The organism is Exiguobacterium acetylicum DSM 20416, from assembly GCF_000702605.1.
Taxonomy (GTDB): domain Bacteria; phylum Bacillota; class Bacilli; order Exiguobacteriales; family Exiguobacteriaceae; genus Exiguobacterium_A; species Exiguobacterium_A acetylicum.
Genome location: NZ_JNIR01000001.1, coordinates 2,651,351 through 2,755,000, shown reverse-complemented (window position 1 = coordinate 2,755,000; position 103,650 = coordinate 2,651,351). Strand labels below are relative to the sequence as shown.

Sequence of the window (103,650 nt, the reverse complement as noted above, 5' to 3'; positions counted from 1 at the left end):
AGCTACTTCCCGAAAAGTGCACCCTGAGAGATTCGAACTCCCGACCCCTTGATTCGTAGTCAAGTACTCTATCCAGCTGAGCTAAGGGTGCATCATATGGTGCGGTCGAGAGGACTTGAACCTCCACGATGTTGCCACCACTAGGCCCTCAACCTAGCGCGTCTACCGATTCCGCCACGACCGCATAATGCTATTCAAATATAAATGGAGCGGAAGACGGGATTCGAACCCGCGACCCCGACCTTGGCAAGGTCGTATTCTACCACTGAACTACTTCCGCATATAAATGGTACGGGTGAAGGGACTTGAACCCCCACGTCAAAGACACTAGATCCTAAATCTAGCGCGTCTACCAATTCCGCCACACCCGCATAAAAATGGTGTGTCATGCAGGATTCGAACCTGCGACCCTCTGATTAAAAGTCAGATGCTCTACCAACTGAGCTAATGACACATAAATGATATGAAGTTAAAAAATGGGGCGACTGATGGGAATTGAACCCACGAATGCCGGAATCACAATCCGGTGCGTTAACCACTTCGCCACAATCGCCAAAATAAAAATGGTGCCGGCAACAGGAGTCGAACCCGCGACCTACTGATTACAAGTCAGTTGCTCTACCAGCTGAGCTACACCGGCAAAAGAAATGGTGGCTTTGGACGGAATCGAACCGCCGACACAAGGATTTTCAGTCCTTTGCTCTACCAACTGAGCTACAAAGCCGATATTAAAATGGCGGTCCTGACGGGATTCGAACCCGCGATCTCCTGCGTGACAGGCAGGCATGTTAACCGCTACACCACAGGACCGTTTTAAGTATAAGGTGACGACTTCTATAATGATAAAACATCTATGTAAGTCTGTCAATTGTTTTATTAAAAAAACAAAAGCCTGGCAACGTCCTATCCTCACAAGGGGAAGCCCCCAACTACTTTCGGCGTTCAAGTGCTTAACTTCCGTGTTCGGCATGGGAACGGGTGTGACCACTTGGCTATCGTCACCAGACGACGGGCTCGCGCCCTCAAAACTGAAGTCATCAACAAGCATCTGCTAGAACAAGGCCTCGACCGATTAGTATCACTCAGCTCCACATGTCGCCATGCTTCCACCCGTGACCTATCTACCTCATCGTCTCTGAGGGGTCTTTCTTGATTACTCAAAGGGAAATCTCATCTTGGAGGGGGCTTCATGCTTAGATGCTTTCAGCATTTATCCCGTCCGCACGTAGCTACCCAGCGATGCTCCTGGCGGAACAACTGGTACACCAGCGGTGCGTCCATCCCGGTCCTCTCGTACTAAGGACAGCTCTCCTCAAATTTCCTGCGCCCACGACGGATAGGGACCGAACTGTCTCACGACGTTCTGAACCCAGCTCGCGTACCGCTTTAATGGGCGAACAGCCCAACCCTTGGGACCTACTCCAGCCCCAGGATGCGATGAGCCGACATCGAGGTGCCAAACCTCCCCGTCGATGTGGACTCTTGGGGGAGATCAGCCTGTTATCCCCAGGGTAGCTTTTATCCGTTGAGCGATGGCCCTTCCATGCGGAACCACCGGATCACTAAGCCCGACTTTCGTCCCTGCTCGACTTGTAGGTCTCGCAGTCAAGCTCCCTTCTGCCTTTGCGCTCTACGAATGATTTCCAACCATTCTGAGGGAACCTTTGGGCGCCTCCGTTACTGTTTAGGAGGCGACCGCCCCAGTCAAACTACCCGCCTGACACGGTCCTCCAGCCGGATGACGGCTGCGAGTTAGAGACTCTATGCATGAAGGGCGGTATCCCAAGGGTGACTCCTCCGAAGCTGGCGCTCCGGGCTCGACGTCTCCCGCCTATCCTGTACATCATGCACAAAGCCTCAATATCAGGCTGTAGTAAAGCTCCATGGGGTCTTTCCGTCCTGTCGCGGGTAACCTGCATCTTCACAGGTACTATGATTTCACCGGGTCTCTCGTTGAGACAGTGCCCAAATCGTTACGCCTTTCGTGCGGGTCGGAACTTACCCGACAAGGAATTTCGCTACCTTAGGACCGTTATAGTTACGGCCGCCGTTTACTGGGGCTTCGGTTCAAAGCTTCGCTTGCGCTAACCCATCCCCTTAACCTTCCAGCACCGGGCAGGCGTCAGCCCCTATACGTCATCTTGCGATTTAGCAGAGACCTGTGTTTTTGCTAAACAGTCGTTTGGGCCTATTCACTGCGGCTCTACTCATGTAGAGCGTCCCTTCTCCCGAAGTTACGGGACCATTTTGCCGAGTTCCTTAACGAGAGTTATCCCGCGCGTCTTAGAATTCTCATCTCGCCTACCTGTGTCGGTTTACGGTACTGGCGCCTTCCCCCTCACTAGAGGCTTTTCTTGGCAGTGTGAAATCGTGACCTACGTCCCTACGGGACTCCGCATCGTTCCTTGACTTTGGTGCCTGACGGATTTGCCAATCAGACGGTCTTGAAACTTGCACATGCACTTCCATCCGCATGCGTCACTATCCTCCTGCGTCCCCCCATTGTTCAAACGGTGGATCGGCGGTACAGGAATATCAACCTGTTATCCATCGCCTACGCCTTTCGGCCTCGGCTTAGGTCCAGACTAACCCTGAGCGGACGAGCCTTCCTCAGGAAACCTTGGGCTTTCGACGGAGGGGATTCTCACCCCTCTTTTCGCTACTCACACCGGCATTCTCACTTCCAAACGCTCCACTGCTCCTTCCGGTACAGCTTCACAGCGGTTTGGAACGCTCCCCTACCATTCCTTACGGAATCCGCAGCTTCGGTGGTATGTTTAGCCCCGTTACATTTTCGGCGCGGCGCCACTCGACTAGTGAGCTATTACGCACTCTTTGAATGGTGGCTGCTTCTAAGCCAACATCCTAGCTGTCTAGGCAGCGCCACATCCTTTTCCACTTAACATACACTTTGGGACCTTAGCTGGCGGTCTGGGCTGTTTCCCTCTTGACTACGGATCTTATCACTCGCAGTCTGACTCCCGAGTATAAGTTGCTGGCATTCGGAGTTTAACTGAATTCGGTAACCCTGTGGGGGCCCCTAGTCCAATCAGTGCTCTACCTCCAGAACTCTCAACCTCGAGGCTAGCCCTAAAGCTATTTCGGGGAGAACCAGCTATCTCCAGGTTCGATTGGCATTTCACCGCTACCCACACCTCATCCCCGCACTTTTCAACGTGCGTGGGTTCGGACCTCCAGTCAGTGTTACCTGACCTTCATCCTGGACATGGGTAGATCACCTGGTTTCGGGTCTACGACAACGCACTGAACGCCCTGTTCAGACTCGCTTTCGCTACGGCTCCGCCTCATCGGCTTAACCTCGCGCGTTATCGTAACTCGCCGGTTCATTCTACAAAAGGCACGCCATCACCCGTTAACGGGCTCTGACTACTTGTAGGCATACGGTTTCAGGATCTATTTCACTCCCCTTCCGGGGTGCTTTTCACCTTTCCCTCACGGTACTGGTTCACTATCGGTCACTAGGGAGTATTTAGCCTTGGGAGATGGTCCTCCCGGATTCCGACGGGGTTTCACGTGTCCCGCCGTACTCAGGATCCACTCTGGAGGGAAAACAGTTTCAGCTACAGGGCTGTCACCTTCTTCGGCCGACCTTTCCAGGTCCTTCACCTACTGTCTTCCTTTTTGACTCCGTATAGAGTGTCCTACAACCCCGAAGAGCATGCTCTTCGGTTTGGGCTGTTCCCGTTTCGCTCGCCGCTACTCAGGGAATCGCATTTGCTTTCTCTTCCTCCGGGTACTTAGATGTTTCAGTTCCCCGGGTCTGCCTCACGCTACACTATGTATTCATGTAACATGTCCCATCCCATTACAGATGGTGGGTTCCCCCATTCGGAAATCTTCGGATCAAAGCATACTTACTGCTCCCCGAAGCATATCGCTGTTCGTCGCGTCCTTCATCGGCTCCTAGTGCCAAGGCATCCACCGTACGCCCTTCATACCTTGATCTAGCGTTGGTATTCTAAGAACACACGTCTAATGACATGGTTAATTAAAAGTTTGATGTCTTGTTGATGTCTTCAGTTTTCAAGGTGCGAGTGTCTCTATCGAGACTGAGAGACGAGCTCTCAAAACTGAACGATGGGCATGTCCCGTAAGGGACGTTTTCCTTAGAAAGGAGGTGATCCAGCCGCACCTTCCGATACGGCTACCTTGTTACGACTTCACCCCAATCATCTACCCCACCTTCGACGGCTGGCTCCTTACGGTTACCTCACCGGCTTCGGGTGTTGCAAACTCTCGTGGTGTGACGGGCGGTGTGTACAAGACCCGGGAACGTATTCACCGCAGTATGCTGACCTGCGATTACTAGCGATTCCGACTTCATGCAGGCGAGTTGCAGCCTGCAATCCGAACTGGGAACGGCTTTATGGGATTGGCTCCACCTCGCGGTCTCGCTGCCCTTTGTACCGTCCATTGTAGCACGTGTGTAGCCCAACTCATAAGGGGCATGATGATTTGACGTCATCCCCACCTTCCTCCGGTTTGTCACCGGCAGTCTCCCTAGAGTGCCCAACTCAATGCTGGCAACTAAGGATAGGGGTTGCGCTCGTTGCGGGACTTAACCCAACATCTCACGACACGAGCTGACGACAACCATGCACCACCTGTCACCATTGTCCCCGAAGGGAAAACTTGATCTCTCAAGCGGTCAATGGGATGTCAAGAGTTGGTAAGGTTCTTCGCGTTGCTTCGAATTAAACCACATGCTCCACCGCTTGTGCGGGTCCCCGTCAATTCCTTTGAGTTTCAGCCTTGCGGCCGTACTCCCCAGGCGGAGTGCTTAATGCGTTAGCTTCAGCACTGAGGGGCGGAAACCCCCCAACACCTAGCACTCATCGTTTACGGCGTGGACTACCAGGGTATCTAATCCTGTTTGCTCCCCACGCTTTCGCGCCTCAGCGTCAGTTACAGACCAAAGAGTCGCCTTCGCCACTGGTGTTCCTCCACATCTCTACGCATTTCACCGCTACACGTGGAATTCCACTCTTCTCTTCTGTACTCAAGCCTTCCAGTTTCCAATGACCCTCCCCGGTTGAGCCGGGGGCTTTCACATCAGACTTAAAAGGCCGCCTGCGCGCGCTTTACGCCCAATAATTCCGGACAACGCTTGCCACCTACGTATTACCGCGGCTGCTGGCACGTAGTTAGCCGTGGCTTTCTCGTAAGGTACCGTCAAGGTACGAGCATTACCTCTCGTACGTGTTCTTCCCTTACAACAGAGTTTTACGATCCGAAAACCTTCATCACTCACGCGGCGTTGCTCCATCAGACTTTCGTCCATTGTGGAAGATTCCCTACTGCTGCCTCCCGTAGGAGTCTGGGCCGTGTCTCAGTCCCAGTGTGGCCGATCACCCTCTCAGGTCGGCTATGCATCGTCGCCTTGGTGGGCCGTTACCCCACCAACTAGCTAATGCACCGCAAGGCCATCTCAAGGTGACGCCGAAGCGCCTTTCATCAGCGGACCATGCGGTCCGTTGAACTATCCGGTATTAGCTCCGATTTCTCGGAGTTATCCCAATCCTTGAGGCAGGTTCCTTACGTGTTACTCACCCGTCCGCCGCTCATTCCACTGCCTTCCCTCCGAAGAGTTCCGTCAGTTTCCTGCGCTCGACTTGCATGTATTAGGCACGCCGCCAGCGTTCGTCCTGAGCCAGGATCAAACTCTCCATAAAGTGTTTGACTTGCTCGTTTTTGTGACCGAAGTCACGATTGACGAAGCTTGCGCTTCATTCATGTTTGTATTCCATAGAATACGTTTTTTGCCTCATCGTTCAGTTTTCAAAGTTCGTCCGCGCCTGTTTTGGCGACTCAATTAGAATACCAAGTCTGAAACAAGAAGTCAACAACTTTTTTGAAATTGTTTTTTACTTGTTTGCCGTAAGCGCTCGTCCTCTTAAGGACATAAATTAATATATCACGATAATTAGACATGTGCAACTACTTTATTAAAATAACTTATAGTTTTTTTAGAGCATGTAAAAACCGCAGACAAGAATGGCTGCGGTTTACTTCATCATCAATGAGACGCGTCTTCTTTTTGCTTCGCTTATATAGAAGAAATACAGTGATTCCGCTAACTTCATTTGTGCTTCTAAATCACCATAGTCATCATAGCTGATTTCTAAGAGATGACGCTTCATCAAATAATCTTCTTTTGCTTTTGCTAATTCTTCTAACAAACGCTGGTCGTACTCACTGCGAATCTTCTTTCGAAACCAACTCATAGTTCGCGACGTCCCTCCATTGCACGAGATAACGTCACTTCATCTGCGTATTCAAGATCTCCACCAACCGGAAGACCATGGGCAATCCGAGTGATCCGAATACCCGTTGGTTTTAACAGACGCGATAGATACATCGCTGTCGCTTCTCCTTCGATGTTCGGATTGGTCGCTAAGATGACTTCCGTAATCGCTTCGTCCGCTTGAAGACGTGTTAGTAGGCTAGATACATTGATATCCTCCGGACCGATTCCTTCCATTGGACTGATCGCTCCATGCAAGACATGATACAACCCTTGGTAATCTCGCATTTTTTCCATTGCAATGACATCCCTTGAATCTTGGACGACACAGACAATCGTACGGTTTCGGTGTTTATCTGTACATACATAACAAGGATCTTGATCCGTGATATTCCCGCAGACACTACAGTAGGCAATGTCGCGCTTCGCACTGACCAATGCCTTTCCGAACATTAAGACATCGTCCTCTTCCATATCAAGGACATGAAACGCTAGACGAACTGCTGTCTTCGGACCAATCCCCGGCAGTTTCGTAAAACTTTCGATCAAACGACTAATCGCTTCAGGATATTGCAAGTGGTTTCCTCCTACGAATTAAAACATTCCCGGCAGATTCATACCTTGTGTGAATTTCCCCATTTTACTTGAGACGAGTTCATCGACCTTCTTCAAAGCATCGTTTGTTGCAGCTAAGACGAGATCTTGAATCATTTCAACATCATCTGGATCGACGACTTCTTCTTTAATGATGACATCTACAATATTTTTATGACCATCTGCAACGACTGAGACCATCTCTCCGCCTGCTGTACCTGTCACTGTTAAGTCTTTTAGCTCTTCTTGTGCTTTCGCCATATCCTTTTGCATCTTTTGCATCTGTTTCATCATATTGTTCATGTTTCCCATTCCGCGCATCTGTATTCCTCCTCGAATTTAATCTTCGAACTCTACGATATCACCAAAACGACCAAGCGTCTCGGACAATAACTGATCGCTCTTCGATTCTTGTTTTGTTTCCTTCTCTTCTATACTACTACTATTTCGCTTAGCAACAAACTCTGCTTTCAGTTCATGCCAATCCTTTGAAAGAATCGCTAAAATTTCGCGTTTGACGCCACATACTTCATACAATGCTTCTTCAATCACAAAACGTGTTCGTTCATTCGTCATGACCTGTTCAAAGTGCCATCCTTTACCGTCATCGAATTCAATCAGCAACGTATCCGCCGAACAAAGAACCGGTTTACTTTCATGAAGTAACGAGTAAATTGGTCCATCTTCTTTTAATATCCATTTTAAGATGTGATCCCATCTCTCTTGAATCTCACGTAGCTGAGCTTTTTCTGCTCGCCCTAACATTTGACGAATGCGCTCTTTCGCGATCCGAACGGTCGGTCGTCCTTGTTTTCGTTTCGGTTGTGCTTGTGGTGCAGCCGTTTCTTGAGCCGGAACACCATTTGACTTCCACTGATGCATCTGTTCTTTCATCTCGCGGACTTCCTGTTGCAACGATTGGACGATCTGTCCCGTCGTTCTCCCTTGTTCCGCAATCTGAATGAAGGCAATCTCAACGAGGACCCGCGGATGATTCGTCAATCGCATCTGTTGTTGGCAGTCATGTAACTGATCAATGATCGTAAAGCACGTCTCCGCTTCAATCGATTCAACGAATTGTTTGAACTCATCCGTTGGGCGAGCACGCTCTAGCAAGTCGACAGCTGTAGGAGAGGCTTTCAACAACAAAGTGTCCCGGTAAAAGAAGACGAGATCCTCAACGAAACGTTTTAGATCTTTTCCCGCTCGTTGCATCGTTTCAAGCGTCTGCAATAACTGATCGACTTGATGTTCATGTAAGGCACGAGCAATATTCAATAACGCTTCATCTTCTACTGCCCCTGTTACTTCAAGAACAGCCGCATCGTTTAGATCACCATTCGAAAATGCAACCGCTTGGTCGAGCAGACTCAGCGCATCACGCATACCACCATCCGCCGCTCGGGCAATCAATCGTAATGCCGTATCCGAATACTCGATCGATTGGTCTTTTAAGATATATTGCATCCGCTCTACGAGTTGATCAACTTCATGCCGCTTCACATCGAAACGTTGACAACGTGAGATGATCGTCGCCGGGATTTTATGTGGTTCTGTCGTTGCTAGGATGAAGATGGCGTGTGCCGGCGGTTCTTCTAGTGTTTTGAGCAAGGCATTAAAGGCACCTGTCGACAACATGTGCACTTCATCAATGATGTAGACTTTATAAGCTGCTTCTGAAGGGGGATATTTGACTTTATCCCGAATTTCCCGAATCTCATCTACGCCGTTATTGGAAGCCGCATCGATTTCGAAGACGTCCGGACTTGATCCTTCTGTAATCGCAAGACACGTTGGGCACGTATTACACGGTTCTTTGACCGGAGCATGCTCACAGTTGATTGCTTTGGCGATGATTTTGGCAAGACTCGTCTTTCCCGTTCCCCGAGGACCCGAAAATAGATAGGCGTGGGACATCCGTCCCTCCATCAATGCATTTTGGATTGTGCGGGTGATATGCGCTTGTCCAACGACTTCGTCGAATCGTTGTGGACGGTACACGCGGTATAGTGCTTGATAGGCCAAGTTTGCGCCTCCTCTTTTTAAGTTCCTCATTCTATTTTACCTAAAAAAGTCTACAACCGAAACCGGCTGTAGACTTGTCTTTAAAAATTAAACTGCCGCGCACCATATTCTGAAATATGTTCAACATGCGTTACTCACGCAGCCTGCTCAGTCCAAGCACCCCTACAACACACAGAGAGCACCACTTAAGGCTGCTTCCTTCCGGACCTGACCTGGTTCATGGGTATCTGTTGCGTAGGACTCAAACGTCAACGCTACTTACGTGAGGCAGACCACACCAATCATATCCCTCGACATGGAATTCAGTCTCGCTATAGCGGATTGCGAGTGACAGGGAACCGCTACATCCCCACCTAGCACGGCAAATGGTTTATCGATTTTTAGTGGCACCTTGTTTCAGTGCTTTTTCATTATACTGTTTCATCTGGTGTGATGCAACCCATTGCCCGCTTTCGCGCTTTCTTTTTCGCGCGCAGTTCCCGAAAGAACGTCGTTAGCATCTCACCACACTCTTTTTCTAATATACCGCTCGTCAGCTCTGAGACATGATTGAACCGATCGTCTTGCACTAGGTTCATCAGTGTTCCACAGCATCCACCCTTTGGATCAACGGCCCCAAAGATGACATGTTCGATCCGTGACAGCATGATGGCCCCAGCACACATTGGACAAGGTTCAAGCGTCACGTAGAGCTCACACCCTTCAAGTCGCCAGTTCCCGAGCTTTTGGCAAGCTTCCTCAATCGCGATCAACTCGGCATGTGCCGTCGCCTGCTGATCCGTTTCCCGGTGATTGTAACCCGTCGCGATGACTTCATCATCTTTGACGATGACACATCCAATCGGAACTTCACCGATCGCTTCTGCCTTTTTTGCCTCTTCGATTGCAAGACGCATATAGTGTTCCTGTCGTTCCATCGATGATACTCCTCACTCTAAAAAAATTCTCCTTTTGAAACTTCAGCAAGTCGTACTTCTTTGTGCTAAAATATAAATTGCACTTTGCTGAACGGAGGGTCATTGTATATGTTCATAACGGTTGAAGGACCGATTGGTGTAGGCAAAACATCACTTGCGAACGCCATCAGTCACCATTTCTCTTTTTCTATGTTACGCGAAATCGTCGAAGAAAATCCCTTTCTTGGAAAGTTCTATGAAGATATCGAAGAATGGAGCTTCCAGACGGAAATGTTCTTCTTGTGCAATCGCTTCAAACAACTCGATGATATCGAACGTCATTACCTCAGTAAACAACGCTCTGTCGTTGCTGATTACCATATCTTTAAGAACTTGATTTTTGCACACCGCTCTCTAAAGGTAGAGCATCTTGAGAAGTACGAACAAATCTATTCGATCCTGACGACAGACATGCCGAAACCGGATGCTGTCATCTATTTGAACGCAAGCATCGACACCTTGATGAAACGTGTGGCATTGCGCGGACGAGAAATCGAAGAAAATATGTCACGTGCTTATCTCGAACAATTGGCCGAGGATTACGAGACATTCGTCACGGAATACCAAGCCAAACATCCGGAAGTCAAAATCATCCGTTTCGACGGGGATGAACTCGACTTCGTCAAGCGACCGGAAGATCTCGAGTACGTCTTGACGACGATCCGGAACGAATTATATGAAGGAGCGAACCACGCATGAACTTGAAGCTACGCGAACAATACAACATCCCGGCAGATGCCGTCATTACGATCGGCGGTATGGTCGGGATCGGTAAATCAACGATCACAAACGGATTAGCAGATGCCCTTGGTTTCCGGACGTCACTCGAAAAAGTCGATACAAACCCTTACTTGGATAAATTCTATCATGATTTCGAGCGTTGGAGCTTCCACCTCCAAATCTATTTCCTCGCTGAACGCTTCAAGGAGCAAAAGCGGATTTTCCAATACGGTGGTGGTTTCATCCAAGATCGTTCGATCTATGAAGATACAGGGATCTTTGCTAAGATGCATTTTGAAAAAGGAACGATGTCTCCAACGGATTACGAGACATACTCAAGTTTGTTTGACGCAATGGTCATGACACCATTCTTCCCACATCCGGATCTTTTGATCTATCTTGAAGGCTCATTCGAACAAGTACTAGAACGAATTCGTCTTCGCGGACGTGAGATGGAGCAACAGACACCAATCGAATATTGGGAAGAGATGTACGAACGATATACGAACTGGATCAATAACTTCACAATCTGCCCGGTACTCCGCTTGTCGATCGACGAATACGATTTACTGAACGAGCCAGAATCCATCGACCGGATTCTCGCGAAGATTGAAAAGCAGCTTGAAGTTGCTCGTATTGCCAATACACGCTAACTGATTAGATCTGCCTCTTAGGCGGATCTTTTTTTGCGCAAAAAAGGAGACGCGTTTCGCATCTCCCTCGCATTAACCAATCACTTGATTGATTTGTTCCATATGGTGTAAATCATGTTGAGCCATCGCTCCAAGGAATTGACCAATCGTCAATTCTTTGTCTTTAATGACGACCTTGTCCTGCAGGCGTTCTTCCGGAATCAATTCGACCGCACGACTCAACAAGTCACGACTGACTAAAAACTCATCAATCGTCAAGATCCGTTGCTGCTCACGGCTCATCTTCGCCGCTTCCTCATTGACCGCTTGGCTATCCGGTGCGACTCGGAATGGTTCACCCGCGAGCAAGTACGGAATACGCTCTGCGACCATGAAGCGATCCCATGGTGATAAGTGACCGATGATCTCAGCAACTGTCCACTTACCTTCTGCATACGACGTCCGCCACGTCTCTTCTGAAATCTGTTCTAAGTCTTTTACATATGTCATCGTCATCGCATAATGCGAAAGCAACGATTCTTTTGTTTGTTCGTTCATTTCGTCCACCTCTTCTTCGTTTTTCACGTAGGCAACCATAGCACGCACGAAGAAATCGATGCAACAAAAAAGCACCTCAGAATTGAGATGCTTCATAAAAAGCGGAGTCGGTGGGATTCGAACCCACGCGAGCCTTGCGACCCCTAACGGATTTCGAGTCCGTCCCCTTCAGCCGGACTTGGGTACGACTCCATGATTATATTTATTTTTGGGTAAAAAAAAGAAGTGGAGGAGGCGGTGGGATTCGAACCCACGCACGGCTTTCGCCGCCTGACGGTTTTCAAGACCGTTCTCTTAAACCACTTGAGTACGCCTCCAAGCTATAAAACGTGCATGTTGTTGTCAAAAAAATAAAAATGGAGGAGGCGGTGGGATTCGAACCCACGCACGGCTTTCGCCGCCTGACGGTTTTCAAGACCGTTCTCTTAAACCACTTGAGTACGCCTCCGTACTTCTTACCAGATCAATGATGACCTGTCTGTTTTCCTGACATTAATTACGATAGCATCTGCCTTTTAACGTGTAAAGACCTTTTCTAAAAAAACTTTTTAAAATACAGAAAGGGGGATTACTCCCCCTTCTGACTTAAGCTTGAATCACTTCAAGACCACCCATGTATGGACGAAGCACTTCTGGAATAACAACTGATCCATCCGCTTGCTGGTAGTTCTCTAAGATCGCAGCAACTGTCCGACCGACTGCAAGGGCAGAACCGTTTAACGTATGAACGAATTCTGGTTTTGCGTTCGCTTCGCGGCGGAAACGGATTTGTGCCCGGCGTGCTTGGAAATCTTCAAAGTTTGAACAAGAAGAGATTTCACGATAAACGCCTTGGCTTGGCATCCAGACTTCGATGTCGTATTTCTTCGCAGCCGTGAATCCGAGATCAGCTGTACACATGCTCAACACTTGATACGGAAGCTTTAGCTTTTTCAAGACCGTTTCCGCTTGTCCTGTTAACAATTCAAGTTGCTCGTAAGATTCTTCTGGTTTGACGAAACGAACGAGTTCAACTTTATTGAATTGGTGCTGACGGATCAAACCGCGCGTATCGCGTCCGGCAGAACCTGCTTCTGAACGGAAACATTGGCTGTACGCCGCATAACCGATCGGTAACTGATCTGCAGTTAGGATTTCTTCACGGTGCATGTTCGTCACCGGAACTTCTGCTGTCGGTACGAGGAAGTAGTTCGTCTCTTCGACTTTAAACGCATCCTCTTCGAACTTCGGCAGTTGCCCTGTTCCTGTCATAGAGTCACGGTTGACCATGAGTGGTGGCAAGATTTCTGTGTAGCCGTGCTGATCTTGATGGAGGTCCATCATGAAGTTGATCAATGCCCGCTCAAGACGTGCACCGGCTCCGCGGTAAAAAACGAAACGGCTACCTGTGACTTTTCCGGCACGCTCGACGTCGACGATTTTTAATTGCTCCATCAAATCCCAGTGTGGAACTGCTTCAAAGTCAAACGCTGGTTTGTCACCAACTTCACGCACGACGACGTTATCGTCTTCAGAAGAACCGACTGGTACGCTGTCATGTGGAATGTTCGGGATACCGAGGAGAAGCTGGTTCAATGTCGCTTCGACTTCACGTAACTCGTCGTCAAGTGTCTTGATCTCGTCTCCGACACTACGCATCGCAGCGATTGCTTCATCCGCGTTTTCCTTATTGCGCTTGAGTTCAGCAATTTTTTTCGTCGCTTCATTTCGTTCTGCTTTCAACACTTCTGTCCGCGCAATCAGTTCTCGACGCTTCTCATCAAGTGAGAGGAAACGGTTCATGTCCGTTAAGTCCTCTCCTCGGTGCGCTAACTTTTCTTGAATGGCGTCAAAATCTTGGCGTAATCGTTTAATATCAATCATCTGTAATTCCTCCTTTATGTCATAAAAAAAGGCGACTCGTCTCTTTCCGGTATTCCTACCGAAAAGGGACGAATCACCTGGATCCGCGTTGCCACCCTCATTGCTAGACATATCTAGCCAACTTAAGACGCGATAACGGGCGTACCCGCACCTTGTTCGCAAGGTGTGCGATCCGGCTCGATTCAATCCATCGATCTGACTAGTTCACACCACCCACTAGCTCTCTTAACAGTATCGATACATCTACTTGGTCCGTTCATAGCATCTTTATGAGATTAGTCTTACTTTACACCATCGCCTTGGAAGTTGACAAGAGTCGATTGTTGAATCGCTTGTTCAATTTGCTTCGACCAAGCCGTCCAAGCGCGGACGAGCCGTGTCGGAACACTCGCAAGTGGAACGGCAGTTGCGCTATATAAATTCACACGGGGTGTCTCAAATCCTGGTAGATAGATCCCATCATCCGCGACCTGCACCGTACCGACGACTTCTTGTTTTGTCACGGGAGCCGTTGTTTTTGAGAAGTCGAACCGTGGTTCCCGCGTCTTCGCTTGTTTTAAGACCGTGACGTATAACGAACCGTCCGTGACGACGTCTAGCTTTCGAACGGTTGCTCCTTTAATTGGAAGAACATCTTTGATCCGTTCTCCTTTTCCGTAATACGTCAACGGCTCAAACGTCGCAAATCCATAATCGAGTAGTTTTTTCGTTTCCTTGAAACGGGCTTGATCGGAATCCGTCCGCATGACGACCGTAACAAGTGTCATATTATCCCGCGTTGTCACACTGGCAAAGCAGTAGCCCGCTAAATCGGTCGTTCCGGTCTTCATCCCCCGCATGCCGGTATATGCGAATTTTTCCTTCGCGAGCATCTTATTCGAGTTATTCAAAACCTCTCCATCAAGCTTCATCTGTGTTTTGTTCGTCACATCCAGTACATCCGGGTAATCCTTGATATAGCGAATGACGAGTAAGGCGATATCGGTCGCTGTCATCAAATTCGTTCCTGGAAGGGTTGCATCGACAGCATCCAGACCAGATGCATTCGCATACTCCGTGTCATTCATCCCGAACTGCTTTGCTGTCTCATTCATCTTTTCAACGAACGTCGCTTCTGAACCAGCGACAGTTTCGGCTAGCATGACCGCTGCATCATTGGCCGATTTGATGAATGCCGCATTATACATCTCGCGAACCGTGTATGTTTTGGCTTTAACTGGAACACGCGCGATTCCGGACGTCTTCGCAAGCTTTAAGGCTTTTTCACTCGGCGTGATTTTTTGATCCCATGTCAGTTTTTTCAATTCGATTTGTCGTCTGACGAGGTAGAGCGTCATCAGCTTCGTCATCGAAGCAGGAGGCAACGAAACATCCGCTTCCGATTGAAGAAGGATTTTCCCTGTGACCGCATCGGCCATTATGTAAGACTCTGCTTGAATCGAAGGTGCTGCTTGTCCCGCTGTAGGAAATCCTACGACTAGCAACACACTTAAACAGAGTAGTAAGATTCGTTTCATCGTGTCTCTCCTTCACTCAATCATTCGTTTTACGAATAGTGTAGCACAAAAGAAGCACCTGACAGTAGAACCTGTCAGATGCTTCCACGCTTTATGAACGAACCGATTGCCGCTGTTTAATCTTTTGTAAAAAATACCGATGCAAGCGATCGTCCTCTGTCAATTCAGGATGAAACGAACATGCAAGATGTAGCGATGTCTCAACAGCGACAATCTGCTCTCCGACTTTCGCGATCACTCGTGTTCCCTCCCCGACAGACAGAATCAATGGCGCCCGAATGAACACTGCCTCGATCGGCTCTTCGATTCCCTCAACCGGTAACAGTCCTTCAAACGAATCGATTTGTCGACCGAAGGCATTCCGGCGGACCGTCATCGAAATCGCGTTGAGATGACTTTGTCCTGCTTCAACAGCAGTTGCGAGCAGAATCATTCCGGCACATGTCCCGAACATCGGTAACGTCGTCGCTTTTTCCCGAAGCGGTTCCAGCAAGGCATAACGTTCGATCAATCGACGCATCGCGGTCGATTCGCCTCCTGGTAAGACGAGTCCATCGAGTCCGTCGAGATCGCTCGCTTGTTTGACGAGAACGACATCGACACCGAGACCTTCAAGCTGCTGTTGATGCTCACGGACAGCGCCTTGAACATCCAGAATACCGATTACCATCCGCGTGTCGCCATCCGTTCTTCAAACGGCATCGATGTGACATCGATCCCTTTCATCGCTGTTCCGAGTCCTTTGGATAAAGACGCAATCCGCTCAAAATCATCTTTATACGTAACGGCTTCGACAATCGCCCGAGCGACACGTTCTGGGTGTTCTGATTTAAAGATTCCTGATCCAACGAAGACACCATCTGACCCAAGATGCATCATGAGTGCGGCATCAGCTGGTGTCGCGACTCCCCCGGCTGCAAAGTTGACGACCGGTAGACGTCCCTGCGTCCGAATATCACGTAATACTTCGTACGGAGCACCCCATTCTTTCGCAAATGTCATCAATTCATCTGGACTGACATGTAAAATCTGATTCAATTGTGCTTGAATTTGTCGCATATGGCGAACAGCTTCGACGACGTTCCCAGTCCCTGGCTCGCCTTTCGTCCGAATCATCGCGGCTCCTTCTGCGATGCGACGAGCGGCTTCCCCAATATCACGTGCCCCACAGACGAACGGCACGGTGAACTCTGACTTCAGTAAATGGTATTGCTCATCTGCTGGAGTCAGGACTTCACTCTCATCGATGAAATCGACCCCCATTGATTCAAGTACTCGTGCCTCAACGATATGACCAATCCGGCATTTTGCCATGACGGGAATTGAGACCGCTCCGAGTACCTCTTCCGTAATCAACGGGTCTGCCATTCGTGCGACACCTCCGTCACGACGAATATCAGACGGGACACGCTCGAGTGCCATGACTGCAACAGCTCCTGCTGCTTCCGCAATCTTCGCTTGTTCCGCATTGACGACATCCATGATGACGCCACCCTTTTGCATTTCAGCCATTCCACGTTTGACACGATCCGTTCCTTGTTGACGTTCCATATCCATTCCTCCTTGGTTGACTTTCACCCCTTTAGTATACGAAACGTTGACACTTTTAAAAGTATCAGTTTATGATGATTTCAACAGGTCAGTTTATTAAGAAGGAGTTAGACGAGATGGACATGCTATCATTTCAACTCACACGTAATCAGGAAAAACCACTTTATGAACAACTTTATCAACAGATTCGAAACGAAATCATTGCCGGTCGTTTAGCGTACGGCACGAAATTACCATCTAAACGAAAACTCGGTCAATTTTTGAACTTAAGTCAAACGACGATTGAGCTTGCCTATCAACAACTCGTCGCAGAAGGATATGTCGAATCCATCTCACGTAAAGGCTATTTTGTTCTTGCCTATGAGGAACTTGCTTACGTCAAAACCTCACCCGTCATTGAACCGCGTGCGACCAAAGAAAAACCAATTATTACGTATGATTTTCATCCAAGTAAGATTGAAGGGGTCTCTTTCCCGTTCGCCCGTTGGCGAAAGTATGCCAAAGACATCATCGATACCGATCACCATCCACTTGTCTCACTCGGTCATCCACAAGGCGATCTAGCATTACGCGAAGAGATTGCAACCTATCTCTATCATTCCCGTGGTGTCGTCTGTTCCCCAGAACAGATTGTTGTTGGTTCTGGTGTCGAGCAACTGTTGCCTATCGTTCTTTTCTTATTAGGACGAAACGTCACATACGGCATCGAAGATCCCGGTTATCATACGACCCGCCTCTTACTAGAGAATCATGAACGAATGATCGAACCGATTCGTGTCGATGCGAATGGATTACGGATCGATCAACTGCAGGAATCAAGCGTCGATGTCATGTATGTCACACCGGCACATCAGTTTCCGTCCGGTAGCATCCTGTCCGTCAATCGAAGACATCAATTGTTGAACTGGGCAGCGATGGATCCGACCCGTTTTGTCATCGAAGACGACTACGATAGCGAATTCCGCTACAGCGGTAAATCGATTCCGTCTTTGCACAACATGGACAGCAATCGTGTGATTTACATGAGTACTTTCTCAAAATCACTCATGCCTTCACTACGGATTGGTTATATGGTCTTACCCGAAGTCTTACGCGCACGGTATCAAACAGAACTATCACACTATACCTGTAGTGTCTCGCGCTTTGATCAAACGATTTTGACACGTTTCATGAAAGAGGGTGACTTTGAACGACATCTCAACCGGATGCGTAAAGTCTATCGTCGCAAACTCGATGTCTTAATCCAATCGCTTCGCCGAATTCCCGCCTTACGATTGACCGGTGAAAGTGCCGGACTCCATGTCGTCGTGTCCGTAGCGAACGGAATGACGGAGCAGGAGCTCGTAAAGCGGGCACAACAACAAGGCATCCAAGTATACGGTCTTTCTCAATACGCCCAGTTACCCCTCCTCTCCGATACACCTCAAATCGTCCTTGGATTTGCGAGTCTCTCTGAGCAAGAGTTGATGGAAGGATTACGCTTATTGATGGACGCGTGGGATTTGCATAAATCATCATGAACAAAAGCCTCGCCTTTCTACTAGAGAAAGACGAGGCTTTTGTTTACTGACGTGTATAGTTCGATGCTTCTTTTGTAATTTGAATATCGTGCGGGTGGCTCTCTTGTAAGCCAGCGCCCGTCATACGGATGAACTGTGTCTCTTCACGCAACTCTTCTAACGTGGCAGCACCACAGTATCCCATACCTGAACGAATACCACCAACGAGTTGGTAAACCGAATCGCCGAGTTTACCACGGTAAGCGACACGTCCTTCGATTCCTTCTGGAACGAACTTCTTGTCTGCTTCTTGGAAGTAACGATCTTGGCTACCGCGTTTCATCGATGCTTCAGAACCCATACCACGGTATGTCTTGAATTGACGTCCTTGGTAGATTTCCATCTCACCTGGGCTCTCTTCTACTCCTGCAAGTAAGCTTCCGAGCATGACAGCGTGACCACCAGCAGCAAGTGCTTTTACGATATCGCCAGAATACTTGATGCCACCATCAGCGATGATCGAGACACCATGTTTCCGTGCTTCTGTCGCACAATCGAAGACAGCTGTGATTTGTGGTACACCGACGCCTGCGACAACACGTGTCGTACAGATCGAACCAGGTCCGATACCAACTTTGATGACAGATGCACCCGCTTCAATCAAATCGCGTGTTGCTTCAGCAGTCGCAACGTTACCCGCAATGATTGGTAAGTTTGGATATTCTTCACGAAGTTCACGTACTTTGAGAAGAACACCTTCTGAATGACCGTGTGCCGTATCGACGACGAGTGCATCAACACCTGCATCAACAAGGAACTTCGCACGTGTCGAAGCATCTTTTGTGACGCCGACAGCTGCTGCGACGAGTAAGCGTCCGAATTGATCTTTCGCAGCATGTGGATACTGTTCGACTTTTTCGATATCTTTTGTCGTGATCAATCCTTTTAATACACCGTTCTCATCAACGAGTGGTAACTTTTCAATGCGATGTTTGTGGAGAATCTGTTCTGCTTCAGCGAGGGACGTACCAACCTTTGCTGTCACGAGTTCTTCAGTCGTCATCACCGTTTCAATGACAGTTGAGTAATCCTTGACGAAACGAAGATCACGGTTTGTCAAAATCCCTACTAATTTGCGCTCTGTTTCATTGTTCACGATCGGAACACCTGAGATGCGATATTTACTCATCAAATACTCGGCATCGTAGACTTGACGCTCTGGCGTCAAATAGAACGGATTCGTGATGACACCATTTTCAGAACGTTTGACGCGATCGACATGTTCTGCTTGTTCTTCCATTGACATGTTCTTATGAATGACACCAAGACCACCTTGACGTGCCATTGCGATTGCCATCGGTGCTTCTGTGACGGTATCCATCCCAGCACTGATCAACGGAATATTAAGTGTGATCCCTTCACATAGCGTGACAGATAAATCAACGTCGCGCGGTAAGACACTCGAACGACGGGGTACGAGTAAGACGTCATCAAACGTCAAACCCTCTTTAGCAAATTTGTTCTCCCACATGTTATCCACTCGCTTTCTCTTTTATAAAAGAATATTGATGTTATGGTAACAAGCAGAGTGTGTCATGTCAATGACTCGACCAATAATCAGAACAGTCTGAAGTTTCACATAACACAAAAAGACCGACCTGCAATCTGCAGATCGGTCAAGTGCCTGGCAACGTCCTATCCTCACAGGGGGAAGCCCCCAACTACTTTCGGCGTTCAAGTGCTTAACTTCCGTGTTCGGCATGGGAACGGGTGTGACCACTTGGCTATCGCCACCAGACATTTATTATCTTAACATTATGTTCACATAACGTCAAGACTTTTTTTCGTTTTTTTGAAAGGCTCGTGCCCTCAAAACTGAAGTCATCAACAATGCATCTGCTAGAACAAGGCCTCGACCGATTAGTATCACTCAGCTCCACATGTCGCCATGCTTCCACCCGTGACCTATCTACCTCATCGTCTCTGAGGGGTCTTTCTTGATTACTCAAAGGGAAATCTCATCTTGGAGGGGGCTTCATGCTTAGATGCTTTCAGCATTTATCCCGTCCGCACGTAGCTACCCAGCGATGCTCCTGGCGGAACAACTGGTACACCAGCGGTGCGTCCATCCCGGTCCTCTCGTACTAAGGACAGCTCTCCTCAAATTTCCTGCGCCCACGACGGATAGGGACCGAACTGTCTCACGACGTTCTGAACCCAGCTCGCGTACCGCTTTAATGGGCGAACAGCCCAACCCTTGGGACCTACTCCAGCCCCAGGATGCGATGAGCCGACATCGAGGTGCCAAACCTCCCCGTCGATGTGGACTCTTGGGGGAGATCAGCCTGTTATCCCCAGGGTAGCTTTTATCCGTTGAGCGATGGCCCTTCCATGCGGAACCACCGGATCACTAAGCCCGACTTTCGTCCCTGCTCGACTTGTAGGTCTCGCAGTCAAGCTCCCTTCTGCCTTTGCGCTCTACGAATGATTTCCAACCATTCTGAGGGAACCTTTGGGCGCCTCCGTTACTGTTTAGGAGGCGACCGCCCCAGTCAAACTACCCGCCTGACACGGTCCTCCAGCCGGATTACGGCTGCGAGTTAGAGACTCTATGCATGAAGGGCGGTATCCCAAGGGTGACTCCTCCGAAGCTGGCGCTCCGGGCTCGACGTCTCCCGCCTATCCTGTACATCATGCACAAAGCCTCAATATCAGGCTGTAGTAAAGCTCCATGGGGTCTTTCCGTCCTGTCGCGGGTAACCTGCATCTTCACAGGTACTATGATTTCACCGGGTCTCTCGTTGAGACAGTGCCCAAATCGTTACGCCTTTCGTGCGGGTCGGAACTTACCCGACAAGGAATTTCGCTACCTTAGGACCGTTATAGTTACGGCCGCCGTTTACTGGGGCTTCGGTTCAAAGCTTCGCTTGCGCTAACCCATCCCCTTAACCTTCCAGCACCGGGCAGGCGTCAGCCCCTATACGTCATCTTGCGATTTAGCAGAGACCTGTGTTTTTGCTAAACAGTCGTTTGGGCCTATTCACTGCGGCTCTACTCATGTAGAGCGTCCCTTCTCCCGAAGTTACGGGACCATTTTGCCGAGTTCCTTAACGAGAGTTATCCCGCGCGTCTTAGAATTCTCATCTCGCCTACCTGTGTCGGTTTACGGTACTGGCGCCTTCCCCCTCACTAGAGGCTTTTCTTGGCAGTGTGAAATCGTGACCTACGTCCCTACGGGACTCCGCATCGTTCCTTGACTTTGATGCCTGACGGATTTGCCAATCAGACGGTCTTGAAACTTGCACATGCACTTCCATCCGCATGCGTCACTATCCTCCTGCGTCCCCCCATTGTTCAAACGGTGGATCGGCGGTACAGGAATATCAACCTGTTATCCATCGCCTACGCCTTTCGGCCTCGGCTTAGGTCCAGACTAACCCTGAGCGGACGAGCCTTCCTCAGGAAACCTTGGGCTTTCGACGGAGGGGATTCTCACCCCTCTTTTCGCTACTCACACCGGCATTCTCACTTCCAAACGCTCCACTGCTCCTTCCGGTACAGCTTCACAGCGGTTTGGAACGCTCCCCTACCATTCCTTACGGAATCCGCAGCTTCGGTGGTATGTTTAGCCCCGTTACATTTTCGGCGCGGCGCCACTCGACTAGTGAGCTATTACGCACTCTTTGAATGGTGGCTGCTTCTAAGCCAACATCCTAGCTGTCTAGGCAGCGCCACATCCTTTTCCACTTAACATACACTTTGGGACCTTAGCTGGCGGTCTGGGCTGTTTCCCTCTTGACTACGGATCTTATCACTCGCAGTCTGACTCCCGAGTATAAGTTGCTGGCATTCGGAGTTTAACTGAATTCGGTAACCCTGTGGGGGCCCCTAGTCCAATCAGTGCTCTACCTCCAGAACTCTCAACCTCGAGGCTAGCCCTAAAGCTATTTCGGGGAGAACCAGCTATCTCCAGGTTCGATTGGCATTTCACCGCTACCCACACCTCATCCCCGCACTTTTCAACGTGCGTGGGTTCGGACCTCCAGTCAGTGTTACCTGACCTTCATCCTGGACATGGGTAGATCACCTGGTTTCGGGTCTACGACAACGCACTGAACGCCCTGTTCAGACTCGCTTTCGCTACGGCTCCGCCTCATCGGCTTAACCTCGCGCGTTATCGTAACTCGCCGGTTCATTCTACAAAAGGCACGCCATCACCCGTTAACGGGCTCTGACTACTTGTAGGCATACGGTTTCAGGATCTATTTCACTCCCCTTCCGGGGTGCTTTTCACCTTTCCCTCACGGTACTGGTTCACTATCGGTCACTAGGGAGTATTTAGCCTTGGGAGATGGTCCTCCCGGATTCCGACGGGGTTTCACGTGTCCCGCCGTACTCAGGATCCACTCTGGAGGGAAAACAGTTTCAGCTACAGGGCTGTCACCTTCTTCGGCCGACCTTTCCAGGTCCTTCACCTACTGTCTTCCTTTTTGACTCCGCATAGAGTGTCCTACAACCCCGAAGAGCATGCTCTTCGGTTTGGGCTGTTCCCGTTTCGCTCGCCGCTACTCAGGGAATCGCATTTGCTTTCTCTTCCTCCGGGTACTTAGATGTTTCAGTTCCCCGGGTCTGCCTCACGCTACGCTATGTATTCACGTAACATGTCCCATCCCATTACAGATGGTGGGTTCCCCCATTCGGAAATCTTCGGATCAAAGCATACTTACTGCTCCCCGAAGCATATCGCTGTTCGTCGCGTCCTTCATCGGCTCCTAGTGCCAAGGCATCCACCGTACGCCCTTCATACCTTGATCTAGCGTTGGTATTCTAAGAACACACGTCTTAAATGACATGGTTAATTAAAAGTTTGATGTCTTGTTGATGTCTTCAGTTTTCAAGGTGCGAGTGTCTCTATCGAGACTGAGAGACGAGCTCTCAAAACTGAACGATGGGCATGTCCCGTAAGGGACGTTTTCCTTAGAAAGGAGGTGATCCAGCCGCACCTTCCGATACGGCTACCTTGTTACGACTTCACCCCAATCATCTACCCCACCTTCGACGGCTGGCTCCTTGCGGTTACCTCACCGGCTTCGGGTGTTGCAAACTCTCGTGGTGTGACGGGCGGTGTGTACAAGACCCGGGAACGTATTCACCGCAGTATGCTGACCTGCGATTACTAGCGATTCCGACTTCATGCAGGCGAGTTGCAGCCTGCAATCCGAACTGGGAACGGCTTTATGGGATTGGCTCCACCTCGCGGTCTCGCTGCCCTTTGTACCGTCCATTGTAGCACGTGTGTAGCCCAACTCATAAGGGGCATGATGATTTGACGTCATCCCCACCTTCCTCCGGTTTGTCACCGGCAGTCTCCCTAGAGTGCCCAACTAAATGCTGGCAACTAAGGATAGGGGTTGCGCTCGTTGCGGGACTTAACCCAACATCTCACGACACGAGCTGACGACAACCATGCACCACCTGTCACCATTGTCCCCGAAGGGAAAACTTGATCTCTCAAGCGGTCAATGGGATGTCAAGAGTTGGTAAGGCTCTTCGCGTTGCTTCGAATTAAACCACATGCTCCACCGCTTGTGCGGGTCCCCGTCAATTCCTTTGAGTTTCAGCCTTGCGGCCGTACTCCCCAGGCGGAGTGCTTAATGCGTTAGCTTCAGCACTGAGGGGCGGAAACCCCCCAACACCTAGCACTCATCGTTTACGGCGTGGACTACCAGGGTATCTAATCCTGTTTGCTCCCCACGCTTTCGCGCCTCAGCGTCAGTTACAGACCAAAGAGTCGCCTTCGCCACTGGTGTTCCTCCACATCTCTACGCATTTCACCGCTACACGTGGAATTCCACTCTTCTCTTCTGTACTCAAGCCTTCCAGTTTCCAATGGCCCTCCCCGGTTGAGCCGGGGGCTTTCACATCAGACTTAAAAGGCCGCCTGCGCGCGCTTTACGCCCAATAATTCCGGACAACGCTTGCCACCTACGTATTACCGCGGCTGCTGGCACGTAGTTAGCCGTGGCTTTCTCGTAAGGTACCGTCAAGGTACGAGCATTACCTCTCGTACGTGTTCTTCCCTTACAACAGAGTTTTACGATCCGAAAACCTTCATCACTCACGCGGCGTTGCTCCATCAGACTTTCGTCCATTGTGGAAGATTCCCTACTGCTGCCTCCCGTAGGAGTCTGGGCCGTGTCTCAGTCCCAGTGTGGCCGATCACCCTCTCAGGTCGGCTATGCATCGTCGCCTTGGTGAGCCGTTACCCCACCAACTAGCTAATGCACCGCAAGGCCATCTCAAGGTGACGCCGAAGCGCCTTTCATCAGCGGACCATGCGGTCCGTTGAACTATCCGGTATTAGCTCCGATTTCTCGGAGTTATCCCAATCCTTGAGGCAGGTTCCTTACGTGTTACTCACCCGTCCGCCGCTCATTCCGCTGCCTTCCCTCCGAAGAGTTCCGTCAGTTTCCTGCGCTCGACTTGCATGTATTAGGCACGCCGCCAGCGTTCGTCCTGAGCCAGGATCAAACTCTCCATAAAGTGTTTGACTTGCTCGTTTTTGTGACCGAAGTCACGATTGACGAAGCTTGCGCTTCATTCATGTTTGTATTCCGTAGAATACGATTTTTGCCTCATCGTTCAGTTTTCAAAGTTCGTCCGCGCCTGTTTTGGCGACTCAATTAGAATACCAAGTCTGAAACAAGAAGTCAACAACTTTTTTGAAATTGTTTTTCTCGTTTGTTTCAAGCGCTTGTCGTTGTTAAGGACATGTAATAATATATCATGCGTTTTATTATTGTGCAACACTTATTTTAAAATTGTTTTTAAAATCATGAACAAGCCTCTTGAACCTTATGATTTCGGCTCAAGAGGCTGTATTTTCCCTATTAATCCATCAACTGAATAATACTATGTTGTCGTTCTTCCATTAAATCAATAATCGTCATCCGTCCCTGTTCTTCGTAAGAAATGACAGGTCGATCAAAGACTGGATTCTTTCGCGTGATGGTTGCAATCTTTCCGTTACTCATCAGCACGCGATCACCGACTTCTATTGGTAGAAGTAATTGTCCGAGCAATAGTACATACTTTGAACAATATTGCATCGGTCTTGCTTTTAAATGACGATAGGCATCAAACGGCGTATAAGCTTCCCGGTACGGACGCCAACTCGTCATTGCAGCAAAGACGTCTGCGACGATGAATAATCGTGCATGATCTGCAATCTTATCTCCTTTTACCTTTAAAGGGTAACCCGTTCCATCTAAACGTTCATGATGTTGAACAATTAAACGATTCACAGTATCCGAGATAATCGTCTCCTTTTGCAATGCTTGATATGCCATTGCCGGGTGACGTTGAAAAATTTCTTGTTGCATCGCTTCATATCGTTTCGTGTGACGCCATTCCATGATCCGCGCTAATCCGTAATCTGCAAAATAGGATGCCGTCCACAGCTCATGAATCATTTTTCTTTCTTTCCCGACTGCTTCCGCCAGCATTTGGGCGACTGCCCCTCGATAGATGGCATGTCGAACGGTATAAGCTTCCGTTCCCCGCTCTAGGAAGAATGGTAAGACATCTTGTCTCGTAATCCGTTCTGGAACGGACTGTTTGACCCAGCTCAATGCTTCGTATACATTCGGCTTCATTCCTTGTTCCCATGACATGAAGACTTTATTGTAAAAGCGAATGAATTCTTCAAAGGGATGTTCCACATGGGCTTCAACCGTTTCAATCTGTACTTCTTCATCTGCACCGAAATCAGGTCGATTCTCAATGACGACTTCCTTGATTAAGAATCGTTGGATTCGTCGTAACTCATCGGTTCCTATTTTTTCCCTGCTTCTACGATCGGATGATCCGTATGTAAGTAGATGGATTCAGTCAAACGATCCCCGATGCGTAATTGGTCACTTGCCACTCGCATATCGCTTCGTTCCTTTCTCTTCTTTCTATATATGTAGATAAAAGCAGCAGAGTAGTATCACTCTGCTGCTTCCTTGCTGACGTCTTGCTTACTCTTCCGCTTCTTCTGAAGCATCCGATTCGACTACATTCTCTTCTACTACAAGATCCGTGTCTTCTTCCGTTTCATCAGTCTCTTCGCGTTTCAGTTTCGCAACCGTTGCAACACGGTCACCTTCTTCAATTCGAATGACCTTCACCCCTTGGGTATTGCGACCGACACGTGAAATGTATTGCGAGTCTGTCCGAATGACGATACCACTCTCTGTCATTATCATGATGTCATCATCGACATCAACGATTCGCATGGCAACGATTTGACCGACGCGATCCGTCACCTTACTTGCGATCAATCCTTTACCACCACGAGACTGACTACGGAACTCGGTCATCGGTGTTCGTTTACCGAATCCTTTTTCCGTAATGACAAGAACATCTTGTGCATCACGTGCAAGTTCCATCCCGACGACAAAATCGTCTGGGCGTAATGTCATCGCTTTAACCCCACGAGCGCCACGTCCCATCGAGCGGACATTCGTGATTGGGAAACGAATCGCTTTCCCGCTTGTCGAAACAGCAAAGACTTCATCGTCCGTCGATGCGAGACGAACCGATGTCAACTCATCGTCTTCAAACAATCGAATCGCGATCAAACCGTTTTTGTTGATTCGCGCATATGCAGACAACGGTGAACGTTTGACGCGTCCTTTACGTGTCATGAAGATTAGTGATTTTTGCTCATCTTGAACGACTTCTTCTGTTTCGAGCGTTTCTTCCGTCTCTTCAATCTCTCCCTCAATCACCTCGACAGGTGCTTCAGTTGCTTGTTGCTCCTCGAGATAACGTTTGAAGTTGACTGGAATCATCGTCTCGACCTTTTCGTCGCGTTCGATTTGGATGAGGTTGATGATCGGTACACCTTTGGATGTCCGACTCATCTCCGGTACTTCATATCCACGAATCCGGTAGACTTTTCCGCGGTTCGTAAAGAATAGGATCGTATCGTGCGTCGAACAAGACAAGAGACGCGTGACGTAATCCTCGTCGTTCGTTCCGATTCCCTGAACCCCACGTCCGCCGCGGCGTTGTGTCCGGTACGAATCCGTCGTCATCCGTTTGATGTAGCCACTGCTTGTCAACGTGATGATGATATCCTGTTCCGGAATCAAATCTTCGTCTTCGAATTCGATGTGGTCCATGCGGATTTCCGTCCGACGTTCGTCGTTGAAACGTTCTTTCAACTCCTCGAGTTCTGTCCGGATCAAATCAAGCAAGACTTCTTCACTCGCAAGGATGCGGTTCAATTCCGCGATCAATTGCATGATTTCGTCATATTCTGCTTCGATTTTCTCCCGTTCAAGACCTGTCAGGCGTTGCAGACGCATATCGAGAATCGCTTGTGATTGTTTCTCAGATAATGCAAAACGCTCCATCAATTGTTCACGTGCTGCGTCTGCTGTCCGGTTCCCGCGAATGATTTGAATGACTTCATCCAAATGATCGAGTGCAATCCGTAAACCAGCGAGCAAATGTTCACGTGCTTCTGCTTTTTCGAGATCAAACTGTGTGCGACGACGCACGATTTCTTTTTGATGCTCGAGGTAATGATAAAGCATTTCCTTGAGCGTCAATGTTTTCGGACGTCCGCCGACGATCGCAAGCATGTTGACACCGAACGTCGTTTGCATCGACGTCTGTTTATACAAGTTATTTAAGATGACGCTCGCATTGGCGTCACGACGGACTTCCATGACGATGCGCATACCGCGACGATCTGACTCATCCCGTAAATCGGTGATGCCTTCGATCTTTTTCTCGCGGACGAGATCGGCAATCTTTTCAACGAGGCGGGCTTTGTTGACCTGATAAGGCAACTCCGTCACGATGATCCGTTCCCGGTCTTTTTTCGTCTGTTCGATTTCAGCTTTCGCACGGACGATGATCGAGCCACGTCCTGTTTCATAAGCACGACGAATCCCACTCCGTCCGAGAATTTCACCAGCTGTCGGGAAATCAGGTCCCGGAATGTGCTGCATCAGTTCTTGGATCGTGATTTCGGGATCGTGAGACAGTGCCAAGACACCATCGATGACCTCACCTAACTGATGCGGTGGAATGTTTGTTGCCATCCCGACCGCAATCCCGCTCGAGCCGTTGACGAGCAAGTTCGGGAAGCGTGACGGTAAAACTTCCGGTTCGCGTTCCGAACCATCGTAGTTATCTTTGAAATCAACTGTGTTTTTGTTGATATCGCGAACGATCTCCATCGCGATTTTTGACATACGGGCTTCCGTATATCGCATCGCTGCCGCCGAGTCACCATCGACAGAACCGAAGTTTCCGTGTCCATCGACGAGTTCGTAACGGTAGCTGAAGTCTTGCGCCATGCGGACCATCGTGTCATAGACAGCAGAATCCCCGTGCGGGTGATACTTACCGATGACTTCCCCGACGATACGGGCAGACTTTTTATGTGGTTTATCGGCACGAATACCGAGGTCGTTCATCGCATAGAGAATCCGGCGGTGTCCGGGTTTTAAGCCGTCCCGTACGTCCGGAAGAGCACGTGCGACGATGACGCTCATCGCGTAGTCCATGAAGGACGTACGCATCTCTTGACTGATATTAATATCCTTGATGATTCCGTGATTTTGTTCGGACATGCTTCTGGCCACCCTCTCTGTTCAGCGTTAAATATCCAGGTTCTTGACGTAATGCGCGTGTGATTGAATGAAGTCGCGTCGTGGTTCGACTTGATCTCCCATCAAGATATCGAAGACTTCATCCGCTTCGATCGCATCTTGAAGCTCGACACGTAACATTTGACGACCACTTGGATCCATCGTTGTTTCCCAAAGCTGCTCTGGATCCATCTCCCCAAGACCTTTGTAACGCTGAATGTCGTACCGTGCGTTTTCAGGAAGCGCTGCGAGCGCCTCTGTCAATTCACGTTCGTTATGCACGTACGTGATGTTCTTCCCTTGCTTAATACCGTATAGCGGTGGCTGAGCGATATAGACATACCCATGCTCGACAAGCGGACGCATGTAACGGTAGAAGAACGTCAACAAGAGTGTCCGGATGTGGGCACCATCGACATCGGCATCGGTCATGATGATGACTTTGTGATAGCGTGCTTTTTCGATATCGAACTCAGAACCGATACTTGTTCCGAGTGCCGTGATGATCGTTCGGATCTCGTTGCTTCCGAGAATCTTATCGAGACGTGCTTTCTCAACGTTCAAGATTTTACCGCGAATCGGTAAGATCGCTTGGAAATGACGATCGCGTCCGGATTTCGCAGAACCACCCGCTGAGTCACCCTCAACGATGTACAATTCAGAAATCGACGCATCGCGTGATGAACAGTCAGCCAGTTTACCTGGAAGCGAGCTGACTTCGAGAACACCTTTACGGCGTGTCAGTTCACGTGCTCGTTTCGCTGCCATACGGGCGCGCGACGCCATCATCCCTTTTTCGACGATTGCGCGTGCGTTCGTCGGGTTTTCAAGCATGAACTGCTCAAACGCACCAGAGAAGAGTGAATCCGTGACCGTACGTGCGTCGGAGTTCCCGAGTTTCGTCTTCGTCTGTCCTTCGAACTGCGGGTTCGGGTGTTTGACAGAAACGATCGCTGTCATTCCCTCACGCACGTCCTCACCGGATAACGTACCGTCTGCATCCTTCATCAAACCGAACTTCTTCGCGTAGTCATTGATGACCCGTGTCAAAGCCGTCTTGAAGCCGGTCTCGTGCGTACCACCTTCATGTGTCGGGATGTTGTTCGTGAACGAGTAGATGTTTGAAGCAAATCCATCGTTGTACTGAAGCGCGACTTCAACTTCAATGCCGTCTTTTGTTCCGTGTACATAGACCGGTTCTGCGTGAACGACCTCTTTTGAACGGTTCAAGTGCTCGACGTAGGATTTGATCCCACCTTCGTAGTGGAAGCTACGCGTCATCGACTCATCCGCACGATCGTCCGTGATGATGATCTTCAAGCCTTTGTTCAAGAAAGCGAGTTCCCGCAAGCGTGTTGCTAGCAAATCATAGTCATACTCGAGCGTTTCTTGGAAAATCTCACCGTCTGGGAAGAAACGAATTGTCGTTCCTGTCTCTTCCGACGTTCCGATGACTTCAAGATCTTGCGCTGGTACACCGCGATGGTACGCTTGGTAATACAACTTTTCATTCCGTTTGACGAATACTTCAAGTTTCGTCGACAGGGCGTTAACGACAGAAGCCCCAACACCGTGTAGTCCACCTGATACTTTATATCCGCCGCCGCCGAACTTACCACCAGCGTGGAGGACCGTCAGGATGACCTCAACGGCAGGACGACCCATCTTCTCTTGAATGTCGACTGGAATACCACGTCCGTTATCCTCGACTAAGATCGAGTTCCCTGGTTCGATCGTGACCTTGATCGTGTCACAGTACCCTGCGAGCGCCTCATCGATCGAGTTATCGACGATCTCCCATACGAGGTGATGGAGACCCTTTGATGCCGTCGAGCCGATATACATCCCTGGACGTTTACGTACTGCTTCTAATCCTTCAAGTACTTGAATCTGATCGGCACCGTACCCTTGTTCCAATTCCATATCTTCATGATTACTCATCGGTTTTCTCACCTACTGTTTCTTTATATGATGTCTCTTCCAAATCGACCGTCCCTTGTTTCACGTGGAACAACTTCGCTTGGTTGATCGTTTCATGCGCAATCCCATCGACGCTTGTCGTCGTCAGGATCGTCTGGACCTTTTGTTGCATCGTATCGAGCAAATGTGTTTGACGATGATCATCAAGCTCGGATAAGACATCGTCGAGTAGAAGAAGCGGATATTCCCCTACTTCCTCGTGAATCAATTCGATCTCCGCAAGTTTTAACGAGAGAGCTGCAGTTCGTTGTTGTCCTTGTGAACCATACGTTTGAACGTTTCGTCCATTGACTTCCATCTCGAAGTCATCCCGATGTGGTCCAAACAACGTAACTCCTCTTCGGATTTCATTTTCTTTTATTTTACCAAACTTCCGCGTGTAGGACGCAGTCATTCCTTCGACATCGAGTAATTCGTCGCCGAATGTGTCCGAACGATAGATGAGCGCGAGTTCTTCCTGTCCACGACTGATTCCATCATGAATCGGTCGTGCCCACTTTTCGAGCTGGGCCATGAAATGATGGCGGCGCTGAACGATTTTAACGGCTAGCGTAATCATCTGCTCCGTCAAGATATCAAGGAAGGTCTCGTCTCCTCCCTTCATGGACAGTTGTTTCAGCAGTGCATTCCGTTGCTTCAACACTTTCAGATACTGACTCAATTCATGCAGATAGACCGGGCTGACTTGACCGATCTCCATATCGAGAAATCGTCGGCGGACTTGTGGACTGCCTTTGACGATATGCAAATCTTCCGGGGCGAATAAAACAATGTTCAGTGCCCCGACGTAATCACTTAAGCGTCGTTGCTCTAGATGATTCAGTTTTGCTTTTTTCCCGCGACCCGAGATGACGATCTCTTGGACATGAGAACCTGTTCGTTTGACGACACGTCCTTCGACACGCGCCGTCTCTTGGTCCCAACCGATCAGTTCCTTGTCATGCGTCGTCCGGTGCGACTTCGCAAGAGCAAGAACATAGATCGCTTCCAATAAGTTCGTCTTCCCTTGTGCATTTTCACCAATCAGGACATTCGTTTTTTCGGAGAATGACAGTTCGAGTGCGTCATAGTTGCGATAATGACTGAGTCGGACTGAATCCAGCCGCACGTTAGTTGCCCTCGTTCTTGATGATGAACTGACCGTAGTCTTCTACATCAATGATGTCTCCATCCCGTAATTTACGACCACGTCGCTGATCGACTTCGCCGTTGACTAGAATCGGTACCTCTGCTAAAAACGGTTTGGCTTGTCCTCCGCTTGAGATGATATCCGATAGCTTTAAGAACTGCCCTAACGTGACATATTCCGTTGTAATTCTGATTTCTTGCATGGATTGACTCCTCCTACCTACATATTATAAATGACGTACTCTTTATTGTACTAAACATTGGGCGATTTAGCAAAATTCCCGAACGTATATACGGTATACGAAAAAGACGGGTCCGATGTCGAAACAATCGAACCCGTCTTGTCGCGTGTTTTATATGGATGCTTACGCTGTCCGGACTGGAAGAATCAGTTGCAGAACGTTATCTTGATCGACTGGGTGCAAGATGAATGGACGAATCGAACCCGTGAACTGGATTTCGATATCTGTTGCGTCAAGCGCCTTCAAGGCATCCATCATGTACTTCGAGTTGAACGAGATTTTCAGCTCTTCTCCTTCAAGCGAAAGGATGCTGACTTGCTCCGAGACTTTTCCGACTTCTGGCGAATGTGAAGAGATCTCAACCGCCGTCGTGCCTTCAGCTGCGAACTTGATGACGTTGTTACGGTCCTCACGTGCGAGCAGTGACGCGCGATCGATCGCTTGAAGCAATTCTTTCGCATTCATGCGGACGGCTGTCCGGTATTCTTCTGGAATCAAACGTGATGTATCCGGATAGTTTCCGTCGAGTAGACGCGAGAAGAAGAGGACGTGCTTCATCTTGAATAAGATTTGTTGGTTCGTGATCGTGATATCCACATGACCATCCCCAAGCAACTTCGATAATTCATTTAAGCTCTTCCCTGGAACGATGACGTTCTGGAACGAGATGTCCGTATCTGTCTCGAACTGTGCACGACGAAGGGCTAAACGGTGACTATCCGTTGAGACACACGTCAAGATGCCTTTATCAGCTGAGAAGTTCACACCTGTCAGAACAGGACGTGTTTCTTGAACAGCGACAGCAAAGCTTGTTTGGCGAATCATCGAACGTAAGAGATCAGCCGGTAAACGGAAACGTTGTCCGCCATCGACTTGTGGAAGGCGTGGGAATTCATCTGGATCAAGACCGTTCAAATGGAATTCCGCTGTTCCTGACTGAATCCGTGTCATGAAGTTCGGTGAGACTTCGAGTGTGACTTCGTCTTTTGGCATCTTTTTGACGATATCGCCGAAGAAGCGGGCATTCAAGACGACACTACCAGCACGGTGAACCGTGACATAAGATGTTCCATTCTCCTCTGCATAGATCGTCCGTTCAATCGAGATTTCTGTATCGCTTCCTGTCAGCGTCATGCCATCTCCATGAGCTTCGAGTTTGATCCCTGTCAGAATCGGAATCGTCGTGCGGGATGAGACCGCTTTGGCTACATCTTGTACTGCTTGGATTAAAGCTTCGCGTTGAATGGTGATATGCATATCGTCGTTAGACTCCTCTCGAAAATAATGGGCATGCGCCCATCATAACATAATAATATATTTTTTTAATAATAGTCTTAGGGGCTGTGGATAGTGTGGATAAGTCGGTGGATAACTTGATATAAAGCCAAAAACGGTGTGGATAAGTTGTGGATAACTACCCTACTTTATCCACATGTTTATCCACAGTTTTATGAATGCTTCAACTCATGCTTGATTTGTTCAATGACTTTTCCGGTTTCCCCGTCCGATTTGATCAACATACTGATCTTTTCATGGGCATGGATGACGGTCGTATGGTCACGTCCCCCGAATTCCTCCCCAATCTTCGGTAATGAGCTCTCTGTCATCTCACGCGAAAGATACATCGCGATCTGACGTGGGAAGGCAATCGATTTCGTCCGTTTCTTCGCCTTAAGATCATCAAACGGTAAATTGAAGTGCTTACTAACCGACTCCTGGATGTCACGAATCGTAACTTTACGCGGTTCAGCGACCGGCATGATGTTATGCAAGGCTTCCGCAGCGACATTTGGATCGATTGGTCGTCCGACGAGATTCGCATAAGCGATAACGCGGGTTAACGCTCCTTCGAGCTCCCGAATATTCGTATCAATTTGACTTGCGATGTAGAGCATGACTTCGTTTGAGACGTCAAGTTGCTCCGCATTCGCCTTTTTCCGTAAGATCGCAATCCGTGTTTCGAGATCCGGCGGCGTGATATCGGTGATCAGTCCCCATTCGAAACGTGAACGAAGCCGATCTTCAAGCGTTGGAATCTCTTTTGGTGGTCGATCACTTGAGATGATGATTTGTTTTTGGTCGTTATGCAGGGCATTGAATGTGTGGAAAAACTCTTCTTGTGTCTGTTCTTTGCCCGCAAGGAACTGGATGTCATCAATTAAGAGGACATCGATATTACGGTATTTATTTCGAAACTCAACCGTCTTATTATCGCGGATGGAGTTAATGAAGTCATTCGTAAAGCGTTCAGAAGAGACATAGGCAATCCGTGTCCCGAGATTTTGATCTTGAACGTACTGTCCGATGGCATGCATCAGATGGGTTTTGCCAAGACCAACGCCACCATAGATAAAAAGCGGATTGTATGCTTTAGCAGGCGCTTCCGCAACAGCAAGTGAAGCGGCATGCGCAAAACGGTTCCCCGATCCGATGACGAATGTATCGAACGTATACTTCTCATTTAATTGTCCGAGTTCACTCATCGTCAATTCCTCTGTTGGTCTCCGCATGTTCGATGGACGCGATTTCGGAGTCGGTGTTGCCTCAACACGTTCCTCTTCTTGTCGATCGAGCATTTTCTTCGCTTGTCCCTCTTCAATGAACTGAATATCGAGTCGGCTTCCTGTTACTTCCTCAACTGTGTCTTCGAGTAAAGATAAGTACTGGCGCTCGAGCCATGTCACCGTAAATGCAGCTGGTGCTGAAACGAGTAGTGTCGTTCCATTTAGCGTGACGCCTTCTGTGGATTTCAACCACATATCATAACTAGCTTTCGGTGTTCGTTCCTCTTCCTCGATCACAGATAAGACATTATGCCAAAGTTCGGCAGCGTTTTTCATAAATACCCCCCTTTTTTTATCAAGATAGAAAATTTTTGTACACAGGCTTATACACAGACAAAGTTAATGAAGAAACTCGACTTATCCCCATAACGTAAAAACTGTGGATAAAGTTATCCACAGGCGGTTGAATCTGTGTATAAAGTTATCCACAGGGTGTGTATAACTTGTTTTGTCCTGAACGATCAGGATCATGTTATGCACAATTAGTGTATCAAAAGAAATGAGCTCTGGCAATGGTTGGAATGATTTATCCACAAGTAAATTAAACCGTCCACAGGTAGTTACCCACAAGCTGTGGATAGTGTGGATAAATTGTGGATAAGAGGTGGATAACTTTTCGAAAGAGGAAGCGTTGAAAAAGAGTTATTCACAAAATACAAAAGAGGACGAAAAAAGGAATCGAAAATCGAGGATTGACGTCGATTTTAAAAAATACTATTGTAGACAAAGTGAAGAGTTATCCACGGAAAGTGTGGATAATGTGGATAAGTCTGTGGATAGGTGGATAAGTCTACAAACATCCCCTCCATGATCCATATGCATTCTATCGCGTAATAGAGTTTGCGCAGTCGAATCCTATTGCCTGTTTTCAAACCAAAAATCCCTTAAGCAGGACAAGAAATCTTCTGAACTTTCATTGACAATGCCACAATCAGTTTATATAATGTACAAGACTGCCTTAAAGTAGAAAATAACAATTGGTTATAAAGATCTTTTAAAGGAGGTGCAGACGAATGAAACCAACTTTCAACCCAAACAACCGTAAGCGTAAAAAAGTTCACGGATTCCGTGCGCGTATGGCTACGAAGAGTGGCCGCCGTATCTTGGCTGCTCGCCGTCTTAAGGGCCGCAAAGCCTTGACTGTCTAATGCATTGATGCATCCATCACTTCGGGCATGATCCGAGGTGATTTTTTTTATGTTTTTTCGTGTGTTCGTGCTTTTGTCACATGCGCCCTATCGCGTCGCATGTTTATTCTATGATATGATGAGAGACGACGAATTTTCGTAGTGTCAGGATGGAGTGTGAATAAGGTGAAGAAGGAATACCGCGTCAAGAAAGACAAGGAGTTCCAAGCGGTGTTTACTAAAGGAGCCTCTGTCGCAAATCGGCAATTTGTCGTGTATGCCTTGAAAAAGGAGCAACAGACTCACTTTCGGGTTGGTTTATCCGTCAGTAAAAAAATCGGGAATGCCGTCGTCCGGAATCAGGTGAAACGGTATCTTCGGGAAGCATGCCAGCAACATGAAGCCTCGATTGCCCCGAATTATGATTTGGTGATCATCGCGCGCAATCCGGCCGCGAAGATGACCGCGCAAGAAGTGGCTGACAGTCTCCGTCACGTGCTCAAACGTTCCGGTGTCTGGATGCGATCAAAAAAATGAATCGTAGCAATGCATCCTGTTGATTTGTACGGCGCTCCCTTTCCTTGCCTTACTATAGAAGAAGATGGCGTTCGACAAAGCGTAAACAATTTCTAGGAGGAATTATGAACAAGAGAACTAAGATTTGGTTAACTCTCGGACTCATGTCCGTGCTCGCGATCGTATTATCCGGTTGTACACCTAGCTCATATGGTACAGGTGAACCGATCACAGCAGACACAGAAGGTTTTTGGAAACATTACTTCGTTTGGCCGATGGCGTGGTTGATTCGTGAGATTTCACAGTTCTTTAGCGGTGATTACGGTATCGGAATCATCATTACGACACTTCTCGTTCGTCTTGTCATCCTTCCATTGATGATCAAACAAACGAAGAGTATGGGTGGAATGCAAGTCATTCAACCGGAAATGATGAAGCTTCGTGAGAAATACAGCTCAAAAGACCAAGAGACACAACAGAAGTTGCAACAGGAAATGATGAAGCTCTACCAAGAGCATAACGTCAACCCGCTTGCAGGCTGTTTACCGATCTTGATCCAAATGCCGATCTTGATTGCGTTCTACAACGCGATCATCTACACACCGGCTATTTTCCAACACACATTCCTCTGGTTCGACCTTGGGAAACCAGATCCATTCTTCATCTTGCCGATCATGTCTGCGGTACTGACGTATCTGCAACAAAAGATCTCGATGGCAGGTCAAGAAGACAATCCACAAATGAAAATCATGCTCTATGTCTTCCCGATCATGATCTTCATCATGGGTGTTACACTCCCATCTGCCCTTTCGCTTTACTGGGTTGTCGGTTACATCTTCTCGATCATCGTCACGATCGTCATCATGAAGCCAATGCGTGAAAAGATTAAGTTGCAGACGGAAGCGACAATGGCTGCTAAACGTGAAAAAGAAGCAGCACAAGCAGCTCCGGCTCCTAAAAAATCGAAAAAGAAACGCTAATACGTGAAGAGCGACGCTTTGTTTTGACAGAGTGTCGCTCTTTTTCTTTTGCGTCATTTCGTGTATAGTTGTTTCGTTATACCCATTGCAACGATTAAGGATTAAATACTCATAAAAAGACAGAAGAAAAACGAGGTGGAAGAACGGATGATGGAATTTGATACGATTGCCGCGATTTCGACGCCGATGGGAGAAGGGGCGATTGCGATCGTGCGCTTATCAGGTCCTGATGCAGTCGCTGTAGCCGACCGTGTTTATAAAGGGAGCAACCGCTTGACGGAAGTACCAACCCATACGATTCATTACGGGAAATTGGTCGACCATGAGGCGGACCGTGTCGTCGATGAAGTAATGGTGAGTGTCATGCGCGCGCCAAAGACGTTTACACGTGAAGATGTCATCGAATTGAATTGTCATGGAGGAGTCGTCGCGGTCAATCGTGTCCTCGAACTCATCCTCGCACAACCGGAAGTCCGGTTGGCGGAACCTGGTGAATTTACGAAACGGGCGTTCTTGAACGGACGAATCGATTTGTCACAGGCGGAAGCCGTCATGGATCTGATCCGGGCGAAGACGGACCGAGCGATGCATGTCGCCGTCAGTCAGATTGAAGGGCGTCTCTCAAAACTCGTCCAGGACTTACGTCAACAATTGTTACAAACGATTGCTGCGATTGAAGTCAACATCGATTACCCGGAATACGATGCAGAAGAGATGACGCAACAGATCGTCGAACGTGATGCTGGTGCTGTCCGCGCGATTTTGGCAGAGTTATTAACAACGGCACGCCAAGGGAAAATCCTTCGTGAAGGGTTATCCACAGCGATCATCGGTCGCCCGAATGTCGGAAAGTCGTCTTTGCTCAACACATTGGTGCAAGAAGCAAAGGCCATCGTCACGGATATCGCGGGAACGACGCGCGATACGATCGAGGAGTACGTCAATGTTCGTGGTGTACCGCTAAAGTTGATTGATACGGCAGGGATTCGCGAGACGGAAGATATCGTCGAACGAATGGGTGTCGAAAAGTCACGTCAGGCTTTAAAGACGGCCGATTTAATCTTACTCGTCCTAAACGGGAACGATGTTCTGACGGATGAGGATGTCTTGCTGTTTGAGGCGATTAAAGGGATGAACGCGATCATCATCGTCAACAAGAGTGACTTGGCGCAACAGATTGACTTAGCACGTGTCACGGAACTTGCCGATGGTCGACCGATCGTCACGACGTCCTTGCTCGAAGAAGCAGGCGTCAACGACCTTGAAGCAGCGATTGCGAGTCTGTTCTTTGAACAGGGTGTCGAGAGCCAGGATATGACATACGTCTCGAATGCACGACACATCCAACTGATCAAACGCGCGAGTCAGATGATCGAAGATGCTCTCGGTGCAGCAGAAGCGGCGATGCCGATCGACATGGTACAGATCGATTTACGACGGGCGTGGGATACGCTCGGCGAAATCAATGGTGATACAGCACAGGATAGTTTATTGGATCAGTTGTTTTCGCAGTTCTGTCTCGGGAAATAATTCGAGACGACTGCGTGTGGAATAAGAAGGAGGAACCAGTACTATGGCTTATCAAGCAGGTGAATTCGACGTTATTGTCGTCGGAGCCGGACATGCCGGCATCGAAGCCTCTCTTGCTGCGGCACGAATGGGCTCGAAAACGGTCATGTTGACAATGAATCCCGATATGGTCGGATTCATGTATTGCAACCCGTCAATCGGTGGTCCAGCAAAAGGGATCGTCGTCCGGGAAATCGATGCGCTCGGTGGTGAAATGGCACGTGCGATCGATGCAACGTATATTCAAATGAAAATGTTAAACACGTCAAAAGGTCCTGCCGTGCGTGCATTACGGGCACAGGCGGATAAATTCGAATACCAAAACCGGATGAAAAAAGCGCTCGAGGATGAGCCGAATTTGCTTTTACGTCAAGCGCTCGTCGAACGGTTGTTAATTGACGACGAAGGACGCTGTGTCGGTGTCGTCACGAATACAGGGGCAGAGTATCGGGCAAAAGCAGTCATCATCACGACCGGAACGTTCATGCGCGGAAAAATCATCATCGGTGAATTGTCTTACGAGAGTGGTCCGAACAATCAGATGCCGTCGATCAATCTATCGAAACATCTTGAAGAACTCGGATTCGAGCTCGCACGCTTCAAAACAGGGACACCACCACGAATCGACGGGAAAACGATCGATTATTCGAAGACCGAGATTCAACCAGGTGACGAAGTGGCACTTCCATTTAGTCATGAAACGACTCAGATGATCACGGAACAAATTCCGTGCTGGTTGACGTATACGACGGAGTATACGCATCAGTTGATTGATGCGAACTTACACCGCTCCCCGATGTTCTCTGGGATGATCAAAGGAACAGGTCCACGTTATTGCCCATCGATCGAAGATAAGGTCGTCCGGTTCAACGATAAACCGCGTCACCAAATCTTCCTTGAGCCAGAAGGTCGCGATACGGAAGAAGTCTACGTCCAAGGGTTATCAACAAGCTTGCCGGAAGACGTCCAACACGATATTCTCCGCTCGATTCCAGGGCTTGAGAATTCTGAAATGATGCGTCCTGGTTATGCGATTGAGTACGATGCCGTTGTTCCGACACAACTCTGGCCAACGCTCGAGACAAAACGGGTTCCTGGTTTATTCACAGCGGGTCAAATCAACGGAACAAGTGGGTATGAGGAAGCAGCGGGGCAAGGAATCATGGCAGGGATCAATGCCGGACTACAAGTCCAAGGCAAAGAACCACTTATCTTGTCACGTTCACAAGGCTATATCGGTGTCATGATCGATGATCTCGTCACGAAAGGTACGAACGAACCATACCGTCTCTTGACGTCACGTGCCGAGTACCGGTTGTTGCTCCGTCATGATAATGCGGACCTTCGCCTATCGGAAATCGGACATGAACTCGGATTGATCTCGGAAGAACGCCAAGCGAAGTTGCTCGATAAACAAGAACAAATCCGTCTTGAGATGAAACGTCTTGAGAAGGTCGTCATCAAAGCGACAGCGGACGTGAATGCACAGCTAGAAGCAATTGGTGCATCACCACTTAAGGAAGCGCTGCATGCGATCACGTTGCTGAAACGCCCGGAAATTACGTATGCGATGATCGCGCAGATGACACCACCGGAAACACCACTGTCTGCAGAAGCAGCAGAACAAGTCGAAATCCAAGTCAAATATGCCGGCTACATCGATAAACAACTCGATCAAGTCGAAAAAATGATGCGGATGGAGCAAAAACGGATTCCGGATCGTCTCGATTACGATGCGATCAGTGGATTAGCGATTGAAGCGAAACAAAAACTAAACCAAGTGCGTCCGCTCTCGATCGGACAAGCATCCCGGATCTCAGGGGTTAACCCGTCTGATATCTCGATCCTGCTTGTCTATATCGAACAAGGCCAATACGCATTGACTGCGGAGTGAACGAGATGAACCAACAGCAATTCGTAACAGCATTGGCAGCACAGGGACTTGAAGTCTCAGAACATCAGTTGCATCAATTCAAACGGTATTATGAACTGCTCGTCGAGTGGAATGAAAAGATGAACCTGACAGCGATCACGGACGAAGAAGATGTCTATCTCAAGCACTTCTACGATTCGATCACAGCAGCGTTCTATTTCGATTTCACGACGGTCACGACGGTTTGTGATGTCGGAGCGGGCGCTGGTTTCCCAAGTCTGCCGATCAAGATCATGTTCCCACATCTCCAAGTGACGATCGTCGATTCACTCAACAAACGAATCGGCTTCCTCAATCATTTGGCGACGGAACTCGGACTCGAAGGTGTCGCGTTCCATCATGGACGCGCCGAAGAGTTCGGTAAAAATAAACAATTCCGTGAACGGTTCGACGTCGTGACAGCACGTGCGGTCGCTCGGATGTCCGTTCTCGCGGAATATTGCCTACCACTTGCGAAAGTCGGGGGACAATTCGTTGCCTTGAAGGCAGCGAAAGTCAGTGAAGAGCTCGAGGATGGTGCGATTGCCTTAAAAGTACTCGGTGGGAATTTACGGGAAAGTTTCCAGTTCCAATTGCCAGGCGAGGAAAGTGAGCGTAATATCGTTATTGTAGATAAAAAACGAACAACACCCGGGAAATATCCGCGTAAAGCGGGTACGCCTGCGAAAGATCCATTAAGCTAAACACCGTTTCACGTGAAACGATGACTGATAAAGGTGAGGTGCGCCAACGTGAGAAATGCAATTGCCAAGCTGCTCGGTAAGGGAGGGCAACCTGCTACGATCGAGCTTGACCCACAAGAGACGGTTCAGGAATTACCATTGACAGAACTTGTCGCAAACCAGTTCCAACCACGGACAGTGTTTGATGGGGACCGAATTGAAGAGCTAGCCGTTACGATCGAAGAGCATGGATTACTCCAGCCGATCGTCGTTCGAAAACAAGGAACAGGATACGAAATCATTGCGGGAGAACGACGATACCGGGCAGTGCGCTCGCTTGGCTGGGAAACGATTCCTGCCATCGTCAAAGAGATGACGGACGAGACGACTGCTTCACTGGCATTGATTGAAAATCTGCAACGCGAAGATTTGACACCAATCGAAGAAGCAGAAGCCTATGAGCGCTTGCTTGCGTTACAAGACATCACGCAAGAAGTGTTAGCTCGTAAGCTCGGACGTAGTCAATCGACGATTGCCAACAAATTGCGTTTGCTTCGATTGCCAACGGATGTCCGGGAAGCGTTGAAGCAACGGACGATCACGGAGCGTCATGCCCGTGCGTTATTACCGCTCAAGGATGAAGCGCTACAAGTAACGGTACCTGCTGAAATTCTGGAACGGGAATGGAACGTCAAGGAGACGGAGCGCCGGGTGGAACGATTGATGACACCACAGCCACCGAAGAAAAAACGTCATAAGAGCTTTGCTCGGGATACACGGATTGCGTTGAATACACTTCGTGATTCCGTCGATATGATCGAGCAGACTGGATTGACGATCGAAAAAGAAGAAGTCGATTGTGAAGAATATGTAGAGGTGCGGATTCGCATCGTGAAGGCACGTCCGGAATAAACGGTCGTGCCTTCCGCTACGTTTAGGAGAGAAGGCAAGTGAACGAATTACCTGTTCGGGCGATTCGCCCGAATCCGACTCAACCTCGGAAACGATTCAATGAAAAAGCACTAGAAGAGTTAGCCCAATCGCTCGTTCGTCACGGTATGATCCAACCGATCGTCGTTCGACCACGAGATGGCTATTATGAGATCATCGCCGGTGAACGACGGTATCAAGCAGCGAGTCGCGCGGGATTTGAACGTGTGCCGGTCCTCGTGATCGAAGCAGACGAGACACGCGTGATGGAACTCGCACTGATTGAAAACATCCAGCGAGCGGATTTATCGGCGATTGAAGAAGCGATGGCGTATGCGGAGATGATCGAGGAATTCGGCATCACGCAAGCAGAGCTTGCGCAACGTGTCGGCAAAAGTCGTTCGCATATCACGAACAGCCTTCGATTATTGCAGTTACCGCTGCTCGTCCAACAGGCCGTCATGGATGAGCGGTTATCGATGGGGCACGCCCGCGCCCTCCTGTCGCTGAAACATCCAAAGAAGATTGAACAGATGGCAGAACGTGTCATGGCTGAGAACTGGAATGTTCGTCGGTTAGAACAGGCACTTCGGGAACGGAAGGAATCCGTCCGTCCGCAACAAGCGACCGCTGTGCAATTCGTCGAAGAATCACTTCGCGAAAAGTACGGTGCGATGGTTCGGATTAAACAGGGCAAACAAGCAGGAAAACTCGAAATCGATTTTACAGATGAAGACGACCTTAACCGGTTGCTCGACTTGTTATTACCTGAATCAGATCAATAAAAAGAAGCGTTCCGGTGACGGTTCGCTTCTTTTTGATTACATCGAACGTGGGGTGAAGGAAATCGTCGTCCGCGTCGATTCAGCGGACAGTTTCGCATCGAGCATGTGGAAGCTATTCGCGACGAGTTCGGCTAACTCATAAACCAGATGTAAGCGTGTATTTTGGAGAATCATCATCTCCATGAACCCACTGACGTTGACGACAGCTTTGATGTTGAAGTCACCGACTGCAGGTAATTCTTTTTGGACTCCAGCTCCTGGCGCAAGTGGACCTTCTGAGAAGAAGACATGTCCAACACTTGAAAGTCGACCGAGACACGCATCGATTGCGATGACAAGTGGACGGTAATGGGTTGTTTGGATCGAGTGAATCGTTTCAGCGAGATTCAGTGCATGGACGGGTTTCGCGAGTGTACCGTAGACGTGGAGATGAGCAGGTGCTTGCTTTTCAAGGAATGTTCCGACAAGTGGACCGAGTGAGTCGCCCGTCGAACGATCAGAACCGATGCAGACGAGTACGATAGGACGTTTTTCTTGGACAGCGGAGATTTGTTCGAATAGTTGTTCGGCTAAGCGTTCTTTCGCGAACGGTTCCGTATATTCTAAAAAGAAAGAATAGGGCTTGGGCTCGTGCGAATGAAAGCGGAAGTTCATCGAAATCATCCTTTCTTCTCTTGGTGTCGGTGTCGTGGTGGGTTGGCAAGAGTGAAGGGTTCTTAGATGATTTTCCTTTCCCGGTTTTTCCGAAAATCTAACGTCAAAATCGGCTCTTTAGTTGAAACTCAACTAAAATCACGTATACTGTCGTAATAGAGAGAACAAGAAAGGATGGAGAGAATGGCTACCAATCAAGATGTACAAGAATCCGTCGCCCAAGTCGATAAACTCATCAATCAAGTAATGGATGCGGATATGTGGATTCGTTTTGGAATGAAACTGCTGATTGCGCTCATCATTATCGCGGCGTTCTATGTGTTAACGCGCGTTTTGACTGGGGCAGTCTCACGTCTCTTTACGATCAGGAAAATCAATGAACAGGATTACTTGGCACAACGTCAGAATGAGACGCTGCTGAAGTTGCTACAAAATGCAATCCGCTACGTACTTGGAATCGTCATGTTGTTGACGGTACTCAGTCAGTTCGGAATCAACATCACTGGTCTTGTTGCCAGTGCCGGGATTGCTGGTCTTGCGATTTCATTTGGTGCGAAGAACTTGGTGCAAGATATCATTACCGGAGCGTTCATCATCTTCGAACGCCAGTTTAAAGTCGGAGATTATGTACGCGTCGGTGTGATCGAAGGTGTCGTAACGGAACTCGGTATCCGAACAACGAAACTCAAAGGGCTCAACGGGGAGATTCACATCATCCCGAACGGTCAGATTTTGCAAGTGACGAACTATTCGGTCGACAACAGCTTTGCGCTCGTCGATGTGCAAGTCTCCTATGACGAAGATCTCGAACGCGTCGAACAAGTCTTACATGAGATCGCGGACCGGACGACGAAGAAGTATGTCGATATGTTCGTCGAACCGATTCAAATGCTCGGCGTCCAGACGCTTGGTCCTTCTGAAGTCGTCTATCGTTTGATGGCAGAAGTACCACCGATGCAACATTTCCAAGCTGGTCGTCTGATCCGTAAGGAATTGAAGCAAGGACTAGAAGAAGAGAACATCAAGATCCCGTATCCACGGATGGTCATGATGAATCCAGAACAAAAGAATGGTGGACAGACGGATGATTCCAAAAACGTATCAACTCCATGATTATGTTGAGATGAAGAAGCAGCATCCATGTGGAACGAACCGATGGCAGATCATTCGGGTCGGCATGGATATCCGAATCAAATGTCAAGGTTGCGGGGCAAGCATCTTGATGCCACGTCGTGATTTTGATAAACGATTGAAAAAAGTCTTACCAGAGTGATGAAAAGCGGATCTGATCCTCGTGATCGGAACCGCTTTTTGATTGTCTTTTGTAAACAGGGCAGTTGCTTTCGTTTAAGGCGGGATTAAAAAAGACGGTCGAGCTCCTTGCTTAAAAAAATTGAACTATCTATAATTGTGAAAGATGTGCTGACGTGGTGTAATCATTCTACCCACTGCGGCCGCTAGCACGGATTTCCTAGGAAATACCGAAAAGGAGGAATTCCAAGTGGGATTAACAGCAGGAATCGTTGGCTTACCAAACGTAGGAAAATCAACACTTTTTAACGCCATCACACAAGCAGGTGTCGAGGCAGCGAACTACCCGTTCGCAACGATCGACCCGAACGTCGGTGTCGTTGAAGTACCAGATGCACGTCTTCGAAAATTGACGGAACTCGTCAACCCGAAAAAGACGATCCCGACAGCATTTGAATTCACGGATATCGCAGGTATCGTGAAAGGGGCATCTAAAGGGGAAGGGCTCGGAAATAAATTCCTCGCAAACATTCGTGAAGTGGATGCGATCTGTCAGGTCGTTCGTTGTTTCATTGATGAAAACATCACACACGTTTCAGGAAAAGTATCACCAATTGATGACATCGAGACGATCAACCTCGAATTGATCCTCGCTGACCTCGAGCAGGTCGAAAAGCGGATCCAGCGTGTCCAAAAACAAGTCAAGTCACGCGATAAAAACGCAGCGGCTGAACTTGAAGCACTTGAAATCGTGTTGGCATTACTCGAAGACGAGAAACCGGCACGTCTCGCTGAATTGAACGAAGATCAAGCAGCAATCGTTAAGCACTTCCAATTGTTGACGATGAAACCGATGCTTTACGTCGCGAACGTCGGCGAAGATGAAGTTGCAGATGCAGACAGCAATGAGAACGTGCGTCTTGTTCGTGAGTTCGCAGCTAAAGAGGGTGCAGAAGTCATCGTTATCTGTGCCCGGATCGAAGAAGAGATTGCGGAGCTTGAGCCGGAAGAACGTCAAGAGTTCCTCGTTGATCTCGGAATCGAAGAGTCAGGTCTGGATCAATTGATCCATGCGGCGTACAGCACGCTTGGTCTTGCGACATACTTCACAGCAGGTGAAAAAGAAGTACGCGCTTGGACGTTCAAAAAAGGGATGAAAGCTCCACAATGTGCGGGTGTCATCCACTCGGACTTCGAACGCGGATTCATCCGTGCAGAAGTCGTCGCATATGAAGATTTAGCAGCTGCAGGCAACATGACGACCGTTAAGGAACAAGGACGTTACCGTTCAGAAGGTAAGGAATATGTCTTCCAAGACGGCGATGTCGTCACATTCCGCTTCAACGTCTAATCGAAAACGAATCGTTATTGCATAAAGCAAAATACTTTGGTAGTATTAACGAATGTGAGTAATGAATTATTGCTCCTTGCTCGAACATTCGAGCCGCCAGTCCAAGAGGAGGTGACAGATATGCGTAAATACGAAGTACTTTACATCATCCGTCCGGAACTTGATGAGGAAGCACGCAAAGCAACAGTGGAGCGTTTCAACAAAGTCCTCACTGATAACGGTGGTACAGTTGATAAAACAACTGAAATGGGTAAACGTCGTTTCGCTTACGAAATCAATGATATGCGTGAAGGGTTCTACGTTCTTCTTAACGTTTCTGCTGAACCAGCAGCTACAAAAGAACTTGACCGTCTCATGAAGATCAGTGACGATATCGTTCGCTTAATGATCACAAAAGACGAGAAATAAGCTGAAACAGGAGAGTGATTCTGATGATTAACCGCGTCGTTTTAGTCGGTCGGTTAACTCGTGACCCGGAAATGCGTTATACGCAGAGCGGGATTGCGGTAACGCGATTCACACTCGCATGTGACCGTCCTTTCACAGGGCAAGATGGGAAGCGAGAAGCTGATTTCATCGATTGCGTCGTTTGGCGCAAGCAAGCAGAGAACGTTGCTCAGTATTTGAAGAAAGGTAGTCTTGCTGGTGTAGAGGGTCGCCTCCAGATTAGCAGCTACGACGATAAAGAAGGGCAACGCCGTTATCGTGCGGAAGTCGTCGCTGATAGCGTCCGCTTCCTTGAGTCACGTAACGCGAGCCGTTCTTCGGATGGTAGCGAAGGCTACGCTTCATCTACTGGTGGAAACGGGAATGCTGCAGGATGGGGTTCACAGCAACAGCAGAACAACTCTTCCTCGCCAGCACCCGCTTCATCGAATTCGGGCTTCGGCGCTGATCCGTTCAGCGGTGGTAGTTCGATCGACCTTTCAGATGACGATCTTCCGTTCTAAGGAAATCGTCCTGAAAAATTTAACTTAAAAGGAGGTTAATCACATGGCACGTCGTCCAGGTGGAAAACGTCGTCGTAAAGTATGTTACTTCACGTCGAACCACATCACTCATATCGATTATAAAGACGTAGAACTTCTCAAACGTTTCATTTCGGAACGCGGTAAGATTCTTCCACGTCGTGTGACTGGTACTTCAGCGAAATACCAACGTCCACTTACAATCGCAATCAAACGCGCACGTCAAATGGCTTTAATCCCATACGTGGCTGACTGATTTCGTAGCACCATCCTCATGCGTGAGGATGGTGCTTTTTTTCGCTTCCCTTTCATCCCCTCCTGCTTTTCGGTTATAATAAACAAGTTACTAAAAATTTAAATGAACCCAACAGAGCATATAAGGAGGACACGATGGAGTCAGGTCAACAAGTATCACCGGAACGAGAACGACGCATCGTTCGCTTCATTCCGTATCTATTAATCGTCGGTCTGCTTCTCGTCGTCGCTGTACGTGAACCGATCATCTCCGCTATCGGAGCCGTCGTGACTGCCCTCCTCTTCGGATTGCATCTATACGAAGAACGTCGTGCACGCAGGGCGTGGGAGACGTATGTCGCCGGGATTTCGATGCAAGTCGAAGAAACGGGGCAAGACGCGTTGACGAACATGCCAATCGGGATCTTACTATACGATGAGGAAACCCTCGTCACCTGGTTCAATGATCCGATGCGGGACATCTTTGATGATGTAGCGATGGGACAGACGCTCAATGAGCTCGATCCTTTATTCATCGAGATGGTCGCGACGAACGAGGACCAAGCGACGCTTGAAATCGGTGATGCCGTGTATCGCGTCTTTTCAAATCATGAGAACCGGACGTTTTATCTGTTCGATATGACGGAAGAAGCGCAAGTTGAACAGCAACTCGTCGACAATCAGACGGTCATCGGTGTCATTTATCTCGATAACTACGATGAGATGACACAAGGTATCGAAGATCAGTTACGTAGTGAGCTGAACAGTCGGGTTACTCAACTATTGAATCACTGGGCAGCTGAACACGGAACGTATATCAAACGGACGGCGTCCGATCGGTACTTCATCGTCACGACAGAAGAGAATCTACGGATTCTTGAACGATCGAAGTTCACGATTCTTGATATCGTGCGCGAAGAGACGAGTCAACGAGGCGTCCAGTTGACGTTATCAATCGGAATTGGTTGCGGCAGTGATCCGATTCCTTCGCTTGGTCAGATGGCTCAGTCGAGTCTCGATCTCGCACTAGGACGGGGAGGCGACCAAGTCGTCATCAAACGCGACGGAAAAGTCCGCTTTTATGGCGGAAAGACGAATCCGACGGAAAAACGGACGCGCGTCCGGGCACGGGTCATTGCCAACTCGCTTCGTGACTTGATGCAGGAATCAAGTCGTGTCCTAATCATGGGTCATAAGAACCCGGATATGGATGCACTCGGATCAGCAATCGGCATTTTGAAGCTTGCGGAAATGAACGATAAGGAAGCGCATATCGTCTTACCACCAGAAGAAATCGGTCGTGGGATTCGCCGGATGATGGACGAAATCGCTGAAGTACCACAACTCGAGACCCGGTTCGTCAATGCGTTTCAAGCGGATCAATTAATTGACGATCAGACGTTACTCGTCGTCGTCGATACACATAAGCCGTCACTTGTCGTCGTACCGACGTTACTCGATCGATTCGAGCATATGGTCGTCATCGATCATCACCGGCGCGGTGAGGATTTCATCGAAGATGCGGTTCTCGTTTATCTCGAGCCGTATGCTTCTTCGACATCAGAACTCGTGACTGAGCTGATCGAGTACCAGCCGACGAATCAGAAGCTATCGATGCTTGAAGCGACGGCGTTACTCGCCGGAATCATTGTCGATACGAAAGGATTTGCCCTTCGGACCGGCTCGCGGACGTTCGATGCTGCATCTTACTTACGTTCACAAGGAGCTGACACGGTGCTCGTGCAAGAGTTCCTCAGTCAGGATCTTGAAACGTACGTTGAGCAGTCACATATCCTCGAGCGGTCCGAGGTCTATACGAAAGGGATGGCGATTGCGACAGCGGAACCTGGTGTCATTCACGATCAAGTCTTGATTGCACAAGCGGCCGATCAATTGTTGTCGCTTCAAGGCATCCGTGCCGCCTTCGTCATCGCGGAACTGCAAGATGGACGGACGGCGATCAGCGCCCGTTCGCTCGGAGAGGTCAACGTCCAGTTGATCATGGAGACGCTCGGTGGCGGTGGTCACTTGACGAATGCGGCGACGCAGATGTCAGAATCGGTCATCACGGTTGCCGATGCATTGCGCAAAGCGATCGATCGATATCTAGAAGATGAGACAAAAGGAGAGGAATCAGAATGAAGGTTATTTTCTTACAGGATGTAAAAGGACAAGGTAAAGCAGGAGACGTCAAAGACGTGGCCGATGCTTATGCAAATAACGTACTCTTCAAGAAAAAGTTGGCGCGCCCTGCGACGACTGGAAACTTGAAGCAACATGAAGCACACGAACGTAAAGCGGCAGAAGAAGCAAAACAGAACTTGCTTGATGCGCAAGCGTTAAAAGAGAAAATCGAAAAAGAGACGATCGTCGTCTCGACAAAAGCTGGTGAAGGCGGTCGTGTCTTCGGTTCGGTCACAAGCAAACAGATCGCGGAAGCACTCAAGAGCATGGGTTACAAGATCGATAAACGCAAAATCGAGCTCGAGCACCCAATCAAGGCACTCGGCTTTACGAAAGTTCCATTGAAGTTACACAACGAAGTGACAGCGACGCTGAACGTTCAGGTCAAAGAGGCGTGAGTAGAAAAGGGGACCGGTGATGAGTGAAGTCATGCAAAATATGCCTCCCCAAAGTATCGAGGCAGAACAAGCCGTCCTAGGGGCGATCATGATTGATGCGGATCGTTTGATCAGTGCATCGGAACGTTTGTTACCGCAGGACTTTTACCGTGCCTCTCACCAACGGATCTTTGAAGCGATGCTCGTGTTGTCCGACCGAGGCGAAGCGATCGACCTCGTCACGGTGACAGCCGAGCTCAGCACGCTTGGGATCTTAGATGAGATCGGTGGTCTACCGTATCTAGCGGAACTGGCTGAAGGTGTACCAACTGCAGCAAATATCAATTATTACGTCAACGTCGTTGACCAGAAGTCGACGCTTCGGCGTCTCATTCGGACAGCAGGCGAAATCGTCACTGACGGATATGAACGGCAAAATGAAGTCGATGTCCTGCTGAATGAAGCAGAACGGAAGATTCTCGAAGTATCGCAAGGAAAAGGAAGCGCGAGCTTCATTCCGATTTCGGACGTTTTGACGAGTGCCTATGCAACGATTGATAAATTGCATAAGCAAAGCGGTGAGACGACGGGGATTCCGACGGGTTTCCAGGATCTCGATAAGATGACGGCTGGGTTCCAGCGCAACGATTTAATCATCGTTGCAGCACGTCCATCGGTCGGGAAGACGGCGTTTGCCTTGAACATCTCGCAAAACGTCGCGACACGTGCTGACGAGAACGTCGCCATCTTTAGTCTTGAGATGGGTGCCGAACAGCTTGTCATGCGGATGCTCTGTGCCGAAGGAAACGTCGATGCGCAGCGTCTGCGGACCGGTCAACTCGAGGAAGAGGACTGGGGCAAGTTATCACTTGCAATGAGTAATCTGTCTCAAGCCGGTATCTACATCGACGATACACCGGGTATTCGGGTCAACGACATCCGGGCAAAGTGCCGTCGTTTGAAGCAGGAGCATGGTCTTGGAATGATCATGATCGATTACTTGCAGTTGATTCAAGGGAATGGTCGCTCAAGCGACAACCGTCAACAAGAGGTTTCGGAAATTTCCCGTTCCTTGAAATCGCTCGCGCGGGAACTCGAAGTCCCTGTCATCGCCTTATCGCAGCTCTCTCGTGGTGTTGAGAGTCGTCAAGATAAGCGACCGATGATGTCGGATATCCGGGAATCAGGAGCGATCGAGCAAGATGCTGATATCGTCGCCTTCTTGTACCGTGACGATTACTACAATAAAGAAACGGAAGATGCGAATACGATTGAGATCATTATCGCGAAACAGCGGAATGGTCCAACCGGTACCGTCAAACTTGCCTTCCGGAAAGAATTCAACAAGTTCGTGGATCTCGAGCCAAGCAACTCGTACGCGCCACCAGCTTAATCTAAGCTACGTTTTGTCTTCGATTAATCGGAGACAAAACGTAGCTTTTTTTATTTTCACCTAAAGATTCTCAGTTTATTCACCAAAAACGATAATTAAACGAACGAAAGAGAATTGTAACAATTAATTGTTCGGTATTTGGTTGACTTCTGTTTTTTATCGCGTTACACTTAGTCGTGGTTTTGAATCGTACGTGGAGGTGGATGATAAGATGTCATCAGTAGTAGTAGTCGGAACACAGTGGGGCGACGAAGGAAAAGGGAAAATTACCGATTTTCTTTCGAAACAAGCCGACGTCGTAGCACGTTATCAAGGTGGAGACAATGCAGGACATACGATCGTATTCAATAACGAGACGTACAAATTGCACTTGATCCCATCAGGTATTTTTTACTCGGATAAGAAATGTGTCATCGGGAACGGTCTCGTCGTTAACCCGAAATCACTCGTCAAGGAATTGAAGTATCTACACGATCGTGGTGTTTCAACGGATAACTTGTTAATTTCGAATCGGGCGCATGTCATCTTGCCGTATCATCAGTTGCAGGATCAGTTAGAAGAAGAAGCGAAGGGCGACGCAAAAGTCGGAACGACGCTAAAAGGAATCGGACCGTGCTACATGGATAAAGCCGCTCGCATCGGTATCCGGATGGCAGACCTACTCGACAAAGAAACGTTCGCTGAGAAGTTGAAGATCGTTCTCGACCAAAAGAACCGCATGTTCACGAAGATGTATGACGCTGAACCAATCGCGTTCGACGATATCTTCGAAGAGTACTATGCGTATGGACAAGAATTTGCGAAATACGTCTGCGATACATCCGTCGTCGTCAACGATAGCCTTGATCACGGCGAAAAAGTGTTGTTCGAAGGCGCACAAGGTGTCTTACTCGACCTTGACCACGGAACGTACCCGTTCGTTACATCGTCGAACGCATCTGCTGGCGGTGTCGCATCAGGTGTCGGAGTCGGTCCAGCTCGGATTGACCACGTCGTCGGTGTTTGTAAAGCGTACACGTCACGTGTCGGTGATGGTCCGTTCCCAACGGAATTGTTCGATGACATCGGTCATCAGATCCGTGAAGTCGGTCGTGAATACGGGACGACAACAGGACGTCCGCGTCGTGTTGGTTGGTTCGACTCTGTCGTCGTTCGCCACTCGCGCCGTACAAGTGGGTTGACGGATCTTTCGCTCAACTCGATCGACGTTTTGACAGGCCTCGACACGTTGAAGATCTGTACATCGTACGAATTCAACGGTAAACAGATCGATGAGTATCCAGCAAGCTTCCGTGATCTCGAAGCATGTGTTCCAGTTTACGAAGAACTTCCAGGCTGGAAAGAGGATATCACAGGGGTCCGTCGCTTTGAAGATCTACCGTTGAACGCACAGAACTACGTTAAGCGGATTGCGGATCTCACAGGGATCTCGCTCGTCACGTTCTCGGTCGGACCGGGTCGTGAACAGACAGTCGTCTTGCGTGATCTTTACGAAGAAGCATAAGTCTAAACAGCCTCTTGCCTCCCGCAAGAAGCATAAGTCTAAACAGCCTCTTGCCTCCCGCAAGAGGCTGTTTTTTGTGCGAAATGGTTCACAAACGGAAGCAAAAACAGGTATACTAAATACAGTGTTTCACGTGGAACCTCTCCCGTGAGACAACGAACAGCAGAGAGAGTGGCGCCGGGAGTTTCCGTCGCCACCTTTCTATATGCCGAAAAAACAGGTAAAATAGATTGAATAGAAATTTTTAAGGGGGCACACCCAGTGACGGAACGCAAAATTCTAGTCGTCGATGACGAGTTACCGATTGCAGATATACTCAAGTTTAAATTAGAAAAAGAAGGCTACCAGGTCGCGATCGCAAACGACGGCGTGGAGGCATTAGAAAAATTCGAGGAGTTCAAACCGGATTTGATGTTACTCGACATCATGCTCCCATTAATGGACGGGATGGAAGTCTGCCGGGAAGTCCGGAAGACTTCGAAGATTCCGATTATCATGTTGACAGCGAAGGATTCCGAGATCGATACGGTACTTGGTCTTGAGCTTGGCGCGAACGATTATGTGACGAAGCCATTCAGCTCGCGCGAGTTACTTGCCCGCGTGAAAGTCCATTTACGCAACACGAGTCCGGAAGCTACACCACAACCGGTTGGACCAGGTCCACTCAAAGTCGGGGAACTGTATATCGATACGAATTCGCATACGGTGACACGGAAGGATCAAAAAATCGAGCTGACGCAGCGTGAGTTCGAATTGTTGCACTACCTCGCGAAAAATATCGGTCAAGTCATGACACGTGAGCATTTGTTGCAAACGGTCTGGGGCTATGACTACTTCGGTGATGTCCGGACAGTCGACGTGACAGTACGTCGTCTCCGTGAGAAAGTCGAAGATAACCCAAGTACGCCGGTTTACATCATGACGCGTCGTGGTGTCGGCTATTATCTCCAAGACGGGGAGAATGAATAACGATGTTAAAAGGAACGAACTTCTTTAAATCCATCCAATGGAAACTCGTCGTCATCTATGCCTTATTGATTTTAGTGGCGATGCAGGTCATTGGCGTCTATTTCGTTCGTTCCCTTGAAAAGCAGTACATTACGAACTTCTCGAAGTCGGTCGAGGACCGAGCAGGTCTTGTCGCCTATAACGTCGGGAAGGAATTCGATAAAACAGGCGATGATGACGCCTCCAAGCGGCAGTTGTCCCAATCACTAGGGCAACTGCTGTCTGAGTTTAGTAATGGCTCCACCTCAAGGAACGACATCCTCGAAGTCCAGATCATTGACCAGGACTCGATCATCCAAGCGACATCGGATAACGAGAACCAATCAGCAGTCGGACAACGGGCGACGAATTCACTGATTAAAAAAGCGCAGGCAACGAGCTCGACCCGGACGGACACCGTGCTTGATCCAGAATCAGAGGATAAGATCCGGATCTTTGCCGTACCGGTTACCTCGGAACGAGACGGCGTAACGACCGGTATGATTTATGTTCGCGCCTCGATGGAGTCAATCTATTCGCAGATGCAACAGGTTACGCGGATTCTTGCGACCGGAACGGTCATCGCCCTCGTCATCACGTCGATTCTCGGTGTCTTGCTGTCGCGGACGATCACGCGTCCGATTTCCGATATGCGGCGTCAAGCGATCGAGATGCGACGCGGGAACTTCTCGCGGAAGGTTAAGGTCTATTCGGACGATGAGATCGGTCAGCTCGCTCGTTCGTTCAACGAATTGACGGATGAGTTACTCGAAGCAAACGCGACGACGGAAGCCGAACGGCGGAAGTTGACGAGCGTCCTTGAGAACATGACCGATGGCGTCATTGCGACGGACCGGACGTTGCGCGTCATCTTGATGAACGATCAAGCGAAGGATATCGTCGGTGCGGACGATGCGAGCGTCGTCGGAACGAACTTGAAGGACTTACTGGCACTCGGTGACGATTTCATGATTCCGGAAGACGGTACGATGCCACCGCGTCTACTTGATTTCAGTAGTGAGGATGAACTGTTCCTCGTCCGGGCATTCTTCTCGCCCGTCAAGAAACACAGTGGTCCAATTACCGGGATGATCGTCGTCCTGCATGACGTCACGGAACAGGAGCAAGTCGAACAGGATCGTCGCGAATTCGTCGCGAACGTCAGTCACGAGCTCCGAACACCGCTGACGACGATGCGCAGCTATCTTGAAGCCTTGGCAGAAGGCGCGTATCAGGACGAGGAACTCGCACCACGTTTCCTTGAGACGACACAGAACGAGACGGAGCGGATGATCCGCCTCGTCACCGATCTCTTACAACTGTCGAAGATGGACAGTAAGGAATACAAAATGAATAAGGTCCGCTTCGATTACATTCAATTCCTGAATGAGATTCTCGATCGCCATGACATGACGAAACCAGAACGGATTCGTTTCCGTCGTAAGATCATGAAGCGGAAAGTCTACATCCGTGGGGATCAGGATAAGTTGATCCAGGTCGCAGACAACATCCTGACGAATGCAATCAAGTACTCACCGGAAGGCGGAACGATCACCGTCCGGACGATGCTCCGGGCAAAACGGATCGTCATCAGCATCAAGGATGAAGGTGTCGGAATCCCGAAAGCGAATCTCCAAAAAATCTTCGAACGCTTCTATCGTGTCGATAAAGCCCGTGCCCGTAAAATCGGCGGCACCGGTCTTGGTCTGTCGATCGCAAAAGACGTCGTTTCAGCACATGGTGGCGACATCTGGGCAGAAAGTGAATGGGGACGCGGCACGACGATTTACTTCACGCTTCCGTATGAGGTGATCGAAGAGGTGGATGCCGGATGAAGAAACAACACTGGAGTTCGCTGTTACTCGTCCTGCTTGTCGCCGGTTCGATCGCTCAGACAGCGATGCTCTGGACCTATCATCCAAGCAGTGAATCAATCGAGCGGGAACAGGTCTCGTTCAACGAGATCGATGCCTCAAAGACGATTGAAAGCAACCAACTGATCAACCCGGAACTACTCGTCTATTCGGACCAGGAAGGGATCTATCAGACACAAATCATCGGTCGGACCTTCCTTAACCGAATCGGTGCGTCGTTTAACATCGGTGTCCTTGTCTTGACGGATAAAGCGAATAACATCCCGGTCGGTGACCGGAGTGTCGAGATGATTTTCCCGACACCGATCAGTGCGACGATTCTTGAAGAGTTACTCGGCGAAAAACAAATCGCCTTCTCGGAACCGATCAAACGGCTCTATTTACTCGATTATGATGGACCAATCCTCCGTCTCGAGTCGGCGACCGGTCGCCTGAAGGACTTCAAGCTTGTCGGCGATGAGACGGTTTTGAAGCGACTGTTCGCGCATGATAAGAAAAAACCGATGACACGCGTCGAACTCAAAGGTGGCGATTATACGTATGTCGCGAGCGGTACGACGCGATTAGAGCAAGTCTTCGTCTATGACGAGGTCGGGCAATCGCCCAAACCACTCGATCGCATCCGGAGTGCCTTTTTCGCTGAGAACTCGAACGTCCAGCAAATCAAGAGTCGGGATGATCTCGACGTCTTGACGGACGGTGTCAGCGTTTCGACGTATGATCGAAACTACAATGTGTATCGTTTCAATACGTTATCGCCGAATACCCAAAGCTCGACGGTCGATTACAGCACGCTCGTCAGCTATGTCAACATTCATGGGGGCTGGCTCGATCAAGATACCCAACGCAGTGGCTTCCGGTATTACTTTGATCAGATGAGTAAAAAGAGTGAGGAACAGACGGCGACGTTCCGGTTGTACTTGAACCGGTATCCGGTATTTGGGGAGAGTGGTCCGCTGCTCGAACAGACGAAGTTCGATCTCGCGACACTGAAGATCATGTATGAGGAAAATCAAGTCCGGTCGCTCAGTCGTAGCATGCTCCGAGCGAAGCGGAAATTGATCCTTCGGGAAGAAACGGTGCCAGCTGTTGAAACGGTTCTCGAACGTCTGAGTCGTGCTGATCTCTTAAAAGAGATCAGTGGAATCCGGATTGGATATGAGATGACGTATAAGATTTCAACGAGCCGCTACGCCGTCTTTGAGCCGACGTGGTTCATCAAAATCGATGGCGTCTGGCAATCGATCAATCAAGCTGTCGGGAATGAGGGGTGAGGATGAATGGACTGGAGTAAAGCGAAGACCTTATTGATGCTGACCTTTTTGATCCTGAACGTCTACCTCGCCATTCAATTGATGGACCGGATGGTCGAGCCGCGGATCGTCGCGACGAGCGCGACCGGTAAATCGATCTTGAAGGATCGTCAAATCGATGAGAAGAAACTGCAGCCGGTCACGCGTGACATCGGTTATTTAACAGCCGAAGTCGACGCGCGGACGCTGGCGCCACTTGCGAGTTCACCGATTCGGGACGCGGTCGCCTCCGTCAAGAATGATGTCGAGTGGTCGGTCCGGTTAACGAAACCGTATCGACTCGATGCGAAGACGATGCGGGATTCCGCTTCATCGTTCGTTCAAGCATCAGTTCGATATGGTGCCGAATATACATTTTGGAAGTATGATAGTAAGTATCAGGAGATGACATTCGTTCAGACGTATAAGGGACAGCCGCTCTATTCGACACCACAGCAGTCGCGTGAGGACGATGCGATGATCGGACCGTCCCTGCTCGTCTTACAGCTCAACGATGCGAAGGAAATCGTCAGCTACAAACAACGCCACTTGAACAAGGTCGTCCGGCAAGCACAGGACGTGACGTTGTTATCGGCAAGTGAAGCGATCGTCCAGTTGTCGGAGCAAGGCTTGTTCCCGGCATCGAAGCGGTCGACGAGTCACAAGCTCGGTTATTTCTGTCTCGTCACGGAAGGCACGGAATCGGTCCAAATCTTGCCGCCGACGTGGCAAATCGAGCTCGACAACGAGGAAGTCTACTTCGTCAATGCGATTGACGGCGGTGTCCAGACCGTCGAACGATTGGATACAGTCTCAGAGAAATGAGGAATGCACGATGAGCCTACACTACAGCGTCATGGCCAGTGGCTCGACGGGGAACGCCCTCTATATCGAAAGTGAACAGACCCGCTTGCTCGTCGACGCAGGACTGACCGGCAAGGCGATGCTCGCCTTGTTCGACCAGATCGACCGGTCGCCGCATGGCATCGATGGTCTGTTCGTCACCCATGAACACTCCGACCATATCAAAGGCGTCGGCATCATGGCACGGAAGTACAATATCCCGCTCTATGCGAATGAAAAGACGTGGGCAGCGATGGAAGCGAAGATCGGTAAGATCGATCCGGCGCTGAAGTTCCTCTGGGAAGTCGGAGAGGTCAAGCAGTTCGGTGACATCGAAGTCGAATCATTCAACGTCAGTCACGATGCAGCCGATCCGATGTTCTTCCAGTTCGCCCACGAAGGAAAACGATTGGCGCACATCACGGATACCGGATACGTCTCGGACCGAATGAAAGGTGTCATTCGGGGCGCTGATGCTTATATCTTCGAAGCGAACCATGATATCGGCATGCTCCAGATGGGACATTACCCGTGGAGCGTCAAACGACGGATCCTCGGGGATTACGGACACGTCTCGAACGAGGACGCTGCAATCGCGATGAGTGAGGTCCTTGATGACCGGACGAAACGAATCCACATGGCCCACTTGAGCAAGGACAACAACATGAAGGAACTCGCCCGGATGAGTGTCTCCCAGACGCTCGCGAGCCGTGACGTCGATTTGAGTAAGATTCAGCTTCTCGACACGGATCCGGTCATTCCGACACCGCTCCTGAAGCTTTGATTATGGGAAATTACTGAATATGCTCAAAAGACCCCCACATTTGGCTCACTTGCCACGTGATGGGGGTATACTTGTGTAAAGAGAGTCATAAAGGAGGCGTATGTCGATGGATCGACCCGAAGAACCACGGAACGAATCCGAACGATACGAACAGTCATCCGATGAGAGCGGCTTCCCGCCCCGTCAACCGGCAACGAGCGAACCGGTCAGCCCTTATCGTGAACCATATGAAGAACAACCAGAACCACCGCGTCGTCGTGGTGCCGGAAAAGCCTTTTTCGTCGGTCTGATCGGCGGAATCGTCGGAGCCTTGTTGATCGCCCTCGTCGCGTGGCCGTTCGTCCGCGATGAGATGACGAGTCCGACTCCGGTTTCGTCGACGACAGCGGAACAGACTGCGACACAGACGACAGAGGCTGAAACCGACATCGTTGGTGCAGTCGGTAAGACGAAGGAAGCCGTCGTGAGCGTGACGAACCTCCAGAGCTCGTTCCAAGGAACCGATCAGGAAACGGGTGCAGGGTCCGGCGTCATCTATAAAAAAGACGGCAATAAAGCTTACGTCGTTACGAACTACCACGTCGTTGAAGGGGCGAGCCGCTTGTCTGTCACGTTATCCGACGGAACAGCACTCGAGGCAAAAGTCCTCGGCGAAGATCCGACGTACGATTTAGCCGTCCTCTCGATTGATTCATCGAAAGTGACACAAGTCGCAAAACTGGGGGATTCGGATACGTTACGTGCCGGTGAAACGGTGCTTGCGATCGGGAACCCGCTCGGGATTTTCGCGAACTCGGTCACGCGCGGTGTCATCAGTGCGCAGGAACGGACGGTTCCAGTTGATACGAACAAGGATGGACAGCAAGACTTCAACACGGAAGTCATTCAAACCGATGCAGCGATCAACCCGGGGAACTCCGGTGGAGCGCTCATCAACACAGCTGGTCAATTGATCGGGATCAACTCGATGAAGATTGCAGAAGCAAGTGTCGAAGGAGTCGGATTTGCGATTCCGATCAACGAAGCGTTACCAATCATGCGGGATCTTGAGCAAAACGGCGAAGTCGTTCGTCCACAGCTCGGGATTCAGATTCGCGACGTGCAGGAATTCCCAAGCGGATACCGGGAAGATCGTCTGAAATTACCGAATGATGTCACGAAAGGAATCGTCGTCGTTGGTCTAACACGTAACAGTGGAGCCGAAAAAGCGGGTATGAAGGCAAACGATGTCATCGTCGAGATCAATGGAAAAGCGATTGCATCGTTCGCGGACCTAAAAAGTGTCCTCTACCGAGATGCAAAAGTCGGTGAAACAGTCAAAGTCACGTTCTACCGGGGCGGTGAAAAACAGACAGCAGAGGTGAAGTTATCGGCCCAATCCCCAACAGTTCAGTAAGGCATCATTTGAAAAACCATCCACAGGTCCGACCTGTGGATGGTTTTTTTTGGTGAGGAAACCTGCGCCTTTTCCGGTCAGGAAGGTTGATATTTGTTATACTGGAAGCGGATAAATGTGGATAAGTGAAAGGAGGAGACCACCTGTGGATAAGTACGTTTGTTTAGAACATGTCGAGCTCGCGCTTGACGAAATCGTGGATGAAACAGAACAATACCCGATTCTCGATCAGCTAAATCCAGAAAAAAACATCACGTGTGAATACTGTGACGCACCGGCAACATATCTTGTGTCAAGTAAAAAATAAATATCAACATGTGGATTTGTGGATAACTCTGTGGATAACTCCTGAATTTTCTGTCAGAAAGCGAGAAAAAAGATGCAAATTACCATCATTACGGTCGGAAAGCTAAAAGAGAAGTATTTGAAACAAGGTATCGCCGAATATACGAAGCGTCTCGGCGCCTACTGTTCGATCCAAGAAATCGAGGTCGCGGACGAAAAGGCACCAGAGCAGTTGAGTGAAGCGGAGATGGCACAAGTGAAGAAAAAAGAGGGCGAACGGATTTTAGCGAAGATCGGACCGGACGTTCATGTCCTCGCACTTGCTATCGAAGGAAAACAACGGACGAGTGAACAGTTCGCAAAAGAACTCGATCAACTCGCGACATACGGCAAGAGCAAAATTGCTTTCGTCATCGGTGGATCACTTGGTCTTGCACCAGAAGTGATGCAGCGTGCAAATGATACAATCTCGTTTTCGAAGATGACATTCCCGCATCAGTTGATGAAGATGATTCTCTGTGAACAGATTTATCGGGCGTACCGGATTAATCGGAATGAGCCGTATCATAAGTGAAAAAATATATGCTTTAATTAAATAAGATGGAGCCAAATAAATAAAGTAATTTGATTCTTTTTAAAATAAGGATTTCAGATTACTTTATTTCTTAATATATTATTCAATTTATTTACTTTTTAATTCGAATTAAAGTATAATATTCCAATAAAAAAACTATATATAGGAGGAAAATAATGTTTAAAAATATGATATATTTTGATTCAAAAAAGGTAGCTGAATATAAAGCACTTCTTATAGGAGAAAAAAGTTTAAATGTAAAAAATATGAAAATAACTTCAACTAAATCAGTTAACGGAAAAATTCCTATAGTCTCTGGAGGAATGACAGGAACTAATGAAATGGAAGGAGAGCCAATAAATAGTTTAGTTTTGGATTGTAATGAATTTGAAGAATTATTACAAGAAAAGGACGGGGAGTATTTTTTTGATCTTGTAGAAAAAGATTACGATATTGAAACGATTACTAAATCGTCCATTATATCATTTGGAGGTTCATTAAGTATTCCGAATGAGTTTGACATGATGGAATTAATAACTCAATTTAAGCCTATAATAATGAATAGTTTAAATTTAGAAAGCACTCAAGAAGAAGAGGTTATTAAAAAGATTTTTGAAAAAGAAAATACAAAAATTCCAATATTCATTACAGATAGTACTTTAAATGATTGGATTGGATTTACAAAGTTAACTTCAACGGACTTAATAATTGGAATGGATGGACTAGAAGATTATGAAGAAGAAGAGGTTACTTTTATAGCAAAAATTATTTCTAAAAAATATTATAAAGATGAACCTATAGTTGTTTTTGATATTATGAAAGATTTACTTTCTATAAGTAGAGGATTAAGAAGACAATTGGGAAAAGATGAAATAGAAGGTGTCGAAAATATAAAATCTGCTAATAATACTTTGATTTTAGAAATCCTAGCTATTTATAGTTAAGATTCCATGAGGAGTTTTGTGAAAAATGAACTTTAATGTAAGTTTAAAAACTGATTTAATCACTTTATTTTCAATTTATTTACTGTTAAATATTTTATTGATAATAATTTGCTTCTTGATTTTTAAAGCTAATAAAGAATCTTCAGATACATCTAAAAATATCAATTCTTCTCAAATTATCAGTAAAAGAGATTTAGTATACTGGTTTATTTTTATACTATCATTTTCTATTTTAAATTTTACATATTATTATAAAGATCAGAATGAGGTAATTAGTCATTGGAGTTTCGCGGGAACTATTATTTCTATAATATTAGCTATAATTGCAATCTTATTTACTCTTTATCAAACTTTTTCTGGTGATTTATCTTCTCAAAAAGTATCTCAAGCAACCGAAAAATTAGATGAATTAACAAATAAAGTAAATATAGACGTAGTAAAAGAGTCTGTGGATAATATGAGTAAAGCATCAACTTTATTAGAAGTGGCAGTAAAAGGCTTCAAGTATCATGAAGAGATGTTAGAAAAAATGAATATTTCTTTAATCTCTTTAACTGAAATAAAAGAAGATACTAGTTCAAATTATTTAACTAATTTAAATACTAGTGCTGAAAATAACGATAGTGTTGAAAGAGATAAATACATTACAGAAGAAAATCTTCATAAATATTTATCAAATGATTTTAAGTCTTTGCCTTCCTATCCTAAATTATTTTTTTATTGTAGACTAATATTTATCAAATCTTTCAACGATAAACCCTTAAAAAAAGATAATTCGAAAAAATTATTGAAATTAATACAAGAAATTATATACGATTTTAGATTAGCTTCACTTCCTCAACATGATTTAACTCAATCTACAAAAGATAATTTAAAAGTGACAACTTATTCTGGAGTACTAGGTTCGTTTGGTGCAGTTAATGGTATTTTTAAAAGCCTAGGATTCGATGAACTATTTCTTTCACTTGATGAAGAAAAGCAACAGGAATTAATTTTATTATGTAAAGATCAAATTCATTCTAATTTCCAAGAAATTTTAGTGAAATTTGAAAAACAAATAGTAACAATGGATTTTGATAGCTAATTTAATTTACATTTAATAAAATAATTCTTTTGAATAATGTTAAAAGAAATTTGATAATAACTTTTAAACGGCTTGAGTCTCTATTTCTAAGGGAATCAAGCCGTTTAATTTATTTTCACTAGAGAATCAAAAGTATGGGAAATATTAGATTTTAATTTATTTAAAGGATTGTGAAAATTCTCGTCAATTTTAATTTGAACATGAGAACATTCTCAACAAATTTTAAAACTTAGATATCTCAAAAAGAGAAGTTCGTTGTGATTTTTTTATATTTTATAATACTTTAAAAATTTGTTCTTGTTGTGACTAAGATTTAAATTTAACTATTAGTATTGCTTTAGAAAATAGAGGTTACTATTTCGATTATGTAATTGTGTAAGTAACTAATATTGATTAAATACTGGCTTCTCCATTATGTTCGCTCTAGTACATTGACGAGCATCTGATGGATGACGTCATGATCCCGAACGTCATGGACACGGTAACTGCCGGGTAACGTATAGACGTCTATCGCCCCGACGTAAGCAATCTCCAATTCCAACGTCCCGTTCTCCTGACAGGTCGTCCGGAGTTCGAGTTCACCGCTGATGACACCGACTTCTTGCGTCATGACACCATGTGTAGCGGTAAAAGTAGAGGTTTTCGTTTCCATCGAATCGACTCCTTTTTAGTATGTACATGTGTTCAACATCGTCTGTAAGGCAGTTTTTTCACTTGATTGTAAGCTGAGGTTCCAACGACTCTTCGTATTGATCCACATCTTCGAGTAAGCGCAGCTCGCACCTGCCCGTGTCGGCTTCCATGTCGACGGATCCTGATCCCCTTTTGAACGGTTCGAGCTTGCAGAGACAGCGATCAATTGCGGACCTGTTAAATCGTTTGCGAATGCTTGACGAGTCGTTGTCGTCCAGCTGCTTGCTCCTGAGCGCCATGCTTCCGCAAGCGGTACGACATGATCGATGTCGAGGTCAGACGGATTCGTGAATGTCAGTCCGTCATAGTAACTATACCAAGAACCAGATGTAACGGGGCACGATCCGACATATGAATCAGCGTCACGTTTTAAGACGACTTGTCGTGTATCACAGCCGCCTCCTTGACTGCTCCAGTGCGGGAACAAATCACGCGAATAACCGGTCATGCTGCCTTCTGTTTTAACAGTTAAGGCATCGAGTTGAGACTGGGCCGTCGCTTTCGACGAGATACCCGACGGTAATGCGGAAACAGACGTCGTATCGAATTGGAAAGCGGTCAGGCAGACGAGCGTAGTGATGACGATGGACTTGATGGCTTTGAACACGTGTCATTCCTCCTATGTATGAGACGAGATGATGTGAAGACACCCTTCACAATTTTTAGTATGGCATCACTTATTTAGGAGAAAATAAATATCGTGTAAATGTTATTAAAATAAAATTTTTGTCATTATATAAAAGGGTCTGATGTTAGGATTTAGGTGGAGAAGAAAGGGGACTACATCATGAACGAACGAATCAGAGGATGGTTGATCGTGTTTGGTATCTTTTTAGTCGTAAGTGGCACGTTGATGGAAGCACAACGTTATTTCAACACAAAAGAACTAGATAATTGCATCGCGCAAGCTCGCGCTGCCCACCAGGAATATGAATATGAGATCGTTAATCCTGTCACACGCGCGTATTCGTTCCGTGCGCATTGATTTTCTAAAAGATGTCGGGTCATCTCGCATATGGTACGCTTTTCAGGAAGCAGGATTTTAATGATTCGAGGAGCTGGTATGCATGAATAAAAAAGACATCGCCGACATCCGTCGTCACTTCAAGATGGATGCCGATTTACTAAAAATCCATGAAATCTACAACGTCTATATCCGAAAAGAGACGAGCGAAATCTATCATGAGGAAGCCCGACCGTTTCCATTGCTTGATCCGGAACAACAGGAGCTGTTCCTCGCGAACTTCAAGAAAGTATTAGGTGGAAAACTCGACGTCAAGCTGTTCGAGGTCAAGTTCACGCATCCGGAAGAAGGAGAGAAGGGTCACACACAGCAGCTCCTTTATGAAGGACTGTATGCGGAAGAGCCGGAGGACTGGGTCGAACAGATGCAGACGATGGCGTTGAAGATGGTTCAGGACGTCCAGTACGAGAATGACCTCGTCGTCACGTTCATTCGCGGACAATACTATAAAACGACGAAACGCCAAGCGGATGAGACAGAGATCGATCCAAATGACGACGTCTATACGACGCCGTTCATCCTCGGTAGCCTTAACTTGACGGAGTTACCGAAACAATCGCTCGTCTTTGATTTTGTCGAACGCGAATTCAAGTCGAACTTATTCATCAATCCGGTCATCAAACTGGCGTCGCCGATCGGTGGATTTCTCTTCCCGACCTTTACCGACAACGCAGCAGACGTTAATCATGTCTTGTATGCGGCAGGCAAACCGAATAAACCGGATTTCGGCTTCCTTGAAAATGTCTTGAACGGTCAACCGATCGTCACGGCAGATGAAGATAAAGCGATCTTCGAGGAGATCGTCAAATCGGTCGTCGGTGAATCGATGGATACAAAGACGTTAGCCGGTGTCTATGAAAACATTAACCAGTTGATCGTCGTCGAAGAGGATCAGGATGAGGAAGAAGTACCGATGCTCGACGTCCAGGAAGTCGAGCGTGTCCTCAAGGCAAGTGGTGTCGAAGACGTCAGCACGGAACAAGTCGAACGAGCGTTCAAGACGGTCGTTGACGATCCGACATACGAGATGAAAGCGAGTAACATCGTCCCGAACTATGAAGCGAAATCGATTAAAATCAATACGAAGGTCGCAAATATCGCGATCAGTCCGCAAGACTTGAAGTACGTCAAACAAGTCAACTACCAAGGCAAACGCTGCCTGTTGATCGAGGTTGAGGAAGACACGGTCATCGATGGTTTTACGATCGTTTCACAAGAACAATTACGATGAGGATCAGCGCAGGTGACTGCGCTGATTTTTTTAGGTGAAACATTTGCTTCTCCTGTCAAAGACAGGTATATTGTGATGTAAGCGGTCTCTTTTTTGAAAAAAGAGCATTCGAAATTTTTTTAACCGTTATCGAAAGCGCTTTCGATAACAGTTTGAACAGAAAGGAAGCGATCCACTTGTCTACCGCATCGATGCAAGATTTGCTACGAACGTTACGAAATTGTTCATCGATTCATCAAGACGGACTTGAAATCGTCGATAAGGCAATTCCTGACGTCTCGACCCCGGGAACACTCGATCCGCGTGTCCGAGAGGTCATTCTCACGCAGCGTCCATCGGTCTCGATTCCAGAAGGGGCGTCGCCAGTTGAATTGGCGCGTGCTGGCATGGGTTGGAACAACGAAGACGTGACGACCCGACAGATTGCAACAGACGTCTTTGCGATCCCAAGACCCGGTACCACGATCGAAGCACGGCTGTATCGTCCGGAAGCGGCACGTCCGCTCCCGCTCGTCGTCTATTTCCATGGCGGTGGTTTTTTCGGTGGTACGCTCGAGACGGTCGAGAACCCATGTAAGGCATTAGCCGATAAGGGGAACGTCGCCGTCTTGTCAGTTGGTTATCGATTAGCACCCGAGCATCCGTTTCCGACAGGACTTGAGGATTGTCATGCAGCGATCGATTGGGCAGTCGAACACGCTGATCGACTTGGGATTGATTCAGGTGCGATCGCTGTCGCCGGTGATAGTGCCGGTGGGAACTTAGCGACGGTCTGTTGTTTGCTCGACCGCGAGCGTCCGACGCCGTATATCCGCTATCAAGTCTTGTATTATCCGGTCGTCAATGTCGGTGAACATCCGAATTCGGAATATGACTGGACGATTGAAGCGTATGACCGACAAACGGAATCGGAGCTACTCGAACGGATCATTTTGTCGCTGCAAGATGAAGAAGGTGTCCTCGAGCAATGGTACGTTCAAACAAGTGGCGCAAAGGATCCGAGGATTTCTCCGTTATTCGCTACGCTCGATGATCTACCAGAGGCACTCGTCATTACAGGAGAGTTTGATTACTTACGTCTTGAAGGGGAAGCGTATGCGAAAAAGCTCGCACGCGCCGGCGTCAAGACTCGTTATCTCCAGTACCGCGGGATGGAACATGCCTTTCTTGATAAACTCGGTCTGTATCCGCAAGCCGAGGACAGCTTAGACGAAATCGCGAAAGACTTAAAACGACTTTTTTCTCAAACTAACTAACAAAGGTGGATGACGCATGACATACACGCTCGATTGGCAAGCCTATACAAAACTCGCTCGACAAACCGTCGCGGAAGGGGCGGTCCTCTTACAAAATGATGGTGTGCTCCCGTTACAACCCGCATCGACGGTCGCTGTCTTCGGACGTAATCAGTTCAACTACTATAAAAGCGGTACGGGATCAGGCGGAATGGTCAACGTCACGAACGTCGTCAGTCCGCTCGATATGCTACGCGAAGACGTAACGCTGAATGCAGACGTCCTCAAGGCGTACGAGACGTGGCTTGAAGACCATCCGTTTGACCAAGGTGAAGGCTGGGCAGCCGAGCCGTGGTCGCAAGAAGAGATGCCGCTTGACGCGACACTCGTTCAGCAAGCAGCGCTTGACTCCGATGTTGCCTTGATCATGATTGGTCGTACGGCTGGGGAAGACCGCGACAATACAGCGGATCCAGGGAGTTATTTTTTAACGGAGACGGAACGGGAGATGCTCCGACTCGTGACGACACACTTCAAACAAACTGTCGTCGTCTTGAACGTCGGGAACATCATCGATATGCGCTGGGTCGAAGAGACGGCGCCAAGTGCTATTCTCTACGCGTGGCAAGGAGGAATGGAAGGCGGAACTGGACTGAGTGATCTCTTGCTCGGCCGCGTCTCGCCGTCTGGGAAACTACCGGATACGATCGTTCATTCACTCGATGATTATCCGTCGACACCATACTTCGGTCATGCCGATCGCGCGTTGTATCAAGAAGACATCTATGTCGGGTACCGTTACTTCGAGACGTTCGCACCGGAAGCGGTCTTGTATCCGTTCGGGTATGGATTATCGTATACGTCGTTCAACCTTACGACAGACGTGACGACGTCAGCAGACGCCTGGGTGGTTACAGCGACAGTGACGAATACCGGGCAGATGAGCGGGAAGGAAGTCGTACAAGGATACCTTGAGAAACCACAAGGACAACTCGGGAACCCGACGCGTCAACTCGTTACGTTCGGCAAGACAAAAGAACTCGCACCAGGCGAACAAGAGTCTCTCACACTCATCGTACCGTTCGCCTCGTTTGCGAGTTATGACGATAGTGGCGTCACCGGGCATAAATCTTCTTATGTTGTCGAACCTGGCGCGTATCAGCTGTATCTCGGAACGGACGTCCGGTCGGCGGTTCCAGTTGTGAGCCATTCCGTCGAGACGCTTGACGTCACGGATGTCTTAACCGAGAACATGGCACCGGTGACGGCGTTTGAACGCATCAAACCGCAAGCGACCGAAACGGGATATACAGTGACATATGAAGCAACACCAATGCGGACGATCGATCCGGAACAACGTCGTCAACAGGAGCGTCCCGTTGAACAGACGCAGACAGAAGATGCCGGTTGGAAGTTACGCGACGTCAAAGAAGAGCGCGTCACGCTCGAGACGTTCCTCGATCAATTGACGGATACGGATCTTGCAGCAATCGTTCGGGGGGAAGGGATGAACTCACCGCGCGTCACACCAGGAACAGCGGGCGCTTTTGGTGGCGTGACGACAGAACTCGAAGCACTTGGCATTCCAGCAGGCTGTTGCGCAGATGGTCCGTCTGGGATCCGGATGGACATCGGAACGAAAGCCTTCTCGTTACCGAACGGAACGTTGCTTGCCTCGACGTTCAACACGACGTTGATCGCCGATCTATTTGAGATGACAGGTCTTGAGTTACGAAAGAACGAGATTGATACGTTGCTTGGACCTGGGATGAACCTCCATCGTCATCCACTCAACGGACGGAACTTCGAGTATTTCTCGGAAGATTCGTATCTGACTGGAAAAATGGCAGTGGCACAACTCGACGGGATGCATCGGGTTGGTGTGACAGGAACGTTGAAACACTTCAGTGCCAACAACCAAGAATTCCACCGGCATGATCTGGATTCGATTGTGTCAGAACGGGCGTTGCGTGAGTTGTACCTGAAAGGGTTCGAGATGGCCGTCAAAGACGGGAAAGCCTACTCGATCATGACGACGTATGGTGCCGTCAATGGGATCTGGACTGCCGGCTTGTACGATCAGAACACACGCATCTTGCGCGATGAGTGGGGCTTTGAAGGGATCGTCATGACTGATTGGTGGGCGAAAATCAACGCCGAAGGTTTGGAAGCAAACCGTCAACAAACGGCGACGATGGTCCGTTCGCAAAACGATCTCTACATGGTCGTCGGTGAACCGGGAACGAATCCATTCGAGGATGATACGTTGACGGCTCTCGCCGACGGAACACTTCGACGTTCCGAGTTACTGCGCAGTGCCGCGAACATCTGTCAGTTCCTGTTGCGTTCACCAGTCATGGACCGTGTGATGGGAACAGCAACATCGATTGATGTCCTCGGGGCACCGGTCGAAGAAGAGACACTCGAAGATCAAGCTGTCTCGCACCAACGTCTCGTCAGCGGAGATGCCTTCCCGTTAACGGACGTCGTGACGACGACAGGAAGCAGTCACGTCTTCGCTGTCACGGCGGAAGAGACAGGAATGTACCAGGTCACGTTGACGGCACGTTCGAATGCCGGCGAACTGGCACAGATGCCGGTGACACTATTTGCGAACAACATGCCGGTCGCGACCTTCACCTTCAACGGAACGAACGGTGAATGGGTCAGCCAGACGAAGGACGTCTTCGTCTTCAATCCGCACAACTATTTAAAACTCTACTTTGCACTCGGTGGTCTGGAGTTAAAAGAGTTGACGTTCACGCTTGCGGAATCGTTTCATATGAAGAACGGCTAATCACATTAGTCGGACGGAAAGGACGGATCGCTTGCAGTTTTCCATCATCAAAAAACGGGTCGAGCAACTGCTCGCCCCGTCGTTACAGGGACGGATTGCTTTTCATGCAGCTGCCTACCGGATTCAAGATAGTCCTAGTCGCGTCTGGGTGACGTTTGACGGAGAAGAGATTCTCGGAGCAGACGACTTTCACTTCGAGCGAGAAGTCGAGCGGCGTTATGCATTACAAGCTGCACAGTTACCGGATAAACCAGAAACATCCTTCCGAGAATTATGGCAGTCCGACTGGTTGAAGCAGTCGCATGCGTTATCCGCTGAGATCGAACGACAGGTCGAACAGGACGGATACGTAGCGAACTACGAGATGCAACAGGACTTGTTGCAGTACCCAAACCTTGCGTTTGAACAAGCGCTCGTTCATCCACACCCTTTCATCCGTGGCATCGCACGTCTCGATCGGCGACTCGGCAAACGACGTTTCCTGTCGCTGACGCATCAGTCTGACTTTGAACAGTGGTGCGCAGATACGCGGCAAACCGTCGAACACTGGTGACACGAAAAAGCACGCTTCCTCAATACGAGGAGGCGTGCTTTGTTGTTAGATTGAAAACGAGTTGACCTCGTGAATGCCTTCTTCTTCAACGAAGGCGTCGAGTAAAGCACGCACTTCGTCCGTTGAGTTCGTCTCCATCAATTTGACCCGCAGTTCACTCGCACCGCGGAACCCGCGGACGTAAATCTTGAAGAACCGGCGTAATGGTTTGAAGAGACGGGGTTCGAATTGAGCCGAGTAATGATCGTGCAGATCGAGCTGTAGACGTAACAAATCGAGGAGTTCTTGGCTCGAATGTTCTTTTTTCTCGACTTCGAATGCAAACGGGTTGTGGAAGATCCCGCGACCGATCATGACACCATCGACACCGTATTTCTCGACGAGTTCAAGACCGTGTTGGCGATCGTTGATGTCCCCATTGATCGTCAGTAACGTCTGTGGTGCGATTTCATCGCGTAACTTCTTGATTTCCGGAATCAATTCGAAGTGCGCTGGAACGGCGCTCATCTCTTTACGTGTCCGGAGGTGAATCGAGAGGTTCGCAATATCTTGCTCGAGGATGTGGCGCAACCAATCGTGCCACTCTTCGACCTTCGTGTAGCCGAGACGCGTTTTGACGCTGACTGGAAGACCGCCCGCTTTTGCAGCTTGAATCAGTTCAGCTGCGACTTCCGGACGATTGATCAAGCCGGAGCCTTTTCCGTTAACAGCGACGTTATGGACGGGACAGCCCATGTTGATGTCGATTCCGCTAAAGCCCATCTCTGCCATGCCGATGCTCATTTCGCGGAAATATTCCGGTTTGTCGCCCCAAATGTGAGCAACCATTGGTTGTTCATCTTCCGTGAACTCGAGACGTCCGCGAACGCTCTGTTTGCCTTTCGGATGACAATAGCTTTCTGTATTCGTAAATTCCGTGAAGAACACGTCCGGACGCGCTGCTTTTGCGACGACGTGACGGAAGACGACATCGGTGACGTCTTCCATCGGTGCTAAGACGAAAAATGGTCGTGGGAGGTCCTGCCAAAAGTTCTTTTTCATAGTATATTAAACCCTTTCCTTAAGGTAATGCACATGTGTGGTTAAAGAATTTCATCAACTATACACTTTAAGCGCTCTGGCTAAAAAGTGCAAGTAAGGGATGTGATTCACTAGATGCAGGAGGGAATGACGGAAATAACAGAAAGCTCGACGGAGGTAGTTTCCAGATATTGAATCTTTTCAGTCGATGATCGCGTAAATGAAACTATACATTAAAGGAGGAGACCGGGATGCATACACTCTATATGAAACAAAAAGCCTTCAGTTTACGTGGACGATTTGCGATTCAGGACGAAGCGGGACACGATGCGTATCACATCGAGGGGAGTTTCTTGAAACTACCGAAGACGTTCAGCGTGACGAACCGAGATGGAGAAGAAGTCGCGGAAATTACGAAAAAGACGTTTAGTTTCCGCCCTGTCTTTTATGTCGAAGCAGCAGGACAATCATTTGAAATCATTAAAGAACTTACCTTCTTCAAGGACCGTTATACGATCAACTCGGATCAGTTCGAAGTGACGGGCGACTGGTGGGATGTTGATTTTGAAGTCCTACAACAAGGGCAACGAATTGGACGTGTTCAGAAAAAATGGATTTCTTGGACCGATCAGTACATGATTGAAGTCGAAGATGAAGCGATGGAAGAATTGCTGATTGCCCTTGTCGTCGCGATTGATTGCGTCAAGGCGGAGGAAAGTTCAAACAACTCGTCTTTCATCAATTAAAAAGGGGAATGATGCAAGATGGAGCAATGGGATGTATACACAGCCGATCGCAAGAAAACAGGACGGCTCTGGACACGGGGGACGCCACATACAGCCGGCGATTATCACATGACGATTCACGTCTGTGTCTTTAACGCCAAAGGAGAGATGCTCGTCCAACAACGGCAACCGTTCAAATCTGGTTGGCCGAACATGTGGGATGTGACGGTCGGAGGCAGTGCAGTCAGCGGGGATACGAGTCAGATGGCAGCACAACGGGAACTGTCGGAAGAGCTTGGACTCGATATCGATTTCACAGGCATCCGTCCCCATCTGACGATTCCGTTTGAAATCGGTTTTGATGATTATTATCTCGTCGAGCAGGAAGTGGATTTGACGACGCTGAGACTACAGGAAGAAGAAGTTCAGCGCGTCGCCTGGATGACAGAAGAAGCGATCGTCAACGGGATCGAAGAAGGATGGTTCATCGGGTATCATGAATCATTGATTCGACTGTTATTTGCCCTTCGCCACAGTTACGGCGCGCATAACGAGGCATAAAAACAAGCCCTTCCGGTGATTCGGAAGGGCTTGTTGCTTGATTAAGCGGATTTTCGAAGTGCATCCGTCCGTTTTGGTTTTGTTTCTGGTAAGAAGAACGTGAAGAATAGATACACGGAACAGCAGAGGAAGAAGACGATCATCGAGACCGTATATCCCGCATGTCCGAGTGCGTAACTCCAAATGATCGTAAAGATCGTCTGCGTCGCATAAGCAATCGCCCAGAAGAGACCGAATAAGACGGTAATCTTTTGCGGTGTCATCCCTTTTCGTTCGTGTGCCAAGTTCATGAAGATCGGATACTGGATGTACATCGCAAATCCGGAAATGAACGCAAAGACATACGAAACGAGTGGCGAGATGTTTCCGAACAAGACGGTGACGAGGAAACTCGCGATCATGACCGTCCCGCTGATCAACAGAATCGGTTTACGAGGTGTTCCTTTGTTACCGATCCGTAGACCGACGAACGTTCCGACGATTCCGGCACCTGAGACCAACAGGTTGACGAGCGAACCGTTCAACTGCGTATACGTATCGAACACAGGTTTCAAGCCGACGAGCGATAAGATATAGAGCGTCAAGAAACCGCCGAAGGCAACCGCATATTTCCAGAGGAACGGATCGCGGACAGCATCTCCATAACCGTAAGGCGTTTCGTCCGCGTCCGCAGCATCGTTCAACTCGAACGACTCACTACCGATCCACCATGCGAAGAAGAGAATCGCTGTCAGACTCGCGAAGATCGTCAACGTCAGTTTCCAGTCACTGACGAATTGATCAGCGAATAGTGTGAACAAGAGTGACACGACGAATGCACCGACGTTATAGGAGACAGTGTTGAAGGCGTTGATCCGTAACTTTTCAGCTGGATCCTGAATGTAACGTGTCACGACTGGGTTCATGTAGACGATGACCATTGAACCACCAAGTCCCATGACCATGCGAGCGACCGTATATGCCCAGTAGTTCGGCAGATAGATGGCGACAATCGACATCATTAAGAACAACAGTGCGAGTAACGGTGCTTTTTTCGGACCGAGCTTCATTAAGATGAGCGCGGCGAGAATGTTGGCGAAGACACGTGCCGTCGTAATCGAATAGTTGACGAGTTGTGAGATGAGGGGGTCAACGGTCTGATTGCCGAAGAAATGCGCCGTGATTTGCGGCGTCAACGACGAACCGGCGACCCAGTTCATGGCGAAGGTCGCATAGGCGAACCAGAGGACGATCATCATGAAATAGCCTTTTTTTGTGGTAGACATAAAAATCCCTTCTTTTCTGAAGTTCCGCTTCATACATGAATCGAAAACTACTTAACTTTATTATCAATTCATTCAATATAAAGCCGTTCCGAAGGGAAGTAAAATAGATAGTTCTTATGCTTTTCATAAGTAAAAAGAATAGATTCTATCAATTCATATGCCTAAAAAGAATAGATTTTCAAAAAGCTTCCAAGTGCTCGATGACTGTTTGTTGCTGGATGCGTGTCACCTTAAAAATATCCGGATTCTTCAGCTGTAAACTTTCTTCGAATCCAAACGTAGGGTCGATCGAATATAGATATAAAGACAACAAATTCCCGTGTGTCACGAGGATCGATACATCATTTTGCTGCAAGATTTCTTCAACGACACGTGTGATACGTTCCGTCGCTGTCCGGCTGGATTCACCACCAGGACACGTGTAGTCTGGATCGATGAATGTTTGACGAAGGTGGTCCTGCCAATCCTCAAGTGGGACGGCACTTAAACGTCGTTCCTTCAGATCCTTCTCTCGTGAAATGGGGAGTTGTAAAGCAGTCGCAAGTGGTTGAATCGAGTCGAGCGCTCGGCGATATGGACTGGAAATGATGTGACTGATCGGAAGCTCAAGTAGTTGTTCGCAAAGTTGTTGCGCCTGTTCTTCTCCGCGAGGTGTTAATGGAGCATCAGGTGCCTGACCGGTCGTTTCGCAGTGGCGAATCAAGTAAATCGTCGACATGTATCATCTTTCCTTTCATGATGAAGTAGTGCTGTATGATTTCTGGAAAAGATGGTAAAGTCCTTTTCATGAATTGAAAAATCATTTTGAAAAAGACGTTGACAAAAGCTGTCGAGATTACTAGAATTAGAAACAATTCATCGATGCAGCGACGCATCGGATAATCAAATAGAGAGAAAGCTATGATTGTCATGGGTCACACTATGGCAGGAGCAGCTTCTGGAGAGACCGTGTCGACACGGCGCCGAAGGGTTCACAATCTCAGGCAAACGGACAGAAGAGTAATCACATGCAGCGACGGGCATTCATGGAATGTCGTAGTGGCGTGTATGGGTTATTCCTTTGATTTTGTTGAGATTGGACATTCGTCCAGTCTCTTTTTTTTCTTTTTCAGGACCGACAGAACGGTCTGAAGCGTAGAGAAGCCATCATAAGGAGGAGTTCAGGTTTGGAACAGCAAGGATTAAAGCGGGATTTATCGAATCGTCATGTACAGTTGATTGCCATTGGTGGAACGATCGGAACGGGCTTGTTTTTAGGATCAGGAAAAGCGATCCAACTCGCCGGCCCATCGATCATTTTTGCTTACTTACTCGTCGGGATCGCAATCTTCTTCGTCATGCGCGCACTTGGGGAATTGTTATTGTCAAAAGCAGGCTATCAGTCACTCACGGATATCGCAGAAGATTATCTCGGACCACGTGCCGCGTTCGTGACCGGTTGGACGTACTGGTTCTGTTGGATCATGACGGCAATGGCGGACATCATCGCCGTCGGTCTGTACGTCAAGTATTGGTTTGATATCCCGCAATGGATTCCAGCCGTTCTTGCGCTCTTGATTTTACTTGGTTTTAACTTATTGACCGTTAAATTGTTCGGAGAACTCGAGTTTTGGTTCGCCTTGATCAAGGTCGTGACGATCCTCGCCTTGATTGGTGTCGGAATCGTCCTGCTCATCATCGGTTTTAAAACGGACGCTGGTCCTGTGACGGTGTCAAACCTCTGGTCACATGGTGGCTGGATGCCAAACGGAATTACTGGATTCTTGCTATCGTTCCAAATGGTCGTCTTCGCCTATGTCGGCGTCGAGCTCGTTGGGGTGTCAGCAGCAGAAACAGCGGATCCAAAAAAGAACATTCCGTCCGCGATCAATAAGATTCCGCTTCGGATCTTATTCTTCTATGTCGGTGCTTTACTCGTCCTCTTGATGATCAACCCATGGACAGGACTGAGTGCGACAGAAAGTCCGTTCGTCAAGACGTTCAGTCTGATCGGGATTCCACTCGCAGCAGGAATCATCAACTTCGTCGTACTGACGTCTGCTGCTTCTGCGTGTAATAGCGGAATGTTCTCGACGAGCCGGATTCTGTATAACCTGGGAAATCAACAGCAAGCGTCGAACAAGTTCTCGAAGTTGAACAAAAACCATGTCCCAGCAAACGCCTTGTTCGTCTCGACGATCGTCGTCTCAGTTGGTGCTTTGCTCAGTAAACTGTTACCAGGACAAGCATTTAGTATCGTCACGACGATCAGTGCAATCTGCTTCATCTGGGTTTGGGGTGTCATCCTCGTCTGTCATCTCCGGTACAAGAAACAAAATCCGGAATTGCATGCGGCGTCGACATTTAAAGCACCATTGACACCATTCGTCAATTACCTCGTGCTCGGATTGTTTGCAGTCATTCTCGTCGTCATGCTGTTTGCTGACGATACACGTCCAGCCTTATTGCTGACACCGGTTTGGTTCCTCGGACTATTCGGACTGTATCATCTCCGAAAAAAGAAACAACAAGCAGTTGACCAAAAAAGTGCGTAATTCAAAACAAGCCGGTCGGATCTAATCCGAGCGGCTTGTTTCATGGTGTATCGAAAGCGCCATCCTGTAGTTGTTTCCGAAGTGCTTTCGCTTTCTTTCGAATATCACGTTTGCTGTCCGCATCGCGTTTTCCCCATTGCCGATACATCATCGACATCCGCTGATTATCAGCGAAGCGTTTTTCGTGCCGGTCGATGAAGTCCCAGTACAAGGCGTTAAACGGACAGGCATCCTCTCCGAGCATGTCCTTTTGATGAAAAGGACATCCCTTGCAATAATCACTCATCTTATGGATGTAATTCGCCGAAGCGATGTACGGTTTAGTCGATAATGTTCCTCCGTCGGCATGAAGCGCCATCCCGAGGACGTTCGGTAAGACGACCCAGTCATAGGCATCGATGTACATCTCGTTGAACCAATCTGCCGTCTGTTGCGGCGAGATCGCAAACAGATTAGCGAAGTTTCCGAGCACCATCAAGCGCTGGATATGGTGATTATGGGCATGCTCGACGACGGGACGTAACGATTCAGCGACACAGTTCATGTTCGTCTTCCCGGTCCAGAAAAAGTCCGGTAAATTCGCTTCATGACGTAGCGCATTGACGGAAGCATAGTCTGGCATCTCGGCTAGGTAGACGGCACGCATGTACTCGCGCCAGCCGAGGATTTGTCGAATAAAACCTTCGACCGCATTGAGCGGAGCATCTTGATCTTCGAGGGCTGCCTCGACTTGACGAATGACCTCTTCCGGTGTCAATAGACCAAGATTGATTGCTGCTGACAAGAGCGAATGCGATAGCGTATCTTCACCGGTCAGCATGGCGTCTTGATACGTTCCGAACGTCTCGAGTCGTTCTTCGATGAAACGATGGAGAGCCCGCGTCGCTTCCTTGCGCGTGACCGGCCAATGGAAGGAATCAAGTGCTCCCGGATGATTGGAAAAATCACGCTCGACCTTGTCGATGACGTCCTTTGTGATGCGATCGGGACGAAACTGAACGGGATCCGGAAACGTTATACCGGACTTCGCTGGTTTTCGGTTCTCGGCGTCAAACGACCACTTTCCACCAATCGGTTTGGAGCCGTTCATGAGAACGTTTCGTTCCTTACGCAGTTTGCGATAAAACCGATCCATCTTGTATGGCTTGTCGCCGATTGCTTCGACCGCTTCTTCTTGTGTCAGTAAAAACAATGGTACGTCGGAACAGACTTCGACCGTGATCTTCTTCGGTAAAGCGTCCTGCCATTTCTGCATCGCCTTGCGCATCGGTTCGTCCGTGATTGCCGTATAGAATATATGATCCGGATCATGATCTTTCTGGTGTGCCTTGAATGCCTGATCAAACGAATCGGCTTCCCGGTAATCGACGGTGAAGCCTTTTTCGCGCAGTTCTTCCGCAAAATGTCGCATCGCTGAGAAGACGAGGACGAGCTTTTGTTTATGGTACGTCTTCCACTTGGAGCGCGAAGTCGCTTCGACCATCAGGATGACGTCGTTTTGTTTGTTTGCTTTCTGCAATAAGGGGAGATCGTGATTCAATTGATTGCCGAATATCCAGCGTGTCGCCATGAGCGTTCCTCCTTTTACTTTCGTTATATGATTACCGTTTTTCGTCAAAGTCATGCCTGATTGTGTGCCGGCTGACGAAAATCAACTTACCTGAATCATCGCTTTTACACATTTCTGAATGTAAAAGAAGTTCCTTTCTGTGCAAGCTATGATAGGGTTATAATGGAAAGGTAAGTTGTCGTCATGAGGGGGAAGTTTTTCATGACAGGTAGTCCATAATATCAACGGGGATAGGAAGGATATCATGAGCAGTATGCCTAAAAAAACAGACGTTATTTTAATTGGTGCCGGAGTCATGAGCGCGACGTTAGGGGTCTTGTTAAAAGAACTCGCGCCTGAGATGAACATCAAGGTATTCGAGAAACTCGCGAGTGCCGGGGAAGAGAGCTCGAATGAGTGGAACAATGCAGGAACAGGTCACGCCGCACTATGCGAACTAAACTATACGACGGAAAACGCCGATGGTTCGATCGATATCAGTAAAGCGGTCAAAGTAAATGAACAGTTCCAACTGTCACGTCAATTCTGGTCGCATCTCGTCAAGGAAGGTGTCTTGCCGAATCCGAAAGAATTCATCATGCCGATTCCACATATGAGCATGGTTGAAGGAACAGAAAACGTCGAATTTCTGAAAAAACGATTGGAAGCGCTATCAGCAAATCCGTTGTTTGCGGGAATGGAATATTCAGAGGATCCAGCGAAATTAGCCGAGTGGATTCCACTCATCATGAACGGTCGGACGTCACCAGAGCCGATCGCTGCGACAAAAATCGATTCAGGAACGGACGTCAACTTTGGTGCGTTGACACGAATCCTGTTTGAATATCTCGCACAGCACGATGTTACAATCAACTACCAGCACGGTGTCGAGGATTTGAAGCGTGTTGACGGTGGTTGGGAAGTCAAAGTGAAGAATGAGCGCGATCACCGGATCGAGCATCATACGGCGCAGTTCGTCTTCATCGGGGGTGGCGGCGGTAGTCTACCGTTGCTGCAAAAAACAGGCATCGAAGAATCGAAGCAAATTGGTGGTTTTCCGGTCAGCGGCTTGTTCCTCGTTTGTAAAAATCCTGAGATCATTGAACAACACCATGCGAAAGTCTACGGAAAAGCGAAAGTCGGAGCACCGCCGATGTCAGTACCGCACTTGGATACACGGTACATCGATGGAAAGAAATCGCTCCTCTTCGGACCATTCGCTGGCTTTTCACCGAAGTTCCTTAAGACAGGATCGAATCTTGATTTGATCGCGTCCGTCAAACCGAATAACGTCTTGACGATGCTTGCTGCGGGAGCAAAAGAGATGGGATTAACAAAGTATCTGATCGAACAAGTTCTCTTGTCGACGGAACAACGGATGAACGAATTACGGGAGTTCATCCCGAATGCGAAGACGGAAGACTGGGATGTCGTCGTCGCTGGTCAACGTGTTCAAGTCATCAAGGATACACCGCAAGGAAAAGGGACACTCCAGTTCGGGACAGAGGTCGTCAGTGCAGCCGACGGATCTGTCGCTGCTTTACTTGGAGCATCTCCAGGTGCCTCAACAGCGGTTCCGGTCATGCTTGAAGTACTCGGAAAATGTTTCCCGTCCGAATTACCGGCGTGGGAAGCAAAAATCAAGGAGATGATTCCGTCTTACGGGATCTCACTTGTTGAACATCCGGAACTGTTCGAACAGATCCATGCCGAAACAGCTAAAACGCTTGAGCTTGAACAAGGTCAACCGATTCGCTAAACGAAAACCGTCCGGCTCTACGAGGAGCCGGACGGTTTTTTTGATTTAGCGGAAGTTACGGAAGAAGCGAGTTTTCTTCAGTGCGATCCCGACTGGAATCGCGACAAGGATTCCGAGGACGTTTTGAATAATGTTTCCTGTAATTGAACCTAATGGTGCGACCCAGTTGCTGAACATAATCCCTTCATGCACGAAGTAGACGAGCAGCATGATAGGAGCGGAAGCGATCATCCCGATCAAGTTGAACGTGACATTCGTTCCGTTACGACCACCCGACCACGCGATGTAACCAACGATTAATCCTTGAAGTCCACGTGCGATGATCGTACCAGGTGCCCAAATTGTATAGCCCAATAAAAGATCGAATAACCCCATCCCAACAGCACCGGCAATCAATGCTGTCCGTGGACCGAATAAAATTGCGATGAGAAAGAGCATCGCTGTTCCCATATGAATGAGACCACCGTTTGGAGCGATGGGTAATTTGATATTGATGAACATTGTTGCGACAAGAACAAGTGCGATCGACATCGCAGTGATGACGAGCTGGCGGGTACGAGTGCTAGAATACGGTGCTGCTTTTTGCATGTGGCTAACCTTCTTTATGATAGATTTTAAGATATCTTCAATCTATCAGATGACTGGACTAGTCAAAAGTGTCAACTTTGAATTATTTATAGGGGTCAGATTGACTGAACAATCCTCATTTGTTCTTAATTCTAGAAGCGTACAATCTATTGATATCGTATTGAATGAAAAAATCTCTAAAACGGTTGTCGTTTTCGAATCTATTCCTCATTTTTTTCGTACAATGAACAGCGAAAGGAAGGGGAAATCAATGAAATATCAGATCGCGACAGCCGTTCTCATACTTGCTTCATTATCACCAGTCACATCGGAGGCAAAGGATCAGACGACACAACATCAACGCTATTACGCAGCATATGAAAAAATCGTGCGAGAACTGAATCGGACACATGAAAATGCGGACGTCACATTGCTTGCAGCAAATCAATTCGCAGATGAGGATTGGGTTTCACCGGAACGTTTTCAGGAACGGACAATCAAACGGTTAAAACCGTTGCGTGTTCAATTAAGTATTTATGGAGATGGTCAACGAGCACTTGAACGAACACAAGGTGGAAAAGAAGTTCGGATCATAGGGAATTTCGAAACCGAACTTTTGGAGCGAAGTGAGCGACAATGGTTCTCTGATGTCTTTTCGATGACATCTCAAGCCATCAATGATGGCATTTGGACACAGAAAGGATTCGATGGTACCCGAATTGATGCAGGACAAACGATGGTCGTAACAGTCAGTGGTACATACGCGAAGCAAGGCATCTTAACAAAGCACCACATCACAAAAGAATTTCATTGTTCATCCGTTGGTGAAATCTACTATTGAAATAGAAAAAGAGCGAAACTCGTCTGAGTTCCGCTCTTTTCATTTAATTTCGGATCAAGTGATCGAAAGCACCGAGTGCAGCTGTTGCACCAGATCCCATCGAGATGATGATCTGTTTATACGCGCTATCCGTGCAGTCTCCTGCTGCGAAAACGCCTGGTACGTTCGTTGCGCCGTGGCGATCGACTTGGACTTCACCGAACTTGTTACGGCTCACCGTTTCACCGAGCCAGTCCGTGTTTGGTACGAGACCGATCTGGACGAAGACACCTTCGAGCTCGACGTGACGTTCGACGTTCGTTTCGCGCTCGATGTACGTGATACCGTTCACTTTGTCCGTTCCTGTGATTTCCTTCGTCTGTGCGTTGACGACGACCGTGACGTTCGGAAGTGAAGCGAGGCGTTCTTGAAGAACAGCGTCTGCTTTTAGTTCCGGTGCGAATTCAAGGACCGTGACATGCTTGACGATTCCTGCGAGATCGATAGCTGCTTCGATCCCTGAGTTTCCACCACCGATGACTGCGACACGTTTTCCTTCGAACAATGGACCATCACAGTGTGGGCAGTAGGCGACACCTTTGTTCTTGAATTCGAGTTCGCCTGGGACGCCGACGTTACGCCAGCGTGCACCTGTCGAAAGGATCAAACTCTTCGTCTTCAAGACAGCACCGTTCTCAAGCTCGAGCTCAAGGAGGTCCTTCTTCTCAAGGCGAGTTGCCCGTTGCAGGTTCATGACATCGATGCCATATTCCTTGACGTGCTCCTCAAGACTTGCGACGAGTTTTGGTCCTTCTGTGTACTTCATGCTGATGAAGTTTTCGATGCTCATCGTATCCATGACTTGTCCACCGAAGCGTTCTGCGACGATTCCTGTCCGGATGCCTTTACGGGCTGCATAGATGGCAGCACTCGATCCAGCTGGACCACCACCGACGACGAGGACATCGTATGGATCTTTATCAGCGAAATCAGAAGCATCGGCACCTGTGCCAAGCTTCGCCAAGATTTCTTCAAGTGACATCCGTCCGTTACCGAACGCTTCGCCGTTGACGAAGACCGTCGGAACAGCCATGATCTCTTTTTGTTCGACTTCTGCCTTAAATGCCGCGCCATCAATCATCGTGTGACTGATGTTCGGGTTGAGGATGCTCATGACGTTCAATGCTTGTACGACATCCGGGCAGTTGTGGCAGCTCAAGCTGATGTACGACTCGAAGTGGTACGTTTCTTGAATGCCTTGAATCTGCTTGATGACGTCCGCATCGACCTTCGGTGCTCGACCGCTGACTTGTAGCAGAGCGAGAACGAGGGACGTGAACTCATGACCGAGTGGGATTCCCGCGAACGTGATGCCGCTTGTCTCACCGACACGGTTGACTGTGAAACTTGGTGTCCGGGGAAGGCTTGCCTGCTCGACGGAGATGCGTGGTGTCATGCTTGCAATCTCTTCGACGAGTGCGCTCATCTCAAGCGAGACGGCGTCTGTCCCAGCGCTAACCGCTAGGACGAGATCGCCTTCGAGAAGCTCGAGGTATTGCGCGAGTTGTGCTTTAATGTCTGGTGCTAAAGCCATCGCGAATCAGCTCCTTAAATTTTTCCGACGAGGTCAAGGCTTGGTGTGAGTGTTGCAGAGCCTTCTTCCCATTTCGCTGGGCAGACTTCGCCTGGATTGTTACGTACGTATTGTGCCGCTTTGATTTTGTTGACGAGCGTGCTCGCATCACGACCAATGCCGCCTGCGTTGATCTCAACCGTTTGGATGACGCCGTCTGGATCAATGATGAACGTACCGCGGTCAGCAAGACCATCTTGTTCGTTCAAGACTTCGAAGTTACGTGAGATGACGTGTGATGGGTCGCCGATCATGACGTACTCGATTTTACCGATTGTTTCTGATGTTTCGTGCCATGCTTTATGTGTGAAATGCGTATCTGTTGAGACAGAGTAAACTTCAACGTCAAGCGCTTTGAGTGTTGCGTATTGGTTTTGGAGATCTTCGAGTTCTGTCGGGCAAACGAATGTAAAGTCTGCAGGGTAGAAACATACGACACTCCATTTACCGCGAAGGTTGGCATCCGTTAGGTCAACGAATTCTCCGTTGTGGAATGCTGATGCGCTGAATGGTTTTACTTCACTTCCGATTAAAGACATGATAAAAATCCTCCTCAAGGGTTCTATATTTAGAATCTGTTCTAGTGCATACAAGGAATCTGTATTTATCACACTAGAATAATTCTAATCTAATACTAATTTCATATAGACCAACACTTTTGTCAAGGTATAATCGGCAATTTCTTATTTCAGGAAAGATTGTGTGAACAAAAAAAGAAATCCCGACTCCTAAATGAAACAGGAGTCGGGAGCTGTATTCTTTATTGCCAGTCCGTGTGGAAGATCCCTTCGCGGTCTGTCCGTGCATACGTATGAGCACCGAAATAATCGCGTTGTGCTTGCAGCATGTTGGCATTCGAATTCGCTGTCCGGTAGCTATCGTAATACGTCAACGACGTCGAGAGACACGGTAGAGCGAAACCAGACAAAGCACCCTCAGCAACGACGTGACGTAACGATTCTTGATACGCTTGTACTTTCTCAGCGAAGAACGGGGCGAGCATCAAGTTCGAGAGGTTCGCATCATTTTTGAACGCTTCACTGATGACGTTCAAGAAGTCGGCCCGGATGATACATCCACCACGGAAGATCAAGGCGATCTCCTCAAGGCGTAAGTTCCAGTCATACAACTCAGACGACATTCGGTACTGGGTGAAGCCTTGCGCGTATGCGGCAACTTTCCCCATATAAAGCGCTTGACGAATCCGTTCGACCCAAGCGTCTCGCTCAAGCGTTGACAGGTCTTCTGGTCCCTTTAGGACAGCAGACGCTGCGACGCGTTCTTCTTTAACAGCCGAGAGGTAACGTGCGAACAAGGCTTCCGTGATAATCGAAGAGGCGATGCCATTATCAATTGCTTGCAGGCTCGTCCATTTTCCGGTTCCTTTTTGACCGGCCTGATCGAGAATGACATCAATCAACGGTTGACCTGTCTCGTCATCCGTTTTCCGGAGGATGTCCGCTGTGATTTCAATCAGATAACTCTTCAGTTCGCCTGCATTCCACTCGGCGAATATGTCCGCAACTTCCGTGACGTCGAGTCCGAGACGGAAACGGAGGAAGCTATATGCTTCCGCGATCAGTTGCATGTCAGCATACTCAATCCCGTTGTGGACCATTTTAACGAAGTGACCAGCGCCCTTCGGACCGATATAGACACAACATGGATCTCCTTCGACATGGGCGGCGATCTTCGTCAAGATCGGTGCGACATGGTCGTAGGCTTCTTTCGATCCACCCGGCATGATCGCAGGACCGGTCCGCGCACCGACTTCACCACCCGATACACCGACACCGATGTATTCAATCCCGTGGCGTTGTAACTCGTCGAAACGACGCTCTGTATCGAGGAAGTGAGAGTTCCCACCATCCATGATGATATCGCCTGTTTCGAGATGCGGAAGTAACGATTCGATAACTGAATCAATCGCGCTACCAGCCGTGACCATCATGAAGATCTTACGTGGGCGAGCGAGTGATTGAACGAATGCTTCAATGTCGTAATACGGATGAAGGGGTAGTCCTTCATCGTGTGCGACGAGATCGTCTGTTAGATCACGTGTGTAGTTATAGATGGCGACTTCTTCTTGATGACTCGCCATGTTCAGTGCTAAGTTGCGGCCCATGACACCAAGACCGATGACTCCGATAGAATGTTGCATAAGTAGAACGACTCCTTTTTTTAGACGACGAGGCTGAGGAGAAGAACGAACCCAAGTCCACAAACGGAAATGATCGTCTCAAGCACAGTCCATGTCGCAAACGTTTCTTTTAATGATAATCCGAAATACTCTTTAAACATCCAGAAGCCCGCATCATTGACGTGTGAAGCGATCAGACTACCTGCACCAGTCGCGAGAACGACGAGCGCTAAGTTGACGTCGGATTGCTCTAGTAACGGAATGACGAGACCTGCCGTTGATAGGGCAGCGACTGTCGCGGAACCAAGTGAGATCCGGAGAATCGCAGCGATCAACCAAGCGAGTAGAATCGGAGATAACGCTGATCCCTCAAATAATTGTGCGACGTATTTCCCAACACCGCCGTCGATCAAGACTTGCTTGAAGGCACCGCCACCGCCGATGATCAATAGCATCATCCCGATTTGGGCGATCGCCGTCGTACAAGACTCCATGACCGTTTGCATCGGAATCTGACGCGCGATCCCCATCGTGTAGACCGCGACGAGTAATGAAATCAACATCGCCGTCGAGGCGTTCCCGATGAACTCGATTGCCGAGATGACGCTGTTTTCACCCCAGCCGAGTGTTTCTTGTAAAAGCGTGAAGATTGTTGCGACCGACATCAAAAGAACCGGTAGCATCGCCGTGAAGACACTGATGCCGAAGCCTGGTGTCTCGTCTAAATCAAATTCTTTTTGTTCCCCGAGTGACGCGATGTTTCCTGTCCGTGTAAACGATTCAGGAACGAGTCGTTTGGCGATTTTTGTAAAGATAGGACCGGCGATGATGACCGTCGGAACAGCAACGATGAAACCATACAGTAAGACTTCCCCGATATTTGCTTTATACTCCCCGGCGATGACAGTCGGACCCGGGTGTGGCGGTAAGAATCCGTGCGTGACGGACAGCGCTGCGACCATCGGGATCCCGAGATATAGGATCGAGACGCGGAGCTGACGTGAAATCGCAAAGACGATTGGAATCAACAGAACGAGTCCGACTTCGAAGAAGAGTGCGATCCCGATGATGAATGAAGCGACGACGACCGCCCATTGGATGTTCTTTTCCCCGAATCGGGCGACAAGCGTCATCGCGATTCGCTGCGCCCCCCCGGCGTCAGCGATCAGCTTTCCAAGCATCGCACCAAGACCAAAGATTAGTGCGAGGTGACCAAGCGTTCCGCCGATACCGGCTTCAATCGTCTTGACGATCTGATCGAGCGGCATGCCGAGCAGTAATGCAACGCCAAAGGAAACGATGATGAGTGAGACAAACGTATTTAATTTCAACCCCATGATGAGAACGAGCAACGCAACGATCCCAATTCCTACGATGACTAATGGCATGATGACTTCCCCCAAAAGATTATGTTAGTTTTCTTCTTGAATCAAACTCCGTTGATACGTAGCGATTCGTTTGTGATCCTCGGACAATGTCCGGGCCAGACTAATGAAAATTGGTAAGAGCTGACGGTATTCATGCATCGCTTCTTCATTTGGTACATGGCGATGTGTTTCCCCGATCATCTCGGAGACGACTTCGAACGAATCGACTTCCCCAGTCGCATACAGTCCGAGAATACAAGCACCGAGACATGAACTTTCGAAACTTTCCGGAATGACGACTTCCGACTCGAAGATGTCCGCCATCATTTGGCGCCAGACTTCAGACCGGGCAAAGCCACCTGTTGCCTGAATCCGTGTCACGGGACCATCCATGCACTCGACGAGGGCGAGGAAGACGGTATACAGATTGTAGATGACACCCTCTAGTGCTGCCCGGATCATATGCTCTTTTTTGTGTGAGAGAGTCAGACCGAAGAACGAACCGCTGACATCCGGATTCCACAGTGGTGCTCGTTCGCCGGACAAGTAAGGATGGAACAATAGCCCGTCGGATCCTGGACGGACGCGTTCGGCAATCTTCGTCAGGACGGCGTACGGATCGATGCCGAGGCGTTTTGCTGTCTCGACTTCTGCTGAAGCGAGTTCATCTCGGATCCACCGTAAGACCATTCCGCCATTGTTGACAGGACCACCGATGACCCAGTGGTCCTCGGTCAGGGCGTAACAGAACGTTCGTCCTTTTTCATCGGTCTGTGGACGATCAATAATCGTTCGGATGGCGCCGCTTGTCCCGATCGTGATCGCAATTTCCCCTTTACGAATCGCGTTAACACCTAAGTTAGAAAGGACACCATCACTGGCACCGACTAGGAACGGCGTATCGATGGAAAGTCCCATTTGTCGTGCGTAATCGGCATTCAGTCCAGTACATGACGTCGTCGTCGGTACCGGCTCTGATAAGTAGCTCGCATCGATGCCAGCAACGTGTAACGCGCCCGTATCCCAGCCTAATTCATGAATATTGAAGAGACCGGTTGCTGAAGCAAGAGAGTGGTCAATGACATATCTGCCGAACAGTCTTTGGAACACGAACTCCTTGATCCCGACATATTTTTTCGTTTGAGCGTGGAGCTCCGGACGATCTTCGACGAGCCAACTGATTTTGCTGAGCGGTGACATCGGGTGGATCGGTGTCCCGGTCCGGTGATAGATCGATAGACCATATTGTTCCTTGATCTTGTTCGACCATGCTTCACTCCGACTGTCTGCCCACGTGATGCAGGCAGTCAATGGTTGATGCTGTGCGTCCATTGCGATCAAACTGTGCATGGCACTACTGAACGCGACGAACTTCGGTGACATGCTCGGATAACGCTTCGTGATCAAACGGATGGCTTCGAGTACAGCATCAAAAATTTCTTCCGGATCCTGCTCCGCCGTCGAGCGGTTCGGTGTATGGAGCGGGTAACCGACGTTCGTTTGTCCGATGACCTCTCCTTTTGTCGTAAATAAGACCGCTTTCGTACTCGTCGTTCCGATATCGACGCCTAACATGTATTCAGTCATGTGAATCGACTCCTTTCGACATCATTTGTTGCGTTTTCCAGAGATCTTCGACTTCCTGGACGTCATCAAAGTTCTGATGTAAGGAAGCGACCATCCGTTCACGATCCCCTGTCTCGATCGCTTCAATGTACAAGGCGTGGTTCGCGAGGATGCGTTCGAAGTCTTCGATGTCTTCCTCGAATCGTACCCGCATCGATAGGAGGATGAAACTTTCCATGACCGGTTTGAGATTTTGCCAAATCATGCTGACATATCCATGATCAATCGAGCGGATGATCGTTTCATGAAAAAGTACGTCCTGGAAGGAGAATTCATCGGCATCCTTATATTTGATGGCAACCTTCATCATTTCGAGAATCTTACTGAGTTCACGGACAAGTTCAGACCGTTCGATCTTAACGAGTCGTTCGAAGACGAACGTTTCGATGAGTAGCCGGACATCATAGATTTCCTGAATGTCGCGCTCGGACAAACCGACGACGACCGCTCCCATTCGCTCGAGACGAATCAATTGTTCGGATGCAAGGACCTTTAACGCATCGCGGACAGGCGAGCGACTGACTGAAAAATCAGAGGCTAATTTGTTCTCAGATAAAATGGTACCGCTTTCAATCTTTCCTGAAATGATGCGCATCCGTAGCTCGTGTGCGACACGATCTCCGGCGGAAGCTTTTGCTAACCACTTCAAGGGGTATAACAGTTCTGACATGGAATCACCTGATTTCTAAAGTGAGTATACTTGTATACAAGTTAGTATATACGTTTTTTTCTAAAATGCAAACGCTTAACTTAAAACGAATCGATCCACGCAGAAACCAGGAAATCGGTTCCAAATATGTTAGGGTGAAGGAGTAAGCAACGCACAGAACGGGTAAGGAGGAGGTAGTACATATGAACATGTTAGTTGTAGGTGCAGGGGCAGTTGGAGGATATTTCGGAGGTCGTCTTGCTGAGCAAGGAGAACAGGTGACCTTCCTTGTCCGTCCGAATCGATATGAACAACTACAAAAAACAGGACTACACATCACTAGTCCTCATGGTGATATCGCGATTACACCTCAGTTGATAACACGAGACATGCGACCGGATCGTGCATTTGATGTCATCTTGCTTTCGACGAAAGCCTATCACTTAGATGACGTCCTACAGGACCTTGCGCCATTCGTTTCGAGCGAGACGTACATCATTCCTTTGTTGAACGGCATGCAACACATACGACGGTTAACAGAAGTCTTTGGAGAAGATCGAGTACTAGGAGGTCTTTGCTTCATTGAGTCGACGCTTGATGCAGAAGGGCGCATTTTACAGACAAGCCCGTCCCATCGGCTGTTGTTTGGTTCACGAACCGGTAAACCAACAGCGCGTCTAGAGGAGATCGCAGCGTGTTTTGCGAAAGCGAAGGCACCAATGACGTACTCGATGCATATCATGGATGACATGTGGCAAAAGTATCTCTTCATTTCGACATTCGCCGGCGTGACGACGCTATTTCGCTCAGCTATTGGTCCGATTCGGCAAGAAGCTGTCGGGCGTCAAATGATCCTAGACGTCATGAAGGAAGCGAAACAGGCGATGGAAGAACAAGGCGCAGTCTTTAATGACGATGTAGAAGCGGTGCTGTTGAAACAGATGCATGGAATGGAAAACACGATGAAATCGTCGATGTTACGGGACATGGAAAAGGGTCAGCCCGTCGAAGTGGAACATTTTTTCAGTGCGTTATTGAAGCCTTCTACGACTGATCAGATGAATGCCTTGAAATTAGTCGAAGCGAATCTGCGCATGTATCTCAAAACGATTAAATAGTTACATTTTTCTATTTTAGAAAAATTATGGAGTAATACAAATGTTTCGTTTTGATGACGAAAGACCTGTTTCCCTTAGGAATCGTTGACTTCCGAAATAAAATTCATCTATTCTTAATGAGATTGAAAAAAACTGATAATATATTTTTCCGTATTTTTTTTCTTGCGAGGACGAATGAAGCAGACGAGAGGGGAAGTTTATCCATTATGAAACGTATTATTATTCGTGCAGGTATGACACCATTCGAACAGTTCGATGCTCCTTATTTGATGAAACATAATTCCATTGGAGGAAACGTTGGAAATCTTATCTATCAATACAGTATCTTTCGGACGTTGATGACAGAAGGTACGACGATTACACCTGACTATTACTATTACGACGAAGAACGGGCAGACGAAATCAATGCCAACTTTGATCTTTATGTCATTCCGTTAGCGGACGCATTCCGAAAAGAATTCGTACCGACGTTACGGAAATATACACGTCTCATCAAAAAATTAAAGATTCCAGTCGTCGTCATCGGTGTAGGATTACGTGCACCGTTTGAACCAGACTTAGATGGTGGATTCCCATTCGATGAAGATGTTAAAGCATTCGTCAGTGCCGTTCTCGAGCGCTCAAGCATGCTTGGTCTTCGCGGAGAGATCACATCGAAATACTTAACACGTCTTGGTTTCCGCGAAGGGATCGATCATCGTGTCATTGGATGTCCTTCGATGTACGCGTTTGGTCGCGACTTGCACATCCGTGAAACGAACATCACACCTGAGTCGATGATTACGGTCAACTCGTCACGTTTGGCTCCACAAAACGTCCTTGATTTCATTACACGCGGAATGGAAGAATACCCGAATCATTACTTCATTCCCCAGTGGATGAAGGAACTGAAGTTAACGTACACAGGAACGCACCCGATCGCAGATCTTTCAGTGACGAACTATCCGGTGAAGATGTCGGATCCTGCTTATATGAATGATCGGGTCCGTTTCTTCTTGAACGCACAGACATGGTTCGATTTCATCGGACAAGCAGACCTTAGTTTTGGTGCGCGCTTGCACGGAAACATCACAGCGACGCTTGCGGGTACGCCGAGTATCCTCATTCCAAAAGATGCACGGATGCGCGAATTGACGGATTACCATCAATTGACGCACATTTGGGCGAACGACATCAAAGCGGATACACAATTATCCGACATCGTAGCCAACGCTGACTTCCAAAGTCCAGCACGTGTTCAAGCGCGTAACTTCGACAACTTCGTTGACTTCTTGAACGTGAATGATCTTGAGCATATCTATCAAGAGACGAACTATCCTGAGAATGTACCGTTTGACCGTCAAATGGCGCAAACTGAGTTGCTCCCACCAGTCCAGCCGATTTCTGGCGTAAGTCTTGAAGAAGCAGTCGCCCGTTTCGAACGGTTCTTCCCGGAACAAGAGAAGAAGATTGCGGATGCGCAAAAACAAACAAAAGCACAATTAGCTGAAAAAGATAAGAAAATCAAAGCATTGCAGAAACAAACAGGAACGGCTCAAAAGGATCAAGAGATTGCGGCGCTCAAAGCGCAACTGGCTGCCCAAACGAAGAAAATGAAACATCAGCAAGGGACATTGAACCGGAAAGCGGTTCGTGCAGCCTTGAAAACAGCGGATTTATTCGCCAAAAAATAAGACCTCCAAACATTCCGGAACGATACGATGCGGAATGTTTTTTGGGTAGAAGTATTCTGAATTGTGTTGACAATTCGAAAAAGACTTGATAGGGTTAGGAACAATTACATACTTATCCAGAGAGGTGGAGGGACTGGCCCTATGAAACCTCAGCAACAGGTCGAAAGATACTGTGCTAATTCCTGCGGGTGCTGCACCCGATCGATAAGATTTCCGAATTGTCGACCGACGCATCCGTGAGGATGCGTTTTTTGTTTGAAATAGGTGGAATGAGGAGGAAACGAATTCATGAAAACGAGTGGGGCTTTTCGACGCAAGATGGAATCACGTCATCTGATTATGCTGTCGTTAGGTGGTGTCATTGGAACAGGATTGTTTTTAAGTACAGGTTATACGTTAGAACAAGCAGGACGGGTCGGGACGATTTTGTCGTATTTGATTGGGGCAGTCGTCGTCTACTTAGTTATGTTAAGTCTCGGTGAACTCGCCGTGCACATGCCGGAAACCGGTTCATTTCATAAATACGCAACGAATTACATCGGACCCGGTACCGGTTACACAGTCGCCTGGCTCTACTGGCTGACGTGGACGGTCGCCCTTGGTTCAGAATTCACGGCAGCAGGTATTTTGATGCAACGTTGGTTCCCGTCGATTCCGGTGTGGGTGTTCAGCGCCTTATTCGCTGCGATGATCCTTGGTATCAACGTCTTGAAGGTCCGCGTGTTCGCTGAAGTCGAGTTTTGGTTTTCAGCGATTAAGGTCGTGACGATCATTGCTTTCATTTTACTTGGTGCGGGAGCGATCGTCGGCTTCATTCCACTGCAAGATGGTAGTCCGGCTCCATTCTTTTCTTCGTTAACCGAAGGCGGGTTGTTCCCAAATGGCGCTTTCGTCATCTTCATGACGATGCTTGCCGTGAACTTTGCTTACTCGGGAACGGAACTGATCGGTGTAGCAGCAGGTGAAGCAGTCGATCCGAAACGGACGATTCCGCTTGCGATCCGGACGACGATTTTACGACTGGTTCTCTTTTTCGTCGGTACGATCATCGTGTTAGCCGTCTTGTTGCCAACGGAAGGGAAAGGCGTACTCGAAAGTCCGTTCGTCGCCGTGTTTGAACGAATCGGAATTCCTTACGCAGCAGACGTGATGAACTTCGTCATTTTGACAGCGATCTTGTCGGCAGCGAACTCTGGACTTTACGCCGCCTCTCGGATGCTCTGGTCGCTTGCGAACGAACGCATGATTCCACGCTTCTTCGCCCAGGTGACGCCAAATGGGGTGCCACTACGAGCCGTATTGTTCAGCATGCTTGGCGGAGGACTTGCCTTGCTGTCTAGCATCTATGCAGCAGGAAGTGTCTATATTGCGCTCGTCTCGATTTCCGGTCTCGCTGTCGTCGTCGTTTGGATGAGTATCAGCGTTGCCCAGTATCGCTTCCGGAAACAATTCCTCCGTGAAGGGCATACGGTCGACGAATTGGTCTATCGCACACCACTCTTTCCATTCGTCCCGATCGTTGCTTTCGTCGTTTGTTTGATTTCCCTGATTGGTATCGGATTTGATCCGACCCAACGCATTGCCTTGTACTGTGGTATTCCATTCATCGTGATCTGTTATGTCGTTCATGCGTTCACGAATTCTTCTCAGAAACGGAGTGTTGAAGATGTCCCGAATCAAAAATCCAGTTGATCAACGATTACAGGAAGTTCCCTTTCTCATTTTAGATGGTGCCCTTGCAACCGAACTTGAACAGAAGGGATTCGACCTGAACGACCCGCTTTGGTCAGCACGTCTCTTAATCGAAGCACCGGAACAGATCGAACACGTCCATCGTGACTACTTTGAAGTAGGTGCCGATGTTGCCATCACTTCAAGCTATCAAGCAAGTATTGAAGGATTCAAGCAACGTCATATTAAGACAGAGGAAGCACAGGCGCTGATTCGAAAAACAGTCACCTTGGCGCAAAATGCACGCTCGCGTAGCGGAAAGAGTGACGCATTAATCGCGGGATCAGTGGGTCCTTATGGTGCCTACTTAGCAGATGGCTCTGAGTATCGCGGTCATTACGGGGTGTCAGCAGATGTGCTAGAAGCCTTTCACAGACCACGTATCGAAGCGTTGATTGAAGCAGGAGCGGATCTGCTGGCATTCGAGACGATTCCGTCGCTCGAGGAAGCGGTCGTGTTGTTCCGGATACTTGAAGCGTACCCAGAAGTGTCTGCTTGGCTGACGTTCTCGCTTCAAGATGCGACACATATCAGTGAAGGAACGGCACTTGCGACGTGTATTGAGACGGTTGGACAACACCCGCAACTGGCAGCAATCGGTGCAAATTGTTTTCCGGCATCTTACGCGACTGACTTTATCCGTCACGTCAAGGCGTTGACGGACGTGCCAATCATCGTCTATCCGAACTCTGGTGAGGTCTATGATCCGGTCGCAAAAACATGGTCGGGTACGAATCAGTGTACGTCGTTCCAAACCGTCGCGAAGACATGGTATGAGGCAGGGGCACGATTGATCGGTGGTTGTTGCCGAACGTCACCTGAACACATCGCACAAATTCGTTCGGTTTGTCAGGTTACTCATACATCATGAATAATGACGAAAAAACGGACGCGAAATCGATTGATTTCGCATCCGTTTTTTTAATGGTGTGATTCCGTTATCGTTCGCGCAAGGCACGATTAAATTGTTGGAGCAGGCGTCCAAAATCTTCGGCATCATCCGATGGCCAGTCCGTCAGGAGACGTTCGATGCTCGCGAGGCGCGCTGTCCGGTAAATCGTGAGCTCTTCTTGTCCTTTATCTGTGATGTGATAGAAGAAGGCACGTCCATCTGTCGGATCTTTTACTTTTTCAACAAGTTGCTTCTGATCGAGTGCCGCAGCTTGGCGACTGACGGTCGAGACATCAAGCTGAAGTTCACGGGCAAGTGTTTTAACACCGACCTTACCGGAATCCGCTAATTGTCGCAGTAACAGGTAGGAAGCACGATCCAAATTACGATTGTCTGCCGTCGCTGTCGTCAAGCGCCGGATCAGGATCGCTAACTCCAATTCAATGGTTTCGAGTGCTTGTTGAGACATCGGGTATCTCCCCTTTCAAAAAAGTCTCTCTGTCCCTCATGATTACCCAATGTGGATAAGCTGTCAATCCGAAAAGCAGGAGGCTTGACAGAGTTGTAGTTGTATTATACAATCATTTTTGTTCTTTTAATTGTATCATACAACTTTTTATATGAGAAACGAACGACAAAGGAGAATTCAGATGAAAGCTAATGAGTCGATGAAACAAGAAGTCATCACGGTAAACGATACAGATCTGATTCGGACGGTCATCGAACGATTCATTCAGTCTGGTATTAGCGGCGTTCCTGTCATCAATGCTGAGCAAGAAGTCGTCGGATATATCAGTGACGGAGATATCATGCGCGCGATCGGAAAACACAAGGACATCATCGTCGATACATTCTTATATGTAGATGTCATCAAAGGAGACGAAGAAGATTATGAAGACCGGATTCGTCATATCTTGAACCGACCTGTCATGGAACTGGCACGCCGGAAAGTCGTAACAGCGGACGCTGACACCGAAATGGAAGAGATTGCGGCGACACTTGGCGCAAAACGGATCAAAAAGCTTCCAATCCTTAAAGCAGGACGTCTTGTTGGGATTATTAGTCGAGGCGACGTCATTCGCCATTCGTTTAAACAGTTCATGTAACACATTCAATAGAAAGAAGGGACACTATGGCACTTGCTGAAAAAACAACGACGCTTGAGCCGGAAACGGTATTAGCAGAAAGCAAACATGGATTATTCCATCAACCGGTTGCTGTCTGGGCAGTCTTTTTCGCCAGTATTACAGCATTCATGGGAATGGGGCTCGTCAATCCTGTCTTACCGACGATTGCCGAGAATTTAGAAGCGTCAAAAAGTGAAGTAACGCTCTTATTTACAAGTTATAACGCCGTCATGGCATTCGCGATGTTAATTACAGGCGCGATCTCATCACGGATTGGTCAAAAAGGAACATTGATGCTCGGGATTGCCGTCATCGCAATCGTTGCTGGTTTTGCTTCGCAAGCAGACAGCATTTGGACGCTCGTCGCGTTACGCGGGGGATGGGGACTTGGGAACGCTTTGTTCGTCGCAACAGCACTCGCTGCGATCGTTTCGCTATCATCAGGCGGAACAGCAAAAGCGATCATTTTATATGAAGCAGCCGTTGGTCTCGGGATTTCGATTGGACCATTGTTAGGTGGAACGCTCGGTTCGATCACATGGCGCGCTCCATTCATGGGTGTTGCGACAATCATGGTCATCGCATTCCTCGTCTTGCTCTTCTTGATGCCAAAACCAGCAGCATCTGTCGCACCGAAACAGAAGTTATCATTAAATGCACCGTTTCAAGCGATGAAGCATCGTTCACTCTTGACGCTCGGGATCGTGGCGGCACTTTATAACGTTGGGTTCTTTACGATCATGGCCTATGCACCATTCGTCATGAAACTACCAGCGCAAGGACTCGGATTCGTTTTCCTCGGTTGGGGAATGTTGCTTGCGATCACATCGGTCTTAACGGCTCCGAAACTGAAACAATGGTTCGGAACAATCAAAGCGATGGTCATGATGTTGATCACATTCGCAATCTTGCTTCTATTAATGGGGATCTTCACGGAAACACCAGCCGTCGTCATCGTCTGTGTCATCTTGGCGGGAGCCGTGCTTGGGAATAACAACACGCTCATCACGACAGCTGTCATGGACGCAGCACCTGTCGAACGTTCGACAGCATCTGCGGCATACAGTTTCCTACGTTTTCTCGGGGCAGCCATCGCGCCATTCATGGCCGGGAAATTGGCTGAAATCTTCAACGCAAACTTACCATTTTATGTCGGGAGTGGCTTCGTCCTCTTATCCGTCATCATCATCGGGGTCAATCTCAAACACATTCGCCATATCGATCGGACAGAAGGCGGACATTAATTTCAAAAAACAGCCGAAGCGAATCCGCTTCGGCTGTTTTTGATTGAAATCAAGACGGGTACATGTCTTTTAACGTGCGGATCGAGTGCTCAATCATTTCCCGAAGGACGTTTAAATCGATGTCAGTCAGTCGTTTTACGTAGAGGCAGGACTTGCCGCGTCGATACGTACCGAGAGTGGCAAGCAGTCGTTCCGATACATCGTCTTCACCAAGCGCGAGGTAAAGGACGAGGTTCGTCTTGCGCGGAGAAAAGCCGACATAAAAGCTGTCGCCCTCGTGACCAGAGGCATAGCGATAATGATAGGCACCAAAACCAATCAAGGAAGACCCCCAAATGACGGCTTCGTATCCCGTGACATCTTCGAAGAACTGACGTAACGTGATACCATCTGCTTGACGTAGTGGTGGTTCGACTTGTGCCAGAAAGGCATCAACGGACTGTTCGGTAGGACCTGTCTTTGGCGTATCAGGCATAAGCAGACTCCTTTCGAATGAAAAAGATATTGATTACTTTCGAGAAGTGCTAGTAAATATCCTGTGGCTCAGAGGTGGAAATCGAATGAAGCATCGCATCGTGTTTCGAGGAGAAGAAAGCAGTGTATCATGGGACATCTTACATGTCTATCCAACACAAGAAGAACTAACGATTCAGATGAAGGGACAAGATAGTGAACACAACATTTCAGTTTCATTTGACGAATATGATCTGTTCATCCGTGCCTTTGCTCGCGTCCATGAGTCGTTACACGGTGAAGTCGTATTCGAGCAGGGCGTGATTCGTCTCCGTTTACGATATGACCGGCTTGGTCGTGTTTTCATCAGTTGGTCTGACGGACGAACAAGTCAAGAGTTTCGTAGTGATCAAAGTTATTTAAGTGAGGCGTTGGCACAGCTTGGTGTGTACTAAACTAAACACAGTAAAAGTAAAAGGAACGACTTTAGGTATTGCACCTGAAAGTCGTTCCTTTTTTATTTAAAGCGATGGAAGTGATTGATGTAATGGTGTGTTGATCAAGTTGAAGCAAAACGCAATCGTTTGTTCATACTCGGATAACGGAATCGACTCATCGACTTGATGCGCGAGACGAAAATCATGGAAAGAAGCAATCGCAATCGGAAATGCTTTTTTCGCTTGGCTGAACATCGCACCATCCGTTCCACCTGGGATGGCGATTTTTCGTGGTGTCACGCCGCTGACCTGTTCCATCGTATCTGCGATCTGTTGTAAGAAAGGTGCTTGTTCATCGGTTTCACAAGAAGGAATATCCTTAATGACGGTCACGCTCATGTCAAAGTCGGGATCTTCTACAACAAGTCGACGCTCAATATCCGTAAAGGCAGCAAGTACGTCCGCTCGACCGAATCCAGGAATCGTCCGGATATCCATATAAAACGAAGCCTGACTCGGAACGACGTTTGGTCCCTCGCCTCCTGAAATCGATGTGATTGACGCTACGACCGGACCGAGTGCCGAGTGATGATTCGTCGTGATCGAGAAGCGTTCCGATTTCACTTCCTGAATGACACGATACATGTCATCAATCGCATTACGTCCCAGTTGCGGGGCAGAACTGTGTGCACTTTTCCCGCGGCATGTCACTTCGATCCCGACGACACCTTTTTGTGCATAACCGATCATCCCACTCGTCGGTTCTGTGATTAGTAGAGCATCTAAATCATCCGCATACCCTTGTTCGGTCAAATGACGAGCTCCTGTCATTCCATTCTCTTCATCGGATGTAATCAGAAGTTTGACGGTGTTCGGACGGTTTTGACGTTCCTTGTATTGAATGAGCGCTTGCACCATCGCCATGACACCTGATTTCATATCTGAAGCCCCACGACCATAAATGCGTCCGTCTTCGATTTCACCACCGTATGGATCTTTCGTCCAGCCGTCTCCTTGGACAGGAACCGTATCGAGATGACCAGATAATCCGAGTACAGCAGGACGTGAAAATTCCTCGCTCGCAGGAACGATCGCGACGAGACAGATTCGTTTTGGTGAGACTTCAATCCATTCTGTCGAGATCTGATGATCAACCAGTACATCGTACACATAACGTGCGACGACTTCTTCTCCGTCCATTGGGTTGACGCTTGGAATTTGAAGACACCGTTGTAAGTAAGTAATTGCTGTTTGCATAAGTATTTCCCCCTTTACCTATCCTGTACCCTGATAAAAATACTTCAGGGAGGTAAACGAATTCGTAAAATAATTTACGGGGCTGAACGTCTTGAGATAAAAGAAAACGGTGCAACCAGAGGGTTACACCGTACCTTGCTCATTCACTTTTTTCTGCTTCGTCTTTCCATTTCGAATCGATTAACATCTCTCCCGGCCATGTATAAGCCATGATACCGCCGTCTGCTGTGATGTCCTCACCTGTGACATATGAGCTGTCGTCAGAAGCAAGGAAGAGGGCGACCGTTGCCATCTCGCGTGGTTTACCGAGTCGTCCGAGTGGTGTGATCCAAGCGTTCGCATCGCGGAACTGTTTACCTTGCTCTTTTTCTTTTTCACCAACAAGTGTATCGATGAGTGGTGTTTCGATTGTTCCTGGCGACAACGAATTGACACGAATGCCATGACGCGCATAATCGATTGCCATCGCGCGTGTGAAGTTCGCAATCCCGCCTTTCGCTGCGTTATAACCGGACCGGTTCAAGTCAGCTGCACGACCAGACATCGATGATGTATTGATGATTGAACCACCGTTATCAAGCATGAGTGGAATCAAGAATTTACTGACGAGGAATGTACCGCGCAAGTCGACCGCGATGATCCGATCGAAGAGATCGATGGGATACTCATGGACTTTCCCGCCTTGTTCATCGATTCCGGCATTATTGAAGAGGACGTCGACCGTACCGTATGTCTCTTTGATGTGCTTCGCAAGTTGCTCGACACTCTCGACGTCTGAGACGTCAACATGGACGGCTTCCGCTTTTCCACCGTGTTGTGTAATCTGTTCTACTGTTTGTTGTGCTTTTTCAAGTGAGACATCGGCACAGATGACCGTTGCTCCCTGTTCTGCGAAGACAAGGGCGGTCGCTTGTCCAATCCCTGTTGCCGAGCCGGTAATGACAGCTACTTTTTGCTCGAGTCTACCCATTGCTAAATCCCTCCTAAGTCATATCGTTCACCTTATGAAACATTCCCGGAGAAATAGAGATTAAACCCATCGATGCGTCTAGTGTTGGTGGATAGGGGGTACATCTACAACAGCACAATCGCTGTAAAAAGGGAGATGAGAACGCTGACATCCGATCAATGGCATCTTGCCAAAAAATTATTACACGAAGCCGTCCAGTACCAAATGACACTCGAGAAGAGTGCATTTGCAAGTGAATTGATCGACCAAACGACACCTGTCCTCTGGTTTGGTGATGCGACGCGTAGCAGTTGGGTAACGATCGCGACGAACCCATCCCGATCGCAGTTTTTAGACCGAACAGGTGCATTACGATTTGACGAGCACGGTCCACTTTTCATACGTCCACAATCCATGACGTGGAATGCGTATTTACAAGAAGAGACATTGACGGAATCGATCCGACGCTTCAATCGTTACTTCAAACAACCAAATGTGTACCGAACCTGGTTCGGTCGACCAGGTGGCGGTAAGCTCGAAGGATTCTTGAATGGATTGGGTGCGTCGTTTTACGAGAAGACGTTTGATCCAGTCATTCACTTGGATTTTTTCCCGTTTCCGACACACCACTACATGGGAGCAATCAAAGAACGCAGAGTGTTGGAAGATAGTCCGTTCGGTCAGACATTTTTGTTACGCCTGCTCGAACTGTTTTCGATAAAAGGAATCATCCTGCTCGGGAAGGAACACACGGAACGATTTGCGAAGCTTGAACCAGACATCGATTGGACGATCTATCGACCGACGGATTATCCGGACGCGATTTTTCAAGTCGGCGTCTCGTCACGATTTCAGGTACCCGTTGTCGGGCTCCACTTCAAACCAAGTGAGCAGTTCATCGGTCTCGGTAATCGAAAGGATGAAAACGGCGTCAGTCATGGCACCTACGGGTCAGCAGAGCACTTACGTCAAATTGGAGAGATTGTCTTTGAAAAAGTCGCGACATACAGTGAAAAAGGAGATTGACAGATATTTCGAACTCCCTAATAATAGGAGATGAATTAGCACTCTATATGATTGAGTGCTAAAAAAGGGAGGCAGAATGAGCATGGAAACGAAACAATTTAAGGCGGAATCAAAACGATTGCTGGAGATGATGATTCATTCCATCTATACGCATAAGGAGATTTTCCTGCGCGAATTGATCTCGAATGCAAGTGACGCCATGGATAAGATGTACTATAAAGCATTGACGGACGAGACGATTTCGTTCGAGAAGGAACACTACAAAATTACGATTGAACCAAACAAAGAAGCGCGTCAACTGATCATTCGTGATACGGGAATCGGAATGACGAAAGAAGAACTAGAAGAGAATCTCGGTACGATCGCGAAGAGTGGATCGCTTGCCTTCAAGGCAGAGAACGAGGCACAAGATGGTCATGATATCATTGGTCAATTCGGTGTCGGATTCTATTCTGCATTCATGGTCGCAGACGTCGTCACCGTCGTTACGAAACCGTTCGGCAGTGCAGTCGCTTATAAATGGGAATCTCGTGGTGTCGAAGGTTATACGATCGAGGAGGTCGACAAAGAAACCGTCGGAACGGAGATTACGCTCCACATCAAGGCGAACGAGGAAGAAGAATCGTATGACGAATACCTCGAGACATATCGTTTGCGCAGTATCATCAAAAAATACTCGGACTTCATCCGTTATCCGATCGAGATGAAGGAACTCGAACGTCAGCCAATCGAAGGCAGTGATGAGACGGAAGAGGTCGAAGTCGTCAAGACGATCAACAGCATGGTGCCGATCTGGCGGAAGAACAAACGGGAATTGACAGACAAGGACTATACGAACTTCTACCAAGAGAAGCGGTATGGTTTTGACACACCGGCAAAACACATTCATATCAGTGTCGATGGTGCCGTTCGTTATCAATCGATCTTATTCATTCCGGAGCAGGCACCGTACGATTATTATTCGAAGGAATTTGAAAAAGGTCTCGAGCTTTATGCGAATGGTGTCTTGATCATGGAAAAATGCAGTGACTTGCTGCCGGACCATTTCAGTTTCGTCAAAGGAATGGTCGACTCGGAGGACTTATCGCTCAACATCTCGCGTGAACTTCTACAACACGATCGTCAATTGAAGCTGATCGCGAAAAACATCCAAAGTAAGATCAAGACACAACTTGAAGCCCTCTTGCGTGAAGATCGCGCGAAGTACGAAACGTTCTATCAAGCGTTCGGACGTCAGCTGAAGTTCGGTATGTACAATGATTACGGCATGCACAAGGAACAGGTGCAGGACCTCATCCTCTTCTACTCGGCGAAGGAGAAGAAGTTGATCACACTCGCGGAATACGTCGCAGCGATGCCAGAAGATCAAGCGCATATCTACTACGCCGCTGGTGAGAGTACGAATCGTTTAGATAAGTTACCACAATCCGAGCTCGTCCGTGATAAAGGATACGACATCTTGTACTTCACGGAAGAGATCGATGAGTTCGCGATCCAGATGCTCGTGACGTACAACGAGAAGACGTTCAAGTCGGTCACGAGCAGCGATCTAGGGATTGAAGCAGAAGAAGCGGAGACGACGGACGCACAAGCAGAGATGTTCCAAGCGATGCAGGAAGTGCTAAGTGGACAAGTCAAGGAAGTTAAGGCATCGACGCGTCTCAAATCGCATCCCGTCTGTTTTGCGACGGATGGCGCCGTCTCGATCGAGATGGAGAAAATCCTGAAGGCGATGCCGAATAACGAAGGGGTAGAAGCGGTCAAGATTCTTGAATTGAATCCGTCACACGCGGTATTCCACTCTCTTGAAACGGCGTATCAAAACGATCGTTCGAAATTCGAGCGCTATACCAAACTGATGTATCAACAAGCATTGCTTGTCGAAGGGCTTCCACTCGAGGATCCAGTAGCGTTTGCGAATGATGTGTGTTTACTGATGGTGTGAAACGAATAGATATAAAAAAGGCATTGGATGCGCGCATCCAATGCCTTTTTTCGTAAAATGCTACATTAATCCGTCTGTAAATCCGAAGCGGTTTCTCCTTTTTTTGAGAGAACGTTCAAGACGACGATGAAGAGTACGAATGTGACAAGAGCTCCGATGAAACCGAAGACCGAAGACTCCGTGAAACCGATGACTAAATAACCGACTGCTGCAGTGACGGCACCGACTAGCGCATACGGTAACTGTGTCGTAACGTGGTCGATATGATGTGATCCAGCCCCTGTCGAACTGAGGATCGTCGTATCGGAAATCGGTGAACAATGGTCACCGAAGACAGATCCAGCAAGAACGGCAGCAAGCGTCGGTAACAAGAGTGAGGCATCGACAGCCATGACGAGATCCGCACCGATTGGCAACATGATCCCGAATGTGCCCCAACTTGTTCCTGTCGAGAATGCCATCAAGCCGGCAATCAAGAATAATAAGAACGGCAAGTACGAAGCAGAAATCGAGTTGCTGATGAAGCTTGCAAGATAGTCACCGGTTTTCATGTCACCGATGACAGCGATGATCGTCCAAGCGAATAACAGAATCACGACTGCTGGCCACATCGAACGCATACCAGCGACGATGCTTGCACGGTAATCGCGACCCGGAATTTTTCGTCCGATCAGCATCAGGAAAGCGACGATTAAACTGATGAAGACACCTGCGACGAGTGAACGTGTGACGTCTGTTGCCTCAAATGCTCCAATTAAAGTAAACGGGCGATTGTCGGCAGCAAGTGCCTGAGCACCTGTTCCGAGTAACGCACTGATTGTAG

At 48.3% G+C, this 103,650-nt stretch carries 87 protein-coding genes, 13 tRNA genes, 6 rRNA genes, 1 other RNA gene, 2 riboswitches and 1 other annotated feature (2 of these 110 only partly in view); of the genes, 50 read left to right on the top strand and 57 right to left on the bottom strand.

The annotated features are described in order from the left end of the window. The 19 genes from P401_RS0114540 to tadA all read right to left on the bottom strand — a co-directional run. Positions 1-12, bottom strand: a tRNA-Pro gene (locus P401_RS0114540); it reaches 65 nt to the left of the window's first position. Positions 13-17: 5 nt separating this feature from the next. Beyond that, positions 18-91, bottom strand: a tRNA-Arg gene (locus P401_RS0114535). Positions 92-97: 6 nt separating this feature from the next. Further along, positions 98-184, bottom strand: a tRNA-Leu gene (locus P401_RS0114530). 21 nt (positions 185-205) lie between these two features. Next, a tRNA-Gly gene (locus tag P401_RS0114525) sits at positions 206-280 on the bottom strand. Between the two features lie 7 nt (positions 281-287). Next, positions 288-371 (bottom strand) — tRNA-Leu (locus tag P401_RS0114520). A 7-nt stretch (positions 372-378) separates the two neighbouring features. After that, positions 379-454, bottom strand: a tRNA-Lys gene (locus tag P401_RS0114515). Positions 455-477: 23 nt separating this feature from the next. Then, positions 478-553 (bottom strand) — tRNA-His (locus tag P401_RS0114510). Between the two features lie 11 nt (positions 554-564). Beyond that, a tRNA-Thr gene (locus P401_RS0114505) sits at positions 565-640 on the bottom strand. Between the two features lie 8 nt (positions 641-648). Further along, a tRNA-Phe gene (locus P401_RS0114500) sits at positions 649-724 on the bottom strand. A gap of 10 nt (positions 725-734) precedes the next feature. Next, positions 735-810, bottom strand: a tRNA-Asp gene (locus tag P401_RS0114495). 80 nt (positions 811-890) lie between these two features. Next, positions 891-1,006: ribosomal RNA gene (gene rrf / locus P401_RS0114490) — 5S ribosomal RNA — on the bottom strand. A 46-nt stretch (positions 1,007-1,052) separates the two neighbouring features. Further along, a 23S ribosomal RNA gene (locus P401_RS0114485) occupies positions 1,053-3,966 on the bottom strand. A gap of 165 nt (positions 3,967-4,131) precedes the next feature. Beyond that, a 16S ribosomal RNA gene (locus P401_RS0114480) occupies positions 4,132-5,693 on the bottom strand. Together the 16S, 23S and 5S rRNA genes with 10 tRNA genes alongside form the textbook arrangement of a ribosomal RNA operon. Before the next feature lie 333 nt (positions 5,694-6,026). After that, on the bottom strand, positions 6,027-6,245 hold the full coding sequence (locus P401_RS0114475; protein ID WP_023469883.1) for a YaaL family protein: 219 nt from the start codon (positions 6,243-6,245) through the stop codon (positions 6,027-6,029). After that, on the bottom strand, positions 6,242-6,841 hold the full coding sequence (gene recR / locus P401_RS0114470) for a recombination mediator RecR (RefSeq protein ID WP_023469882.1): 600 nt from the start codon (positions 6,839-6,841) through the stop codon (positions 6,242-6,244). Before recR ends, P401_RS0114475 begins: the two co-directional genes overlap by 4 nt. 18 nt (positions 6,842-6,859) lie before the next feature. After that, the gene (locus P401_RS0114465; RefSeq protein ID WP_029343040.1) at positions 6,860-7,180 is read right to left on the bottom strand and encodes a YbaB/EbfC family nucleoid-associated protein; all 321 of its coding nucleotides are present in this window, start codon (positions 7,178-7,180) and stop codon (positions 6,860-6,862) included. Between the two features lie 18 nt (positions 7,181-7,198). Continuing rightward, the gene (gene dnaX, locus P401_RS0114460; protein ID WP_029343039.1) at positions 7,199-8,884 is read right to left on the bottom strand and encodes a DNA polymerase III subunit gamma/tau; all 1,686 of its coding nucleotides are present in this window, start codon (positions 8,882-8,884) and stop codon (positions 7,199-7,201) included. Between the two features lie 95 nt (positions 8,885-8,979). Further along, positions 8,980-9,246, bottom strand: an RNA gene (ffs, locus tag P401_RS18375) — signal recognition particle sRNA large type. Positions 9,247-9,294: 48 nt separating this feature from the next. Next, a complete protein-coding gene (tadA, locus tag P401_RS0114455; protein ID WP_029343038.1) occupies positions 9,295-9,801 on the bottom strand; it encodes a tRNA adenosine(34) deaminase TadA in 507 nt (168 codons plus the stop codon). Between the two features lie 108 nt (positions 9,802-9,909). Between tadA and P401_RS0114450 the strand changes: the two genes are divergently transcribed. Then, positions 9,910-10,539 carry a deoxynucleoside kinase gene (locus tag P401_RS0114450; RefSeq protein ID WP_029343037.1) on the top strand — a complete coding sequence of 210 codons (630 nt, stop codon included), beginning with the start codon at positions 9,910-9,912 and terminating at the stop codon, positions 10,537-10,539. Beyond that, on the top strand, positions 10,536-11,213 hold the full coding sequence (locus P401_RS0114445) for a deoxynucleoside kinase (RefSeq protein WP_029343036.1): 678 nt from the start codon (positions 10,536-10,538) through the stop codon (positions 11,211-11,213). Before P401_RS0114450 ends, P401_RS0114445 begins: the two co-directional genes overlap by 4 nt. Positions 11,214-11,285: 72 nt before the next feature. Here the strand turns inward: P401_RS0114445 and P401_RS0114440 are convergent, their stop codons facing one another. The 8 genes from P401_RS0114440 to pdxS all read right to left on the bottom strand — a co-directional run bounded on the left by P401_RS0114440 (position 11,286) and on the right by pdxS (position 16,681). After that, positions 11,286-11,750: a DinB family protein gene (locus P401_RS0114440; protein ID WP_029343035.1), complete on the bottom strand. Its 465-nt coding sequence runs from the start codon at positions 11,748-11,750 to the stop codon at positions 11,286-11,288. A 102-nt stretch (positions 11,751-11,852) separates the two neighbouring features. Then, positions 11,853-11,942 (bottom strand) — tRNA-Ser (locus tag P401_RS0114435). Positions 11,943-11,976: 34 nt separating this feature from the next. After that, positions 11,977-12,067 (bottom strand) — tRNA-Ser (locus P401_RS0114430). A gap of 40 nt (positions 12,068-12,107) precedes the next feature. Beyond that, a tRNA-Ser gene (locus tag P401_RS0114425) sits at positions 12,108-12,198 on the bottom strand. Positions 12,199-12,335: 137 nt separating this feature from the next. After that, positions 12,336-13,613 carry a serine--tRNA ligase gene (gene serS / locus P401_RS0114420; protein ID WP_029343034.1) on the bottom strand — a complete coding sequence of 426 codons (1,278 nt, stop codon included), beginning with the start codon at positions 13,611-13,613 and terminating at the stop codon, positions 12,336-12,338. A gap of 61 nt (positions 13,614-13,674) precedes the next feature. Then, positions 13,675-13,882, bottom strand: a binding site (T-box leader). 12 nt (positions 13,883-13,894) lie between these two features. Beyond that, complete coding sequence (locus P401_RS0114415; RefSeq protein WP_029343033.1) at positions 13,895-15,130, bottom strand: D-alanyl-D-alanine carboxypeptidase family protein; 1,236 nt, start codon at positions 15,128-15,130, stop codon at positions 13,895-13,897. 91 nt (positions 15,131-15,221) lie between these two features. Beyond that, entirely contained in the window at positions 15,222-15,800 is a 579-nt protein-coding gene (gene pdxT, locus P401_RS0114410) for a pyridoxal 5'-phosphate synthase glutaminase subunit PdxT (RefSeq protein WP_029343032.1), read from the bottom strand. Beyond that, positions 15,794-16,681, bottom strand: a complete 888-nt coding sequence (pdxS, locus tag P401_RS0114405; protein ID WP_029343031.1) for a pyridoxal 5'-phosphate synthase lyase subunit PdxS — start codon at positions 16,679-16,681, stop codon at positions 15,794-15,796. Before pdxS ends, pdxT begins: the two co-directional genes overlap by 7 nt. A gap of 116 nt (positions 16,682-16,797) precedes the next feature. On the opposite strand from pdxS, the gene pdxR reads away from it, so the two are divergent. Further along, positions 16,798-18,201, top strand: coding sequence for a MocR-like pyridoxine biosynthesis transcription factor PdxR (pdxR, locus tag P401_RS0114400; RefSeq protein ID WP_029343030.1), 1,404 nt, complete (start codon positions 16,798-16,800; stop codon positions 18,199-18,201). A gap of 43 nt (positions 18,202-18,244) precedes the next feature. On the opposite strand, the gene guaB is transcribed toward pdxR, so the two are convergent. The 11 genes from guaB to dnaA all read right to left on the bottom strand — a co-directional run bounded on the left by guaB (position 18,245) and on the right by dnaA (position 35,022). Beyond that, entirely contained in the window at positions 18,245-19,711 is a 1,467-nt protein-coding gene (gene guaB / locus P401_RS0114395) for an IMP dehydrogenase (RefSeq protein ID WP_029343029.1), read from the bottom strand. A gap of 151 nt (positions 19,712-19,862) precedes the next feature. After that, a 5S ribosomal RNA gene (gene rrf, locus P401_RS0114390) occupies positions 19,863-19,978 on the bottom strand. 102 nt (positions 19,979-20,080) lie between these two features. Continuing rightward, positions 20,081-22,994 (bottom strand): 23S ribosomal RNA (locus P401_RS0114385). 167 nt (positions 22,995-23,161) lie between these two features. Next, positions 23,162-24,723 (bottom strand): 16S ribosomal RNA (locus P401_RS0114380). A 347-nt stretch (positions 24,724-25,070) separates the two neighbouring features. Next, on the bottom strand, positions 25,071-25,853 hold the full coding sequence (locus tag P401_RS17835; protein WP_236627123.1) for an HD-GYP domain-containing protein: 783 nt from the start codon (positions 25,851-25,853) through the stop codon (positions 25,071-25,073). Between the two features lie 348 nt (positions 25,854-26,201). Beyond that, on the bottom strand, positions 26,202-28,814 hold the full coding sequence (gene gyrA, locus P401_RS0114370; RefSeq protein ID WP_029343028.1) for a DNA gyrase subunit A: 2,613 nt from the start codon (positions 28,812-28,814) through the stop codon (positions 26,202-26,204). A gap of 27 nt (positions 28,815-28,841) precedes the next feature. After that, complete coding sequence (gene gyrB / locus P401_RS0114365; protein WP_201770445.1) at positions 28,842-30,755, bottom strand: DNA topoisomerase (ATP-hydrolyzing) subunit B; 1,914 nt, start codon at positions 30,753-30,755, stop codon at positions 28,842-28,844. Positions 30,756-30,765: 10 nt separating this feature from the next. Next, on the bottom strand, positions 30,766-31,920 hold the full coding sequence (recF, locus tag P401_RS0114360; RefSeq protein WP_023469866.1) for a DNA replication/repair protein RecF: 1,155 nt from the start codon (positions 31,918-31,920) through the stop codon (positions 30,766-30,768). A gap of 1 nt (position 31,921) precedes the next feature. Continuing rightward, a complete protein-coding gene (yaaA, locus tag P401_RS0114355) occupies positions 31,922-32,143 on the bottom strand; it encodes a S4 domain-containing protein YaaA (RefSeq protein ID WP_023469865.1) in 222 nt (73 codons plus the stop codon). A gap of 162 nt (positions 32,144-32,305) precedes the next feature. Continuing rightward, positions 32,306-33,439 carry a DNA polymerase III subunit beta gene (gene dnaN, locus P401_RS0114350; RefSeq protein WP_023469864.1) on the bottom strand — a complete coding sequence of 378 codons (1,134 nt, stop codon included), beginning with the start codon at positions 33,437-33,439 and terminating at the stop codon, positions 32,306-32,308. Positions 33,440-33,630: 191 nt separating this feature from the next. Continuing rightward, complete coding sequence (dnaA, locus tag P401_RS0114345; protein WP_023469863.1) at positions 33,631-35,022, bottom strand: chromosomal replication initiator protein DnaA; 1,392 nt, start codon at positions 35,020-35,022, stop codon at positions 33,631-33,633. Between the two features lie 737 nt (positions 35,023-35,759). Here dnaA and rpmH point away from each other — a divergent pair. From rpmH to P401_RS0114305, 8 genes are all read left to right on the top strand, one after another. Beyond that, the gene (gene rpmH / locus P401_RS0114340; RefSeq protein WP_012371910.1) at positions 35,760-35,894 is read left to right on the top strand and encodes a 50S ribosomal protein L34; all 135 of its coding nucleotides are present in this window, start codon (positions 35,760-35,762) and stop codon (positions 35,892-35,894) included. Positions 35,895-36,059: 165 nt separating this feature from the next. Next, entirely contained in the window at positions 36,060-36,410 is a 351-nt protein-coding gene (gene rnpA, locus P401_RS0114335) for a ribonuclease P protein component (RefSeq protein WP_023469862.1), read from the top strand. A 104-nt stretch (positions 36,411-36,514) separates the two neighbouring features. Beyond that, positions 36,515-37,369: a membrane protein insertase YidC gene (yidC, locus tag P401_RS0114330; RefSeq protein ID WP_023469861.1), complete on the top strand. Its 855-nt coding sequence runs from the start codon at positions 36,515-36,517 to the stop codon at positions 37,367-37,369. A gap of 147 nt (positions 37,370-37,516) precedes the next feature. Next, positions 37,517-38,899: a tRNA uridine-5-carboxymethylaminomethyl(34) synthesis GTPase MnmE gene (gene mnmE, locus P401_RS0114325; protein WP_023469860.1), complete on the top strand. Its 1,383-nt coding sequence runs from the start codon at positions 37,517-37,519 to the stop codon at positions 38,897-38,899. A gap of 43 nt (positions 38,900-38,942) precedes the next feature. Then, complete coding sequence (mnmG, locus tag P401_RS0114320; RefSeq protein ID WP_029343026.1) at positions 38,943-40,832, top strand: tRNA uridine-5-carboxymethylaminomethyl(34) synthesis enzyme MnmG; 1,890 nt, start codon at positions 38,943-38,945, stop codon at positions 40,830-40,832. 5 nt (positions 40,833-40,837) lie between these two features. Further along, entirely contained in the window at positions 40,838-41,554 is a 717-nt protein-coding gene (gene rsmG, locus P401_RS0114315; protein WP_023469858.1) for a 16S rRNA (guanine(527)-N(7))-methyltransferase RsmG, read from the top strand. Between the two features lie 48 nt (positions 41,555-41,602). Continuing rightward, the gene (gene noc / locus P401_RS0114310; RefSeq protein WP_029343025.1) at positions 41,603-42,445 is read left to right on the top strand and encodes a nucleoid occlusion protein; all 843 of its coding nucleotides are present in this window, start codon (positions 41,603-41,605) and stop codon (positions 42,443-42,445) included. Positions 42,446-42,483: 38 nt separating this feature from the next. Then, the gene (locus tag P401_RS0114305; RefSeq protein ID WP_029343024.1) at positions 42,484-43,248 is read left to right on the top strand and encodes a ParB/RepB/Spo0J family partition protein; all 765 of its coding nucleotides are present in this window, start codon (positions 42,484-42,486) and stop codon (positions 43,246-43,248) included. 36 nt (positions 43,249-43,284) lie between these two features. Here P401_RS0114305 and yyaC read toward each other — a convergent pair whose 3' ends face one another. Further along, a complete protein-coding gene (yyaC, locus tag P401_RS0114300) occupies positions 43,285-43,902 on the bottom strand; it encodes a spore protease YyaC (RefSeq protein ID WP_034786343.1) in 618 nt (205 codons plus the stop codon). 183 nt (positions 43,903-44,085) lie between these two features. Between yyaC and P401_RS0114295 the strand changes: the two genes are divergently transcribed. From P401_RS0114295 to P401_RS0114200, 20 genes are all read left to right on the top strand, one after another. After that, positions 44,086-45,015, top strand: coding sequence for a mechanosensitive ion channel family protein (locus P401_RS0114295; protein WP_023469854.1), 930 nt, complete (start codon positions 44,086-44,088; stop codon positions 45,013-45,015). Continuing rightward, complete coding sequence (locus P401_RS0114290; RefSeq protein ID WP_023469853.1) at positions 44,987-45,175, top strand: DUF951 domain-containing protein; 189 nt, start codon at positions 44,987-44,989, stop codon at positions 45,173-45,175. Before P401_RS0114295 ends, P401_RS0114290 begins: the two co-directional genes overlap by 29 nt. A gap of 228 nt (positions 45,176-45,403) precedes the next feature. Next, the gene (gene ychF / locus P401_RS0114285; protein ID WP_029343022.1) at positions 45,404-46,504 is read left to right on the top strand and encodes a redox-regulated ATPase YchF; all 1,101 of its coding nucleotides are present in this window, start codon (positions 45,404-45,406) and stop codon (positions 46,502-46,504) included. A 120-nt stretch (positions 46,505-46,624) separates the two neighbouring features. Then, positions 46,625-46,912: a 30S ribosomal protein S6 gene (rpsF, locus tag P401_RS0114280; RefSeq protein ID WP_023469851.1), complete on the top strand. Its 288-nt coding sequence runs from the start codon at positions 46,625-46,627 to the stop codon at positions 46,910-46,912. A gap of 23 nt (positions 46,913-46,935) precedes the next feature. Continuing rightward, positions 46,936-47,454: a single-stranded DNA-binding protein gene (gene ssb, locus P401_RS0114275; protein ID WP_023469850.1), complete on the top strand. Its 519-nt coding sequence runs from the start codon at positions 46,936-46,938 to the stop codon at positions 47,452-47,454. Between the two features lie 43 nt (positions 47,455-47,497). After that, the gene (gene rpsR / locus P401_RS0114270; protein WP_023469849.1) at positions 47,498-47,728 is read left to right on the top strand and encodes a 30S ribosomal protein S18; all 231 of its coding nucleotides are present in this window, start codon (positions 47,498-47,500) and stop codon (positions 47,726-47,728) included. A 134-nt stretch (positions 47,729-47,862) separates the two neighbouring features. Then, positions 47,863-49,848: a DHH family phosphoesterase gene (locus P401_RS0114265; RefSeq protein WP_029343021.1), complete on the top strand. Its 1,986-nt coding sequence runs from the start codon at positions 47,863-47,865 to the stop codon at positions 49,846-49,848. Next, complete coding sequence (rplI, locus tag P401_RS0114260; protein WP_023469847.1) at positions 49,845-50,288, top strand: 50S ribosomal protein L9; 444 nt, start codon at positions 49,845-49,847, stop codon at positions 50,286-50,288. Before P401_RS0114265 ends, rplI begins: the two co-directional genes overlap by 4 nt. 19 nt (positions 50,289-50,307) lie before the next feature. After that, entirely contained in the window at positions 50,308-51,660 is a 1,353-nt protein-coding gene (dnaB, locus tag P401_RS0114255) for a replicative DNA helicase (protein WP_023469846.1), read from the top strand. Between the two features lie 211 nt (positions 51,661-51,871). Beyond that, on the top strand, positions 51,872-53,164 hold the full coding sequence (locus P401_RS0114250; RefSeq protein ID WP_029343020.1) for an adenylosuccinate synthase: 1,293 nt from the start codon (positions 51,872-51,874) through the stop codon (positions 53,162-53,164). A gap of 261 nt (positions 53,165-53,425) precedes the next feature. Continuing rightward, positions 53,426-54,133, top strand: coding sequence for a response regulator YycF (gene yycF / locus P401_RS0114245; protein WP_023469844.1), 708 nt, complete (start codon positions 53,426-53,428; stop codon positions 54,131-54,133). Positions 54,134-54,135: 2 nt separating this feature from the next. Then, entirely contained in the window at positions 54,136-55,986 is a 1,851-nt protein-coding gene (gene walK, locus P401_RS0114240) for a cell wall metabolism sensor histidine kinase WalK (RefSeq protein ID WP_029343019.1), read from the top strand. Next, positions 55,983-57,299: a two-component system activity regulator YycH gene (yycH, locus tag P401_RS0114235; RefSeq protein WP_023469842.1), complete on the top strand. Its 1,317-nt coding sequence runs from the start codon at positions 55,983-55,985 to the stop codon at positions 57,297-57,299. Before walK ends, yycH begins: the two co-directional genes overlap by 4 nt. A gap of 6 nt (positions 57,300-57,305) precedes the next feature. Then, positions 57,306-58,142: a two-component system regulatory protein YycI gene (locus P401_RS0114230; protein WP_029343018.1), complete on the top strand. Its 837-nt coding sequence runs from the start codon at positions 57,306-57,308 to the stop codon at positions 58,140-58,142. A 10-nt stretch (positions 58,143-58,152) separates the two neighbouring features. Next, positions 58,153-58,944, top strand: coding sequence for an MBL fold metallo-hydrolase (locus tag P401_RS0114225; protein ID WP_023469840.1), 792 nt, complete (start codon positions 58,153-58,155; stop codon positions 58,942-58,944). Positions 58,945-59,050: 106 nt separating this feature from the next. Next, positions 59,051-60,340 carry a S1C family serine protease gene (locus tag P401_RS0114220; RefSeq protein WP_029343017.1) on the top strand — a complete coding sequence of 430 codons (1,290 nt, stop codon included), beginning with the start codon at positions 59,051-59,053 and terminating at the stop codon, positions 60,338-60,340. Between the two features lie 145 nt (positions 60,341-60,485). After that, positions 60,486-60,647, top strand: coding sequence for a CxxH/CxxC protein (locus tag P401_RS18370; protein ID WP_023469838.1), 162 nt, complete (start codon positions 60,486-60,488; stop codon positions 60,645-60,647). 72 nt (positions 60,648-60,719) lie between these two features. Further along, entirely contained in the window at positions 60,720-61,199 is a 480-nt protein-coding gene (gene rlmH / locus P401_RS0114210; protein WP_023469837.1) for a 23S rRNA (pseudouridine(1915)-N(3))-methyltransferase RlmH, read from the top strand. Between the two features lie 176 nt (positions 61,200-61,375). Next, positions 61,376-62,143, top strand: coding sequence for a hypothetical protein (locus tag P401_RS0114205; RefSeq protein ID WP_029343016.1), 768 nt, complete (start codon positions 61,376-61,378; stop codon positions 62,141-62,143). A 25-nt stretch (positions 62,144-62,168) separates the two neighbouring features. Continuing rightward, positions 62,169-63,227 carry a hypothetical protein gene (locus tag P401_RS0114200; protein ID WP_029343015.1) on the top strand — a complete coding sequence of 353 codons (1,059 nt, stop codon included), beginning with the start codon at positions 62,169-62,171 and terminating at the stop codon, positions 63,225-63,227. A 412-nt stretch (positions 63,228-63,639) separates the two neighbouring features. On the opposite strand, the gene P401_RS0114195 is transcribed toward P401_RS0114200, so the two are convergent. Beyond that, positions 63,640-63,879 carry a hypothetical protein gene (locus tag P401_RS0114195; RefSeq protein WP_029343014.1) on the bottom strand — a complete coding sequence of 80 codons (240 nt, stop codon included), beginning with the start codon at positions 63,877-63,879 and terminating at the stop codon, positions 63,640-63,642. 15 nt (positions 63,880-63,894) lie between these two features. Further along, positions 63,895-64,515: an HNH endonuclease family protein gene (locus P401_RS0114190; RefSeq protein ID WP_029343013.1), complete on the bottom strand. Its 621-nt coding sequence runs from the start codon at positions 64,513-64,515 to the stop codon at positions 63,895-63,897. A 192-nt stretch (positions 64,516-64,707) separates the two neighbouring features. Between P401_RS0114190 and P401_RS0114185 the strand changes: the two genes are divergently transcribed. The 5 genes from P401_RS0114185 to P401_RS0114165 all read left to right on the top strand — a co-directional run bounded on the left by P401_RS0114185 (position 64,708) and on the right by P401_RS0114165 (position 70,760). Beyond that, complete coding sequence (locus P401_RS0114185; protein ID WP_029343012.1) at positions 64,708-64,905, top strand: hypothetical protein; 198 nt, start codon at positions 64,708-64,710, stop codon at positions 64,903-64,905. 82 nt (positions 64,906-64,987) lie between these two features. Continuing rightward, entirely contained in the window at positions 64,988-66,175 is a 1,188-nt protein-coding gene (locus P401_RS0114180; RefSeq protein ID WP_029343011.1) for a DUF4317 domain-containing protein, read from the top strand. Between the two features lie 176 nt (positions 66,176-66,351). Beyond that, positions 66,352-67,431, top strand: coding sequence for an alpha/beta hydrolase (locus tag P401_RS0114175; RefSeq protein ID WP_236627122.1), 1,080 nt, complete (start codon positions 66,352-66,354; stop codon positions 67,429-67,431). Between the two features lie 16 nt (positions 67,432-67,447). After that, on the top strand, positions 67,448-70,207 hold the full coding sequence (locus P401_RS0114170) for a glycoside hydrolase family 3 protein (RefSeq protein ID WP_029343009.1): 2,760 nt from the start codon (positions 67,448-67,450) through the stop codon (positions 70,205-70,207). Between the two features lie 31 nt (positions 70,208-70,238). Further along, entirely contained in the window at positions 70,239-70,760 is a 522-nt protein-coding gene (locus P401_RS0114165) for an SF0329 family protein (RefSeq protein ID WP_029343008.1), read from the top strand. Positions 70,761-70,805: 45 nt separating this feature from the next. Here P401_RS0114165 and P401_RS0114160 read toward each other — a convergent pair whose 3' ends face one another. Then, positions 70,806-71,801 carry a tRNA dihydrouridine synthase gene (locus tag P401_RS0114160; protein ID WP_029343007.1) on the bottom strand — a complete coding sequence of 332 codons (996 nt, stop codon included), beginning with the start codon at positions 71,799-71,801 and terminating at the stop codon, positions 70,806-70,808. 230 nt (positions 71,802-72,031) lie between these two features. Here P401_RS0114160 and P401_RS0114155 point away from each other — a divergent pair, with 230 nt between their 5' ends. Together P401_RS0114155 and P401_RS0114150 are read left to right on the top strand one after the other, a co-directional pair. After that, complete coding sequence (locus P401_RS0114155; protein ID WP_029343006.1) at positions 72,032-72,526, top strand: LURP-one-related/scramblase family protein; 495 nt, start codon at positions 72,032-72,034, stop codon at positions 72,524-72,526. An 18-nt stretch (positions 72,527-72,544) separates the two neighbouring features. Further along, complete coding sequence (locus tag P401_RS0114150; RefSeq protein ID WP_029343005.1) at positions 72,545-73,066, top strand: NUDIX hydrolase; 522 nt, start codon at positions 72,545-72,547, stop codon at positions 73,064-73,066. Positions 73,067-73,107: 41 nt separating this feature from the next. On the opposite strand, the gene P401_RS0114145 is transcribed toward P401_RS0114150, so the two are convergent. Beyond that, positions 73,108-74,331 carry an MFS transporter gene (locus P401_RS0114145; protein WP_029343004.1) on the bottom strand — a complete coding sequence of 408 codons (1,224 nt, stop codon included), beginning with the start codon at positions 74,329-74,331 and terminating at the stop codon, positions 73,108-73,110. Positions 74,332-74,509: 178 nt separating this feature from the next. Beyond that, positions 74,510-75,049 (bottom strand): histidine phosphatase family protein, encoded by a 540-nt coding sequence (locus P401_RS0114140; protein WP_029343003.1) that lies wholly within the window; start codon positions 75,047-75,049, stop codon positions 74,510-74,512. A gap of 209 nt (positions 75,050-75,258) precedes the next feature. Next, a riboswitch (glycine riboswitch) is annotated at positions 75,259-75,336 on the top strand. A 161-nt stretch (positions 75,337-75,497) separates the two neighbouring features. Here P401_RS0114140 and P401_RS0114135 point away from each other — a divergent pair. Beyond that, the gene (locus P401_RS0114135) at positions 75,498-76,865 is read left to right on the top strand and encodes an amino acid permease (RefSeq protein WP_029343002.1); all 1,368 of its coding nucleotides are present in this window, start codon (positions 75,498-75,500) and stop codon (positions 76,863-76,865) included. 40 nt (positions 76,866-76,905) lie between these two features. Here P401_RS0114135 and P401_RS0114130 read toward each other — a convergent pair whose 3' ends face one another. Further along, a complete protein-coding gene (locus tag P401_RS0114130; protein ID WP_034786155.1) occupies positions 76,906-78,435 on the bottom strand; it encodes a cryptochrome/photolyase family protein in 1,530 nt (509 codons plus the stop codon). A 244-nt stretch (positions 78,436-78,679) separates the two neighbouring features. On the opposite strand from P401_RS0114130, the gene P401_RS0114125 reads away from it, so the two are divergent. Beyond that, positions 78,680-80,173, top strand: coding sequence for a malate:quinone oxidoreductase (locus P401_RS0114125; protein ID WP_029343000.1), 1,494 nt, complete (start codon positions 78,680-78,682; stop codon positions 80,171-80,173). Between the two features lie 45 nt (positions 80,174-80,218). On the opposite strand, the gene P401_RS0114120 is transcribed toward P401_RS0114125, so the two are convergent. Continuing rightward, entirely contained in the window at positions 80,219-80,761 is a 543-nt protein-coding gene (locus tag P401_RS0114120) for an ECF transporter S component (RefSeq protein WP_029342999.1), read from the bottom strand. 250 nt (positions 80,762-81,011) lie between these two features. On the opposite strand from P401_RS0114120, the gene P401_RS0114115 reads away from it, so the two are divergent. Continuing rightward, positions 81,012-81,581 (top strand): hypothetical protein, encoded by a 570-nt coding sequence (locus P401_RS0114115; RefSeq protein WP_029342998.1) that lies wholly within the window; start codon positions 81,012-81,014, stop codon positions 81,579-81,581. Positions 81,582-81,624: 43 nt separating this feature from the next. On the opposite strand, the gene ahpF is transcribed toward P401_RS0114115, so the two are convergent. From ahpF to P401_RS0114085, 6 genes are all read right to left on the bottom strand, one after another. Next, a complete protein-coding gene (gene ahpF, locus P401_RS0114110; RefSeq protein WP_029342997.1) occupies positions 81,625-83,154 on the bottom strand; it encodes an alkyl hydroperoxide reductase subunit F in 1,530 nt (509 codons plus the stop codon). A 14-nt stretch (positions 83,155-83,168) separates the two neighbouring features. Further along, entirely contained in the window at positions 83,169-83,732 is a 564-nt protein-coding gene (gene ahpC / locus P401_RS0114105) for an alkyl hydroperoxide reductase subunit C (protein WP_012371860.1), read from the bottom strand. A gap of 221 nt (positions 83,733-83,953) precedes the next feature. Next, positions 83,954-85,354, bottom strand: a complete 1,401-nt coding sequence (gene gnd, locus P401_RS0114100; RefSeq protein ID WP_029342996.1) for a decarboxylating NADP(+)-dependent phosphogluconate dehydrogenase — start codon at positions 85,352-85,354, stop codon at positions 83,954-83,956. A gap of 20 nt (positions 85,355-85,374) precedes the next feature. Next, positions 85,375-86,721, bottom strand: coding sequence for a GntP family permease (locus P401_RS0114095; protein WP_029342995.1), 1,347 nt, complete (start codon positions 86,719-86,721; stop codon positions 85,375-85,377). A gap of 24 nt (positions 86,722-86,745) precedes the next feature. Then, positions 86,746-88,287, bottom strand: a complete 1,542-nt coding sequence (gene gntK, locus P401_RS0114090; protein ID WP_029342994.1) for a gluconokinase — start codon at positions 88,285-88,287, stop codon at positions 86,746-86,748. Further along, positions 88,280-88,996 carry a GntR family transcriptional regulator gene (locus tag P401_RS0114085; RefSeq protein WP_029342993.1) on the bottom strand — a complete coding sequence of 239 codons (717 nt, stop codon included), beginning with the start codon at positions 88,994-88,996 and terminating at the stop codon, positions 88,280-88,282. The genes gntK and P401_RS0114085 overlap by 8 nt, the downstream gene beginning before the upstream one ends. A gap of 182 nt (positions 88,997-89,178) precedes the next feature. Here P401_RS0114085 and P401_RS0114080 point away from each other — a divergent pair, with 182 nt between their 5' ends. The 4 genes from P401_RS0114080 (at position 89,179) to mmuM (ending at position 94,368) form a co-directional block, all read left to right on the top strand. Continuing rightward, on the top strand, positions 89,179-90,093 hold the full coding sequence (locus P401_RS0114080) for a ketopantoate reductase family protein (protein WP_029342992.1): 915 nt from the start codon (positions 89,179-89,181) through the stop codon (positions 90,091-90,093). A gap of 206 nt (positions 90,094-90,299) precedes the next feature. Continuing rightward, the gene (locus P401_RS0114075) at positions 90,300-91,766 is read left to right on the top strand and encodes a polysaccharide pyruvyl transferase family protein (protein WP_029342991.1); all 1,467 of its coding nucleotides are present in this window, start codon (positions 90,300-90,302) and stop codon (positions 91,764-91,766) included. A 109-nt stretch (positions 91,767-91,875) separates the two neighbouring features. Next, positions 91,876-91,977, top strand: a riboswitch (SAM riboswitch). Positions 91,978-92,054: 77 nt separating this feature from the next. Further along, positions 92,055-93,458 carry an amino acid permease gene (locus P401_RS0114070; protein ID WP_029342990.1) on the top strand — a complete coding sequence of 468 codons (1,404 nt, stop codon included), beginning with the start codon at positions 92,055-92,057 and terminating at the stop codon, positions 93,456-93,458. Further along, positions 93,433-94,368 carry a homocysteine S-methyltransferase gene (gene mmuM, locus P401_RS0114065; protein ID WP_029342989.1) on the top strand — a complete coding sequence of 312 codons (936 nt, stop codon included), beginning with the start codon at positions 93,433-93,435 and terminating at the stop codon, positions 94,366-94,368. Before P401_RS0114070 ends, mmuM begins: the two co-directional genes overlap by 26 nt. 67 nt (positions 94,369-94,435) lie before the next feature. Here mmuM and P401_RS0114060 read toward each other — a convergent pair whose 3' ends face one another. Next, the gene (locus P401_RS0114060; RefSeq protein WP_029342988.1) at positions 94,436-94,858 is read right to left on the bottom strand and encodes a MarR family winged helix-turn-helix transcriptional regulator; all 423 of its coding nucleotides are present in this window, start codon (positions 94,856-94,858) and stop codon (positions 94,436-94,438) included. A gap of 181 nt (positions 94,859-95,039) precedes the next feature. Here P401_RS0114060 and P401_RS0114055 point away from each other — a divergent pair, with 181 nt between their 5' ends. Then, positions 95,040-95,495 carry a CBS domain-containing protein gene (locus tag P401_RS0114055; protein WP_029342987.1) on the top strand — a complete coding sequence of 152 codons (456 nt, stop codon included), beginning with the start codon at positions 95,040-95,042 and terminating at the stop codon, positions 95,493-95,495. 26 nt (positions 95,496-95,521) lie between these two features. Beyond that, positions 95,522-96,760: an MFS transporter gene (locus P401_RS0114050; protein ID WP_029342986.1), complete on the top strand. Its 1,239-nt coding sequence runs from the start codon at positions 95,522-95,524 to the stop codon at positions 96,758-96,760. Positions 96,761-96,809: 49 nt separating this feature from the next. On the opposite strand, the gene P401_RS0114045 is transcribed toward P401_RS0114050, so the two are convergent. After that, positions 96,810-97,235: a DUF1801 domain-containing protein gene (locus P401_RS0114045; RefSeq protein ID WP_029342985.1), complete on the bottom strand. Its 426-nt coding sequence runs from the start codon at positions 97,233-97,235 to the stop codon at positions 96,810-96,812. Positions 97,236-97,320: 85 nt separating this feature from the next. Between P401_RS0114045 and P401_RS0114040 the strand changes: the two genes are divergently transcribed. Further along, entirely contained in the window at positions 97,321-97,668 is a 348-nt protein-coding gene (locus P401_RS0114040; RefSeq protein WP_029342984.1) for a WapI family immunity protein, read from the top strand. A gap of 66 nt (positions 97,669-97,734) precedes the next feature. On the opposite strand, the gene P401_RS0114035 is transcribed toward P401_RS0114040, so the two are convergent. Continuing rightward, complete coding sequence (locus tag P401_RS0114035) at positions 97,735-98,907, bottom strand: M20 family metallopeptidase (protein WP_051656322.1); 1,173 nt, start codon at positions 98,905-98,907, stop codon at positions 97,735-97,737. Positions 98,908-99,046: 139 nt separating this feature from the next. After that, entirely contained in the window at positions 99,047-99,877 is an 831-nt protein-coding gene (locus P401_RS0114030) for an SDR family oxidoreductase (protein ID WP_029342982.1), read from the bottom strand. A 135-nt stretch (positions 99,878-100,012) separates the two neighbouring features. Here P401_RS0114030 and P401_RS0114025 point away from each other — a divergent pair, with 135 nt between their 5' ends. Together P401_RS0114025 and htpG are read left to right on the top strand one after the other, a co-directional pair. Then, positions 100,013-100,882: a hypothetical protein gene (locus tag P401_RS0114025; protein WP_029342981.1), complete on the top strand. Its 870-nt coding sequence runs from the start codon at positions 100,013-100,015 to the stop codon at positions 100,880-100,882. 82 nt (positions 100,883-100,964) lie between these two features. Further along, a complete protein-coding gene (gene htpG, locus P401_RS0114020) occupies positions 100,965-102,827 on the top strand; it encodes a molecular chaperone HtpG (protein WP_029342980.1) in 1,863 nt (620 codons plus the stop codon). Between the two features lie 65 nt (positions 102,828-102,892). On the opposite strand, the gene P401_RS0114015 is transcribed toward htpG, so the two are convergent. Then, a protein-coding gene (locus P401_RS0114015) for a Na+/H+ antiporter NhaC family protein (protein WP_029342979.1) crosses the window boundary here: on the bottom strand, positions 102,893-103,650 show its 3' end. The gene runs 826 nt beyond the window's last position; 758 of the gene's 1,584 nt are visible here — the last part of the coding sequence; its start codon lies beyond the right edge, outside the window; its stop codon occupies positions 102,893-102,895.

What these genes read in the sequence shown, in the direction of transcription:
- P401_RS0114475 (WP_023469883.1), bottom strand. Translation starts at nt 6,245, where the DNA reads ATGAGTTGGTTTCGAAAGAAGATTCGCAGTGAGTACGACCAGCGTTTG.
- P401_RS0114465 (WP_029343040.1), bottom strand. Translation starts at nt 7,180, where the DNA reads ATGCGCGGAATGGGAAACATGAACAATATGATGAAACAGATGCAAAAG.
- tadA (WP_029343038.1), bottom strand. Translation starts at nt 9,801, where the DNA reads ATGGAACGACAGGAACACTATATGCGTCTTGCAATCGAAGAGGCAAAA.
- P401_RS0114450 (WP_029343037.1), top strand. Translation starts at nt 9,910, where the DNA reads ATGTTCATAACGGTTGAAGGACCGATTGGTGTAGGCAAAACATCACTT.
- P401_RS0114445 (WP_029343036.1), top strand. Translation starts at nt 10,536, where the DNA reads ATGAACTTGAAGCTACGCGAACAATACAACATCCCGGCAGATGCCGTC.
- P401_RS0114440 (WP_029343035.1), bottom strand. Translation starts at nt 11,750, where the DNA reads ATGAACGAACAAACAAAAGAATCGTTGCTTTCGCATTATGCGATGACG.
- serS (WP_029343034.1), bottom strand. Translation starts at nt 13,613, where the DNA reads ATGATTGATATTAAACGATTACGCCAAGATTTTGACGCCATTCAAGAA.
- P401_RS0114415 (WP_029343033.1), bottom strand. Translation starts at nt 15,130, where the DNA reads ATGAAACGAATCTTACTACTCTGTTTAAGTGTGTTGCTAGTCGTAGGA.
- pdxT (WP_029343032.1), bottom strand. Translation starts at nt 15,800, where the DNA reads ATGGTAATCGGTATTCTGGATGTTCAAGGCGCTGTCCGTGAGCATCAA.
- pdxS (WP_029343031.1), bottom strand. Translation starts at nt 16,681, where the DNA reads ATGGAACGTCAACAAGGAACGGATCGTGTCAAACGTGGAATGGCTGAA.
- pdxR (WP_029343030.1), top strand. Translation starts at nt 16,798, where the DNA reads ATGGACATGCTATCATTTCAACTCACACGTAATCAGGAAAAACCACTT.
- guaB (WP_029343029.1), bottom strand. Translation starts at nt 19,711, where the DNA reads ATGTGGGAGAACAAATTTGCTAAAGAGGGTTTGACGTTTGATGACGTC.
- P401_RS17835 (WP_236627123.1), bottom strand. Translation starts at nt 25,853, where the DNA reads ATGTCATGGGAACAAGGAATGAAGCCGAATGTATACGAAGCATTGAGC.
- gyrA (WP_029343028.1), bottom strand. Translation starts at nt 28,814, where the DNA reads ATGTCCGAACAAAATCACGGAATCATCAAGGATATTAATATCAGTCAA.
- gyrB (WP_201770445.1), bottom strand. Translation starts at nt 30,755, where the DNA reads ATGGAATTGGAACAAGGGTACGGTGCCGATCAGATTCAAGTACTTGAA.
- yaaA (WP_023469865.1), bottom strand. Translation starts at nt 32,143, where the DNA reads ATGCAAGAAATCAGAATTACAACGGAATATGTCACGTTAGGGCAGTTC.
- dnaN (WP_023469864.1), bottom strand. Translation starts at nt 33,439, where the DNA reads ATGCATATCACCATTCAACGCGAAGCTTTAATCCAAGCAGTACAAGAT.
- dnaA (WP_023469863.1), bottom strand. Translation starts at nt 35,022, where the DNA reads ATGAAAAACGCTGCCGAACTTTGGCATAATGTCTTATCTGTGATCGAG.
- rpmH (WP_012371910.1), top strand. Translation starts at nt 35,760, where the DNA reads ATGAAACCAACTTTCAACCCAAACAACCGTAAGCGTAAAAAAGTTCAC.
- yidC (WP_023469861.1), top strand. Translation starts at nt 36,515, where the DNA reads ATGAACAAGAGAACTAAGATTTGGTTAACTCTCGGACTCATGTCCGTG.
- mnmE (WP_023469860.1), top strand. Translation starts at nt 37,517, where the DNA reads ATGATGGAATTTGATACGATTGCCGCGATTTCGACGCCGATGGGAGAA.
- mnmG (WP_029343026.1), top strand. Translation starts at nt 38,943, where the DNA reads ATGGCTTATCAAGCAGGTGAATTCGACGTTATTGTCGTCGGAGCCGGA.
- rsmG (WP_023469858.1), top strand. Translation starts at nt 40,838, where the DNA reads ATGAACCAACAGCAATTCGTAACAGCATTGGCAGCACAGGGACTTGAA.
- yyaC (WP_034786343.1), bottom strand. Translation starts at nt 43,902, where the DNA reads ATGAACTTCCGCTTTCATTCGCACGAGCCCAAGCCCTATTCTTTCTTT.
- P401_RS0114295 (WP_023469854.1), top strand. Translation starts at nt 44,086, where the DNA reads ATGGCTACCAATCAAGATGTACAAGAATCCGTCGCCCAAGTCGATAAA.
- P401_RS0114290 (WP_023469853.1), top strand. Translation starts at nt 44,987, where the DNA reads ATGATTCCAAAAACGTATCAACTCCATGATTATGTTGAGATGAAGAAG.
- rpsF (WP_023469851.1), top strand. Translation starts at nt 46,625, where the DNA reads ATGCGTAAATACGAAGTACTTTACATCATCCGTCCGGAACTTGATGAG.
- ssb (WP_023469850.1), top strand. Translation starts at nt 46,936, where the DNA reads ATGATTAACCGCGTCGTTTTAGTCGGTCGGTTAACTCGTGACCCGGAA.
- rpsR (WP_023469849.1), top strand. Translation starts at nt 47,498, where the DNA reads ATGGCACGTCGTCCAGGTGGAAAACGTCGTCGTAAAGTATGTTACTTC.
- P401_RS0114265 (WP_029343021.1), top strand. Translation starts at nt 47,863, where the DNA reads ATGGAGTCAGGTCAACAAGTATCACCGGAACGAGAACGACGCATCGTT.
- rplI (WP_023469847.1), top strand. Translation starts at nt 49,845, where the DNA reads ATGAAGGTTATTTTCTTACAGGATGTAAAAGGACAAGGTAAAGCAGGA.
- dnaB (WP_023469846.1), top strand. Translation starts at nt 50,308, where the DNA reads ATGAGTGAAGTCATGCAAAATATGCCTCCCCAAAGTATCGAGGCAGAA.
- P401_RS0114250 (WP_029343020.1), top strand. Translation starts at nt 51,872, where the DNA reads ATGTCATCAGTAGTAGTAGTCGGAACACAGTGGGGCGACGAAGGAAAA.
- walK (WP_029343019.1), top strand. Translation starts at nt 54,136, where the DNA reads ATGTTAAAAGGAACGAACTTCTTTAAATCCATCCAATGGAAACTCGTC.
- yycH (WP_023469842.1), top strand. Translation starts at nt 55,983, where the DNA reads ATGAAGAAACAACACTGGAGTTCGCTGTTACTCGTCCTGCTTGTCGCC.
- P401_RS0114230 (WP_029343018.1), top strand. Translation starts at nt 57,306, where the DNA reads ATGGACTGGAGTAAAGCGAAGACCTTATTGATGCTGACCTTTTTGATC.
- P401_RS0114225 (WP_023469840.1), top strand. Translation starts at nt 58,153, where the DNA reads ATGAGCCTACACTACAGCGTCATGGCCAGTGGCTCGACGGGGAACGCC.
- P401_RS0114220 (WP_029343017.1), top strand. Translation starts at nt 59,051, where the DNA reads ATGGATCGACCCGAAGAACCACGGAACGAATCCGAACGATACGAACAG.
- rlmH (WP_023469837.1), top strand. Translation starts at nt 60,720, where the DNA reads ATGCAAATTACCATCATTACGGTCGGAAAGCTAAAAGAGAAGTATTTG.
- P401_RS0114205 (WP_029343016.1), top strand. Translation starts at nt 61,376, where the DNA reads ATGTTTAAAAATATGATATATTTTGATTCAAAAAAGGTAGCTGAATAT.
- P401_RS0114200 (WP_029343015.1), top strand. Translation starts at nt 62,169, where the DNA reads ATGAACTTTAATGTAAGTTTAAAAACTGATTTAATCACTTTATTTTCA.
- P401_RS0114195 (WP_029343014.1), bottom strand. Translation starts at nt 63,879, where the DNA reads ATGGAAACGAAAACCTCTACTTTTACCGCTACACATGGTGTCATGACG.
- P401_RS0114185 (WP_029343012.1), top strand. Translation starts at nt 64,708, where the DNA reads ATGAACGAACGAATCAGAGGATGGTTGATCGTGTTTGGTATCTTTTTA.
- P401_RS0114180 (WP_029343011.1), top strand. Translation starts at nt 64,988, where the DNA reads ATGAATAAAAAAGACATCGCCGACATCCGTCGTCACTTCAAGATGGAT.
- P401_RS0114170 (WP_029343009.1), top strand. Translation starts at nt 67,448, where the DNA reads ATGACATACACGCTCGATTGGCAAGCCTATACAAAACTCGCTCGACAA.
- P401_RS0114160 (WP_029343007.1), bottom strand. Translation starts at nt 71,801, where the DNA reads ATGAAAAAGAACTTTTGGCAGGACCTCCCACGACCATTTTTCGTCTTA.
- P401_RS0114155 (WP_029343006.1), top strand. Translation starts at nt 72,032, where the DNA reads ATGCATACACTCTATATGAAACAAAAAGCCTTCAGTTTACGTGGACGA.
- P401_RS0114150 (WP_029343005.1), top strand. Translation starts at nt 72,545, where the DNA reads ATGGAGCAATGGGATGTATACACAGCCGATCGCAAGAAAACAGGACGG.
- P401_RS0114145 (WP_029343004.1), bottom strand. Translation starts at nt 74,331, where the DNA reads ATGTCTACCACAAAAAAAGGCTATTTCATGATGATCGTCCTCTGGTTC.
- P401_RS0114140 (WP_029343003.1), bottom strand. Translation starts at nt 75,049, where the DNA reads ATGTCGACGATTTACTTGATTCGCCACTGCGAAACGACCGGTCAGGCA.
- P401_RS0114130 (WP_034786155.1), bottom strand. Translation starts at nt 78,435, where the DNA reads ATGGCGACACGCTGGATATTCGGCAATCAATTGAATCACGATCTCCCC.
- P401_RS0114125 (WP_029343000.1), top strand. Translation starts at nt 78,680, where the DNA reads ATGAGCAGTATGCCTAAAAAAACAGACGTTATTTTAATTGGTGCCGGA.
- P401_RS0114120 (WP_029342999.1), bottom strand. Translation starts at nt 80,761, where the DNA reads ATGCAAAAAGCAGCACCGTATTCTAGCACTCGTACCCGCCAGCTCGTC.
- P401_RS0114115 (WP_029342998.1), top strand. Translation starts at nt 81,012, where the DNA reads ATGAAATATCAGATCGCGACAGCCGTTCTCATACTTGCTTCATTATCA.
- ahpF (WP_029342997.1), bottom strand. Translation starts at nt 83,154, where the DNA reads ATGGCTTTAGCACCAGACATTAAAGCACAACTCGCGCAATACCTCGAG.
- ahpC (WP_012371860.1), bottom strand. Translation starts at nt 83,732, where the DNA reads ATGTCTTTAATCGGAAGTGAAGTAAAACCATTCAGCGCATCAGCATTC.
- gnd (WP_029342996.1), bottom strand. Translation starts at nt 85,354, where the DNA reads ATGCAACATTCTATCGGAGTCATCGGTCTTGGTGTCATGGGCCGCAAC.
- P401_RS0114095 (WP_029342995.1), bottom strand. Translation starts at nt 86,721, where the DNA reads ATGCCATTAGTCATCGTAGGAATTGGGATCGTTGCGTTGCTCGTTCTC.
- gntK (WP_029342994.1), bottom strand. Translation starts at nt 88,287, where the DNA reads ATGACTGAATACATGTTAGGCGTCGATATCGGAACGACGAGTACGAAA.
- P401_RS0114085 (WP_029342993.1), bottom strand. Translation starts at nt 88,996, where the DNA reads ATGTCAGAACTGTTATACCCCTTGAAGTGGTTAGCAAAAGCTTCCGCC.
- P401_RS0114080 (WP_029342992.1), top strand. Translation starts at nt 89,179, where the DNA reads ATGAACATGTTAGTTGTAGGTGCAGGGGCAGTTGGAGGATATTTCGGA.
- P401_RS0114075 (WP_029342991.1), top strand. Translation starts at nt 90,300, where the DNA reads ATGAAACGTATTATTATTCGTGCAGGTATGACACCATTCGAACAGTTC.
- P401_RS0114070 (WP_029342990.1), top strand. Translation starts at nt 92,055, where the DNA reads ATGAAAACGAGTGGGGCTTTTCGACGCAAGATGGAATCACGTCATCTG.
- mmuM (WP_029342989.1), top strand. Translation starts at nt 93,433, where the DNA reads ATGTCCCGAATCAAAAATCCAGTTGATCAACGATTACAGGAAGTTCCC.
- P401_RS0114060 (WP_029342988.1), bottom strand. Translation starts at nt 94,858, where the DNA reads ATGTCTCAACAAGCACTCGAAACCATTGAATTGGAGTTAGCGATCCTG.
- P401_RS0114055 (WP_029342987.1), top strand. Translation starts at nt 95,040, where the DNA reads ATGAAAGCTAATGAGTCGATGAAACAAGAAGTCATCACGGTAAACGAT.
- P401_RS0114050 (WP_029342986.1), top strand. Translation starts at nt 95,522, where the DNA reads ATGGCACTTGCTGAAAAAACAACGACGCTTGAGCCGGAAACGGTATTA.
- P401_RS0114045 (WP_029342985.1), bottom strand. Translation starts at nt 97,235, where the DNA reads ATGCCTGATACGCCAAAGACAGGTCCTACCGAACAGTCCGTTGATGCC.
- P401_RS0114040 (WP_029342984.1), top strand. Translation starts at nt 97,321, where the DNA reads ATGAAGCATCGCATCGTGTTTCGAGGAGAAGAAAGCAGTGTATCATGG.
- P401_RS0114035 (WP_051656322.1), bottom strand. Translation starts at nt 98,907, where the DNA reads ATGCAAACAGCAATTACTTACTTACAACGGTGTCTTCAAATTCCAAGC.
- P401_RS0114030 (WP_029342982.1), bottom strand. Translation starts at nt 99,877, where the DNA reads ATGGGTAGACTCGAGCAAAAAGTAGCTGTCATTACCGGCTCGGCAACA.
- P401_RS0114025 (WP_029342981.1), top strand. Translation starts at nt 100,013, where the DNA reads ATGAGAACGCTGACATCCGATCAATGGCATCTTGCCAAAAAATTATTA.
- htpG (WP_029342980.1), top strand. Translation starts at nt 100,965, where the DNA reads ATGGAAACGAAACAATTTAAGGCGGAATCAAAACGATTGCTGGAGATG.